General features: G+C 65.7%; 89 protein-coding genes and 2 pseudogenes (1 of these 91 running past the window's edge). 49 read left to right on the top strand and 42 right to left on the bottom strand.

Translation table 11 applies throughout. The features are described from left to right. A protein-coding gene (gspD, locus tag ACP7AS_RS04135; RefSeq protein WP_426027595.1) for a type II secretion system secretin GspD crosses the window boundary here: on the top strand, positions 1 to 1,706 show its 3' portion. The gene continues 310 nt to the left of window position 1, outside the view; the window shows 1,706 of its 2,016 coding nt (coding positions 311–2,016); its start codon lies off the left edge, out of view; its stop codon occupies positions 1,704 to 1,706. Here the strand turns inward: gspD and ACP7AS_RS04130 are convergent. Continuing rightward, complete coding sequence (locus ACP7AS_RS04130; RefSeq protein WP_426027594.1) at positions 1,663 to 2,184, bottom strand: sigma-70 family RNA polymerase sigma factor; 522 nt, start codon at positions 2,182 to 2,184, stop codon at positions 1,663 to 1,665. The two genes, gspD and ACP7AS_RS04130, sit on opposite strands and share 44 nt — an antisense overlap. Before the next feature lie 371 nt (positions 2,185 to 2,555). Here ACP7AS_RS04130 and ACP7AS_RS04125 point away from each other — a divergent pair, with 371 nt between their 5' ends. Further along, the gene (locus ACP7AS_RS04125) at positions 2,556 to 3,398 is read left to right on the top strand and encodes an outer membrane protein (RefSeq protein WP_426027593.1); all 843 of its coding nucleotides are present in this window, start codon (positions 2,556 to 2,558) and stop codon (positions 3,396 to 3,398) included. 144 nt (positions 3,399 to 3,542) lie between these two features. Here ACP7AS_RS04125 and ACP7AS_RS04120 read toward each other — a convergent pair whose 3' ends face one another. From ACP7AS_RS04120 to ACP7AS_RS04100, 5 genes are all read right to left on the bottom strand, one after another. Beyond that, a complete protein-coding gene (locus ACP7AS_RS04120; protein WP_426027592.1) occupies positions 3,543 to 4,514 on the bottom strand; it encodes a ferritin-like domain-containing protein in 972 nt (323 codons plus the stop codon). A 241-nt stretch (positions 4,515 to 4,755) separates the two neighbouring features. Continuing rightward, positions 4,756 to 5,427 (bottom strand): hypothetical protein, encoded by a 672-nt coding sequence (locus tag ACP7AS_RS04115; protein WP_426027591.1) that lies wholly within the window; start codon positions 5,425 to 5,427, stop codon positions 4,756 to 4,758. 60 nt (positions 5,428 to 5,487) lie between these two features. After that, a complete protein-coding gene (locus tag ACP7AS_RS04110) occupies positions 5,488 to 6,249 on the bottom strand; it encodes a prepilin peptidase (protein ID WP_426027590.1) in 762 nt (253 codons plus the stop codon). A 151-nt stretch (positions 6,250 to 6,400) separates the two neighbouring features. Beyond that, positions 6,401 to 7,438 (bottom strand): zinc-dependent alcohol dehydrogenase family protein, encoded by a 1,038-nt coding sequence (locus ACP7AS_RS04105; protein WP_426027589.1) that lies wholly within the window; start codon positions 7,436 to 7,438, stop codon positions 6,401 to 6,403. 137 nt (positions 7,439 to 7,575) lie between these two features. Next, positions 7,576 to 8,190: a helix-turn-helix domain-containing protein gene (locus tag ACP7AS_RS04100; RefSeq protein ID WP_426028135.1), complete on the bottom strand. Its 615-nt coding sequence runs from the start codon at positions 8,188 to 8,190 to the stop codon at positions 7,576 to 7,578. 282 nt (positions 8,191 to 8,472) lie between these two features. Here ACP7AS_RS04100 and ACP7AS_RS04095 point away from each other — a divergent pair, with 282 nt between their 5' ends. Both ACP7AS_RS04095 and ACP7AS_RS04090 read left to right on the top strand, forming a co-directional pair. Further along, positions 8,473 to 9,306 carry a universal stress protein gene (locus ACP7AS_RS04095; protein ID WP_426027588.1) on the top strand — a complete coding sequence of 278 codons (834 nt, stop codon included), beginning with the start codon at positions 8,473 to 8,475 and terminating at the stop codon, positions 9,304 to 9,306. Between the two features lie 5 nt (positions 9,307 to 9,311). Next, positions 9,312 to 10,829, top strand: coding sequence for an acetyl-CoA hydrolase/transferase family protein (locus tag ACP7AS_RS04090; RefSeq protein ID WP_426027587.1), 1,518 nt, complete (start codon positions 9,312 to 9,314; stop codon positions 10,827 to 10,829). A gap of 78 nt (positions 10,830 to 10,907) precedes the next feature. Here the strand turns inward: ACP7AS_RS04090 and ACP7AS_RS04085 are convergent, their stop codons facing one another. Together ACP7AS_RS04085 and ACP7AS_RS04080 are read right to left on the bottom strand one after the other, a co-directional pair. Continuing rightward, positions 10,908 to 11,225, bottom strand: a complete 318-nt coding sequence (locus ACP7AS_RS04085) for a c-type cytochrome (RefSeq protein WP_426027586.1) — start codon at positions 11,223 to 11,225, stop codon at positions 10,908 to 10,910. Between the two features lie 132 nt (positions 11,226 to 11,357). Next, positions 11,358 to 11,870: a hypothetical protein gene (locus ACP7AS_RS04080; protein WP_426027585.1), complete on the bottom strand. Its 513-nt coding sequence runs from the start codon at positions 11,868 to 11,870 to the stop codon at positions 11,358 to 11,360. A gap of 496 nt (positions 11,871 to 12,366) precedes the next feature. Between ACP7AS_RS04080 and ACP7AS_RS04075 the strand changes: the two genes are divergently transcribed. The 4 genes from ACP7AS_RS04075 (at position 12,367) to gltB (ending at position 20,547) form a co-directional block, all read left to right on the top strand. Beyond that, complete coding sequence (locus ACP7AS_RS04075; RefSeq protein ID WP_426027584.1) at positions 12,367 to 13,728, top strand: ammonium transporter; 1,362 nt, start codon at positions 12,367 to 12,369, stop codon at positions 13,726 to 13,728. Between the two features lie 92 nt (positions 13,729 to 13,820). Then, entirely contained in the window at positions 13,821 to 14,498 is a 678-nt protein-coding gene (locus ACP7AS_RS04070) for a TorF family putative porin (protein WP_426027583.1), read from the top strand. A 155-nt stretch (positions 14,499 to 14,653) separates the two neighbouring features. Beyond that, positions 14,654 to 16,087, top strand: a complete 1,434-nt coding sequence (locus ACP7AS_RS04065) for an NAD(P)-dependent oxidoreductase (RefSeq protein ID WP_426027582.1) — start codon at positions 14,654 to 14,656, stop codon at positions 16,085 to 16,087. Continuing rightward, positions 16,084 to 20,547, top strand: coding sequence for a glutamate synthase large subunit (gene gltB / locus ACP7AS_RS04060; protein WP_426027581.1), 4,464 nt, complete (start codon positions 16,084 to 16,086; stop codon positions 20,545 to 20,547). Before ACP7AS_RS04065 ends, gltB begins: the two co-directional genes overlap by 4 nt. Before the next feature lie 282 nt (positions 20,548 to 20,829). On the opposite strand, the gene ACP7AS_RS04055 is transcribed toward gltB, so the two are convergent. Then, positions 20,830 to 21,222: a hypothetical protein gene (locus ACP7AS_RS04055; RefSeq protein ID WP_426027580.1), complete on the bottom strand. Its 393-nt coding sequence runs from the start codon at positions 21,220 to 21,222 to the stop codon at positions 20,830 to 20,832. Positions 21,223 to 21,698: 476 nt separating this feature from the next. Between ACP7AS_RS04055 and ACP7AS_RS04050 the strand changes: the two genes are divergently transcribed. The 3 genes from ACP7AS_RS04050 (at position 21,699) to ACP7AS_RS04040 (ending at position 27,919) form a co-directional block, all read left to right on the top strand. After that, on the top strand, positions 21,699 to 25,538 hold the full coding sequence (locus ACP7AS_RS04050; RefSeq protein ID WP_426027579.1) for a YadA-like family protein: 3,840 nt from the start codon (positions 21,699 to 21,701) through the stop codon (positions 25,536 to 25,538). A gap of 117 nt (positions 25,539 to 25,655) precedes the next feature. Further along, positions 25,656 to 26,789: a DUF2827 family protein gene (locus ACP7AS_RS04045; RefSeq protein WP_426027578.1), complete on the top strand. Its 1,134-nt coding sequence runs from the start codon at positions 25,656 to 25,658 to the stop codon at positions 26,787 to 26,789. Continuing rightward, complete coding sequence (locus tag ACP7AS_RS04040) at positions 26,789 to 27,919, top strand: DUF2827 family protein (protein ID WP_426027577.1); 1,131 nt, start codon at positions 26,789 to 26,791, stop codon at positions 27,917 to 27,919. Before ACP7AS_RS04045 ends, ACP7AS_RS04040 begins: the two co-directional genes overlap by 1 nt. 37 nt (positions 27,920 to 27,956) lie before the next feature. On the opposite strand, the gene ACP7AS_RS04035 is transcribed toward ACP7AS_RS04040, so the two are convergent. Beyond that, a complete protein-coding gene (locus ACP7AS_RS04035; protein ID WP_426027576.1) occupies positions 27,957 to 28,490 on the bottom strand; it encodes a hypothetical protein in 534 nt (177 codons plus the stop codon). Between the two features lie 198 nt (positions 28,491 to 28,688). Here ACP7AS_RS04035 and ACP7AS_RS04030 point away from each other — a divergent pair, with 198 nt between their 5' ends. The 4 genes from ACP7AS_RS04030 (at position 28,689) to ACP7AS_RS04015 (ending at position 32,534) form a co-directional block, all read left to right on the top strand. Continuing rightward, on the top strand, positions 28,689 to 29,135 hold the full coding sequence (locus ACP7AS_RS04030) for a protein-export chaperone SecB (protein ID WP_426027575.1): 447 nt from the start codon (positions 28,689 to 28,691) through the stop codon (positions 29,133 to 29,135). 659 nt (positions 29,136 to 29,794) lie between these two features. Next, complete coding sequence (locus tag ACP7AS_RS04025; RefSeq protein ID WP_426027574.1) at positions 29,795 to 30,484, top strand: class I SAM-dependent methyltransferase; 690 nt, start codon at positions 29,795 to 29,797, stop codon at positions 30,482 to 30,484. Positions 30,485 to 30,488: 4 nt separating this feature from the next. After that, positions 30,489 to 31,823, top strand: a complete 1,335-nt coding sequence (locus ACP7AS_RS04020) for a hypothetical protein (RefSeq protein WP_426027573.1) — start codon at positions 30,489 to 30,491, stop codon at positions 31,821 to 31,823. Positions 31,824 to 31,844: 21 nt separating this feature from the next. Then, positions 31,845 to 32,534, top strand: a complete 690-nt coding sequence (locus ACP7AS_RS04015) for a class I SAM-dependent methyltransferase (RefSeq protein ID WP_426027572.1) — start codon at positions 31,845 to 31,847, stop codon at positions 32,532 to 32,534. Positions 32,535 to 32,606: 72 nt separating this feature from the next. Here ACP7AS_RS04015 and ACP7AS_RS04010 read toward each other — a convergent pair whose 3' ends face one another. From ACP7AS_RS04010 to ACP7AS_RS03995, 4 genes are all read right to left on the bottom strand, one after another. Next, the gene (locus ACP7AS_RS04010) at positions 32,607 to 34,109 is read right to left on the bottom strand and encodes a phytoene desaturase (RefSeq protein WP_426027571.1); all 1,503 of its coding nucleotides are present in this window, start codon (positions 34,107 to 34,109) and stop codon (positions 32,607 to 32,609) included. Next, positions 34,106 to 35,275 (bottom strand): lycopene beta-cyclase CrtY, encoded by a 1,170-nt coding sequence (crtY, locus tag ACP7AS_RS04005; protein WP_426027570.1) that lies wholly within the window; start codon positions 35,273 to 35,275, stop codon positions 34,106 to 34,108. The genes ACP7AS_RS04010 and crtY overlap by 4 nt, the downstream gene beginning before the upstream one ends. A gap of 240 nt (positions 35,276 to 35,515) precedes the next feature. Further along, on the bottom strand, positions 35,516 to 37,081 hold the full coding sequence (gene crtD / locus ACP7AS_RS04000) for a 1-hydroxycarotenoid 3,4-desaturase CrtD (RefSeq protein ID WP_426027569.1): 1,566 nt from the start codon (positions 37,079 to 37,081) through the stop codon (positions 35,516 to 35,518). Continuing rightward, entirely contained in the window at positions 37,078 to 37,806 is a 729-nt protein-coding gene (locus ACP7AS_RS03995) for a hypothetical protein (protein ID WP_426027568.1), read from the bottom strand. The genes crtD and ACP7AS_RS03995 overlap by 4 nt, the downstream gene beginning before the upstream one ends. Before the next feature lie 100 nt (positions 37,807 to 37,906). Between ACP7AS_RS03995 and ACP7AS_RS03990 the strand changes: the two genes are divergently transcribed. Continuing rightward, on the top strand, positions 37,907 to 39,310 hold the full coding sequence (locus ACP7AS_RS03990) for a cytochrome P450 (RefSeq protein WP_426027567.1): 1,404 nt from the start codon (positions 37,907 to 37,909) through the stop codon (positions 39,308 to 39,310). Next, on the top strand, positions 39,307 to 40,446 hold the full coding sequence (locus ACP7AS_RS03985) for an ATP-grasp domain-containing protein (protein WP_426027566.1): 1,140 nt from the start codon (positions 39,307 to 39,309) through the stop codon (positions 40,444 to 40,446). Before ACP7AS_RS03990 ends, ACP7AS_RS03985 begins: the two co-directional genes overlap by 4 nt. Positions 40,447 to 40,456: 10 nt before the next feature. On the opposite strand, the gene ACP7AS_RS03980 is transcribed toward ACP7AS_RS03985, so the two are convergent. Next, positions 40,457 to 41,536 (bottom strand): hydratase, encoded by a 1,080-nt coding sequence (locus ACP7AS_RS03980; RefSeq protein WP_426027565.1) that lies wholly within the window; start codon positions 41,534 to 41,536, stop codon positions 40,457 to 40,459. 425 nt (positions 41,537 to 41,961) lie between these two features. Here ACP7AS_RS03980 and ACP7AS_RS03975 point away from each other — a divergent pair. The 5 genes and pseudogenes from ACP7AS_RS03975 to ACP7AS_RS03955 all read left to right on the top strand — a co-directional run. Further along, a pseudogene (locus ACP7AS_RS03975) lies at positions 41,962 to 42,114 on the top strand (DUF2269 family protein); the annotation flags it as partial. 22 nt (positions 42,115 to 42,136) lie between these two features. Then, positions 42,137 to 42,430 carry a DUF2269 family protein gene (locus ACP7AS_RS03970; protein WP_426028134.1) on the top strand — a complete coding sequence of 98 codons (294 nt, stop codon included), beginning with the start codon at positions 42,137 to 42,139 and terminating at the stop codon, positions 42,428 to 42,430. A 411-nt stretch (positions 42,431 to 42,841) separates the two neighbouring features. After that, positions 42,842 to 44,494, top strand: a complete 1,653-nt coding sequence (locus tag ACP7AS_RS03965) for an acetolactate synthase large subunit (protein ID WP_426027564.1) — start codon at positions 42,842 to 42,844, stop codon at positions 44,492 to 44,494. Positions 44,495 to 44,524: 30 nt separating this feature from the next. Continuing rightward, positions 44,525 to 46,072, top strand: a complete 1,548-nt coding sequence (locus ACP7AS_RS03960) for an aldehyde dehydrogenase family protein (protein WP_426027563.1) — start codon at positions 44,525 to 44,527, stop codon at positions 46,070 to 46,072. 314 nt (positions 46,073 to 46,386) lie between these two features. Then, positions 46,387 to 49,227: a M16 family metallopeptidase gene (locus tag ACP7AS_RS03955; RefSeq protein ID WP_426027562.1), complete on the top strand. Its 2,841-nt coding sequence runs from the start codon at positions 46,387 to 46,389 to the stop codon at positions 49,225 to 49,227. Between the two features lie 786 nt (positions 49,228 to 50,013). On the opposite strand, the gene ACP7AS_RS03950 is transcribed toward ACP7AS_RS03955, so the two are convergent. From ACP7AS_RS03950 to ACP7AS_RS03930, 5 genes are all read right to left on the bottom strand, one after another. Then, entirely contained in the window at positions 50,014 to 50,664 is a 651-nt protein-coding gene (locus ACP7AS_RS03950) for a L,D-transpeptidase (RefSeq protein WP_426027561.1), read from the bottom strand. 2 nt (positions 50,665 to 50,666) lie between these two features. Further along, positions 50,667 to 52,964 carry a filamentous hemagglutinin N-terminal domain-containing protein gene (locus ACP7AS_RS03945; RefSeq protein WP_426027560.1) on the bottom strand — a complete coding sequence of 766 codons (2,298 nt, stop codon included), beginning with the start codon at positions 52,962 to 52,964 and terminating at the stop codon, positions 50,667 to 50,669. 52 nt (positions 52,965 to 53,016) lie between these two features. After that, a complete protein-coding gene (locus tag ACP7AS_RS03940) occupies positions 53,017 to 54,669 on the bottom strand; it encodes a ShlB/FhaC/HecB family hemolysin secretion/activation protein (RefSeq protein WP_426027559.1) in 1,653 nt (550 codons plus the stop codon). Between the two features lie 564 nt (positions 54,670 to 55,233). After that, complete coding sequence (locus tag ACP7AS_RS03935; protein ID WP_426027558.1) at positions 55,234 to 55,437, bottom strand: YgaP family membrane protein; 204 nt, start codon at positions 55,435 to 55,437, stop codon at positions 55,234 to 55,236. Continuing rightward, a complete protein-coding gene (locus tag ACP7AS_RS03930; RefSeq protein ID WP_426027557.1) occupies positions 55,434 to 56,603 on the bottom strand; it encodes an NAD(P)/FAD-dependent oxidoreductase in 1,170 nt (389 codons plus the stop codon). The genes ACP7AS_RS03935 and ACP7AS_RS03930 overlap by 4 nt, the downstream gene beginning before the upstream one ends. A 310-nt stretch (positions 56,604 to 56,913) precedes the next feature. Between ACP7AS_RS03930 and ACP7AS_RS03925 the strand changes: the two genes are divergently transcribed. The 8 genes from ACP7AS_RS03925 to ACP7AS_RS03890 all read left to right on the top strand — a co-directional run bounded on the left by ACP7AS_RS03925 (position 56,914) and on the right by ACP7AS_RS03890 (position 64,254). Continuing rightward, the gene (locus ACP7AS_RS03925) at positions 56,914 to 57,960 is read left to right on the top strand and encodes an efflux RND transporter periplasmic adaptor subunit (RefSeq protein ID WP_426027556.1); all 1,047 of its coding nucleotides are present in this window, start codon (positions 56,914 to 56,916) and stop codon (positions 57,958 to 57,960) included. Next, positions 57,957 to 61,187 (top strand): efflux RND transporter permease subunit, encoded by a 3,231-nt coding sequence (locus ACP7AS_RS03920; protein ID WP_426027555.1) that lies wholly within the window; start codon positions 57,957 to 57,959, stop codon positions 61,185 to 61,187. The genes ACP7AS_RS03925 and ACP7AS_RS03920 overlap by 4 nt, the downstream gene beginning before the upstream one ends. Further along, entirely contained in the window at positions 61,184 to 61,528 is a 345-nt protein-coding gene (locus ACP7AS_RS03915) for an ArsR/SmtB family transcription factor (RefSeq protein ID WP_426027554.1), read from the top strand. The genes ACP7AS_RS03920 and ACP7AS_RS03915 overlap by 4 nt, the downstream gene beginning before the upstream one ends. Further along, on the top strand, positions 61,525 to 61,908 hold the full coding sequence (locus tag ACP7AS_RS03910; RefSeq protein ID WP_426027553.1) for a DUF302 domain-containing protein: 384 nt from the start codon (positions 61,525 to 61,527) through the stop codon (positions 61,906 to 61,908). Before ACP7AS_RS03915 ends, ACP7AS_RS03910 begins: the two co-directional genes overlap by 4 nt. A 76-nt stretch (positions 61,909 to 61,984) precedes the next feature. After that, a complete protein-coding gene (locus ACP7AS_RS03905) occupies positions 61,985 to 62,578 on the top strand; it encodes a hypothetical protein (RefSeq protein ID WP_426027552.1) in 594 nt (197 codons plus the stop codon). A gap of 115 nt (positions 62,579 to 62,693) precedes the next feature. Then, positions 62,694 to 63,101, top strand: a complete 408-nt coding sequence (locus ACP7AS_RS03900; RefSeq protein ID WP_426027551.1) for a hypothetical protein — start codon at positions 62,694 to 62,696, stop codon at positions 63,099 to 63,101. 89 nt (positions 63,102 to 63,190) lie between these two features. Then, entirely contained in the window at positions 63,191 to 63,961 is a 771-nt protein-coding gene (locus ACP7AS_RS03895) for a helix-turn-helix transcriptional regulator (RefSeq protein ID WP_426027550.1), read from the top strand. After that, positions 63,958 to 64,254 (top strand): hypothetical protein, encoded by a 297-nt coding sequence (locus tag ACP7AS_RS03890; protein ID WP_426027549.1) that lies wholly within the window; start codon positions 63,958 to 63,960, stop codon positions 64,252 to 64,254. Before ACP7AS_RS03895 ends, ACP7AS_RS03890 begins: the two co-directional genes overlap by 4 nt. Here the strand turns inward: ACP7AS_RS03890 and ACP7AS_RS03885 are convergent. After that, positions 64,251 to 64,403, bottom strand: a complete 153-nt coding sequence (locus tag ACP7AS_RS03885) for a hypothetical protein (RefSeq protein ID WP_426027548.1) — start codon at positions 64,401 to 64,403, stop codon at positions 64,251 to 64,253. The genes ACP7AS_RS03890 and ACP7AS_RS03885 overlap by 4 nt on opposite strands. A gap of 303 nt (positions 64,404 to 64,706) precedes the next feature. On the opposite strand from ACP7AS_RS03885, the gene ACP7AS_RS03880 reads away from it, so the two are divergent. Together ACP7AS_RS03880 and ACP7AS_RS03875 are read left to right on the top strand one after the other, a co-directional pair. Further along, positions 64,707 to 64,919, top strand: a complete 213-nt coding sequence (locus ACP7AS_RS03880) for a hypothetical protein (protein ID WP_426027547.1) — start codon at positions 64,707 to 64,709, stop codon at positions 64,917 to 64,919. Further along, a complete protein-coding gene (locus ACP7AS_RS03875; protein WP_426027546.1) occupies positions 64,919 to 65,773 on the top strand; it encodes a patatin-like phospholipase family protein in 855 nt (284 codons plus the stop codon). The genes ACP7AS_RS03880 and ACP7AS_RS03875 overlap by 1 nt, the downstream gene beginning before the upstream one ends. 508 nt (positions 65,774 to 66,281) lie before the next feature. Here the strand turns inward: ACP7AS_RS03875 and ccoS are convergent. Together ccoS and ACP7AS_RS03865 are read right to left on the bottom strand one after the other, a co-directional pair. Continuing rightward, positions 66,282 to 66,464, bottom strand: coding sequence for a cbb3-type cytochrome oxidase assembly protein CcoS (gene ccoS, locus ACP7AS_RS03870; RefSeq protein WP_426027545.1), 183 nt, complete (start codon positions 66,462 to 66,464; stop codon positions 66,282 to 66,284). Continuing rightward, positions 66,461 to 67,456 (bottom strand): HAD-IC family P-type ATPase, encoded by a 996-nt coding sequence (locus ACP7AS_RS03865; protein WP_426027544.1) that lies wholly within the window; start codon positions 67,454 to 67,456, stop codon positions 66,461 to 66,463. The genes ccoS and ACP7AS_RS03865 overlap by 4 nt, the downstream gene beginning before the upstream one ends. Before the next feature lie 159 nt (positions 67,457 to 67,615). Here ACP7AS_RS03865 and ACP7AS_RS03860 point away from each other — a divergent pair, with 159 nt between their 5' ends. The 4 genes from ACP7AS_RS03860 (at position 67,616) to ACP7AS_RS03845 (ending at position 77,828) form a co-directional block, all read left to right on the top strand. Then, on the top strand, positions 67,616 to 68,098 hold the full coding sequence (locus ACP7AS_RS03860; protein ID WP_426027543.1) for an IS6 family transposase: 483 nt from the start codon (positions 67,616 to 67,618) through the stop codon (positions 68,096 to 68,098). Positions 68,099 to 68,381: 283 nt separating this feature from the next. Continuing rightward, complete coding sequence (locus ACP7AS_RS03855) at positions 68,382 to 69,644, top strand: MFS transporter (protein ID WP_426027542.1); 1,263 nt, start codon at positions 68,382 to 68,384, stop codon at positions 69,642 to 69,644. 149 nt (positions 69,645 to 69,793) lie between these two features. Further along, a complete protein-coding gene (locus tag ACP7AS_RS03850; protein WP_426027541.1) occupies positions 69,794 to 70,654 on the top strand; it encodes a hypothetical protein in 861 nt (286 codons plus the stop codon). Between the two features lie 115 nt (positions 70,655 to 70,769). Next, on the top strand, positions 70,770 to 77,828 hold the full coding sequence (locus tag ACP7AS_RS03845) for a hypothetical protein (protein WP_426027540.1): 7,059 nt from the start codon (positions 70,770 to 70,772) through the stop codon (positions 77,826 to 77,828). A gap of 254 nt (positions 77,829 to 78,082) precedes the next feature. Here ACP7AS_RS03845 and ACP7AS_RS03840 read toward each other — a convergent pair whose 3' ends face one another. The 9 genes from ACP7AS_RS03840 to ACP7AS_RS03800 form a co-directional block, all read right to left on the bottom strand. After that, positions 78,083 to 78,472, bottom strand: coding sequence for a RidA family protein (locus ACP7AS_RS03840; RefSeq protein WP_426027539.1), 390 nt, complete (start codon positions 78,470 to 78,472; stop codon positions 78,083 to 78,085). After that, the gene (locus ACP7AS_RS03835) at positions 78,469 to 78,891 is read right to left on the bottom strand and encodes an acyl-CoA thioesterase (RefSeq protein WP_426027538.1); all 423 of its coding nucleotides are present in this window, start codon (positions 78,889 to 78,891) and stop codon (positions 78,469 to 78,471) included. The genes ACP7AS_RS03840 and ACP7AS_RS03835 overlap by 4 nt, the downstream gene beginning before the upstream one ends. Then, entirely contained in the window at positions 78,888 to 80,492 is a 1,605-nt protein-coding gene (locus ACP7AS_RS03830; RefSeq protein ID WP_426027537.1) for an AMP-binding protein, read from the bottom strand. The genes ACP7AS_RS03835 and ACP7AS_RS03830 overlap by 4 nt, the downstream gene beginning before the upstream one ends. Beyond that, entirely contained in the window at positions 80,492 to 81,676 is a 1,185-nt protein-coding gene (locus ACP7AS_RS03825; RefSeq protein ID WP_426027536.1) for an acyl-CoA dehydrogenase family protein, read from the bottom strand. Before ACP7AS_RS03825 ends, ACP7AS_RS03830 begins: the two co-directional genes overlap by 1 nt. Positions 81,677 to 81,678: 2 nt before the next feature. Continuing rightward, entirely contained in the window at positions 81,679 to 82,491 is an 813-nt protein-coding gene (locus ACP7AS_RS03820; protein ID WP_426027535.1) for an enoyl-CoA hydratase family protein, read from the bottom strand. After that, entirely contained in the window at positions 82,488 to 82,994 is a 507-nt protein-coding gene (locus ACP7AS_RS03815) for a MarR family winged helix-turn-helix transcriptional regulator (protein WP_426027534.1), read from the bottom strand. Before ACP7AS_RS03815 ends, ACP7AS_RS03820 begins: the two co-directional genes overlap by 4 nt. Next, positions 82,991 to 83,752, bottom strand: coding sequence for an SDR family NAD(P)-dependent oxidoreductase (locus tag ACP7AS_RS03810; RefSeq protein ID WP_426027533.1), 762 nt, complete (start codon positions 83,750 to 83,752; stop codon positions 82,991 to 82,993). The genes ACP7AS_RS03815 and ACP7AS_RS03810 overlap by 4 nt, the downstream gene beginning before the upstream one ends. Continuing rightward, positions 83,749 to 86,013 carry a bifunctional salicylyl-CoA 5-hydroxylase/oxidoreductase gene (locus ACP7AS_RS03805; protein WP_426027532.1) on the bottom strand — a complete coding sequence of 755 codons (2,265 nt, stop codon included), beginning with the start codon at positions 86,011 to 86,013 and terminating at the stop codon, positions 83,749 to 83,751. The genes ACP7AS_RS03810 and ACP7AS_RS03805 overlap by 4 nt, the downstream gene beginning before the upstream one ends. Before the next feature lie 312 nt (positions 86,014 to 86,325). Further along, complete coding sequence (locus tag ACP7AS_RS03800) at positions 86,326 to 87,657, bottom strand: pectate lyase family protein (RefSeq protein ID WP_426027531.1); 1,332 nt, start codon at positions 87,655 to 87,657, stop codon at positions 86,326 to 86,328. 204 nt (positions 87,658 to 87,861) lie between these two features. Between ACP7AS_RS03800 and ACP7AS_RS03795 the strand changes: the two genes are divergently transcribed. Further along, the gene (locus ACP7AS_RS03795) at positions 87,862 to 90,861 is read left to right on the top strand and encodes a TonB-dependent receptor (RefSeq protein ID WP_426027530.1); all 3,000 of its coding nucleotides are present in this window, start codon (positions 87,862 to 87,864) and stop codon (positions 90,859 to 90,861) included. Positions 90,862 to 90,931: 70 nt separating this feature from the next. Here the strand turns inward: ACP7AS_RS03795 and ACP7AS_RS03790 are convergent, their stop codons facing one another. Next, complete coding sequence (locus tag ACP7AS_RS03790; RefSeq protein ID WP_426027529.1) at positions 90,932 to 92,083, bottom strand: aldose epimerase family protein; 1,152 nt, start codon at positions 92,081 to 92,083, stop codon at positions 90,932 to 90,934. A 214-nt stretch (positions 92,084 to 92,297) separates the two neighbouring features. Between ACP7AS_RS03790 and uxaC the strand changes: the two genes are divergently transcribed. Genes uxaC through ACP7AS_RS03775 form a run of 3 tightly spaced genes read left to right on the top strand, consistent with a single transcriptional unit; the run spans position 92,298 to position 96,690 of the window. Next, on the top strand, positions 92,298 to 93,713 hold the full coding sequence (uxaC, locus tag ACP7AS_RS03785; RefSeq protein ID WP_426027528.1) for a glucuronate isomerase: 1,416 nt from the start codon (positions 92,298 to 92,300) through the stop codon (positions 93,711 to 93,713). Beyond that, a complete protein-coding gene (locus ACP7AS_RS03780; protein WP_426027527.1) occupies positions 93,710 to 95,194 on the top strand; it encodes a mannitol dehydrogenase family protein in 1,485 nt (494 codons plus the stop codon). Before uxaC ends, ACP7AS_RS03780 begins: the two co-directional genes overlap by 4 nt. Next, positions 95,191 to 96,690 carry a UxaA family hydrolase gene (locus ACP7AS_RS03775; protein ID WP_426027526.1) on the top strand — a complete coding sequence of 500 codons (1,500 nt, stop codon included), beginning with the start codon at positions 95,191 to 95,193 and terminating at the stop codon, positions 96,688 to 96,690. Before ACP7AS_RS03780 ends, ACP7AS_RS03775 begins: the two co-directional genes overlap by 4 nt. Here the strand turns inward: ACP7AS_RS03775 and ACP7AS_RS03770 are convergent. The 5 genes from ACP7AS_RS03770 to ACP7AS_RS03750 form a co-directional block, all read right to left on the bottom strand. Next, the gene (locus ACP7AS_RS03770; RefSeq protein WP_426027525.1) at positions 96,687 to 98,324 is read right to left on the bottom strand and encodes a pectate lyase; all 1,638 of its coding nucleotides are present in this window, start codon (positions 98,322 to 98,324) and stop codon (positions 96,687 to 96,689) included. The two genes, ACP7AS_RS03775 and ACP7AS_RS03770, sit on opposite strands and share 4 nt — an antisense overlap. A gap of 86 nt (positions 98,325 to 98,410) precedes the next feature. Continuing rightward, positions 98,411 to 99,454: a PfkB family carbohydrate kinase gene (locus tag ACP7AS_RS03765; RefSeq protein WP_426027524.1), complete on the bottom strand. Its 1,044-nt coding sequence runs from the start codon at positions 99,452 to 99,454 to the stop codon at positions 98,411 to 98,413. A gap of 20 nt (positions 99,455 to 99,474) precedes the next feature. Further along, a complete protein-coding gene (gene kduD, locus ACP7AS_RS03760; RefSeq protein ID WP_426027523.1) occupies positions 99,475 to 100,233 on the bottom strand; it encodes a 2-dehydro-3-deoxy-D-gluconate 5-dehydrogenase KduD in 759 nt (252 codons plus the stop codon). Between the two features lie 11 nt (positions 100,234 to 100,244). Beyond that, positions 100,245 to 101,090: a 5-dehydro-4-deoxy-D-glucuronate isomerase gene (gene kduI / locus ACP7AS_RS03755; protein ID WP_426028133.1), complete on the bottom strand. Its 846-nt coding sequence runs from the start codon at positions 101,088 to 101,090 to the stop codon at positions 100,245 to 100,247. 125 nt (positions 101,091 to 101,215) lie between these two features. Next, positions 101,216 to 102,268, bottom strand: coding sequence for a LacI family DNA-binding transcriptional regulator (locus ACP7AS_RS03750; RefSeq protein WP_426027522.1), 1,053 nt, complete (start codon positions 102,266 to 102,268; stop codon positions 101,216 to 101,218). 165 nt (positions 102,269 to 102,433) lie between these two features. Between ACP7AS_RS03750 and ACP7AS_RS03745 the strand changes: the two genes are divergently transcribed. Continuing rightward, complete coding sequence (locus ACP7AS_RS03745; RefSeq protein WP_426027521.1) at positions 102,434 to 103,255, top strand: 2-keto-4-pentenoate hydratase; 822 nt, start codon at positions 102,434 to 102,436, stop codon at positions 103,253 to 103,255. Between the two features lie 96 nt (positions 103,256 to 103,351). Continuing rightward, entirely contained in the window at positions 103,352 to 104,641 is a 1,290-nt protein-coding gene (locus tag ACP7AS_RS03740; RefSeq protein WP_426028132.1) for an MFS transporter, read from the top strand. 304 nt (positions 104,642 to 104,945) lie between these two features. Here the strand turns inward: ACP7AS_RS03740 and ACP7AS_RS03735 are convergent, their stop codons facing one another. Then, a complete protein-coding gene (locus tag ACP7AS_RS03735; RefSeq protein WP_426027520.1) occupies positions 104,946 to 105,233 on the bottom strand; it encodes a hypothetical protein in 288 nt (95 codons plus the stop codon). Between the two features lie 195 nt (positions 105,234 to 105,428). Between ACP7AS_RS03735 and ACP7AS_RS03730 the strand changes: the two genes are divergently transcribed. Genes ACP7AS_RS03730 through ACP7AS_RS03720 form a run of 3 tightly spaced genes read left to right on the top strand, consistent with a single transcriptional unit; the run spans position 105,429 to position 111,183 of the window. After that, complete coding sequence (locus ACP7AS_RS03730) at positions 105,429 to 106,742, top strand: TolC family protein (protein ID WP_426027519.1); 1,314 nt, start codon at positions 105,429 to 105,431, stop codon at positions 106,740 to 106,742. Beyond that, positions 106,739 to 107,992 (top strand): efflux RND transporter periplasmic adaptor subunit, encoded by a 1,254-nt coding sequence (locus ACP7AS_RS03725; protein ID WP_426027518.1) that lies wholly within the window; start codon positions 106,739 to 106,741, stop codon positions 107,990 to 107,992. Before ACP7AS_RS03730 ends, ACP7AS_RS03725 begins: the two co-directional genes overlap by 4 nt. 14 nt (positions 107,993 to 108,006) lie before the next feature. Beyond that, complete coding sequence (locus ACP7AS_RS03720; RefSeq protein WP_426027517.1) at positions 108,007 to 111,183, top strand: efflux RND transporter permease subunit; 3,177 nt, start codon at positions 108,007 to 108,009, stop codon at positions 111,181 to 111,183. Here the strand turns inward: ACP7AS_RS03720 and ACP7AS_RS03715 are convergent. Together ACP7AS_RS03715 and ACP7AS_RS03710 are read right to left on the bottom strand one after the other, a co-directional pair. After that, entirely contained in the window at positions 111,168 to 111,881 is a 714-nt protein-coding gene (locus ACP7AS_RS03715; protein ID WP_426027516.1) for an IS6 family transposase, read from the bottom strand. The two genes, ACP7AS_RS03720 and ACP7AS_RS03715, sit on opposite strands and share 16 nt — an antisense overlap. Positions 111,882 to 112,012: 131 nt before the next feature. Beyond that, positions 112,013 to 112,378: a hypothetical protein gene (locus tag ACP7AS_RS03710; RefSeq protein ID WP_426027515.1), complete on the bottom strand. Its 366-nt coding sequence runs from the start codon at positions 112,376 to 112,378 to the stop codon at positions 112,013 to 112,015. Positions 112,379 to 112,433: 55 nt separating this feature from the next. Here ACP7AS_RS03710 and ACP7AS_RS03705 point away from each other — a divergent pair, with 55 nt between their 5' ends. From ACP7AS_RS03705 to ACP7AS_RS03695, 3 genes are all read left to right on the top strand, one after another. Further along, positions 112,434 to 113,126, top strand: a complete 693-nt coding sequence (locus tag ACP7AS_RS03705) for an IS6 family transposase (RefSeq protein WP_426027514.1) — start codon at positions 112,434 to 112,436, stop codon at positions 113,124 to 113,126. A gap of 298 nt (positions 113,127 to 113,424) precedes the next feature. Beyond that, positions 113,425 to 113,754 (top strand): type II toxin-antitoxin system RelE/ParE family toxin, encoded by a 330-nt coding sequence (locus tag ACP7AS_RS03700; protein WP_426028131.1) that lies wholly within the window; start codon positions 113,425 to 113,427, stop codon positions 113,752 to 113,754. Continuing rightward, the gene (locus ACP7AS_RS03695; RefSeq protein WP_426027513.1) at positions 113,751 to 114,056 is read left to right on the top strand and encodes a helix-turn-helix domain-containing protein; all 306 of its coding nucleotides are present in this window, start codon (positions 113,751 to 113,753) and stop codon (positions 114,054 to 114,056) included. Before ACP7AS_RS03700 ends, ACP7AS_RS03695 begins: the two co-directional genes overlap by 4 nt. A gap of 176 nt (positions 114,057 to 114,232) precedes the next feature. Here the strand turns inward: ACP7AS_RS03695 and ACP7AS_RS03690 are convergent, their stop codons facing one another. Next, positions 114,233 to 114,925 carry an IS6 family transposase gene (locus tag ACP7AS_RS03690; RefSeq protein WP_426027512.1) on the bottom strand — a complete coding sequence of 231 codons (693 nt, stop codon included), beginning with the start codon at positions 114,923 to 114,925 and terminating at the stop codon, positions 114,233 to 114,235. A 68-nt stretch (positions 114,926 to 114,993) separates the two neighbouring features. Between ACP7AS_RS03690 and ACP7AS_RS03685 the strand changes: the two are divergent. Beyond that, positions 114,994 to 115,343 (top strand): annotated as a pseudogene (locus tag ACP7AS_RS03685) (aldehyde dehydrogenase family protein); the annotation flags it as partial.

Below are 115,343 nucleotides of genomic sequence, written 5' to 3'. Positions count from 1 at the left end.
CGGTGTGGCGGATCGTGCCGCAGGCGACGGTGATCCAGAACAGCGCTTCAGGCGGCGACTCGGCCCAGCAGGTCGTCACACGCCTGATCCGGCTGCGTAACCTGCCGTCTGACCAGGCGGCCCGGGCCCTGCGCCCGCTCGTTGCCCAGTTCGGGTCTCTGGAGGCGGTCAGCAACCCGAATGCGGTGGTGGTCACCGACTATGCCGACAACGTACGGCGCATCCAGCAGGTCGCGCAGGCGCTCGACAGCGGCGGCGGGGAGAGTTTCGAGAGTCTGTCCCTGCGTTATGCGGCCGCCGAGGATGTCGCCGATGCCATGCGTCAGCTGTTTGGCTCCGATGTCGGCGGGCCGCGCGTGTCCGCCGACGCCCGCAGCAATGTCGTGCTGATCCAAGGATCGCCTCAGGATATCATTCAGGCCCGCAATGTGGTTGCGGCGCTCGACCAGCCGGGCGGTGCCTCGCCGGTGACCCGTGTCGTCCGCCTGCGGCACGCCGATGCCGAGGCGGTGGTCGACATCGTCCGCGGCATCCTGGGCGAACAGGCGACCGCGACCAATACGGTTGCCCGAAGCCTCAGGTCCGGGACCGGCGGGCTGGCCAGCCTCAGCGCCTCACGTCAGGCCGAGACAGCGGCGGCTTCGTCGCCGGCGACGGGCGCGGCGAACGCCGGCAGTGACCGGTCATCGGGCTCGACCGGATTCGCGCTGGCCGATGTGACCGTGCAGTCCGCCAGCGAGTTGAACGCTGTGGTCATGCGCGGTTCGCCGACGACGGTTCAGATGATCCAGGATCTCATCGTCGAGCTCGACGTCCGGCGCCCCCAGGTCGTGATCGAGGCGGCGATCGTCGAGATCACCGGCGAACTGGGCGAGCAACTGGGTATCCAGCTGGCGGCCGGTGGGGCGGTTCCCGGGTCCGGCGTCATTGGCGGCACCTCCTTCACCCAGTCCGGCACGCCGCTGAGCGCCATCCTGGCCGCCCTTGGGGTACCGGGTGCCAGCGCCCTGTCGGAAGGCCTGAATGTCGGTGTCGGCAGCGAGGGCGATTTCGGCCTTCTGCTGCAGGCGCTATCGCGCACGTCGAGCGCCAACCTGTTGTCCACGCCCAGCGTAACCGTTCTGGACAACGAAGAGGCCGAGATCGTGGTGGGTCAGAACGTGCCGTTCCGGACCGGTGCCTTCGCCACGGACGGCAACACGGTCAATCCGTTCACGACCATCTCGCGCGAAGACGTCGGTGTGACCCTGCGCGTAAAGCCGCGGGTCCACGATGGTGACGTCGTCAGGCTGGAGGTCACCCAGGAGGTGTCGTCGCTGACCAACACGGCCGTTGCAGGAGCGGCAGATCTGATCACCAACCGACGCAGTGTCCAGACGACGGTGCTGGCCGATAATGGTCAGACCATTACGCTCGGCGGTTTGATTACGGATGATCGCCTGATCGGCGACAGCAAGGTCCCGGTCCTGGGCGACATTCCGGGCATCGGGGTCCTGTTCCGGTCGCGTCGTGACAGCCAGACGCGGCGGACGCTGTTCATTTTCCTTCGCCCCACGATCCTGCGCGATGCCGAGGATGTGAGAGCCGACGCCCAGGAAAACTACGACCGTCTGCGCCGCGAAGAGGTGGCCGTGCCAGCCGTCCGCCCGGACCGCGAGGTGCTCAACGCCCCCCGGCTGCAGCCCGGCATTGATCAGGTGTTCTGATCGGGACACTGTCGAGTTCGTCCGCCAGACGCTGCCGGGCGCGACGAACGCGGCTCTGGACACTGCGCAGAGGGCTTTCGCAGACGACGGCGGCCTCTTCATAGCTCAGCCTGACGGTGATCAGGAGTAGCGCGTCTCGTGACGCGGGTTCCAGGCGCGCGATAGCGGTCAGGACATCGCCGAATTCCGCCCGCCAACCCTGGGACGCCTCGCTATGCAGGGTCGCGGCGTGTTCGCCGTTGGGGTCCTCGACTATCCGGCGTGACCGCCGCCATTGGTTGTGATGGCTGTTGCGAAGGATGGTGAAAAGCCAGGCCTTCATGCTGGTGCCCGGCTGAAACTGCTCGCGCGCGCACCAGGCTTTCTCAAGGGTGTCTTGCAGAAGATCGTCAGCATCGCTGCTGCTGCGGGTCACGACGTGGGCATAGGCGCGGACGACAGGGACGAGGTCGACGAGATCACGCTGAAAGACTGACACGAGCGCATCCTGTTTCGAGGAACACCCTTGTTCCGCGAAACTGAGCTACGAACAGAGACTGTCGAAGTTTCAGCTTGACTGTATAAAATGCGAGATCCGCTTGTTCACTTAATGTTGAACGCCGTCGAACACTGGTATTTATACTGTCAATCGAGGCGTTAATCTCACAATATGATTGGAAAGTATGACCGTTCTTATGCGCGGTAATCGGGCACAATCTGGCGGTCCAACCTCATCTTTAAGAGACGAGCTGGAAGCCTCCGTCGCAGGCGAATTCTGGCTTTCTCCTGTCGGTCTCATCGATCGCGCATCATTCGAATCCTCCCGGGTGTTTCCATTCAAGCCGCGATCCGTTCGGCAGGAGGGAACACATGAAGAATCTACTCGCGGTCGGGGTTGCAATCACCCTGGGCTTTGCATGGGGAACGGCGGCTTCGGCCCAGTCGCGGGAAGACTGGACCGGCTTCTCCGTCGGCATCCTCGGCGGCGCGCTGACCACCGACGACGACCAGGACGAAGGCCTGCTGTTCGACCGGAACCTCGACGGTGTCTACGGGGATACGGTGAGCACCACGACGAGTTCGAACGCGTTCGCACCCGGCTTTTGCGGCGGCTCGGCGAAGGGGCCGGTCGCCGCCAACGGTTGCGAGTATGACAAGGAAGGCATGGAGGCGGCCGGTCGCGTCGGCTACGACTATCAGTGGGGCTCGTTCGTCGTTGGTGCCATCGGTGAGATCTCGGGCTCCACGGCCGAGGACTCGGTGACCGGGTTCAGCGGGACGCCGGCCTCCTACACGTTCAAACGCAATCTGCAGGGCGTTGCCGCAGCCAGGCTTCGTCTCGGCTACGCGGCCGGGCCCGCGCTGATCTATGGAACCGGCGGCTATGCAAGGGGCCGGATCGACAACCGGTTCTTCTCAAGCAATGGCGTGAACGCTTTCACGACCACCTCGGACGATGAGCAGGACCTGGACGGCTGGCAGGCCGGGGGCGGGGTGGAATACCGGCTCACTCCTCAACTCAGCGTCACCGGCGAATACCTCTACACCTCGCTGGACGTCGATGACGATTTCGTCGTCCGGATCGGCAGGGGCGGGGCACCGGCTACCAATCCCTTCATCCTGCCGCCCAATACGACGGGCACCGACGTGATTCGCAGCGGCGACCAGTTCAAGACGCACGGGTTCCGCATCGGGATGGCCTACCGCTTCTAGTCGCTTGCAACGTAGCAGAGGCAAAGGCCGTTCGGACTCGTCCGAGCGGCCTTTGTTGTGCCGTTCGGCGGAACTGCCGGATCTGACGACAAAAAGGCCCCGGATGAACGCCGGGGCCTTCTCTGACTCATACGATGGCGTTGATCAGCCGCTGGTGCGGATCGAGCCGTTGACGCCGTTCGGGAAGAAGCCGCCGCCCGTGGCGACCGCCGCGGTCAGGTAGACGATGTTCAGCACCTGGCCGGTGGTCCGGCTGTAGGCGATACCGTTGGCGTCCAGCGGAACGATATTCGACTCGGTCGGCGTGCCGCTGATGCCCTGGTCCAGGTCAGAGGCACCGTCGAGACTGTCGCGCGCATTGGAGATCGCGTCCGCTGAAGTGCGGAGGCTCGGTGTCGCGACGCCCTTGGCATACAGGACCGTGCGGATCAGGCCGGCGTGGTAAGCCTCGGCCGCCAGAATGCCGGCTGCAGCTTCAAGGAAGACCTTGTTGTTGATGAGGGGCGCCGCGCCCTTGTAGGCGGTGACGCCCACATCTTCGAAGATGTAGGCCCCCAGCAGGAAACTGTTGTCGTCGGCGTAGGGGTTGAAGGTCTGGCCCGGACCGATCAGACCCGCGGCGCGCGCCGCGTTCGAGAATGCACTGTTGGGGCCGACGCTGATGTCGATCGCCGGTTGGGCGACCGCCGCGCTGCCGAGGGCGCTGCGAAGGAAATTGACGTGGTTGACCTCGTCATTGGCGATTTCCCGCGCGTAGTTCCGCACCACCGGATCGGTGAAGGGCACCATGCCCGCGCCCGTTGCGGTGACGCCGCCCTGGGTGCCAACGCCCGTGAGGCTTGCTGCTGCCAGACCGGTGCCGAAGGTGGCGTAGGAATAGAACTGCGCTTCAAGATACTCGAGGTTAAGCGCGAAGTTGAGGATGGCGGGATCATTGTCCGGAGCCGGCGGGGCTTGGGCGATGGCGTCACCGGCCGAGCTGCTGCAGGCCCCGAGAACGGCACCGGCCGCTGCGCCTACGGCAAATCCGCCCCCGAGCTTGAACAGTCGGCGGCGTTCAAGCCGCCGTTGTTCGCGCTTATCGAAAGCTTCGAGCATGAGATCGAGATTGGACAAGGGACTTCCTCCTGTGGGGTAAGGGAGAAAGTCGCGGTCATCGCCATATGATGCGACACGTCGAACAAATATCGGACGGGTCGCAGGTGCCGCCGCGGGGCGCGGCAACCCGCAAACCTGGTGCCTGTTCAAATCGGAGGCGTCGTGGCTGGATCACGCCACAGCACTGACACAGACGGACCCTGCATCGGGGAACAAGCCAGTTCCTCGAACATCTGGGTCGCGTGAAGCCTTCAGAGCGTCAGCTTGACCGCTGTGGGGATGGGAAGACCGGGATGATCAGATCGTCGGCATCGTCACTGTCATCATTCAGCGAGATGGGCTCAGGGGCGGACAGAAGGGCGGTGGGCCATAACCGGCGTCGCCGAAGCCGGGTCCAGCCGAGCACCGTGCCGACTCCTGCTGCCCAACCCGCGGCCAGCCAGGCGAACCATGACCAGGAGGAGGAAGGGCGCGTGACGCTCGTGACCCGGGGGGCTGTCACGGTCGGCGTCGGCCGGCTGACAGCCGTGCCGACGGGCGGTGCAACCAGAACAGCGCCCTCGCTCAGGGCCGTCGCCAGCTTCGCTTTCGGGATCAGCCAAAGTCCGCTGGACGGCTTTTCCATCAGGGCGATGTCGGCGTTCCAGAGTCGATAGCCGAACTCCCGCGCCAGCGCTGTCGGCGCATAGAGGCCATCGATCTGGAACGACATGGTGGCGTCGATGTCCGGATCAATTTTGAACGGCAGCCCGAGGGCGTCGCCCAGCACCGCATCGGCGATCTCGCCGACGGGCCCCTCGGGCAGTGACATCAGATAGTACTGCGGTGCCGCCTGAATCGCGGCCCCGTCCAGCACCTCGGCCGAAGCCGGGGCCGCCAGCGCGAGGACCACAACGGTGGACAGGAGGAGTGGCAGACCCGTTGGACGCATGACGATCTCTCGAACTGTGAGAAGTCTAGCACGCCGGAAGACGGGATACCGAATACGCCCTCATCCGATTCCGATCGGCCCGTAGAGCCAGGTCAGCCAGCCGCCGATGACGATGAAGGGCCCGAACGGCAGCGGCTCATCGCGCGCCAGAGGTCTCCGCGCCAGGGCACGTGCCGCGACCCAGCTGAGACCGGCGGCGCAGGCCCACAGCAGGACGGACGGCAAGCCGATCCAGCCGACCCAGGCTCCCACGGCTCCGAACAGGATGGGATCACCGCCGCCGAGGCCCTCCCTCGCGCGCAGCTGTCGATAGGTTCTGGCCACCAACCACAGAGACGCGAAGCCGAAGACCGTGCCCAGTAACGCATCGACAAGCGTTGTGTCTGGCAAGGCCGTCGCGGCGATCAGTCCGCTCACGAGCAGGGGCAGGGTCAACCGGTCGGGAAGCCAGAGTTCGTCGGCGTCCACCAGGGCGATCAGCAGCAGCTGCCATCCCAGGAGGGCTGTAAGGATCGCCGCGGTCAGCGTGGGCGAGGCGAGCGCCGCCCAGACGCCGATACCGGCACCGGCCAGTTCGATGATCGGGTGCCGCGCGGTGACTTTCGCGCCGCAGTGGACGCACCGCCCCCGCTGCACCAGCCAGCTGAAGACCGGAACAAGTTCGCGGGCCGACAGCACGGTTCCGCAGCAGTCCGCGCGCGAACGGTCCCAAGCGATCGACTCGCCCTTCGGCAGCCGGGTGGCCACCAGGTTGACGAAACTGCCCACGATCAGGCCGGTCAGGGCCGCCAGAACGGTCAGTTCGGCTTCGAGGGTCGTCATCAGCCACTGTCGCCCGGACTATTCATGCGTCGATATCGTACATGACCGAGAGCCGGGATGATTGACAGGGGATCGGCGAACCATTGGCTGTCAGCCGAACGGGAAATGTCCCCGTCCAAGGCGGGGCTCAGGCGGGCCAAGGCGCATTTCGTCAGGCGGTGATGATGACCTTCAAGGCCTTGGTCTCGGCCGCACGCCCGAAAGTGTCATAGGCCTCGAGGATCTGGTCGAGTGTGAAGTGGTGGGTGACCAGCTGCGTCGGGTCGATCTTGCCGGACTGCACCGTCTTGAGGAGCATCGGTGTGGTCACCGCGTCGACCAGCCTTGTGGTGATGGCGATGTTGCTCGACCACAGCGTCTCGAGGTGGAGTTCGACCGGCTTGCCGTGAACGCCGATGTTGGCGATTACCCCGCCCGGACCAACGATCTGCTCGCACAGCAGAAACGTCGCCGGCACGCCGACAGCCTCGATGGCCGTGTCGACGCCACGACCGCCGGTCAGGGACATCACCGTCCCGGCCGCCTTTCCATCAGTGCTGTTGATCGTTCGGGTGGCACCGAAGCGACGGGCGACGTCCAGGCGGTTGTCGTCGAGGTCGATCATGATGATCTCGGCCGGCGAATAGAGTTGGGCCGTCAGCAGGGCGGCCAGGCCGATCGGACCGGCACCGACGATGGCGACGCTCGAACCCGGTGACACCTTGCCGTTCAGGACGCCGCATTCGAATCCGGTCGGCAGGATGTCGCTGAGCATGACCATCGCCTCCTCATCCGCGCCTTCGGGGATCGGATAGAGGCTGGTCTCGGCATGGGGGATGCGGACGTACTCGGCCTGGGTGCCGTCGATAACATGGCCGAGGATCCAGCCTCCGGTCGTGCAATGCGAGTACATGCCGCGACGGCAGTATTCGCATTTTCCGCACGACGAGATGCAGGAGATCAGAACCCGGTCGCCGGCCTTGAAGGTTGTGACCCCGGCTCCGACCGCTTCGATGACGCCGACGCCTTCGTGGCCCAGAATGCGGCCCGGTGCACAGGTCGCCACGTCACCTTTCAGGATATGAAGGTCGGTCCCGCAGATGGTTGTCTTCACGATCTTCACGATCGCATCGCCCGGGGTCTCGATCTCAGGCCTGGGCCGGTCCTCCAGCGACGTCTTGCCGGGACCGCCGTAAACGAATGCCTTCATGGGAAGAGCGCCTCCAGCGCGGGTCGGATGCAGGCTGCGAGAACGCTGCAGCATGACGCCCGACTGTCGACCCCTTCGATGGCGCTGACCTTGATCCAGATCACCGTCTGACCGGGATCAGCCTCGAACGCCGGAGGTCAGACCTCGCCCGCTGCGTACGCGCGCAGCAGCTCCGGACGCTCCACGATCAGCTCGCTCTGTGACGGCATCGAAATCATCCCCTGTGCCTTCATCCGCGTGAGGATGCGGCTGACCGTTTCGATCGTCAGGCCCAGATAGTCGGCGATCTCGCCACGCTTCATGGGCAGACGGACATGGCCCGGCGCGGTCGGTCGCGCGGGGTCATGGCCCGGCAGGTCCAGAAGGAAGGAGGCCAGGCGCTCGATGGCGGTCTTTCGTCCCAGCAGCAGCATCTGGTTCTGGGCCGCGGCCAGTTCGTGCGAGGTTCGGTGCAGAAGCGTGTGCTCCAGTGGCGGGGAGCTTTCGACCAGGGCACGGAAGGGGACCTTGCGGAAGCGGCAGACTGTGGTCGGTTCCATGGCTTCGGCGGAAAAGACGTAGAACTCTTCGATCGCCAGGCCGAGAAAATCTCCGGCGAACAGGAAGCCGGTGATCTGACGCCGACCGTCAGGCAACAGTTTGTAGACACGCAATGACCCGGACGTGATGTTGAAGACATAGGGCGCGGGGTCCCCTTCGCGGGTCAGCACGGCTCCGCCAGTCAGGGCAACGACTTCAGCGAGTGCGCCCAGGCGGACCAGATCGGAGTCCCCGACACTTCCGCAGACGCTCAGCGCTCGCGCGCCACAATTGTGGCAGTCGCTGACCAGGGGCCGAGCGACGCATCCCTCAGGATGCAGTCGCGGCACAAGCTCTGAACTCCTGCCAACAATCATCAGAACAGAATGCGCCCTCCGGTAGTGAAACGCCACCTGAATGTCTCGTGCTGGCAAGGATCGATCGCAATCCTTGATCCCGATCAATGCGAGACCCCTGCGGAAAGCGCCAGCTGCGCCAAAACAGGAGCCGAAGCCATGCCGTACGCGAGCCTGATGGTCTACGTTGAGGAAGGACCCGACAGCGAAGCACGGATCGCCTTGGCCTGCGATCTCGCCATCCAGTCCGACGCCCGTCTGATCGGGATCTCCGCGAGTTTGCCGGATGTTCCCCAGGTCGATCCCTACGCCGGCGGAGCCATGCTGGGCGAAATGCTGGGCCTGTTCCGGGACATGGCCGAGGCCGATGTGACCCGGGCAGAGGCCACCTTCTGGAAGGCGGTCGGGACCCATGCCGGCCGCTGCGAATGGCGGGGCCAGGTAGGATTTCCGTCGGATGTGGTCGGGCAGGCGATCCGCGCCGCCGACCTGTTGATCCTCGGCCGGCTCGATCCTGTGAGGGGGCCCCATCGGTCGGTCGATCCCGGAGACGCCTTGATGTCTCTGGGCCGCCCCGTCCTGATCGTGCCGCCGGTCCCGGCCCGACCGCCGCAAGGGACAACGGCCGTGGTGGCCTGGAAGGATTGTCGCGAAGCGCAGCGCGCGGTTTCATCGGCCCTGCCCTTGCTTCAGGCTGCGACCCTGACCCACGTCATCGAGATCTCTGCCGCGGAAGGACTGGACGCCGCCCGGGCCCGTACGGCCGATGTCGCGGAGTTTCTTGGACGGCACGGCATTCAGGCCAGCGCACACGTGATCCAGGGTGACGGCGGCGCGCGGTCGAGTCAGATCCTCAAATATGCCGCCGAGCACCAGGCGGGACTGATCGTCGCCGGGGGCTATGGCCATGCGCGGATGCGCGAATGGGTCTTCGGGGGTGTCACCCACGGGCTGCTGGCCGCAGCTCCTGTCTGCCTGCTGCTGAGCCATTGACCTGTATGACTGACCACCGGATCGCGAGCGCCGGGCACCGCGCCAAGATCATGTCGGCCGAGGACGCCGCCCTTCTGATCGCGCCCAACACGACGGTGGGGCTGAGTGGGTTCACGGCCTCGGGCTATCCGACGGCTGTGCCTCTGGCGCTGGCGGCGCGGATCGAGGCCGAGCACGCGGCGGGACGGCCGTTCAAGTTGCGGATCTGGACCGGGGCCTCGACGGGCCCTGAACTGGACGGCGCGCTCGCCCGGGCCGACGGCATTGAGTTCCGTCTGCCCTACAACTCCGATCCGACCTGCCGCGACCGGATCAATCGCGGCGAGATGGCCTATTTCGACATGCATTTGAGCCAGGTCGCGCCCATGGCCTGGCAGGGCTTTCTCGGGCCGCTGGATACGGCGATCATCCAGGTCACGGGCATCCGCGAGGACGGGGCGCTGATCCCGGCGTCCTCGGTCGGCAACAACAAGACCTGGCTGGACCGGGCCAGCCAGGTGATCCTCGAGGTCAACCGGTGGCAGAACCCGGAGCTTCTGGGCATGCACGACATCTACTACGGCACGGCCCTGCCGCCCAACCGTGTGCCCATCCCCCTGATCCGCGCCGGTGACCGGATCGGCGAGCCGTGCTTCCGCTGCGACCCCGACAAGATCGTGGCCATCGTCGAGACCGACCGACCCGATCGCAATGCCGGCTTCACCGCGCCCGGACCGGACGACCTGGCCATCGCCGGACATCTGCTGGAGTTTCTCGAGCATGAGGTGTCGAAAGGGCGTCTGCCGCCGTCATTGCTGCCGCTCCAGTCGGGCGTGGGCAATACGGCGAATGCGGTCCTGACCGGCCTGATCGACGCGCCGTTCGACAATCTGAGCGCCTATACCGAGGTTATCCAGGACGGGATGCTGGCGCTGATGGACAGCGGCAAGCTGAGCACGGCCTCGTCGACCGCGCTGAGCCTGAGTCCCGAGCTGACCGAGCGCGTCAATCGCAATATGGGCGACTATCGCAACCGCATCATCCTGCGGCCGCAGGAGATCAGCAACCACCCGGAGGTGATCCGCCGTCTGGGCGTCATCGCCATGAACGGCATGATCGAGGCCGACATCTACGGCAACGTCAACTCGACGCATGTGATGGGGTCGCGCATCCAGAACGGCATCGGCGGCTCCGGGGACTTTGCCCGCAACGCCTATATCTCGATTTTCATGAGCGCCTCGACGGCCAAGAAAGGGACGATCTCGACCATCGTGCCCCATGCGTCGCACGTCGATCACATCAACCAGGACGTCCAGGTCATCGTCACCGAGCAGGGCCTGGCCGATCTGCGTGGGCTGTCACCCAAGCAGCGGGCGAAAGTGGTGATCGAGACCTGTGCCCATCCGACGTATCGGCCCATGCTGGCCGAATACTACCAGCGGGCGCTCGCCGGGTCCTACGGCCTGCAGACCCCCATGCTGCTGGACGAGGCCTTGTCCTGGCACGCCCGGTTCGTCCGCACCGGCTCTATGGCGGCCGTCTGAGGTCAGGATGACGGGGACACGTCAACTGCGCAGCCTGAGTTCCGGCGTGACCGCACCCGTTGATCCAGGCCTGTGTCGCTAGGGCATGGCCCTCCGATCGACGCCGTCACGCAGGGAGTCGAGATAGGCCGTCAGGTCGTGGATCTCATTGGCCCGAAACACATAGGGCGGCATCGCCGGATGGGTGGTGACCAGACCCCGCTCGAAGGCGGCGGCCAGATCGTCCGAACTTCGTCGCCGGACGATCGCGCGGAACGGCGGCGCGACAGCCATGGGGCTGGCCCCCGCGGCCTCGATGGCGTGACAACTGGCGCAGCTGGCGCGGGCGATGGTGGCTCCCCGCGCCGCCGCCTCGACGTCCATGGCCGTTGACAGGGAGGACGCGGTCCGGGGCATTGTCACGTTCTCGGTAGGGTCCGCGATCGGCACAGGCACCACCCGAGGATGGGGGAGCGGCGTGCAGGCCCCGACCAGAAGGCATCCGATGATCCTGAAGGCTCGCATGGTTCGACTCCGGCGCTGAGGCCCTCAGTTGGTGAGTCCCGGAGGGCGGCGTCCTTGACCCAGGTCAATCGGCCCGGCCGGCTGTTCACCCGACGACGACGACGACGACGACCAGATCAGGCTCGGCAGAACGGCCACGCCGGACGCGAGGACCTCGGCCGCCACCTCGAGGGACTGGCCAAGCGGTCGCATAAGACACAGGGTTTCGCATCCAACGACGCGCGCAAGACGGACGACTTCGGCGATCAGGGCAGAGGCCACCGCCACAGGATCCAGCGCGCTGAAGGCGATCAGGGATTCGACCTGCAGACTGCGTCGGCCATCGGGCTGGTCCGACACGGAATAGACCGCAAGGCCGCATGGCCGGGCCTCCTCGTCGCGGGCCAGCAGCACGCCGCCTGAAGCGGGCGAGGCGTTGCGGGCTTTGGCCCTGGCGCGCCAGGCCTTGAGCGTCAGGCCAGGGTCGCCCAGTCGCGCGAGCACCCAAGCCTCGTCCATCTCGTCGTTCGACAGTCGATGGATGGAGACGCAGGCCATGCTCTATTCAATCGTTCCTGCCGCGCTCCGCCTTGATCTGCGTCAAGCAGGCGACTCTGACGCCGCGATCCTCGATCACAATCCTGTCCGGTGACGTCTCGACGGACAGGTCGATCACCCGGACCGCGCGGCGTCAGACCCGCCAATTCTGTTCGGCCCGACCATCCGCAACCGAAAGACGCATAGATGGGCTTCCGCGACTGACGGTCTGTCGTCACGGTCGGCCAAGGATGACCTGTCTCGATTCTTGCGGCAGACGCGGGGTGGAGTCTTGCCTGATTGAGCCTGAGTGCGGATCAAATGCTGCGATTGCGAGCGAGGCGGGCTCGGAAAAAGTTCGCCATAGGGCGGGCCTGTGTGAAAATAACGTGCTGAAAAACACAGCACTTTAAGGCCGCAGGGCAAGAATCGTGCGCCAAGAGTCCCCCTACCTCTTGCCATGTTCGCAATTGCGGTAAACATTTCGCAAATGCGTAATGCGGTCTTGGGGGATCAAATGACTCGACTTCGTATCGGACTTTCCGCGGCCTCGGCCCTGATCTTCAGCGCCTTTGTGGCGAACGCCGCGTCGGCGGCACCGGCGGTTCCGGACCCTGCGCTCCTGGCGCACCAGACGACCCTTGTTCTCGACGGCGCGGCGACCAGCTGGATCCTGACCGCGACGGCTTTGGTTCTGCTGATGACCCTGCCGGGGCTGGCTCTTTTCTACGGCGGCATGGTCCGCCGCAAGAACGTCATCGCCACCATCACCCAGTCGCTGGGCGTCGCGTCCGTTGTGACCCTGACGTGGTTCATAGCGGGCTATGGCCTGTCGTTCGGGGTCGGGCAGCCGTTCGGTGCCTATTCCGGCGACGAGGTCCAGGCGTATATCGGCTCGTTCCAGGCCCTGTTTCTGAGCGGCGTCACGCCCACCACCGCGCACAGCCTGGCACCGGGCCTGCCGGAGTATCTCTGGATCGCCTATCAGCTGACCTTCGCCATCATCACGCCGGCCCTGATCGCGGGGGCGTTCGCCGAGCGGATCAAATACTCCGGCCTTTTGCTGTTCACGGGTTTGTGGACCCTGCTGGTTTATGCACCGATCTGTCACTGGGTCTGGGGCGGCGGCTTCCTTGGCGCGGCGGGCGTGCTGGATTTCGCGGGCGGCGCAGTGGTGCACGTGAATGCGGGTGTCGCCGGTCTGGTGTGCGCCATCTTCCTCGGAGCCCGGAAAGGCTACGGCAAGGAAACCATCGTCGCCCATAATCCCGTGCTGACGATGATCGGCGCCTCGCTGCTGCTGGTCGGCTGGATCGGCTTCAACGCCGGTTCGGCATGGACGGCCGACTCCATCGCCTCTGTCGCCATCCTCAACACGATCCTGGCGGCCATGGCCGGTTCCCTGACCTGGAAGATCGTCGAGGTCATGGAGAAGCGCAAACCATCGCTGATCGGCGTGCTCTCCGGCCTGATCGCCGGCCTCGTCGCCATCACGCCAGCAGCGGGACTGGTTGATCCCAAGGGGGCTGTGATCATCGGCCTGGCCTCGGGACCGGTCTGCTACGCGGCGTCGGTCTGGATCAAGAAACTGCTGCGTTACGACGACAGTCTGGACCCCTTCGGCATCCACGGCGCGGGCGGCATTCTTGGTGCCTTGCTGACGGGCGTCTTCGCCTCGGCGGCCGTCAACGGCGTGGCCGAGGGCGCGACCATCGCCAAACAGGCCTGGGGTCTGGGTATCACCATCGGCTGGAGCGCCGTGGTGACCTTCCTGATCCTGATCGTCTGCAAATTCACCACCGGCTTGCGGGTGACCGCGTCGCAGGAAGCGGACGGCCTCGACGGCCACCTGCATGGCGAGGTGATGGAGGGCGTCTAACCACTGTCCGACGGCGGCGCGGAGCCTCCCTTCCGCGCCTCCACCAGTGTGCGTGAGTTTCGAATAACCATCTATAACAAGGGGATATGATGATGAGAGCAGCTTTTGCCTGTGCGGCAGCCGTGGCCGCGCTTCTGACTGCCGGGGCTGCCAGCGCCCAGTCTGCGCCCGAGGTGGCCTGGAACCTCGGCGTGGTCAGCGACTACGTCTTCCGCGGCTATAGCCAGACGCTCGAGGATCCCGCGATCCAGGGTGGCGTCGACGCCACGATCGGGGCCTTCTACGTCGGGGCCTGGGCCTCCAACGTCGACTTCGGCGACGATACGAACGCCGAGGTGGATCTCTATGGTGGCTATCGCGGCGAGGCGGCGGGCTTCGCCTTCGACGTGGGGGCCGTCGGCTACGCCTATGTCAATGCGCCGGTCGGGGCCGACTACGACTATGTAGAGCTCAAGGCAGCGGCGTCGCGCGCCGTCGGACCGGCCACGTTCGGGGCTGCGGTCTACTGGTCGCCTGACTTCTTCGGACTGGACGAGGCGGCGACCTATGTGGAGGCCAATGCGGCGTTTGCTCCGGCTGACAAATGGACCGTGTCGGCCGCGGTCGGCCATCAGTCACTGGATGTCAACGACGACTACACGACCTGGAATATCGGGGTCGGCTACGCCGTCACCGACCATGTCGCGATCGATCTCCGGTATCACGACACCGACGTGGACAGCCCGCTGTCAGAAGGCCGCGCCGTGGCCGGAATCAAGTTCCTGTTCTGAATGCGCTGCACAATTCAAGCCGGTGAAGGGTTGCGTGTATGCGGTTCTCACCGGTTTCTTTTTGCGTTCTGAGCGACAATATCTGCATGACTTGCACAGAAGTTGCCACCGTCCTCTCCGGACTCTAAGTCTTGTGCAAGAGCGAAAGGGCCGAAGTGGCATCCGTGAACCAGACTTTCGTGGTGACTCCGAGGACCGCACCGGCCAAGGCCGATGCGGTTGAGCGCGTGCGCGGGTTTGATGAGATCTATGCCGACTTCAGCGCCGCCGCCGGGGCGGGACAGTCGAGTCGCTGCGCCCAATGCGGCGTGCCGTTCTGCCAGACCGGCTGTCCCTTGCAGAACAACATCCCCGACTGGCTGAAACTGGCCGCCGAGGGCCGGGCCGAGGAGGCCTGGCGGCAATCATCCGCGACCTCGACCCTGCCCGAGATCTGCGGCCGCATCTGCCCCCAGGACCGGCTGTGCGAAGGGGCCTGCACGCTTGAGCAGTCTGGCTGGGAGACCGTGACCATCGGCTCGGTCGAGCGCTGGCTGGGCGACATGGCGTTCGAAAACGGCTGGGTCGATCCGATCCGGCCGCGGGTCGAGCGCGGTGCGTCGGTCGGAATCGTGGGTGCCGGACCGGCCGGCATGGCGGCGGCCGACCGGCTGCGGTCGGCGGGCTATGCCGTGACACTCTATGACCGGCACGACCGGGCCGGCGGCCTGCTGACCTACGGCATACCGGGCTTCAAGCTGGAAAAGCACATCGTTCAGCGGCGGCTGGATCGGCTGGCCGAAGGCGGAGTCGAGTTCCGGCTGGGCGTGAATGTCGGCGGCGACCTGCCGTTTTCCGAGGTTCGCGCTGCCCATGACGCGGTGCTGGTCGCGACGGGCGTCTATCAGGCGCGGCGGCTGACGGCGCCGGGTTGCGGATCCGATGGCGTGGTCGCGGCGCTGGACTATCTGATCGCCTCCAACCGCAAGGGGTTCGGTGATGCTGTGCCGACCTTCGACAGCGGTGCGCTGGACGCGGCGGGAAAGCGGGTCGTGGTGATCGGCGGCGGGGACACGGCGATGGATTGCGTCCGCACCGCCGTGCGCCAGGGGGCCACCTCGGTGACCTGCCTGTACCGCCGGGACAGGGACAATATGCCGGGCAGTGCGCGCGAGGTGGCCAATGCCGAGGAGGAGGGCGTGGTCTTCAAATGGCTGGCCGCGCCGCGTGCCGTTCTGGGCGAGGCCGACCGGGTCACGGGCGTGCGGGCGCAACGGATGGCGCTGGCGGCGCACGGGGCGGATGGGCGCTGGTCGGTCGATCCCGTGCCCGGTGGCGAGTTCGACCTGGCCGCAGACCTGGTGATCGAGGCGCTGGGCTTTGAACCCGAAGACATGCCCGGCCTGTTCGCCGAGCCGGACCTGGCCCTGACCGACTGGCGCACGATCCGGACCGCCGGCCAGACGAAGGCGACGACGCTGGAAGGCGTGTTCGCTACAGGCGATATCGTTCGCGGGGCCTCTCTGGTGGTGTGGGCGGTCAAGGACGGCCAGGATGCTGCGGCCGAGATCGAGGCCTGGCTGACCAGCCGGGAGAGGGCGGCGGCATGACCTTCGACCCGGAACAGTACCAGCAGGATCGCCAGCGGCTGATCGACGGCCATGCCTATGATCCGTCGTCCGAGCGGGATGCCTGCGGCGTCGGCCTGGTCGCCGCCATCGACGGCCGCCCGCGACGCGAAGTGGTTGATCTGGCGCTGACGGCGCTGAAGGCGATCTGGCATCGCGGCGCGGTGGATGCCGACGGCAAGTCCGGCGACGGCGCGGGCATTCTGATCGGCCTGCCGCGCGCCTTCTTTGAGGCCCAGGTCCGTGATGCCGGCCATGAGCCCCGGCCCGGCCCGATCGCGGTGGGGATGATCTTCCTGCCCCGCATCGATCTGGCGGCGCAGGAGCGGGCCCGCACCATCGTGGAACGCGAGGTGATGGCGGCCGGCTTCTGGCTCTACGGCTGGCGTCAGGTACCGACCCATGTCTCCGTACTGGGTCAACGCGCGGCGGCGACCCGGCCCGAGATCGAGCAGATCATGCTCAGCGCCCCGGATGGTCTTGAGGGTGAGGCGCTGGAGCGGGCGCTCTATCTGCTGCGCCGCCGGATCGAAGCGCGGGCGACAGCGGCCGGGCTGCAGCATTTCTACGTCTGCTCGCTGTCGGCGCGGTCGGTCATCTACAAGGGCATGATGCTGGCCCAGGCGCTGGCGGACTTCTATCCCGACCTGAACGACCCGCGGGTCGAGGCCAATGTGGCCCTGTTCCACCAGCGCTATTCGACCAATACCTTCCCCGAGTGGCGGCTGGCGCAGCCGTTCCGGATGCTGGCCCACAACGGCGAGATCAACACCCTGCGCGGCAACGCCGGCTGGATGCGCAGCCACGAGATCCGCATGACGGCCGAGGCCTTCGGGGCCGATGATGCGACGGTCAAGCCGGTGATCCAGGCGGGCGGTTCGGATTCCGCGGCGCTCGACAATGTCTTCGAGGTGCTGGTCCGGGCCGGGCGGCCGGCCCCGATGGTCAAGGCGCTGTTGATGCCCGAGGCCCCGATCGAGGGCCTCATCTCCGACGACCACCGCGCGCTCTATGCCTATTGCAATGCGGTGATGGAGCCGTGGGACGGCCCGGCCGCCATCTGCGCCACGGACGGCCGCTGGGTGGTGGCGGGCAAGGACCGCAACGGCCTGCGTCCGCTCAGGGTCGCCGAGACGGTCGACGGCCTGCTGATCTGCGGGTCCGAAGTGGGCATGACCGGCATTGCCGACGCCCGGATCAAGCGCCGGCTGCACATCGGCGGCGGCCGGATGATCTCCGTCGATCTGGAGGCGGGCGTTCTCTATGACGAGACGCAGACCGTCGACCGGCTGGCGGCGGCCCTGCCGTATCGCCAGTGGCTGTCGAACATGGTCGAGCTGGAGCCGCTGGTCGGGCCCGGTCCCGAGCCCCGGCGGGTGTCGGGCGAGGCCCTGACGCGCTATCAGGCCGCCGTCGGCTGGACCCAGGAGGACATCGATTCCCTGCTGGATCCGATGGCGGGTGACGGCAAGGAGGCGGTTGCCTCCATGGGCGACGACGCGCCCCCGGCGGTGCTGTCGCATCAGGACCGGCCGTTCGCCCACTATTTCCGGCAGGCCTTCGCCCAGGTCACCAACCCGCCGATCGATTCCCTGCGCGAAGCGGGGGCGATGAGTCTGCGGACGCGGTTCAAGAACCTGGGCAACATCCTCGCCCAGGACGAGACCCAGACGCAGGTCTTCGTGCTGGACAGCCCGGTCCTGACCACCGGCATGTACGAGCGGATGCTGGATGTGGTCGGTGCCGGGGCGACCACGGTAATCGACTGCACCTTCCCGGCCGCGGAGGGCGCGCTGAAGCCGGCGCTCGACCGGATCCGGGCCGAGGCCGTGGCGGCGGCAAGGGGCGGCACGGGCCTGATCGTGCTGACGGACGAGCGGATGGGCGAGGGCCGGCCGCTGATCCCGATGATCCTGGCCACCGCCGCCGTGCATGGCCGTCTGGTCGATGAGGGGCTGCGGACCTATTGCTCGCTGGTGGTGCGCGCGGCCGAGGCGATCGACGCCCATGCCTTCGCGGTGCTGGTCGGATGCGGGGCCACGGCGGTCAACGGCTGGCTGGCGCAGGAAACCTTCCTCGAGCGTCTGGCCGGCGGACGCTATCCGGGTCTGACCCTTCGCGACGCCTGCCTGAACCACAAGGCCGCGGTCGAGGCCGGGCTGATGAAGATTCTCGCCAAGAAGGGCATCTCGGTCATCTCGGCCTATCGCGGCGCTTGCGAGTTCGAGGCCCTGGGGCTGTCGCGGGCGCTGGTGGCCGAGTTCTTCCCCGGCATGACGTCGCGCATCTCGGGCATCGGCCTGGCCGGGATCGAGGCCCAGGTGATCCGGAAGACCGGGCGCGGCTTCGACGCCTGGCACCCGTCGCTGCGCATCGGCGGCTCGCACCGCATCCGGGCGGGGGAAGAGACCCACGCCTGGGACGCCGAACTGATCCACCGGCTTCAGGACGCTACCACCCGTGGCGATTTCGGGCGCTTCAAGGCCTACAGCCGCCGCGCACGTGAACTGCCGTCGACGGCACTGCGCGACCTGCTGGACTTCCGTGACGCCGGGCCGATCGGGATCGAGGCGGTCGAGAGCGTCAACGAGATCCGCAAACGGTTCGTCACCCCCGGCATGTCGCTGGGGGCCCTGTCGCCCGAGGCGCACGAGACGCTGAACATCGCCATGAACCGCATCGGGGCCCGGTCGGTCTCGGGCGAGGGCGGCGAGGATCCCGATCGCTATACGCCCCGCCCGAACGGCGACAACGCCAACAGCGCGGTCAAACAGGTCGCCTCGGGCCGGTTCGGCGTGACGGCCGAGTATCTGAACCAGTGCCGCGAGATCGAGATCAAGGTGGCCCAGGGCGCCAAGCCGGGCGAGGGCGGGCAGCTGCCCGGATTCAAGGTCACCGAATTCATCGCCCGCATGCGCCATTCGACGCCGGGTGTCGGCCTGATCAGCCCGCCGCCGCACCACGACATCTATTCGATCGAGGACCTGGCCCAGCTGATCTACGACCTCAAGCAGATCAACCCGGATGCCCGGGTGACGGTCAAGCTGGTGGCCCAGTCGGGCATCGGCGCGGTCGCGGCGGGCGTGGCCAAGGCCAAGGCCGACGTCATCCTGATCGCCGGCCACAACGGCGGCACCGGGGCCTCGGCCCTGGGCTCGATCAAACACGCCGGCATGCCGTGGGAGCTGGGCCTGTCGGAGGCGCATCAGGTGCTCAGCCTGAACGGCCTGCGCGGCCGGGTGCGGCTGCGCACCGACGGCGGCCTGCGCACCGGGCGCGATATCGTCGTCGCCGCCATGCTGGGGGCCGAGGAGTTCGGCATCGGCACGGCCAGCCTGATCGCGGTCGGCTGCCTGATGGTGCGCCAGTGCCATTCCAACACCTGCCCGGTCGGCGTCTGCGTCCAGGACGAGCGGCTGCGGGCCATGTTCACGGGCACGCCGGACAAGGTGGTCAACCTGTTCAGCTTCATCGCCGAGGAAACGCGCGAGATTCTGGCCTCGCTGGGCCTGCGGTCGCTGGACGAGGCGGTCGGCCGGACCGATCTGCTGCGTCAGGTGTCGCGCGGGGACACCCATCTGGACGATCTCGACCTGAATCCGCTGCTGGTGCGGGTCGGGGAGGGCGAGACCCGCTGCGCCGAGGCGCCGTACAACGCCGTGCCCGACACCCTGGACGCCCAGGTGGTCAAGGACGCGGCCCGATTCCTCGAGGCCCGCGAGAAGATGTCGCTGACCTATGCGGTGACCAACACCCAGCGGGCGATCGGGACGCGGATCTCGTCGCATATCGTGCGGCGCTTCGGCGACAGCCTGCCGCCCGGGCACCTGACGCTGAAGCTGCGCGGCGCGGCGGGGCAGTCGCTGGCGGCCTGGGGCATGACCGGCCTGCGCATCGAGCTGGACGGCGAGGCCAATGACTATGTCGGCAAGGGGCTGTCGGGGGCCGAGATCATCGTACGGCCGCCGGCATGGGCGGCAGGCGAGGCCCTGATCGGCAACACCTGCCTGTACGGGGCCACTTCCGGGGCCCTGTTCGCGGCGGGGGCGGCGGGCGAGCGATTCGCGGTGCGCAATTCCGGCGCAACCGCCGTGGTCGAGGGCTGCGGCGCGCACGGCTGCGAATATATGACCGGAGGCACCGTGGTCATCCTGGGCGAGACCGGATGGAATTTCGGCGCCGGCATGTCGGGCGGCGAGGCCTTCGTGCTGGATCCCGAGGGCACGGCGCCTGTGCGGTTTAACGGCGACTCGGTGGTCGGCGGCGCGGTCATGGGCGAGGCGGCGGAGCGGCTGCGGGCGCTGGTCTCGCGCCATGCGGCCGAGACGGGGTCGCCGCGGGCGGCCCGGCTGATCGAGACCTGGGCGACCTCGGTCACCCGCTTCCGCCATGTGCTGCCGCGCGCCGGGGACGGGATCGCTGTCAGCGCCCGGCGGGCCTGACGGTGTTTGCGCAGGGACAGGCGGGCAAGGGTCTATCGCCCTCGGGTGTGGACCCCGGGTTCAATCGACGTTCAACTGACCCGCTGATCGTCCATCAAACACCGTCTTTCCGGGGCCGCGGAGCGGAACCCGGAATCCAGGGGAAAGGACTCCAGTCTGGAACGTGAGGCGGACGGCGGCGTCCAGACGCCTGGACTCCGGGTTCTTATCCCGGCTACGCCGGGCCCAGCCCCGGAATGACGTGGCCGGGAGACGGGTACCGAGTCTGAGTCTGGATGGACCCTAGCGGTAGATCATCTCGGCCGAAAGATCGGGGTCGGTCGGGTCGGGCGCGGCGCGGGTGACGGCCGGGTCGCACAGCCCCAGATACCGGTCGTTGCGCCCCTCTATATAGAGACGGGCCGGGGCGTCGTCATAATGCATGATGGCGAAATGCAACCAGCCGGTATAGGCGCCCAGGTCGGTCTGGGTGTTGAACTCGCCGCAGAACATGAGGAAATTGCCGCGGGTATTCCGGAACCAGGTGTCGCGATAGTTCGGCAACTGGGCCGCCAGGGCGGCTCGGGCCTGCTCGAAATCAGACGCCCGGGCGGGGGACGCCTTCACGGGCGCGGCGGCCTGGCCGGGCGTGGCCTGGAGGGCGAGGGCGAGGGCGGCGGACAGCAACAGGGTCATGGCTTGAAACTAGTCGGTAACCGCCGGGCTTGGCAAGCGACAGACGCGGCCACAGCAGGCTTTCGACGCCCCACGGCGCGGCCTCCCTGCGGCCCGGTCAGAGGACCCCTCCGCCCTTGGGTGGACGACCGGTCCGCGGCCCGGGTGTAACCTTACCCGAGGGCAGCTTTGGCAGGATTGCCCGGCGGCGAACGATAAAAAACAATCATATGAAACCGGGGTGGGTGTACGGCAGGAATTCGCGTAATCGCCCGAAAAAAATATGCTGGAATTTCAGAGTATCTAGCGCCCCAATTCCCCTAACGGCGTATGCTGGAATCAGGTGCGGATGGGGCGGGGGGCGACGCAATCACGCCACAAATCCTGTGAAGGTTTCGAGAAAAGCACTGGGAAACAATGGACAGGCCGAAATTGTACGGTTAAACGGCAAGCTCGTGTTTTTACCAAATCCAGCCATAATTCAGGGACTCCAGACCATGTCGCGAACTAGCAAGGCCCAGACGGCCGACCTCCTTCTCGCCGGAAAGGCCCCGATGACGGGCCGCAAGGCGCTTATCCTCGGCGCGTCCGCCGTGGCCCTGGCCACCGGCTTCACCATGTTCGCGGCGCCCTCGACGGCCTACGCGCAGGCGATCGTCGTTACCGGCACGGACGGTAGCGGCAACGTTGGTGATGCAGCGCTGCTGACCGAGGTGCAGACGCTTGAGACCACGCTCACCACGCGGATCAGCACTGAAGAAGTGGTGCGCTCGAACGCCGACACTTCGCTGACAAACCGCGACGTCTCGTTGACCACGCGGATCAGCACCGAAACGACCAACCGCACCAACGCCGACATTTCGCTGACCAACTCCGACGTCTCGCTGACGAACAGCGACGTATCGTTGACCGGTCGCATCAGTGACGAAGAGAGCGTCCGCGCCTCGGCCGACACCTCGCTGACGGCCCGCGACACCTCGCTGACCACCCGCGTGAGCGGCGAAGAAGTGGCGCGCGCCTCGGGCGACACCTCGCTGACCACCCGCGTGAGCGGTGAAGAAGTGGCCCGCACCTCGGGCGACGGCTCGCTGACCACCCGCGTGAGCGGCGAAGAAGTGGCCCGCACCTCGGGCGACGCCTCGCTGACCACCCGCGTGAGCGGCGAAGAAGTGGCCCGCACCTCGGGCGACGCCTCGCTGACCACCCGCGTCAGCACCGAAGAAGTCACCCGCGCCTCGGCTGACACCTCGCTGACCACCCGCGTCAGCACTGAAGAAGTGGCCCGCACCTCGGGCGACGCCTCGCTGACCACACTGACCACCTCGCTGACGACCCGCGTGAGCGGTGAAGAAGTGGCCCGCACCTCGGGCGACGCCTCGCTGACCACCCGCGTCAGCACCGAAGAAGTGGCCCGCACCTCGGGCGACACCTCGCTGACCACCCGCGTTAGCACGGAAGAAGTGGCCCGCACCTCGGGCGACGGTTCGCTGACCACGCGCGTCAGCACGGAAGAAGTGGCCCGCACCTCGGGCGATGGTTCGCTCACCACGCGCGTCAGCACGGAAGAAGTGGCCCGCACCTCGGGTGATACCTCGCTAACCACGCGCGTCAGCACGGAAGAAGTGGCCCGGACCTCGGGCGACGGCTCCCTGACCACCCGTGTCAGCACCGAAGAAGTGGCCCGCACCTCGGGTGATACCTCGCTGACCACGCGCGTCAGCACGGAAGAAGTGGCCCGCACCTCGGGCGACGCCTCGCTGACCACCCTGACCACCTCGCTGACCACCCGCGTCAGCACGGAAGAAGTGGCCCGCACCTCGGGTGACACCTCGCTGACCACGCGCGTCAGCACCGAGGAAGTGGCCCGCACTTCGGGCGACGGCTCGCTGACCACCCGCGTCAGCACGGAAGAAGTGGCCCGCACCTCAGGTGACACCTCGCTGACCACCCGCGTCAGCACCGAAGAAGTGGCCCGCACCTCGGGCGACACCTCGCTGACCACCCGCGTCAGCACGGAAGAAGTGGCCCGCACCTCGGGCGACGCCTCGCTGACCACCCTGACCACCTCGCTGACGACCCGCGTGAGCGGCGAAGAAGTGGCCCGCGCTTCGGGCGACACCTCGCTGACCACCCGCGTCAGCGGCGAAGAAGTGGCCCGCACCTCGGGCGACGGCTCGCTGACCACCCGCGTGAGCGGCGAAGAAGTGGCCCGCACCTCGGGCGACGCCTCGCTGACCACCCGCGTGAGCGGCGAAGAAGTGGCCCGCACCTCGGGCGACGCCTCGCTGACCACCCGCGTCAGCAGCGAAGAAGTGGCCCGCACCTCGGGCGACGGCTCGCTGACCACCCGGGTCAGTGTCGAAAACTCGGGCCGTGTCTCGGGCGACGCCTCGCTGGCCAGTTCGATCAGCGCGGATAGCTCCAGCCGCATCTCGGGCGACGCCTCGCTGACCAGCCGCGTCAGTGGCGAAGAAAGTGTCCGCTCCTCGGCCGACACCTCGCTGACCACCCGCATCAGCACGGAAGAAAACGTCCGTGCGACGGCCGATCTGACCGAAGCCGTCACCCGCGCCAGCCAGGACGCCCTGCTGGACACGCGGATCACCAACGAAGCCTCGACCCGCGCCCAGGACGACCAGTCGCTGACGGCGCGCGACACCTCGCTGACCACCCGCGTCAGCGGTGAAGAAGTGGCCCGCGCCTCCGGTGACACCTCGCTGACCACTCGCGTCAGCACCGAGGAAGTGGCCCGCACGTCGGGCGACGGCTCGCTGACCACCCGGGTCAGCACCGAGGAAGTGGCCCGCACCTCGGGCGACACCTCGCTGACCACCCGCGTCAGCAGCGAGGAAGTGGCCCGCACCTCGGCTGCTACCTCGCTGACCACCCGGGTCAGCACCGAGGAAGTGGCCCGGACTTCGGGTGACGCTTCGCTGACGACCCTGACGACCTCGCTGACGACCCGCGTGAGCGGCGAAGAAGTGGCCCGCGCTTCGGGCGACACCTCGCTGACCACCCGCGTCAGCACCGAGGAAGTGGCTCGGACTTCGGGTGACGCCTCGCTGACCACCCTGACGACCTCGCTGACGACCCGCGTGAGCGGCGAAGAAGTGGCCCGCACCTCGGGTGACACCTCGCTGACCACCCGCGTCAGCACCGAGGAAGTGGCCCGGACTTCGGGTGACGCCTCGCTGACCACCCTGACAACCTCGCTGACGACCCGCGTGAGCGGCGAAGAAGTGGCCCGCACCTCGGGTGACACCTCGCTGACCACCCGCCTCAGCGGCGAGGAAAGCATCCGGGCCTTCCAAGCGGCGTCCAACGCCACCCGGATCAGCACGGAAGAGGTCGCACGCACCTCGGGTGACGCCTCGCTGACCGTCGCTGATACCTCGCTGACCACCCGCCTTAGCGGCGAGGAAAGCATCCGAGCCTTCCAAGCGGCTTCCAACGCCACCCGGATCAGCACGGAAGAGGTCACACGCGCTTCGGGTGACACCTCGCTGACCACGCGTGTCAGCACAGAGGAAACGACCCGCGCCGCAGGCGACACCTCGCTGACCACCCGCCTCAGCGGCGAGGAAAGCATCCGGTCCTTCCAGGCGGCATCCAACGCCACCCGGATCAGCACGGAAGAGACTGCTCGCGCTTCGGGTGACACCTCGCTGACCAGCCGGGTCAGCACTGAAAACTCCGGTCGTGTGTCCGGCGATGCCTCCCTGGCCGGCAGCATCTCGACGCTGTCGACCTCGGTCGACAACCGCTTCGCGGCTCTGGGTGTCGGCGCTGCCACCGGTACGGGCAGCTCGGCCTTCGGTACGGGTTCCTCGGCTTCGGGAAGCAACTCAGCGGCCTTCGGCAACGGTGCCGTCGCCTCCGGTGCCAACGGAACGGCCCTGGGTCAGGGCGCCAAGGCCACGGGGACCAACTCGACGGCCCTGGGCCAAGGTGCCCAGGCCACGGGGGCCAACTCGGTCGCCATCGGCGCCGGCTCGATCGCCAGCGATCCGAACACGGTGTCCTTCGGGGCCCCGGGTGCGGAACGTCGCCTGACCAACGTCGCGGACGGCATCAACCAGTTCGACGCCGTCAACGTGGGTCAGCTCGACAAGGCCTACAGCGGTGTCGCGATGTCCTTCGCGCTCTCGGCGGTTGATCTGCCGCTGGGTGTTGGAGAGCAGGGCTTCATGGTCGGTGTGGGTGCCTTCGAAGGCGAGACAGCGGGAGCCGTCAGCTACCGCTACCGTCCGACGGAAAACATCGCGATCGGTGCCGGCATCGCCGCCGGTAACGGTACGGTAGGCGGCTCGGTCGGGATCGGGATCAAGTTCCCCTAACCCGACAGCCAACCTGATAAGGAAGGGGCGGCGTGATCACTCACGCCGCCCCATTCTTTTGAGTGCGACCCTCCCGCCCCGGCGGGGTTTCCGTGACCGAGTCGTGAGAAGGTGCCCGTGGCTAACAGACTGAAAATCGGTATCACCGTGGTTGGTGGCGAGACCAACCCCCAAGCGGCGATGTGGAGTTATGGCATCGGCCAGAACGTCGCCTACCTCGCCTTTCTCTTCCAGCGTATGGCGGGCGTCGAGCAGGTGGTTTTGGTCGCAGGACCGCCGGGTGGCGGCAATGTGCTGGGGGATATGTTCGGTCTCGACGTCGTCCAGCTGGAGGACGCCGTTGATCGTCTGGACCTGATCATCGAACTGGGCTCGAGGGCCTTGACCCCTGAACAGGCGCAAAGACTGCGTTCCCACGGAGGCCGGCTCGTGTCCTACATGGCGGGCAATGCCGCCGTGAACAATTTTCAGGCGCTGGTCAACGAAGCCGACGACGGCGGCGACATGCCGATCCTGGGCGGGTTCGACGCCGTATGGATTACGCCCCAGAACTGGTTCGCCTCAGCCGGCCACGCCCGCATCGTCCGTTCGGAGCGGGTCAGGAAGGCACCCCACATCTGGAGTCCCTACTGTCTCCAGACCGCCATGATGAAGGATGGAGGCCCCGCCTACTGGCGGCCTCGCGACGGAGCGCCGGCCAAGCTGGGCGTGTTCGAACCCAATCTGAATGTGACCAAGACCTTCCAGATCCCCTTGTTGGCGGCCGAGGAAGCGTATCGCAAGGACAAGTCCCTGATCGATACGCTGCTTCTGTTCAACACCTATCATCTGCGTGACAACGCCCACGTCACCTCGTTGCGGGACTCCCTGGAGCTGGGAAAGGACAAGAAGATATTCTTCGAGCACCTGCACCCGATCGCCAAGGTTATGGGCAAGCATGTCAACGTCGTGCTTAGCCACCAGTGGGAGCTGAATCTCAACTATCTTTACTGGGACATCATGTATCTAGGCTGGCCACTGGTTCACAGCTCGGATGCCGTGTCGGAATACGGCTATTACTATCCGTCCTTTGATCCGCAGACCGGCGGCGAGGCCGTCACTGAGGCCATTCGGACCCATGACGAGAACATCGACCGTTACCGCAACCGGACCAATGAGGTGTTGTGGCAGTTCAGCATCGAAAACCCCGTGGTCATCGCCAACTACAAGGCGCTTGTGGACGAACTGTTTGACACCCCGGAGTTGAAATAATGAGCCCGTCCGAGAAGCGCCCCTATCGGGTCGGTGTCACGATTTCCATTAAGGAGGGCGGCGACCTGGCGCTCTTTTCGAATGGCCTGCGTCAGAACGTTCTGTTCATGTACAAGCTGTTCGAAAGCGCGCCGGACTGCGCCGACGTTTTCTTGATCAGTGACAAGATCGTCGGGGACGACATCAAGGGTGACCTCTTCGGCGTGCCGCGTGAGAAGATTGTCCGGCTCGAGGATGTGGTCGACCAACTCGACTACTTGATCGTTCTGGGAAGTTCTGTGCGCACAGAGGCCCTGCGGGACGCCCGAAGCCGTGGTGTCAAGACCTTCCTCTATAAGGGCGGAAACGGCGGTGTCCTGTCGATGGAGGGGATCGCCGCGCGCCCGCCCAAGCCCACGGCCGAGGTCTATGACGACTACGACTGCTATGACCAGATCTGGATCACGCCACAGCACATGCGGACCTATGCGGGGTGGTGCAAGACTGTCTATCGCTGTCCGGTCATTGAGATTCCGCAGATATGGAGTCCGCTGTTCAGCGGGGTAATCGGCGGCTCGGAGGCCGTGAAATTCGGCTTCAATCCCCCGGAAAAAGCCTGGCGGATCGGCGTCATGGATCCCAACAACACGGTCATGAAAACCAGTCACTACCCCATGCTGGTGACAGAGGCCGCGTTCCGCAAACTCCCGGACATGATCTCAAGCCTGATGGTCTCGAATTCGGCGAAATATGCCGAGCACGATCACTTCAGACGCTTTGCCAACTTACTAACCCTTCAGGCGGCAGGTAAGTTGAGCGTTGAGCATCGATACATTAGTTGGGTATTTCTTGCAAAATACTGTGACGCGGTCGTCACCCACCATTGGGAGAACGGCTTGAACTACATGTATTATGATGTCCTGTATGGAAATTATCCTCTGATTCATAACTCAGAGTTTCTGAAGGAATACGGATACTACTACGAAGACTTTAATCCGGAGTCGGGTGCTGAGGCCCTGATACGAGCCTACAAGACCCACGCCACCAACCTGAAGGCGTACGAGAAAAAGAACCGAAAACTGTTTGCCCAACTGGACCCCACAGCCCAACACAACGTCGACCTGCACGAAGGGTTGATGTTCACGGCCTGAATCCTGCGCGGGTCTGTCCGCAGCCCAGGTTATGGCCCTAGCGGAACAGCTCTTTCTTGACCGATACGCAGCCCTGTGCGCCGGCCGGCATCAGATAGAGCTGGGTCGCCACGTCCAGTTCGCCGACGGTGACGTTGGCGAGCAGGCGTCGCGTGCCGGTGAAGGCCGCGAACGTGCCGCTGCGCAGGGCCGCACAGGGTTGGCTCCAGTAGATGGTCTGCTGGTAGAAGCCCGCGCAGTTGGGCGAAATGCTGATCGTCGAAAGCCGCGTCGTCCCGTTGGTGGCATGGGACGATTCCATCGTGATCACGGTCGGCCACATATCGCCGTTGGGGCCGAGGGGCTGGACGGTGAAATTGGCGTCCGAGCCTTCCATCAGGAACCGGCCGACCTGAACGGCCCGGGTCGTGCAGCGGGTCATGCCGATCGAGCTCAGGGCGTCGGCCAGACGCTGCTCCGTCGAGCCCGGCATCGAGCCGATATTGCCCGCAACATACTGTGCTGACACCGACTGTGCCGGCAGCAGAAGGGCGGACACCAGCATCAGCCGGGCGACTACGGATCTCGACATGGTCAACTATATGTTCCGTCAGGCCCCGCCCCACTTTTAGGCGAGTTGCCGATCCCTGTCGACAAACCTTGTGGCCTGGTTCGATCGGGACGGTCGAAATCGGCCGGGCTGATTGTCTTTGCGACGATCGTCGGCGATAAACCGCCGGGCGTTTCCGGTATTCGTATCGACGAGCGCGCGAAGCACATAGTGGGATTTATGACCGATAACCTTGCCCCGTCCCTGACCCTGATCAATCAGTATCTGGTCGATCTGTCCTTCGAGAATCCGGCCGCAAAGCGCGGTCGTGCACCGCAGGGGCCACTGTCGATCGAAAAGTCGGTGGACATGGTCAGCCAGCCCCGCGAGGACGGACACGCCAATGTCGACATGCGCCTGACGGTAAAGGTGTCGGCTGAGGGCATGGCTATATTCCTGATCGAGATCACCTACCGCTGCGTCTGCGACGTCAGCGGAATTGCGCCTGAGGCTCTGGAGCGACGGCTGCTGGTCGAGGGCGGTGAAGCGATGTTCCCGGCGGTCCGCAACCTGGTCAGCGGGCTCGTGTCAGAAGGTGGCTTTGCCCCCACCCTGACTCTGGACCCGATCGATTTCGCCGAGGTGCTCGCCCGTGCGCGGGCCGGTGAGGGATCGTCCGAAGTCTGACGAGGCCGTCTCAGGCTCAGCGAAGACACCGGCCCTGCTCGCCCTCAAGACCGGGTTTGTCGGCCGACGGCTGCGGGTTTCCGGCCTGCAGGCGGACGAGACGACGAGAATGACACCCGTAATCCTGGGGCTGCGGCCGAGATCCATGCTGACTCTACCAGGACAGGTTCGTCGGTCCTCTGTGGGGAACCTCCTCGGGTGACGCGCCGTCGCAGCTGGCTGAGCGGTCCTCGCATGGTCTTCACGATGCCTGTGCAACCACCCTTCGAAAGCCAATGATCTGGACGGTCGACGCAAGTGGTCCATGAGTTCGAAACCTGGCCCGCACGCCGACGTTGCCAGGTCGAGAGGGTGCAGGACCATCGAGCTCTCAATCGGCGGCAGCCCTTCAGCGCCAGTGGCGATCATGGCCTTTTGGCCGGGCCACAGGCAGTCGATTTGTGCCCGCCGCTTGCGATGACCGGATTCTGTGCCAAGGCCTTCCGGACACCAAGCCGGGGGCTGACAGGATTGTCTGCACCATCTAAGCCGGTTACCGGACGGTGGACGTCTTTCTTGAGACGGAAGCCTCGCTGTCAGATCGACCACGGAGCCAGATTGTTACGGAAGCGTGGGACAAGGCGGCGACAGATTTTTGACGCAACGGAGCGAGCCTGAAGATGGACGACAACAAACTCCCGACCAGCCGGTTGGTGTTCGAAGAAATATACCAGTCCAACTTCTGGGGCTCTGCAGAAAGCAAGTCTGGGCCTGGTTCGGAATTGGTCAGCGCCGAAAACGTGATGCGGGAGCTTCCTATCCTGCTTCGTGAGCTTGGTGCCCGAACCATGCTCGATCTTCCATGCGGCGATTTCAACTGGATGAACCACACAGACATCGGCGACGTATCATATACTGGTGCTGACGTCGTTCAAGAAATCGTCGATATAAATAACAGTAAATATTCTTCAGAAAAACGCAATTTTGTCAACATCGATCTATTGAATGATTCATTACCCAAAGTGGATCTGATACTAACGCGTGACTGCCTGTTTCATTTTTCTGTGAAGGATGTTTTTACCGCGTTAAATGCAATTGTTGACAGCGGGTCGACATGGATTTTGACGACGACATATTCATATCGGGGATTTCCACGGAATAGTGATATTGTCACGGGTGGATGGACTGCGATTAATCTTGAGATGGCTCCATATTATTTCCCACCTCCGAGGAGGACAATTGTTGAAGCTGCTCCCAACCTGAGCGTCAGATACTCGACTGCTGATGGAGCTGTTGTAAGACCGCAAAGCGATAGGTGTCTTGGTCTTTGGCTTGTAGCCGATGTAATGGCTGCTTTGAGAGGAAAATAGCCAGATGCCTATTGTTGTCAGTCATGTCGGATCGGGATGCGAAAATACAAAACTGAATCATAAGTTATACTGTGAAATGTACTCGTATAATCACGAGATAGTTTCTGATGTGCGTGACACGCCAGAAATTCTTGAAGGCCTCAGCAGGTATGCTGTGATCAGGAGTCGGCTCCGGAAGCTGCCTGAGGGTGACTGGCTTCTATACCTTGACGGCAACGCAGCGATCTATCGGCCTGTATCGATTGATGAAATGCTCGGCACCGATGACCGGTTGCTGGTGGCCTTGCTCGGGTCAGATCCGCCGGAACCCGCCAGAGGCCTCATGGTTTGGAGGAACACGGCCGAGAATAGAGAGATCCTGTTGCGACTCGATATCGCAAAGGGGCATGAATTCGCCCGTGGGTCGATTGGAGGCGACGAGGTGGATTTGCTTAGAGGGGCTGGCCTGGTGCCTGTCCACGGAAGTCGAAACGGCACGATTGTGGCCACGAGGGGGCGGGTGCTCAACTGGGAAAGGCTCAACGCTTTCGCAGTTTGTTTCGACAGGCTACAAAAGGATAAATATTCACATCAATATAGTGAAGATAAGCCCTATCGAGATTTTTCAGTATCGAGAATAAATAGGTCGATTGAGGGTGGCGGTGACGTATTTTGTAGATCGGTTGAATATCAGAATGATCCAGAGAATTATTCTGAATTTAATACAGATTCATCAGTAGCTCTGATTAGCTTGTACACGCCGAACATAAGATCGTACGCTCAGATAAGTGAATCAAATTGTACAAGATATTGTACTCGTCACGGATATGCATACTACGTCTATCGAGACTTGCCGGATGAGGCTCCGGCTAATGTGTCTGGGAACTGGTTAAAAGCATGGCTTCTTTTGAGGCATATTAAGGATCACGAATGGGTGGTCTGGATCGATGCTGATATGCTCTTCATCGATCAATCTAAGCCATTGAAGGAGTTTTTGAAAGGACGCGAAGTGATGGTCGCAAGAGACATTGCTGGATGGTCATTCAATTCCGGATTTATGGCGTTTAAGAACTCCGTTGAAAACATCAAGATACTGCAGGATATATCTCTCATGATCGATGATGTGATGGATAAGTCTTCTGTATACTCAAATCAGGGTGACCAGTTTATATTTAATAGATATTTTGAAGACAACAAACTTGTGAATGATCAGAACGTCTGTGATTATCTCACCGTAAATACACATTATTGTTTCGCGGATAAGAGTACGTTTGTTGCTCATTTTATGGGTCTAGGTGAGCCGGCCCGTAGTTGTATGATGGAAGACTTTGAGAAGGTGTCGCTTAGTTCCGGCACGTGATTTGGACCGGAGAATAAGGCGATGGATACCGAGCGGACGTACTCTTTCACCACCTATGACGAGGTGATCAGCAACATTCTTCAGCGTGTGGCCCCGGCTACGGTTCTGGACGTGGGGGCCGGGTCCGGAAAATACGGACGGATGGTTCGAAGCCTGTTTCCCGGTGCGTGGATCACCGCGCTGGAACCCGACCGGGAAAGCATCATCGCTCACGGGTTGAACGACGTCTACGATGAGGTTCTGGAGATCGGGGCTCAAGCCCTGATCGAACAGCACCCGAGGCGAACCTTTGATGTTGTCATCATGGGCGATGTGATCGAGCACATGCGGAAATCCGAAGGCGTGGATATAATCGATTTCCTGACCTATCGATCGTCTTACATACTTATAGTCACGCCTGAGGCGATGATCATAAACGCCTCGCCATGGTACTTGGGGCACATCTCTGCCTGGTCTTCCGCGGACTTCGCAAATCACACGAATTGGGCTTCGGACCAGCTCGGTCAAATGCAGCTGTTTATCTTGAGGGGGTATCAGACTGAAGCGCTGTCCCTCAAACATCTGGTGGCCCAGATCAACGCGGAAGCCATCACGATCAGCTACGGCGATACGAGCGGAGTCTGCGACCTCACGCAGGTCAGGACGACCCACACCATCACCGATACGCGTGCGGATGGGACCTCGGATACATGGGGTTGGCGAGCCAACTAGATTGCTGTGACGCTCATTTCTCGCCCGGACACAGCCGTGGTGCCGTGTCCGGGTGTTCGTGACGCGAGGCTGTCATCGCCCCGCCGCGGCCTGCTCCAGCATCAGGCCCGCCGTGGCCTTGGCCGAGCCGACCACACCGGGAATGCCCGCGCCCGGATGGGTGCCGGCGCCGACGATGTAAAGGTTCGGGATCACGTCGTCGCGGTTATGCGGCCGGAACCAGGCGCTCTGGGCCAGGATCGGCTCCAGTGAGAAGGCCGAACCCAGATGGGCGTGGAGGTCGTCCTTGAAATCCTGTGGCGTCCAGATGCGCGTGGTGACGAGGTCGCGGCGCAGGTTGGGGATGTAGCGTTCCTCGAGATAGTCGAGGATTTTCTCGCGATACTCAGGGCCCTTGACGGACCAGTCGATGTCCGCGGCACCCAGGTGCGGCACGGGCGACAGGACGTAGTGGCTGCTCATGCCGTCGGGGGCCATCGACGGATCGGTGGCGCATGGGGCGTGCAGATAGAGGGAGAAATCCTCCGGCAGCGTCGGCCCGGCGAATATCTCGGAGATGAGTTCCCTGTACCGCGCGCCAAAACAGATGGTGTGGTGAGCCAGATGCTTCTGGGGCTGGGACGTGCCGAAATGCAGCACGAACAGCGACATTGAGAAGCGCTTTGATTTCAGCGATTTCGCCTTCGCCTTGCCGCGCGGCGTGCGGCCCAGCAGCTTCTCATAGGTGTGGACCACGTCGCCGTTCGAGGCGACCATGTCGGCTGGGATGACCTCTCCTCCCGCCAGTGTCACGCCTGTTGCCCGCTCGCCCTCGGTCTCGATCCGCTCGACCGCGCTGTTCAGGCGGACGACACCGCCGAGGTCCTCGAAGAGTCGAACGAGACCCGCGATCAGGGCGCCGGTCCCGCCCCTGGCGAACCAGACACCCCCGCGCCGCTCCAGCGCATGGATCAGCGAATAGACCGAGCTGGACTTGAACGGATCCCCCCCGACCAGAAGCGTATGGAAGCTGAACGCCTGACGCAGATGCGGATCCTTGATGTACCTTGCCACCATGTCATAGACGCTGTTCCACGCCTCGAGCCGGGCCAGGACAGGGGCGGCCTTCATCATCGTCCAGAATGACTGGAAGGGCACCGAACCAAGCTTGACGTAGCCTTCCTGATACAGGGCTTCCGAATGAGCGTGGAAACGGCGGTAGCCCTCGACATCGGCCGGATTCAAGGCCGCCATCTGGCGCTCCATGGCCGCCTCGTCGTTGTTGTAGTCGAAGTGGACGCCGTCCTCCCAGCAGAGCCGGTAGAAGGGGTCGACCGGCATCAGGTCGATGTAGTCCTTCAGTTCGGAGCCCGTTCCCTCGAACAGCTCGGTCAGGCAGTCAGGGTCGGTGATGACCGTCGGCCCGGCGTCAAAGGTGAAGCCCTGTTCCTTCCAGACGTAGGCGCGGCCACCCGGCTTGTCGCGCATCTCGATCAGCGTCGTCTGCACGCCGGCGCGCTGCAGCCGGATGGCCAGCGCGATCCCGCCGAACCCAGCACCGATCACAACCGCGCGTTTCGCCGTAACGTCTCTCATGATCGACTTCCTCGTCCTGTCTCGCGGACCTGCAGCAGCGCCCGGCCGAAGGGCACGGGGGGTTTTCCCGTGAGGATACGTAGTTTGTCGAGCCGGGTACTCCTGCCTGCGTAGAAGCGCCGCAGGACGCCGTCCGACAATCCATAGAACCGTTCGAAAACGCGCCATCGCTGGCCAGGGTCTGCCGCCCTGAACAACATCCGGTTCAGCAGACGGTAGAAGGCCCGATCCCGCCACACCCGCTTGGAATAGGTCTCGGTCAGCCGTCTCAGCGAGGCGGAAGACAGGTCGTCCTGATCCGCGATCAGCCGGGCCAGCAGTACGGCATCCGGCAGGGAGTAGCCGGTCACGGGGTGAAACAGACCCGCCAGAAGCCCGGCGCGGGCGACGGGCGGACCGTCCGCCCAGAAGGCGTCGATATCGCCGTCCATCGCGATCGGCAGCACGCCCTCTTCCTCGGCGACCACCGCCTCAACGGTCCAGCCCCGCGACCGGATATAGCCGTCGATCCGTTGCTTGAGGGCCGGTCGGTCCAGCACCGGACTGTCGGTGTAATAGGTGTCCTCGACCATCACCGTTCTGGCATCGAACGGCAGCAGATAGACAAACCGGTATGCGCCGAACTGCTCGACCGTGGCGTCCATGATCGTCGGCCGGGTCAGGCCATGGGGCGCGGCCAGTCGAACCGTTTGCCCGACAAAGCTCTGCCAGCCCAGGTCCAGAGCCCTGGTCGCCTTGGGGCCCCTGGCATCAATCACGCCCGTGGCAGTGAGCCGGCGCTGGTCAGACAGGGTCACCCCTTGTGGATCCACCACGACGGCCTCGCCCAGGATCAACCGATCGCCCAGCAGCGGGGCGACGGCCGCGTGGAGTCGTTCGGATGTCAGACTGCTGTAACCCGTGGTCAGGGTCCGGCTTCGGCGTGGGAAATAGACCTCATAGCCGTCGGGCCAGCGATGCCCGATCGCGGGGGTCAGCCATTCCCGATCGACGGGTGCGATGTCGCTGTCGAAAATCGACCAGGTATGGTTTCCACCCAGCGCGCCGTCGCGTTCGACCACGCAGACGCGGACCTCGGGCCGATCCATGGCCAGACGCCAGGCGATCAGGCTGGACGCGAGTCCACCCCCGACCAGGATGAGATCGAAGTCATGATCCGTCGGCATCAGGCGCGCCAAGGAGCATGCGGCCGGTCCGGCCGGAGTTGCATACCATCATGGCGGACGGCCTCGGTCATCACCTTTGGGCGGGAGGACGCCATGCATTGTGAGCCTTCGTTGTTCACGCCACCGCCTCCGTCGCCCTGTTCTTCCGGCACCTGAGCCGACGCTTCTTGTCTATCGCGAAGCTTGGTCTCTTCCGCCCGCGATTCTCTAGGGCCTGACCGGAAAAAGCGTGAGCGGTTTTCAGTGTGTTCGACCGGTCGCACCCGGACGGGAAGCAGGGGCCGCTGTCTGCGGCAGGCGCCAGCCGGTCCGGGTCCCGTGCGCCTTCCCCAGAAGCCGCATCGCCGCCAGACGCCCGGACAGGGTCGCCATGGGAATACCGGGCCCGGGGTGAACGCCACCGCCCGCAAGATACAGGCCCTCAAGACCGCTCTCCGGACCGGGCCGCTGGAAGCTGCCCATGAGGCCATGATTGGCGCGCCCGTAGAGGGCCCCGCCGCCGGCAGGGAACAGCTGTTCAAAGTCGTCCGGCGTGGTCGCGATGGTTTCGTCGTTCAGGGCCTCGACGCTCAGCCCGCAGCGTTCGAGCACCGACCATGCCCTTCGGCGGACGTCGTCGACAAGGGCAGGGTCGAACGACGCCTGATCTCCGATCGCGGGCGCGTTGACCAGCAACAGCAGCCGCTCCGTTTCGCCCGGCGGCACCCGGTCCCCGCAACGATCCTGGGCACAGACATAGACGGTGGGCTCCTCACAGATCGATTGCCGCCCGAACACCTGCCGGAATTCCTCTTTGTAGTTCCCCGAGAAGAAGACCGTATGGTGCGACAGGGGAAAGCCGTGCGTCTTTGCTGAAACGCACCATGTCAGCGCCGACAGGGAACGATCCTTTGCAGCCACCGGCCGTGGACCCGTCGCTCGATCGCCGGCGACCAGCCTGCCCCTCAGGGCCGAGATGTCACCGTTGAAGACCACAGAGCGTGCCGCGATGGTCTCGCCGGACTCCAGCTCCACCCCGGCGACCTGGCCAACGTCCTGCAGGATCGACCGCACCCCCTCACCGTAACGGAAGGTCACGCCCAGCGACCGGGCCAGGGATTCCATTCCGCGTGCGACCTCGACCATGCCGCCCTCGACGAACCAGACCCCTTCCTTCTCGACATGGGCGATCAGCATCAGGGTCGCCGGGGCGGCGAAAGGCGACGATCCGGTATAGGTCGCGTATCGCCCGAACAGCTGACGCAGGCGCGGATCCCTGAAATAGCGGCCCAGCTCGGCCCATAAAGTCTGGTGGGGCGCGGTATTCAGCAGGGCAGGGATCCCCGCCAGCCCGACCCGTGGCACCATGTCCAACAACCCGGGGCGCTGCGCACAGATAAAGGAGTCCTGCAGCACGGCGTAGATTGCCTCGCTCCGGGCACAGAAGGCCCGATAGCCCTCGGCATCCGCCTTGCCGGCGAATTCGCCGATGGCCGCGATCGACCGTTCCATGTCTGCAAACAGGTCGAGCCGCGAGCCGTCGGTCCAGCCATGCCGTGCCAGCACGTCTGCGGTCCCGAGGGTGACATAGTCCGACAGCGACGCGCCGGCATCGGCGAACAGGCTCTCGAACACCCACCGCATGGTGAACACTGTTGGGCCTGCGTCGATACCCGGCCCGCCGCCGGGATGAAGCTGTCGCATCTTGCCACCCGGCGTCGCGGCCTTCTCGATCACCGTGACCTGACAGCCGGCACGCGCGAGGTCGATGGCGGCTGCGAGCCCGCCCATGCCCGCGCCGATGACCAGAACCGTGTGGTCTTTCATTCGCCCGTCGCCAGCTTCCCGAGACGAGAGCCGGACTGACCGATCTTCCAGTAGTGGTAGAGGATCAAGGCGAGGCCGATTGCCAGCGGAATGGCCCACAGTCCGGGGTGGAGGGCGATTTCCGGCATGAACCGAACGGCACCGAAGGCGAAGAAGGCCGTGTAGACGGAGATCCCGGCACCGACGATCCCCTTCACATGCTCCTTCAGCCAGGCCTTGGGCGGGGGAGCGGGGTTCAGCATGTGCATGAGGTTGGTCGCCACGGTCGCGAACCCGATCACGGAGGCCGCGACGATCAGAGGCTGACCGATCGTGAGCCCCTCGACCACGCAGGCGACGGCTGCCAGCGCCAGAAGAAGTTGCAGATAGAGGTTGATGCCGCGCCGGTTTCGGCCCGGGTCGGATTTGTTCTTGAAAACCTCGCGACCGTACCAGGCGAGGTTCACGGTCAGCACGCCGAGATGGAACATCAGCACGCCGAAGATGCCGCGGACGAACACCGGGTCCTTCAGGTGGGGGTGGGTCCCGAGAGGGTCGTAGAGGGTGCAGAGCGAAAGCAGGATAGCGATGCCGCCGGCCACCAGAATGGCGCGCGCGAAGACACGGCCCCAGAGCCGATGCACCGGAGACCCCTTTCGGCTGAAAACGGGAATCCAGAAACTGGCCAGACCCACCACGCCGAACGCGATGTGGATCGCGATCAGAGCCTTGAACAGGAGATACATATTCGACCCTTGCGGAAGGCGACGTCTGGCGGTCTGTTCATCCTTCAGCGGAGTGGCCAAAGATTCAAGGGATCGGGATGGTTCGTAAGGAAAATCTGCAGTGAACGGGGATCGGGTGCAGGGCCCGCCGGACCTGTACGAACCGCCCGGGCCGGACCCGTTGCCGCCGCTCGCCGCCCTCGTTCGAACGGCCCTGCGCGGCGAGGGCAATCTGCTGAGCCTGCTGCCCGCCTCGGCCTATGAAGTCCCGTTCGGTCCGCTCGGCTATTCCCGTCGCTTCATCCTGATCGTCAACGACCCGGAGCACATCCGGGCCATTCTGGCCGACCCGGACGATGTGTTCCCCAAGAGCGATCTGATGGTCGGAGCGCTGGAGCCGCTTGTCGGCGACAGCATCTTTGTCTCGGCCGGCGATCGCTGGCGGGCCCAGCGCAGGATGGTCGACCCGGCGTTTTCCCATATGCGCCTCAGCATCGCGTTTCCGGCGATGTCGGCGGCGATCGACGACATGGAAGCCCGCCTGGATGAGCGTTGCCGCACGGGCGAGGCCTTCTCTCTGGACCTGATGCTGGGTCAGCTGACGGCCGACATCATCTGCCGCACGGTCTTCTCCGCATCCCTTGCCAATGACACGGCGCGCGACGTGTTCGAGTCCTTTGCCGTCTTCGAACGCAGTGTGGCCCATGTCGAGCTGCGTCGACTCATCTTCGACAAGGCGTTCACCGCTATTCCCCAGAGCCGGCCTGTCCTCGACGCATGTGACCGGATTTGCCGGCACATCGGCGTCCTGCTGGACCGCCATCTTGCCGCCGGAGCGACCTTTGACGACATCGCCGCAAGCATCATCGGGGCCAGGGATCCCCGGGATGGGGCGGCCTTCACGCGCGATGAACTGATCGACCAGCTGGGGGTCTTTTTCCTGGCCGGTCACGAGACCACCGCGAGCGCCCTGACCTGGGCCGTCTTCATCGCGGCAATGCGGCCCGAGGTGGCCGATCGCATGGAAGCCGAGGTCGGGCAGGGGGCGCCGGATGCGCCGATCACGTTCGAACAGACACGACATCTGACCTTCGCACGGAACGTGTTTCGCGAGACGCTGCGGCTCTATCCGCCGATCACCTTCCTGCCGCGCGTTGCCCTGAAGCCCGTCAAATTCGGCCGCTATCAACTGCGTCGCGGCTCGATGGTCATGATCGCGCCCTGGGTCGTCCACCGACACAGCCAGCTGTGGAAGAATCCCCACGCCTTTGATCCGGATCGCTTCCTGCCCGAGCGCGAGCACGAGATGACCCCCGGTGCCTATATTCCCTTCGGGATCGGTCGCCGCGTCTGTGTCGGGGCCGCCTTCGCCACCACCGAGGCCACCCTCATTCTCGGACGTCTGATGCGCCGGTATCGCTTCACCGTCGAACGGCCGGAGCGGGTGCGTCCTGTGGCCCGGCTCACCACGCGGCCGGCGGAAGAAGTCATGGTGCGGATCCGTCGGGTCGGAAGCGCCTCGTGAGCCCCGGGACCGTTCTGATCACCATCGGCCGACTGCCCAAGGCGCTGGACTTCGCGCGCGCCTTTCGAGCCCAGGGCTGGAGAGTGATTGTCGCGGAGCCGTTCGGGCGACATCTGACAGGGGCCTCCAACACGGTTGCCTTCAGTCGGGTGACACCCGCACCCTCGGTCGGCAAGGCGGCCTACCTTGAAGCCCTGCTGGATATCGTCGACCGCGACAGCGTGGATCTGGTCCTTCCGCTGTCCGAAGAGACGATGCATGTCGCCCATCTTCGCGACAGGCTTCCCTCGGGGGTCTCGGTGTTCGCGCCGCCGGTCGACGAACTGCTGGCGCTTCACGACAAGCAAAGCTTTGCCGCTCTCGCTGACGGTCTTGGCCTGACCGTGCCGCGTACCGCCGCGCTGGGGAGTGCCGACGCCGAAGCACTGGCCATGGGCTGTGACTATGTGGTCAAGCCGGCGCTGTCCTGCTCGGGCCGCGGCCTTTCCTTCGGGCTGGCCGGGACCTCGCCGCACCCTGCCAGCAGCGATGCGCGACAGATCGTCCAGCAGCGCATCGAAGGGGATCATTTCAGCACGTTTTCGATCGCCCACGCCGGGCGGGTCGCCACCACTGTGGTCTACCGCGGGCTCGTCATGTCAGGCACGGTCGCGGTGGCGTTCGAGCGGGTGGACCATCCGGCGATCACGGCCTGGGTCGAAGATTTCGTCTCCAGAACCCGTCATACAGGCTTCATCTCGTTCGATTTCATTGTCGACGGCGAGGGGGTTCCCTATGCCATTGAATGCAATCCGAGAGTGACCAGCGGGGTCCATTTCATCGAGACGGCAGATCTGGCTGCGGCGACACTGGATCCGGCTGCGCCACCACCCCGGGTCCGCGCTTCGAACCGGATGCAGCAATTCTATCCGACCTTGACCGAGACCCAGGGCTCCGTCTTCGATCGGAGTCGTTTCGGGACGAATTTCGCGACTCTGCTGACGGCTCGGGATGTGACCTGGAGCTTCAGGGACCCCTGGCCCTTTATCACCATGCCGGTGACCGCCTTTCAGATCATCGCCAGATCGATCGCCACGGGCCGGTCGTTTGGCGAGGTCTCGACCGAGGACATCAGCTGGTTCGAGGACGCTGTCTGACGAGGGTTCGTTACCAGGGTACCCGCGGCATCCGGAACGGCAGCAGGCAACGCACGGCTGGATTGCTGAACCGGTCCAGCATCAGGCTTTCGTGCCAGATGGCGGCCGGACGTCCCAGAACGTTCCCGGCGAGAGCCGAGCGCGAATAGAAGGGTGTATCCTCGAGGGTCCGGGTGACTTTCAACGGCCCTCCGGCATCCCCACGAGCCCGACGCGGCACGCCCCACGCCGTTCGCGGCAAGGCGTGGGTGGGCGGGGCCATGATCCGTTCGATCTCACCGCTCCGGTTGACCCGAAGCGCCAGTTCGTGGCGTGCACCGTCGAGCCGATCTACGTCGTAGAACAGCAGGACGTCCTCGGCCGTGTGCGCCCGCGACCAGTCCCAGCGTCGAAACCGGGCCTCCAGCGGCTCGCTGCCATGGTTGGTATCGAGATATCCGTCGCCGCTCCATGAAATCCCGGGCGTATCGAAGGAAACCTCGACCCGCGCCCTCGGGGCGAGGGGCTGCCAGACATGTTCCTGGGCCGCATCTAGGGCGAAGGCGCGACCCGTCAAAGCCTCGGGCCGCAGGCGGATTGTGCCGCGCAGCCGTTCGGGGAAGGGGGTGGCGATCTCGTCGATCCGCGCCGTCAGCACACCGTCCTCCCAGGAGAGGTTGCTGAGCCCGATCGAGATGTGGCTGGAATCGCGGGTCAGCGTCCGTTCCGTTCGCTCGGTCATGGCCCAACGGCCCGCGCCGCCGTCCAGCCGGTACAGCGCCAGATTGACGGCGCAGTGATTGAAGGGGTCCGCCCAGCCCGACCAGGCATAGTAGGGCGAGAAGACGCTGCCGATGAAGGTGATGAGGGTCAGGCCGTAGCGTCCGCAGTCGCTCTGGGCGCCGACGTACCACCACAGATAGCCACCCGGCGGGACATCCGCATCAAAGCGGGGGCCTCCATCGGGGCGCGCGCCACCAAAGGATTGCAGCACGGCCGAGCGACGCGACAGACCCGATTTGCGCGTCACCGAGGCGTCGAAAGCCGCATAAAGGCTGGGCGCGGCGCGCCTTTCGGCGATCATCTCGTCCTCTAACCGGATCGCCGTCATCGTGGTCCCCGCCTCCTGGCCGGATGGTGCTGCCAGCGCACACTTCCCCGGAGCCATCTCGCACCGTTTTCACCGGACTGACAAGCCAGATTGACACCGATGTGTCCATTTCAGTTGTCACTTTGGATCCGGTGTTTCGGTGCCCTGAACGCGTGCGGCAAGAGGCCGATCCAACCACCCGGTACCGGGATCTCGTCTGGCAGGATGTCGCCGAACATATTCTCGGGCAGGATCACATCGTACTCGCGCGACCACACACTTGCCACGGCCCGTTCGGCAGGCTCAACTCGCTTTGCGCCAGACCAGTCGCGTGCTGACGGGCAGGTCTGTCCTGCGTTCTGACGGCCAGCCACCCCGGTCCCGGTTCAGGTCGAGGCGGTGAGGGGCGCAGGCAGCCGCGAAAAATCAGAAGCTAAAACAATAAAATGCTCTACGAAATTGCGAAAACCGTTCACGTCATCGGAGTGATCCTGCTGGTCGGGAATGTGTCGGCGACCGCGATCTGGAAAATGTTTGCCGACCATACGCGCAACCCGACGATCATGGCGTTTGCGCAGAAGCTGGTCACCTATACAGACCTCAGCCTGACCCCTTTGGGGCATTATCCTGATCGTGGCGGGCGGCTATTCTGCTGCGCTCATCGGCAGGCTCGACCTGATCGGGGAGCGATGGCTGCTCTATGGGCAGTTGCTCTTTGTGTTGTCGGGCGTGCTCTGGCTCGGCATCCTGCTGCCGCTGCAGATCCGCCAGGCGCGCGCAGCGAAACGGTTCGGAGAGACGGGCGAGGTGCCGGCCCAATACTGGCGCGACTGCCGGACCTGGGTCATCTGGGGCCTCATCGCCACGGTACCTCTGGTGGCTGCGATTTGGGTCATGATCGCCAAGACCGCATGAGACGGAAACCGTCGCGTCCCGCCAGTCTGCACCGAACCTTCCATGCGGAGTGAGGGCGGAGGCCTCAGGGCGTGTGCCGGATGCGGGACGCAGCGGTTTATCGTGACGCGCGACCCCGCGTGACAAAGAACAACGTTCCGGGTCATGGTGCCGCTCGCGTGGGGGCTGGGTTGTATGACCGCTGCATCGATACACGACGCGATCCTTGCGGCGGGCAGCAATCCGCTGATCGTGGGCGCGATTGCCATCGGGGCCGGCTTTGTCCTTCTCGTAGCCGCGTTGGCACGGCGACGGCGCGGATCCGCAGACGTTCGGCCCGCCTCCACGCCTGAAACCGCCGATCCAGTTCCGCTTTCCTCACCGGTCCGGGCCGCAACCGCGACGCCCGGTGCCCCTGTATTGGAAAAAACGATGACCAAGGCCTCGGATTTGTTTGTCGCCTGCCTGGAAGAGGAAGGCTGCGAATATGTTTTCGGCGTTCCGGGTGAGGAGAATCTCGACTTCCTCGACAGCCTGTCCCGCAGCAGGAAGATCCGGCTGATCCTGACCCGGCACGAGCAGGGGGCCGGCTTTATGGCCGCGACCTACGGTCGGCACACCGGCAAGGCCGGTGTCTGCCTGGCGACCCTGGGGCCCGGGGCGACCAATCTGGTGACCGCGGCCGCCTATGCGCAGCTGGGCGGAATGCCGATGCTGATGATCACCGGCCAGAAGCCGATCAAATCGTCCAAACAGGGCCGGTTCCAGATCCTGGACGTCGTCGACATGATGCGGCCGATCACCAAATTCACCCACCAGCTGGCCTCGGCCGACAACATCCCGGCCCGGGTGCGTGAGGCCGTCCGTCTGGCCCAGGAAGAGAAGCCCGGTGCCACCCATCTGGAGTTCCCCGAAGACGTCGCCCATGAGCAGACGACCTCGCCGGTGATCGTCGCCAGCCAGGTCCGGCGCCCTGTAGCCGACGAAAAGTCGATCCGGATCGCGGTCGACCGCATCGCCCGGGCCAGGTCACCGCTCTTGATCATCGGCGCCGGTGCCAATCGCAAGCTGACAAGCCGGATGCTCACCGAACTGGTCGAAAAGACAGATATTCCTTACATCACCACCCAACTGGGCAAGGGGGTCATCGACGAGCGCAATCCGAAATACCTTGGCTGCGCTGCGCTTTCGTCCGGAGACTTCGTGCACCGGATCATCGAGACGGCCGACGTCATCATCAACGTCGGCCATGATGTGATCGAGAAGCCACCGTTCTTCATGAAGCCGGGCGGTTGCGACGTGATCCACATCGGCTTCCGTTCAGCCGAGGTTGATCCGGTCTATTTCCCGCAGATCGAGGTGGTCGGCGACATCGCCAACGCCATCTGGCAGATCAAGGAGACCCTCGCCGCCCAGCCGCACTGGACCTTCGAGTCCATGGTCCGGGCCCACAAGGCGGAGCTGGATCACACCGCCGCCGCGGTCGGCGACCTGCGCTGCCCGGTCTATCCGCAGTATCTGGTCGATCAGGTCCGCAAGGTGATGCCGTCCGACGGGATCCTGTGTCTCGACAACGGGGTCTACAAGATCTGGTTCACGCGCAGCTACCCGGCGCACATGCCCAACACCTTCCTCGTCGACAATGCGCTGGCGACCATGGGGGCGGGCCTGCCCTCGGCCATGGCCTCGAGCATGATCTTCCCGAACCGCAAGGTTATGGCGGTCTGCGGCGACGGCGGTTTCATGATGAACAGCCAGGAGCTGGAGACCGCGGTGCGACTGAAGCTCAACCTCGTGGTGCTGATCCTGAACGACAACAGCTACGGCATGATCCGCTGGAAACAGGCCAATATGGGCTTCGAGGACTGGGGCCTGACCTATGGCAATCCGGACTTCGTCAAATACGCCGAGAGCTATGGGGCGCATGGCCACCGGGTGACGTCGGCGGAAGGCATGCCGGCGCTGTTGAAACACTGCCTTGATACGCCGGGGGTCCATGTGGTCGAGGTGCCCATCGACTATGCCGACAATGACCGCATCCTGAACAAGGATGTCCGCGAACTTAGTGCGGCCTTGCCGGTTTAACCTCCAGACCCCCCGCCGGAGCGCCGTTTCATGCCGTCCCTCAAAGCCGCCTATCCGCTGTACCTGGCCAATGAGGCGCTGACGCCCAACCAGGATCTGGAGGTGACCGACAAATACACCGGCAAGGTGGCGACGCGCGTGGCCATGGCGGACGCCGCCACGATCGAACGGGCCATCGGCGAGGCGGTCAAGGCGACGGAGCCCATGGCGCGGATGGCGGCCTATGAACGGCAGGCCGTGCTGGCCCATTGCGTCAAACGCTTCCAGGAACGCGCCGACGAACTGGCCTATGCCCTGTGCATCGAGGCAGGAAAACCGATCCGGGATTCGCGGGGCGAGGTGACCCGGCTGATCGACACCTTCCGCATCGCCGCGGAGGAGGCGGTGCGCATGACCGGCGAGGTTCAGCCTCTGGATATCTCGGCCCGCGCCAGGGGCTATCAGGGCATGTGGAAGCGGGTGCCGATCGGGCCGTGCTCCTTCATCTCGCCGTTCAACTTCCCGCTCAACCTGGCCGCCCACAAGATCGCGCCGGCCCTGGCCGTGGGGTGTCCGTTCGTGATGAAGCCGGCCTCGCGAACGCCGCTGGGCGCGCTGATCATCGGCGAGGTGCTGGCGGAGACCGACCTGCCCCGGGGCGCCTTCTCGATCCTGCCGGCCACGCGGGATGGTGCGGACCTGTTCACTACGGACGATCGGTTGAAGCTGCTGTCCTTCACCGGCTCGCCCGACGTCGGCTGGGCGCTGAAGGCGAGGTCCGGCAAGAAGAAGGTGGTGCTGGAGCTGGGGGGCAACGCCGCCGTCATCGTCGACCGCGACAGCGACCTGGAGGACGCCGCCGAGCGGATCATCTTCGGGGCCTTCTACCAGTCGGGCCAGTCCTGCATCGGGGTGCAGCGCATCCTGATCCACGACGAAATCTACGGTCCGATGCGCGACCTGCTGGTGAAGAAGGCCCGGGCCCTGATCTGCGGCGATCCGCGCGAGGAGACGACCTTCATCGGGCCGATGATCGACGAGAAGGAAGCGACCCGGCTCGAGGCCTGGATCAATGAAGCCCGCGCTGCCGGCGCGACCCTTCTGTGCGGCGGCCATCGCACCGGTGCCATGCTGGATGCGACCCTGCTGGAGGGTGTCGGGCGGGGGCTCAAGATCCGTGAGGAGGAGGCGTTCGGACCGGTCGCCATCCTGTCGCGTTTCTCGGATTTCGAGTCAGCCCTGGCCGAGGTGAACGATTCCAAATTCGGCTTGCAGGCGGGCATCTTCACACGCGACATCAACAAGGCCATGCGGGCCTGGGACGTGCTGGAGGTCGGCGGCATCCTGATCGGCGACGTGCCCAGCTATCGCGTCGACAACATGCCGTATGGCGGGGTCAAGGATTCCGGCCTCGGCCGCGAGGGTGTGAAATTCGCCATGGAGGACATGACCGAGATCCGCAATCTGGTCATCCGTCAGCGACCGGTCGAAGGTTTTTCTGCGCCGGGTCCTTCGTCGCCCCCACCCGCCGCTTCAACACCGTCGCCGTCGCCAACGCCATCGTCGGGGCGCGTCGGCTGGTTCGGTCGCAAGGCCTGAGGTCGGTCAGCCGCGTCCCGGGTGCAGCTGGTTTTCCAACGGCCGGTAATGTTTCGCTGAACGACCAGGAGGCGAAAGGTGGGGCAGGATCAGAACCCACCGGCCAGCCGGGACAGGCGAATGCGACCCGGCCTCCGAGGCCGCCATTGGGCCTGGACCTGAGAGCGCTCATCCAGGCGTTGATTGCAGCGGACCACCGCGCGCATCAGATCGCTGAAATTGTCGCGTTCGATCCTCGTTCCGGCCAGTCTGGCGATTGCACGAACGCCGGTGTCGGGTAATGTCCGTTCGCCCCAGGAAAAGGACCGTTTCCCATGCGTCTTCGCTCGATCTCGCTCGCCGCCCTTCTGGCTGTCATCGCTCCCGCCGCCCCTGTTCTGGCGCAGAGCGCCGCCGCGCCCTCGGCGGCGACGTCGGGCCAGGCCGCCGAGCTTCGCGCGGCGCCGGTCGCCGAGCTCGTCTCGGAGGTCAACATTCCGTGGAAGCGATTCACGCTGGACAATGGTCTGACGGTGATCGTGCACGAGGATCGCAAGGCACCGGTGGTGGCGGTTTCGGTCTGGTACAATGTCGGCTCCAAGGACGAACCGGCCGGCTCGACCGGCTTCGCGCACCTGTTCGAACACCTGATGTTCGGCGGGTCCGAGAATGCGCCGGGCAGCTATCTGGGCCGGATGCGCAACCTGGGCCCCAGCAATCTGAACGGCACGACCTGGTTCGATCGCACCAACTATTTCGAGACCGTCCCGACCCCGGCGCTGGAACAGGCCCTGTTCCTCGAGAGTGACCGCATGGGCTATCTGCTCGGCGAGATCGGCCAGCCCGTGCTCGATCTGCAGCGCGGCGTGGTCCAGAACGAGAAGCGCCAGGGCGACAACCAGCCCTACGGCATGTTCGAATACGCCCAGCTGGAAGCCCTCTTCCCCGAAGGCCACCCCTATCGCCACTCGACCATCGGCTCGATGGCCGATCTGGACGCCGCCAGCCTGGAGACGGTGCGCAACTGGTTCCGCGAGAACTACGGCCCGAACAACGCCATCGTCGTCCTGTCGGGTGACATCGACGAGGCCACGGCGCGCCCGCTGATGGATCGGTATTTCGGCGCGATCGCACGCGGCCCGGTGAACACCCCGGCCGAGGCCGACGTGCCGACCCTGGCCGCGCCGATCGTGGCGACGATGACTGACCGGGTGGCCACGACCCGCCTGACGCGTAGCTGGGCCGTGCCGGGCCTGCTCAGCGACGACGCCGTTCCGCTGTCGGTCGGTGCCCAGGTGCTGGGCGGTCTGGCCTCCTCGCGCCTCGACAATCTGCTGGTCCGCGACGAGCAGACGGCGGTGGAGGTGTCGTCGTCCCTGTCCGACTTCCACCGCGTCGGCATCTTCGACATCTCGGTCAATGTGAAGCCGGGCGTGGACGCCGGCGAGGTGGGCCGTCGTCTGGATGCCATCGTCGCCGACTTCATCGCCCGGGGCCCGACCGAGGAAGAGGTCGCCCGCGTCGCCACCCGCTATGTCTCGGGCCGGATCCAGAGCCTGGAACAGGTCAACGGCAAGGCCAATGTTCTGGCCGAGGGCCAGCTGTATGCGGGCGATCCGGATCACTACAAGAAGGAGCTGGCCGGGTACGCCTCGGTCACGCCGGCCCAGGTCACGGCCGCCATGCAGCGCTGGCTGACCCGCCCGGTGTTCGACATGACCATCGCGCCCGGCGAGCGCGAAGCCTATGTCGAGGCCGCCGCCAGCCCGGCGGGTGCCGCCCCGGCTCCGGCCGCCGAGATCCAGCGCGTCGCCCGCGATCCGATGCCGGCCATCGGCCAGGTGCCGGACCTGGAGTTCCCCGCCGTTGAGCGAACCGCCCTTTCGAACGGCATCAAGGTCGTCTACGCCCACGTCGATACCGTGCCGGTGACCCGCGTGGCCGTGGAGTTCGACGCCGGCTACGCCGCCGACCGGGCCGATCGTCTCGGCGCCCACGCCATGATGCTGGACCTGCTGGACGAGGGCACGACGACCCGCGACGCCAACCAGCTGGCCGAGGAAGAGGAACGTCTGGGTGCCTCGGTCAATGTCGCGGCCTCGATGGACCGGACTTCGGCCGACCTGTCGACCGTGACCGCCAACCTGGCACCGTCCCTGACCCTGTTGTCGGACGTGGTGCGCAATCCGGCCTTCGCCCCGGCGGAGATCGAGCGCATCCGCGCCTCGCGCCTGTCGGGCCTGGCCAGCGAACGCACCAACCCCGGTGCCATCGCCGCCCGCGCCCTGCCGCCGCTGATCTATGGCGAGACCAGCCCCTATGGCCGGTCCTTCACCGGTTCGGGCGACGAAGCGACCCTGACGGCCCTGACGCGCGCCGACCTGATCGCCGAGCATGACGCCTGGGTGCGTCCGGACAATGCGACGATCTTCGTCGTCTCGGACCTGCCGCTGTCGCAGGTGACCGCGCAGCTTGAAGCCGCCTTCGGCGACTGGCGCGCGCCTTCGACGGCCCGGGGAACCAAGGACTTCGCCGACGGTGCCGTGCCCGCGCCGACCAACCGGATCGTCCTGATCGACCGTCCGCAGTCGCCGCAATCCCTGATCTATGGCGGTGCCGTGCTGCCGGTGTCGGGGACCGACGACTTGCTGACCCTGAACGCCGCCAACGTCACTCTGGGCTCGGACTTCCTGTCGCGGATCAACTCGGACCTGCGCGAGACCAAGGGCTGGTCCTATGGCGTGCGGGGCGGGGTCAACGCCCTGGAGCACCGCGTGCCCTATATCGTCAATGCCCCGGTCCAGGCCAACCGCACGGGTGACTCGGTTGCGGCCCTGATCGCCCAGTACGACCGCTTCCTGAACACCGACGGCGTCACGCCGCAGGAGCTGGAGCGGACGATCAACGGCAACACCCGGTCGCTGGCCGGCGGTTTCGAAACCTCGGGCCAGATCCTGGGCGCGCTGCGCTCCAACGCCCTCTACGGCCGTCCCGACGACTATCAGGCGACGCTGGCCAGCCGCACCCGCGCCCTGACCGCCGCCCAGATGGACGAAGCGGCCCGGCAGGTCATCAAGCCCGGCCAGTTCGTCTGGGTCGTCGTCGGTGATGCTGCGGTCGTGCGCCCGCAACTGGAAGCCCTCGGTCTGCCGCTGGAGGTGCGCTCCGCCCGGTAAGGGCTGTCAGGCGTGGCGATGCTACCTCGCGCCGGGGGCGCGCGAGGGGCGTGGGAGGCGTGGCGGAGCGCCCGGGCCTTCGCCCGGAGAAGAGATTTGAATACCGTTTCGGCGAAAGACAGACGCTCCGCGCGGCTGGTTTTCGACGCGCCGGGGCCGTCGCCTGTTGTTGGCAGGTGACCCGGTCCGCGCGCCGCGGGCAGGGACGGCGACGACCGTCTCCTGGACCGGACGGGGGTTGTTCCCCGTCCCTTGACCTGGGGGCGTTGCAGCCTCCGGGCCTCCGCATCCGGATCGCTCCGTCGCGGCCCGCTTCCTTCCGCTCCCGCCGCCACTTCGGATCGCCGGCCGAGCGAGCCTCCCGGTGCGACGGGACCTGCGTAGTATGGGGCGGGTCTTTCCTGCGGCGGGGAGATGACGCTGGTTTTCAGACTATTGTATGTAAAAGCAGTGGGTTAGCTGCTCGGAGTCGTCTGGCTGGCGGGTAATCTCCAGCATTGGAAACGCCGTGCACCCCCGCCTTCGCGGGGATGCACGGATGAGAGGGGCCTGTCGAAGTCGGGACACACACCCTTTTTCCTGGCGCTTCCACGGACGCCGCAACCTGGGACCCGGCGCGGCAACCGGCGGAAGTCCTCGCCGGCGCCGATTGTCGAGCCGCATCATCCCCGCAGCGCCCGTGGCGGTGCTGGCCGTCCAACGCGGACTCGTCTCCGCCAGGCGTGACTTTGACCAGGTACCGAAGCGGCGGCGGCAGCGTGTTCCGGCGTCCCGTCCCGGTGGCGCTCAATCGGGCGCGGAGAAGAACACATCCGCGAGCGGGCCCGACTCCGGCAGAATATAGACGATCCCCACAGTGCCGTTGAACGCGGGCTGGACGACCTCTTCGTAAAACCTCACGGGCACGTTCACGCATCCGAACGAGATACGGTTGTCCAGGGGTGTGGCCGTGGCGAGTCGCTGCAGGCGGCGGTCGGCCGGGCGGGTCGTGATGACCGCATGCAGGGACAGGGCGGCGGCGTAGTCGATCCACAGGATGCCCTTGCCGCCGAGGTTCTCTCCCATCGACGCCACGAACCGTCCGGCCGGCGTGATGCGGTCTCCCGGACCGATGGCGGAAAGGGGGCGATCTCCGACTCCCGGCGGCGATACGTCGCCTCGCGCCAGGCCCAGCAGGGCGGGTGCCGTCCCCAGCAAGCGGCCCTCGGGATCAAAGGCCAGAACCTGTGCATTGACCTTGTCCACGATCAGGAACGGCAGCCCCTGATTGTCGGCTGTCTCCCTGATCCAGGCCGTGACCTCGCCTGCGGCCGACCAGACGGCGGCATCGCGGCCATCAGGCGGACGCGGTAGCACCGAGGCGAGGCTGGATTGCGGAAAAGCGAGGCCGAGCGCCAGCCCCGCCGCCGTCAGGTACAGAATCGTCCGGGCGGGCACGGTCAGTTGCGATCCTGCTTGCGGACATAGACCGGAACGGGCGGCGCGACCCTAGTTGCAGGGGCGGGCGCGGCTATCGCCTCCTCGACGGGTGGAGCGGCCGTGGGCGCTTCGTACGGCGGCATCCTCACGCCACGATCGACGAGGTCCAGCGCCAGGTCCGGTACGGGCGTGACGACGGGATAGGGCACGGTCGGCAACGGCGAGACGAACGGCGGGACTCCGGGCGGTGTGACCGGCGGCGGTGTGACGGGCGGCGTCACCGGTGGAACCACTGGCGGAACGACCGGCGGCGTCACCGTGGTGGACGAGATCGTGCCGCGCGTCCGGAAGGTGCCCACACAGCAGGAGCCGGCCAGGGCGTATTGATCGGCATTGGCTCCGGCGAGGGTGTAGCCGCTGTAGGTGATGCCGACATCGGCACCGGCCGCCGCGGAATCGAAGGTCGCGGTGGCCGCCGGTCCCGCTACCAGGGTGACTCCGGTCGGCGCGCCCGAGATGGCCGTTGTCCGGAATCCGTTGAGGGTGGTCGCCGTCGTGCCGTTGAAGGCCCGCCCACCGTCCGGGAACAGCAGCATGCGCTGGCTCAGCGCCGCCCCCTCGGTCAGGATGAAACGGGTGCGGAAGTCGGACGGGGCGGCGTAGGACGCCGGATTGTAGAAGATCGACACGGGCGCGACCGTGACCGTGATCGGCGGTGCCAGCGGGCTGAATATGATGGTCCCGCCGCCCACGCCCGGGCCCGTTCCGTCGGCACCGGCGATCAGGGTCAGGCCAACCGGCAGGCCGAGGCTCTGCGCCGGAATCGTGCTGCCGCGGGTCAGGGTGACCGCTGCGTCGATATGGACGTCGTGCCCGGCGCACAGGGCGATGTTGCCGTCCGTCGTGGTGATGGCGTGATAGACGTTCACGTTCTGCCCGGCGTTCAGCAGGACGCTGCCGTTCACGGTGGTGATGGCGGCATTGACGTTCACGTCGCGCCCGCAACAGGCCACCAGATTCCCGTTGGTGGCCGAGATGGCGGCGTTGATGTTGACGTCGCGGTTGGCGTTCAGCGTCAGGGTGGTGGGGGTGGAGGACGCGGTCCAGGCGATCGCGTCATTGACGTGGATGTCGCCGTTGCCCGGAAGGGCCGCGCCCGGTCCGGTCATGGTGCTGATCACGACATTGGTGGTCACCAGCTGGGCGGACAGGGTGGCTCCGGATATGTTGCCGCCCGCGCCGATGGTGAAGTCCGCGGGATCGATCAGCCAGGTCCCGGCCGCGCCTGAAGGAGCCTCGGTCGTTATGCGGGTTGCTGCCGCGATGTTCACGGTCCGGGCGGAGGTGTCGATAAATCCGCCATCACCCCCGTCGGGCGCGCTGGCGTCGAGGACGCCGGCCACGTTGACCGTCCCGCTCTGCATGTCGCCCAGCAAGAGGATGACGCCGTTGCGCTCGCCTATGGTGCGGGCCTGAATCACGCCGGTCGTGTTGACCACGGTCCTCAACAGGTCGCCCGCGCCCTGGGCGGTCATCAGTACCCGGCCCCCGTCGGCCTGCAGCATTCCGCCGTTCTGCACCAGGGCGTTGGCCGCGCCCCTGTCGACGGCCACGTTCAGAAGGCCGTCGCCCGCGACATCGAGGGTGACGGCGTCGCCTGCGACGAGGGCGATCGTGCCCAGATTGGCCTGGATCAGCCCTTCATTGCTGACGTGACCGCCCAGCAGGGCGGCATAGCCGCCATCGGCGATGATCGTGCCCTGGTTGAGCACGGTGCCGCCGCTGCCCGAGAACCTGTAGTCGCCAGCCATGAAGTCGGCGTCGCTCATCCCCAGGGTCGACGCGACCAGCCCGCCGACACTGACCTGGGAGCCCTGCCCGAACAGCACGCCGTTGGGATTGATCAGGAACACCTGGCCGTTGGACGTCAGGCTGCCGAAAATCGCCGAGGCGTCCGCTCCCAGCACGCGGTTCAGCGCGGCTGAACGGCTGTTGGGCTGAACGAACACGACGCTTCCGCCCTGGCCGATCGAGAAGCTCTGCCAATTGATCGCCGTAGTCTGGGTCGACTGGTTGATCGTCACCGTGCCGGGACCGGTGGTGATGGTCGCGCCGCCGGCTACGACGGATCCGCCGGTGGGCAGGGTCTGGGCCCGCGCTGATGTCCCCAGCGAAAGCGAAACGGTCAGTCCGACCATGGCCCAGACGGCGATGCCGGCGAGGGCGGTCGAACCGGACAACGCGCCTCTGCGGCACGGCGGGCTGGCCTGGTGCCCCGCCCGTGCGACGCCGCCGGTCAGCTTGTGGAGCCTGGTCATCAGAACGTCCTTGTGAGGGGGGGGCGCGAAGGGGAATGGAGGGGGGCGGCCATCAGAACAGCTTGACGATCTGGAACCATGCGCGGCCGGTTTCGTCCGGTCCCGAGGTCGAGATCTGGTCGTTGAGTCTGTGGGCATAGGACGCGCGGATGATCAGGTCCTGCGGCCCGAACCAGTTCAGTCCGAAGCCGGCACCGCTGCGACGCGCGCGGTTGGGGCCCGCGAACCAGGGATCATGCGCGAAGTCGACCTCGCCCGCGTCGACGAAGCCGATCAGCTCGAACTGGCCCGGCAGGCCTCCGGTCCATTGATCCAGTCTCAGTCGGGCCTCGCCCGTTGCGACATAGCCTTCGTCGCCGTAGGCCTCGCCTTCGGGATAGGCGCGGACTGCATAGGCACCGCCCAGCTCCATCTTCTCGGAACTGTCGAGGTTGTCGGTCGCCATCTGGCCGCGCAGGCTGCCGTAGACTGACAGCGGCCCGCTGACCGTCTGCAGGCGCGAGACGGCGTACTGCAGCTTGTTGAATCCGCCCCGGGATCGAGCGGTCACTGCATCAGCGGCGCGTTCGAGCGGGCTGTCGATGTCGAGATCGCCCGATGTCCAGAACAGCGATAAGGCATTCCGGCCGCCGCCGGAATCGCCCTGCAGACCGAGGGTCACGGCCCGCACCTGTTTGTCCGACACCTGGGAGACGAGACCGATCTCGTCGGTCAGGTATTTCGCGTCGAAACTGACCAGGGCGTAGAGGTTCGCGGCCCGCGAACGGATCAGCGGATAGCTGGCGAAGGCGCTGAAGATGTCGGCCGTGCCGGTCGCGTCGAGCGCCTCGAACTCCCGACCGAGGCTGTACTGCATGTGTGTGTAGGCGACGCCGACTGTGGCCTCGCCCAGCGGCGCCTGCCAGGCGGCGCGTCCGTAGGCCAGGCCCTCGGTGGAGGCGAGCAGGCGCAGACTCAGCAGGTCACCGAACCCTGTCGCATTGCTGTAGTTGACCGAGCCGCCGAACCTGTATGCGCCGGTGTACCGGTTGCCCGCGTTGTCGGCTTCCACACTGCCGTAGAGGCGCGGTGCGCGGGCCAGGTCGACGGTCAGGTCTGAGGTCCCGACCGCCGCGCCCGGTGACAGGGTCGAGTGAACAACGAGGCCTGGAGTATCTGAGAGCAACAGCAGCCGCCGTTCCAGAGGGGCGATCGCAACGGGATCTCCACTGGTCAGGCCGACCGTTCTGCGGCGGACCACGCTTTCGGATACGCCGGACTCGTTGCGCAGGCTGATCGTGCCGTAACGACCCTCGATCACGGCGATTGTCACGGTCCCGTCGAGTACGTCCTGCGCCGGCAGATAGGCCTGGGCCAGAACATAGCCATGGCGATTGTAGAACCGCGTAATCCCGGCGGCCAGGTTCCGGAGTTCCGGCAGGGTCAGGTCGCTCCCCGGCGTGAATCCCGTGGCGGTGACCAACTCTCCCTCGGGGAAAAGCGTTGCCCCGGTCACCCGTAGAGACCTCACGTGGATGCGCGCGCCTTCCGCCACAGCGTTGACGGGGGCGTCGGGCTGTTCGATGCGAATCCGGGGACCGGGCCGCTGCGCGACGGTGGGGGGCGGGATCTGTTGCAGTTGTGCGCCGGCGCGCGGCACCTGCTGTGCGTACGCGCTCTGACTGGTCGCCAGTAGCGCGGCCGCTATCAGGCCGGATCTCAACATAGCTACCTCGAAGCGCCGCCGCGAAATCAGAGCGTACCGGCCCTCACGCAGCGGAGGGCACGCACGTAGGAAGCCTGGCTACAGTCCGACTGTAATATATCGGAAAATATAACTGCCACGGGAGGTGGCCGCGGCTATCAAAATTCGAAAATCACGCAGTTAACAACAAGTAAACTGGCTGTTCAATTATGAGTCTGTATGAACAACTCATATCGCAGCCGCTTTGTTCCACTGATATCTGCAAATAGAATACAAGACCCACCAATAGCACGGGTTGCAATGATTTGCAGGCATTGTGACGGCAAATGGCTGGATGCAGCTAACCGCGCTTGGGCGCGGGATAACCCTCGCGGTTCGAAATCGACGTCCAACGCATTAAAGTCGGGGAAGGGGGCGAGCGCCCGATCGGCGGCCTTCGGCACACCTTGCTTTCCGGAGTTGAAGCAGAGGTTGGGTGGTGGTTCGGCAGTCGCATACGGCGGAGGCAGGGCGTGGCAGCTGACGGAAGCGCGGCGTCCAGCAACTCTGAGCTGGCGGTCGGCCAAGGCGTCTTTTAAACAGCGACTATCGGAATGCCGGCCCCGGTCTTACGCCCAGCCGACGGAAGAGGATCGCCGCCGGACAGAAGCGCGTGATCGACGCCTGCATCAGATTGGCCCCAACGAATACGGTCAGCCACGCCCAGGCGGGGTTGACCCAGTGGGCGAGCGCGACACTGACAAGGACCATCAGGCCGGCGAACATCATGACGGCACGATCAACGCTCATGACCGGGGCTCCTGTTGAGGGGGGGACTGGGTGGTGCGGCGCAGCTTGTGGGCACCGATCAGGTCAAGCGCGAGTTTTTCGTACAGCGGCTCTGCCTGGCCCTTGCGGACCTTGTGCAGGAAGTAGCCCTCGAAGGCGACCTTGGCGGCGTGTACCCAGCCGCCGCTGGCCGACCAGTTGATGTTGCGGGGCGGAATCTGCGGCTGGGCCATGAAGGCCACGCCGCCGTCGCCGAAGTCGGCCAGGCAGATCGCGTTCCAGCTGGCCTCGTTGGTCGGTGCCTCGCCGCTTATGATCTGTTTCAGATTGGCCGAAATGGCCGTGACCATGCTCTCGATCATGAAGCCGGTCTTGGGCACGCCCACAGGCACGGGCGTCGGACCGGTGGGCGGAATGGCGATGCAGACACCGAGGGCGAAGATGTCGGGCCAGGTCGGATTCCGCTGGTGCTTGTCCACCAGAATGAACCCGCGCGGATTGGTCAGGCCTTCAACCCCGCGAACCGCCTCGACCCCGCGGAACGCCGGCAACATCATCGAATAGACGAAGGGCAGATCGTGATTGGCCGTGACGGCTCCGTCCCCGCCGATCTCCTCTACATGCATCATGCCGGCGTCGACGCTCTTCACCCTGGCGTTGGTGATCCATTTGATATGCCGCTGGCGCATCTCGCTCTCCAGCAGTCCCTTGGTGTCGCCGACTCCGTCGAGGCCGAGGTGGCCGATATAGGGTTCGGAGGTCACAAAGGTCATCGGCACGCGGTCGCGCAGCTTTCGCCGGCGCAGTTCGGTGTCGAGGATCATCGCGAACTCATAGGCCGGTCCGAAGCAGGAAGCTCCCTGGACGGCTCCGACCACGATCGGGCCGGGGTTCTCGACAAAGCGGTCGAACGCTTCGGCCGCCTCGACCGCATGATCGACATGGCAGATCGACACCGTGTGGCTGTGCGGCCCCAGCCCGGGGATCTCGTCGAAGGCCAGGTCCGGCCCGGTGGCGATGACCAGATAGTCGTAGTGAAGCGCCCGACCGTCGGTGAGGTCGATACCCTTGTCGGCGGGTCGGATGCGGGCTGCGGCGACGTGATGAACTCCACGCCCCTGCGCTTCATCACCACCGGCAGGTTGACCTCGATGGCCTCGCGCTTGCGCCAGTTGACGGCCACCCATGGGTTGGACGGCGTGAAGTGGAAGGTATCGCCCTTCGAGATCATGACGATCCGGGCGCGGTCACCCAGGACGTGGCGCAGATCATAGGCGGCGATCGCACCGCCCAGGCCTGCGCCGATAATGACGATGGTGGGCCGATCCATGCGTGGTCCTCCTGAGACGGTTTTCCGCAGCCTGATCCTGCGCCACTCAAATCGCCGTGCCTTGATCCGCATCAAGGCCGACGATTTTTTCCGGGAGGACAGTCCTCAAGCTTGCAATCATATTAGCATGAACTAATATTAGAACAAGCTTACATAAGGATGCTCCAGTGAAGAAGTCCTCGGCCCTGTTCGCCGCTCTCGCCATCGCCGTTCTGGCCAGCGGATTGTCGGCCTGCGGCGGAGAGCCCGAGGTCGCGGCGACCGCCCCCGCGCGCGGTGAACGATTCACGGTCGCGGAACAGACCATCGACGCCGTCAAGCCGGCGTCAGCCGTGGTCGCCTCACGCGATCTGGCCGAGGCGCGGGCGCGCATCCCCGGCACCCTCGTGCGGCTGAATGTGCGCGAGGGCGACGTGGTCCGGCAGGGACAGGTCATCGGTGTTGTCGTCGACGCCCGCGTGGGTATGGAGACCGCCGCCCTCGGGGCCCAGGTCGCGGCGGTCGAGGCCGAGGCGGTGCGGGCGAGAGCGGACCTGTCGCGCGTGCAGACCCTTTTCGATCGCGGCTTCTACGCCCAGGCCCGACTTGATCAGGCCCGGGCCGGGTCCCAGGCTGCCGACGCCCAGGTCCGGGCGGCGCGTGCCCAGCGCTCTGCCAGCGCCGAAACCGGCGCCCAGGGCAGTATCGTTGCCCCGGCCTCCGGCCGGGTTCTGACCGCCGACGTACCCGCGGGTTCGGTTGTCAGCGCCGGCCAGTCGGTCGCAACGATCACTGCGGGACCGCTGGTCCTGCGCCTCGAACTGCCCGAGGCCCAGGGTCGTAACCTGCGGGTCGGCCAGACCGTGATTGTCTCCGCCGGTGATCTACCGGGCGCGGGCGTGGCTACCATCGCCCAGGTCTATCCCGCGTCCACGGCCGGGCGGACCACCGCAGACATCTCGGTCACCGGCCTGACCAGCGACCGGGTGGGCCAGCGCGTTACGGTCCAGGTCCCCGTTGGCCAGCGGCGCGCGCTCGTCGTGCCGCGCCGGGTCGTCTCCACGCGCTACGGCATCGACTTTGTCCGCACCGTCGACCGCGCCGGTCGCGTCAGCGAGGCCCCGGTCCAGCTGGCGGGCCCGGCCGGCGAGGATCGTGTCGAGGTGCTGTCTGGCCTGGCCGCCGGTGATGTGGTTCTCGCCCCTGAATCTGCGAGCGGGGGGCGCGCCCGATGAACCTCGGCCTTTCCGGGCGGCTGACGCGCGCCACTCTCAATTCGCCCCTGACCCCCCTGATGCTGCTGGCGGCGATCGCCGTCGGCCTGATGGCCGTGCTGTCGATCCCCCGCGAGGAGGAGCCGCAGATCAGCGTGCCGATGGTCGATATCATGGTCGCGGCGCCCGGGCTGAGCGCCTCCGACGCTACGGAACTGGCGGCCAAGCCGCTGGAAGCGATCGTGCGCAGCATCGACGGCGTCGAGCACGTCTACACCCAGGTGCAGGATGACCAGGTCATGGTCACGGCCCGTTTCGTGGTCGGCTCGGACCCGGACGACGCGGCGGTTCGAGTCCATGAGAAGGTGCGCGCCAACTACGGTTCCATTCCTGTCGGGGTCTCGGAGCCGCAGATTGTCACGCGCGGCATCAATGATGTGCCCGCGGTCGTCCTGACGCTGACCCCGCGCGCCAACGCTGCCGCGCGCTGGAGCGATCAGGCCCTCTATGATGTCGCCGCCCGGCTGCGCACGGAGGTCGGGAAGGTCGACGACGTCGGCCTGACCTTCATCGTCGGCGGCCGACCGTCTGAAATCCGGGTCGAGCCCGACCCCGCCCGCATGGCCGCGCGCGGCGTGGCCCTGTCCACGGTGCTGGAGACCGTCGCCCAGGCCAACCGCAGCTTTCCTGCCGGCAGCTTCCGCGACCAGGGTCAGGCCGTGGCCCTGCGCTCGGGCGAGCGGCTGGCCACGCCCGACGACGCGTCCCTGCTGACCGTCCGTTCGATGGCCGGGGAGCCTGTTTACCTGCGCGACGTCGCGACCATCGTTCAGGCACCGCGTGAGGACCAGGCGCGCGCCGCCCACTATGCCCGCCACGGGGATGGATGGAGCCGGACACCCGCCGTCAGCCTGGCGATCGCCAAACGCCAGGGGGCCAATGCCGTGGTCGTCTCGCACGCGGTGATGCAGCGGGTCGAGGCTCTGAAAGGCACGCTGATCCCGGAAGGCCTGGATGTCGTGGTCACCCGCGACTATGGCGAGACCGCCAACGAAAAGGCCAATGAGCTGCTCATGCATCTTGGCCTGGCCACGCTCTCCATCGTCATCCTGATCGGCTTCGCCATCGGCTGGCGCGAGGCGGGCGTGACGGCTGTAGTGATCCCCACGACCATCCTGCTGACCCTCTTCGCGTCCAATCTGATGGGGTACACCATCAACCGTGTCAGCCTGTTCGCCCTGATCTTCTCGATCGGCATCCTGGTCGACGACGCGATCGTCATGATCGAGAACATCGCCCGCCACTGGGCCATGAATGACGGACGCAGCCGCGCCCAGGCCACCGTCGAGGCCGTGGCCGAGGTCGGCAATCCGACCGTGGTCGCGACCCTGACCGTGGTCGCCGCCCTGCTGCCCATGCTGTTCGTCTCGGGCCTGATGGGCCCCTATATGGCCCCGATCCCGGTCAACGCCTCGGCGGCCATGGTCTTCTCCTTCTTCGTCGCCGTCATCATCGCGCCCTGGCTGATGATCCGTCTGGCCCGCAAGACCCTGGACGGGGGAAAGGGTCACGAGCACGGCGAGGGCATGCTGGGTCGCCTGTATCGCAAGGTGGCGGCCCCGGTCATCCGCTCGCGCCGCAGTGCGTGGACCTTCCTGATCGTGGTCGGGCTCGCCACGCTGCTGTCCATGTCGATGTTCGGCTTCCGGGCGGTACCGGTGAAACTGCTGCCGTTCGACAACAAGTCCGAGCTGCAGGTCGTGCTGGACATGCCCGAGGGAACCAGCCTCGAGACCACTGAACGCACCCTCGCGGGAGCGGCGGCCGTGGCCGGCACCCTGGCCGAGGTGGAGTCGCTGGAGAGCTATGCCGGGACCGCCGCGCCGTTCAATTTCAACGGCCTGGTGCGTCATTACTTCCTGCGCGCCGGCGCGGAACAGGGTGATCTGGCGGTGATGCTGGCACCCAAAGGCGAGCGCGATCGCAGCAGCCACGCCATCGCCCTCGACCTGCGCCGTCGTCTCGCGGACCTGCCGCTGCCGGCGGGATCGTCGATCAAGGTCGTCGAAGCCCCGCCGGGGCCGCCGGTGCTGGCGACCCTGCTGGCCGAGGTCTACGGCCCCGATCCCGTGACCCGACGCGCCGTGGCCGCCGAGCTGGAAACCCTGTTCCGCGCACAGTCCTCGGTCGTCGATGTGGACAACAGCTACGGCGTTCGCCGGCCGGTCCTGCGCCTGATCCCCGACCGCGAGAAGATCGAGCGGTTCGGCCTGTCCGAGCGCGATGTGCATGAGTCCATTGCTGCCATCATGGGCGGCCAGATCCTCGGCTATGCCGCGCGCGACAATGAACGCACCCCGGTCGAGATCGCCGTTCGTCTGCCCCAGTCTGCGCGGACGTGGAATGAGCAGATGGCCGTCATGCCGGTCGCCATGACCACGATCGACGGCGGTCGGCGGCTGGTCGAGCTCGGTGAAGTGGTCGAGGCTCGCAACGAGTTGGCCAGCTGGCCCGTCTATCGCCGCGACGGCCGGGCTGCCGAAATGGTCACCGCCGAACTGGCGGGCCAGTTCGAGGCCCCGATCTACGGCATCCTCGCGATCGACTCCGCCATCAAGGCCCACGACTGGAAGGGTCTGCCGCGTCCCGAGGTCCGCCTCAACGGCCAGCCGACAGACGAAACCGTGCCCAGCGTGCTGTGGGACGGCGAATGGGAGATCACCTGGGTGACGTTCCGCGACATGGGGGCCGCCTTCGGCGTGGCCCTGCTGGGAATCTATGTTCTGGTCGTCGCCCAGTTCAAGGATTTCCGCATTCCGCTGGTGATCCTGACGCCCATCCCCCTGACACTGATCGGTATCGTCATCGGCCATATGCTGTTCGGCGCACCGTTCACCGCCACCTCCATGATCGGTTTCATCGCCCTGGCGGGGATCATCGTGCGAAACTCGATTCTGCTGGTCGACTTCATCCGCCATGCCCGAACGCCGGGACGACCGCTGCGGGAGGTCCTGCTCGAGGCCGGGGCTATCCGCTTCAAGCCGATCCTGCTCACGGCCCTCGCGGCCATGATCGGTGCGAGCGTGATCCTGTTCGATCCGATCTTCCAGGGCCTGGCCATCTCCCTGTTGTTCGGCCTGATCTCCTCGACCATTCTGACGGTGTTGGTGATCCCGGCGATCTATATCGCGTTGAAGGACGACGACCGGCCCGTGGCCGGTACCGGGCCCGCGGAGGCGAACACATGACCGATATCCTGCCCAGGCCGAACGCGGCCGCTCTGGTCGAGCTCGAGGCCAGTGCAGCGCCGGCGGCCCGGCTGATGCGGCTGTTCGCCAATGAACAGCGGCTGATGCTGATGTGCCGCCTCAGCGAGGGCGACTGCGCCGTCGGCGAGTTGGCTGCGTTCGTCGGCCTGTCGCAGTCGGCCTGTTCCCAGCACTTGGCGCGCCTGCGTGACGCCGGCGTCATCGCCCCGCGCCGCGACGCCCAGACCATTTACTACGGCATCGTCGATCCGGACGCGGCCCGGGTCATCAGCCTGCTCTGCGACATCTATCGCGACAAACCCAAGGACAAGACCTCATGACCTATTTTCATGCCCGCCTCATCGAGGGTGATTTCGACGCCGTCGTCGAGCGCACCCGCGCCGCCCTGCAGAAACACGGCTTCGGCGTCCTGACAGAAATCGACGTCCAGGCCACGTTGAAGGCGAAGATCGGGGAGGATTTCCGCCCCTACCGCATCCTCGGGGCCTGCAACCCCGTCATGGCCCATGAGGCCCTGCTGATGGAGCCCCACGTCGGCGTCATGCTTCCCTGCAACGTCGTCGTCCAACAGACCGAACGCGGCGTAGAGGTCTTCGCCGTCGATCCGGCCTCATCGATGAGCGCGATCGAAAACCCGGCCTTGCTGGGTCACGCGCGAACGGTGGGGAAATATCTGCGGTCGGCCGTTGACGAGGTCTGACTCCGGGACAAGGTGAGACGTCTCCGGGCTGACATCGCTGCAGGCGATCGAAGGCGGAGCAGCAGGGGAGGATCGCATGGTCACGCGGGCCGAAGGAAGCCGGATCAAGGCTGTTCAGGACGCATCCACACCCTCGCTTGGCCGCCCGATTGAACTCAAGATTCGTGAGATTGGTCAGTTGTTTCAGTCTCTGGATCCGCTGCCGTTCCGTGAGCGGGATCTGGACGCGGCGGTTGAGGAATATGTTGTCGCCGGGGCGCGCGAACAGGGAGGGACGAAACCAATCCACATCGTGGTCCACCTGCCCCCGGAGGAGGCGGAACGCGAGAATGCCGCGCATATCGCCGACGCGATGCGCAACTATTTCGACTATCGAGCCGCCGTTACGGGGTGGGAGCTGACGGAGCTGTTCAGGGTAGGCCGCGCCTCGCTCGCCATCGGGCTGGTGATGCTCGCCCTGTGCGTTGTTCTCGGGGCGGAGGTCAGCAGGCGGGCCGGAGAGGGCTATGTCGGCCGCTTTTTCGACGAGGGACTGATCATCCTTGGCTGGGTCGCCAATTGGCGACCGATCCAGATATTTCTGTACGACTGGTGGCCGCTGGTCCGTCGGCGCAGGCTTTACAAGCGATTGGCCCGGGCGGCCATCGACCTCAGGCCGGTGGGGGTCTGAGGCGGCCACCACCGCTTGGCTGATTCACCAATCCCCGTGGTCCGGTTTCGACCCCTGCGTTCAAGTCGCTTCCTCGCGGCGGGCCCAGTTGAAAGGCATCAAGAGGAGAGAACCCGTGGAATATGCAATCGGTGTCGGCCTCGCGGCTCTGGTGGGCCTGTTCCTTTGGGGTGTGGGCCTGGACAAAGACCGCGCGGCATACCCTGTGATCCTGATCGTGATCGCCATTCTCTACGAACTCTTCGCCGTCCTGGGTGGCTCAACCACAGCCTTGGTCTCAGAGCTGTTGCCGACGACGATCTTTATTGGTGTTTCTGTCCTGGGCTTTCGCACGAGCCTCTGGTGGGTGGTCGCCGGCCTCGTCGGTCACGGCGTCTACGACATCTTTCACCCCGCCCTCTTCACGAACCCGGGCGTGCCCGTGTGGTGGCCCATGTTCTGCATGGCCTACGACGTCGTGGCCGGGGTCTTTTTGGCCTGGCGGCTTATGCCAAGCGGCGGCGTGAAGGCCGGATTTGCCTGATCGACCTGAGCCGCAGGATGGTTCCAGCCTGCAGTGCCTGGCGTCTCGCCGTTCTTCCAAACAGGCTTCACAGCAGCTAAGCCTTGGCTATGGAGGTTCTGGCGCAAACGCGTGTCGTGCTCTGGCAAGGCGGGAGCCTCTGGCTCGTTGATGCTGCCCGGTTCGAACAGGGCGAAACGCGAAGCACCGGTTTCCACGCTCACCACGCGATTCAGGTGACGCTCGGTCTTGGCGGTCGTTTCCGCCTTGTCGGTGATGACGACGCCAGCCTAGCGCGAGATGCGGTGGTGGCGGCGGATGCCCTTCATCGGTTTGAGGCGGAGGGGCGCTTCGCACTTCTCTTCGTTGAACCGGAGAGCCGGCTGGGTCGAGCGGTGGCGGCCCGCCACATTGTGGGGTCGCTCACCGAGCTTGCACCGTCACCAATCCTTGCCGCCGAACTGGACGCATTCAGGACGTCCGACTGGCGGGCCCCGGACAGCGAGATTGTCGCGTGGGGACGGAGACTCACAGCCGTGCTTGCCGCCGATGAACGTGCCGAGATCCCCGATTACCGGATTCGCAAGGTCATCTCGTGGGCGAATGAGCGGCTGGATCGGACCCTGAGTCTGGCGGACGCCGTCCCTGTGGCCGGGCTCTCTTCGAGCCGATTGCGGCACCTGTTCGTCGAGCAGACCGGCTTGCCGTTCAAGACCTACCTGCTGTGGCTGAGGCTCAGCCGGGCCGTTGCCATTGTGGCGACGGGATCGCCGCTCACGGCGGCCGCGCACGAGGCCGGGTTCTCGGATTCCGCTCACCTGAGCCGCACGTTCAGGCGGATGTTCGGGATCGCGCCTACTGCCCTGCAGATGCTGACTTGATCCTTCGATCAAGCGAGAAGGCGGGGAAGCGCGGCCGTGAACAGTACGAGGAAGCCAGCAATTTCAGCGGTGATCTGGCAAGAAATGTAGATGCTGATGGCGCGGCAATGGACAACGCGCTGGCCAACCCGGTCAAAAAGAGGCCGGCGCAACTCACTTGGGCCAGCCGAACAGCGGTCATGATGAGCCAGGTGCTCCAGGTTGAAGCCAGAGCGGCCAGTTCGATGTTGTCCAAGGCTGCAAACATGAAGAAGGGCCGACCCTCAGGTCGGCCCTCAATCCGGCAGACCTAGTTCGGGGCGCAGTTCGCCTCGGTCGTGCAGCGGCAGGTGTCGCCGCACTGGCAGTCTGGACCGCAGGCGCAAACGCCCTCTGCGGCGCAGGACCCGCTGACGGCAGCCAGATCGGCGGCCGGAGCGATAGTTTGATCGGTGGCAGGCATCGAAGTCTTCTCAGTTCTGATTGACGATGGTCAGGTTCTATCGCCGGCTGCGGTCTGCCACTTGAACGCAAGGGCTGTTATCCAACGAGGGTCATCGGACGTTGTTTGTGGCCCGGGCGTCTGGATTTGCGAGCTCTGTGAGGGGCCAGCCGCCTCGAGCGGGTGAACAGCCACTTCGGCAGGTCTGAACGCTGTCATGATTCTGTCTTAGCCCGCCTGATACGGTGACGGATGCGCCGGGTCGCCCTGTCTCTGATTGTCTGCCTGGGTCTGGGCGTTACAGGCTGCGCAGGCGGGCCGCGTATGGCCTTTGACGTGCAGGCTCGCGACGAAGCAGCGCCCCTGGGACTGATCGGGACCGCTGGCCATCCTATCCGGGTATATCTGGATGCTCCGGACCGGGCCGCCCTGTTCCAGCAGGCCTTCCAAGACGGCATCCTTGTGGGCCCTGATGGCACCCACGATTTTATCGCCCTGTCGGGCGGTGTTCGAACGGAGCTTTCACCGCCGGCCTGATGAGGGGATGGACCGAGACCGGCACCCGCCCTGATTTTGAAGTGGTCACCGGCGTATCGACCGGCGCACTGGCGGCGCCTTTTGTCTTCCTCGGTTCGGACCATGACGACGAACTGGAGGAGGCCTACATCGGCGGTGCGGCCTCAAACCTGCTGCAGTCCCAAGGACTTGGCGCGCTGTTCGGATCAGGCATCTACAAGGGCGAACCGTTGCGGGCTCTTGTGGAGCGCTATGTAACTGCCGACCTGCTTCGCGGCGTTGCGGCCGAATACGCCAAGGGCCGGGTGCTTCTGATTGCGACCACCGACCTCGATGCCCAGCGCGGTGTAAGCCGGGACATGGGGGCGATCGCGTCCAAGGGCACGCCCGAGGCACTGGATTTGTTCCGGTCCGTGCTGATCGCCTCGGCGAGCATACCGGGGGCCTTCCCCCCGGTCCTGATCCGCGCCGCCAATGACGGCGTCCAGTTCGAGGAAATGCATGTGGACGGCGGCGTGACCACTCCGTTCCTTGCCGTGCCAGAGACTCTGTGGTCGTTCCGGGAGTCGACCGGAACGTTGGCGGATGCTCGCTTCTATATCGTCATCAACGGACGCACGTCGCCGACCTTCGCGATTACGCAAGATAGTCTGCGGGGTGTTTTGGGGCGCAGTGTTGATGCCATGCTGCGTGCTTCCCTGATGACCACGCTGGCCGGCAATCGCGCCTTCGCCCAGCGCAACGACATCTTCTTCCGCTATGCGGCTCTCCCGGACGACTCCGAGGCCTCGCCGCTGGACTTCAGCCCCGAGGCGATGCGGGCGGTCTATGAACTGGGCCGTCGTGGCGCGCGCGACGGCAGCGCCTGGCACTGACTCCGTCCAGTCCTCTGCGTCTCATCATTGTCGGAACGCGGACGCTTGGCCCAGAAGCTGCGACTTAACCTTCATCATGAACGGGTTCGCAGAAGGGTTTGAATCAACAGATTCCGGTCCAGATCAGCCAGACGGTAAAGATCAGGAACCCTATCATCGCCGCCAGACCGCTGTCGCGAACAGGATCAACGCGCATTCAATCCAGCGCGGAAGGTTGGGTGGTTTATGGCGCTGCCCCCGAAACCCAGGTTGCACCATGTCAACGGTCAGCGATGCGCCAGATCCGATGGCGTTGAATTAAACCTCTCTTGCCGGCAGGGCAGGCAACGCAAGGCCGGTTCGGCGATCGTCTTCCACCTCGCCAAGGGCGGCGGCCCGTTTGGCCTTCTATGTAGCGGAAAGGCTCGGTCGCCTGGGTCATGACAAGGACGCCAGGTGCCGCCCGGTCACCGCGATCGGCTTGGGCGGACACAGCCCGTGCGGAGTGAGGACAGTCAGCGTCTGGAAGTCAGGTCGGAGGACTTTCCGGGTCGGTCGGAGTGGGAAGGGGATCGGCCTCGTCCAGCAGGATTCGCTCGGCCGACCCGCTGATATCGTCATACTGCCCGGACCGCAGCGTCCATACGAACGCCGCCACCGCGATCAGCCCCAGCACGACCGAGAACGGAGCCAGCAGGAGGAGGATGTTCATCGGGAGCCCCTGAGCCTGAGCGCGTTCAATGTGACCACAAGCGACGAACCCGACATGGCGAGCGCAGCGACGAACGGGTTGACGAGGCCGATCATGGCGGCCGGTGCGGCGATGAGGTTGTAGAGCGCCGCAAAGCCGAAATTCTCCAGAGCGCGGCTCCGGGCGGCGCGCGCCACGTCGATCGCCTCGATGACACCCATCAGCCCCTCGTGCGTCAGGACCAGGTCCGCCGCGTTCTGGCTGGCTTCAATCGCTGACCCCGGAGCGATGCCGGCATGGGCGCGAGCGAGAGCCGGTGCGTCGTTCAGGCCATCGCCAACCATGAGCACCTTGCGACCCGCGGCGGTCAGGGTGTCGATCACCGCGGCTTTTTCCTCGGGCAGGAGACCGCCCCGCCAGGTCGAGACGCCGACCGACCCCGCCACCGCCTCGACGACCTTCGGCTGATCCCCGGAGAGAATTTCGACGGTCAGGCCCCGTGCGCGCAGAGCGGCGACCGTTTGGGCCGCGTCTGATCTCGGAGCGTCCGAGAAGCGCAGGCGAACCTTCGGCCCGTCGTCAAATCCGAACCACAGTTCCGTCTCACTGGAGCGCACCGTCGGCACGCCGACAAAGGCCGCGCGCCCGAGCCGGGCCCGACGTCGGTCGATCAGACCTTCGACGCCCAGACCGACCCGTTCGACCACCTCCGTCGCGGTCTCGCCCGGCCCGGCCGTGCGCGCCACCGCCTTCGCCATGGGATGGTTCGAGGCTCTTGCCAGAGGGGCCGCCAGCAGGATGACGGACATCGGGGTCTCGATGACGATCGGCCGCCCTTCGGTAAGGACGCCGGTCTTGTCGAAGACGACATGGTCGACCTCCGCCAGCCGCTCCAGTGCAGCCCCGGATTTGACCAGGACACCGCGACGGAACAGGCGGGAGGAGGCCACGATCTGAACGGCGGGGACGGCGAGGCCGAGGGCGCAGGGGATGATGGCAGAGTTCGACTTCATCGAAGAGGCTGAGCTGCGTCGGGCCGTAGATGCTGCGGTTGCCAGTGGTATCCTGGTGCGTGTTTGACAGGTTAATGCAACACCTCGGTGGTGCTGTCAGGCAAACGCCAGAAGGTTTCCGTCAAAGTCGGCCCAAGCCGCTGTCGGGGCTAGTGGTTCGTGAAGCCGATTTCGTTCAAACGCTACCGGTTTCCGGCGGACGCAATCCGTCACGCCGTGTGGCTGTACTTGCGGTTTAACCTCAGTTTCCGAGACGTCGAGGAGTTGCCGGCGCAGCGGGGGATTGAGGTCAGCTACGAAAAGATCCGGTGCTGGAGCATCAGGTTTGGGCCTCTGATCGCGCGGCGGCTGAAGACGCGGCGAGGGGCACCGACTCCCCGCTGGCATCCCGACGAGATGGTCTGCTCGATCGGCGGTAAGCGGATGGACCTGTGGCGCGCGGTTGATGAGGAAGGCGAGGTCATGGACCTTGTGGTCCGGCACCGGCGGGACCCAGAGGCGGCGCTGAGGTTGCTCGGACATCTGCTTCACAATCAGCCGGTCGAGCCGGAGCCGATCACGACCGACGGCCCCCTGTCCTACGGGGCACCGCTTGATCGGCAGGATCTGAGGCATCTGCACCAGGCGGCTGCGGCTGCCTGATTTCAGGCAGGGCAGGGCGGCTTTCGATTTGGCGCAATTGACCTGTCAGCACCCACCAGAACCCGAGACTGCGCCCGTCGTCGCAACAGTGCCTCAATTACAATCCTGCCGGGAACTCGTACCGGTCGATCAGGCGGCGCAAGGAACAGAAGCAGCGGATTGCATTGGGCGCGTTCAGCCCTACCATGGGTTTCGGAGGAGTCATTGAATCTACCGTCGCCAGCCGCCACCCGGCCCCAAGATTAAGTCGTAGCGTTTGTACAGTTCGCGTTCAGAACGAGCCGTGGTGCCGTGGTCGCTGGTGGCGCTTCTCTCCACGGCGCAGTTCCTGGCCAATGCCGACCGCAGCATGGCAGCCGTTGTGGCCACGGATCTGCGGAATCGCTTTGCGCTCTCGGATGCACAGATCGGATCGCTTCAGGGCGCTCCCTTTATTGTCGGCTATTTGCTCGCCCTGCTTTGCACGAGCTTACGGCCGTTTCCCTGGGCCCCCAACCGGTACATGGCGTTTTGCGTGGCGACCTGGACGCTGGGGGCTCTGGGGTTCGCGCTGAGTTCCGGCTTTGGCGAACTTCTTGCCTCACGCCTCGTCCTGGCCACAGGGCAGGCGGCCTTTCTCCCTGCGGCCGTGATCCTCCTGGACGGTGGTGGCCCGGAAAATCGCGCGCGCGCGCTCTCGATCTTCAGCGCCAGCTCGGCCATGGGGCGAAGTGGCGGTCTGCTGATTGGAGGACTGCTGCTGACCACCCTGACGGCTCTCGCCGCATCCCTCGCCATGGGCTCGCCCTGGCGTTGGACCGTCGCTGCGCTGCTGATACCCAATCTTGTGGTCGTCTGGCTTCTCCTCCGGCTGACGCCCGCAGCGCGATTCCCGACGCGCTCGAATGGACTCCCGGGCGTGTCGGCCCGGCTGGTTCGCGAGAACAGGCGCGCCATCGGCTGGATCGCCGCGGCGGCCGGGATCATCGCGATCGTGCAGTCGGTCGGGGCCTGGGCCCCGGCGATGCTGCATCGGCGCTACGGTCTGGAGACGGGCGTTTCTGCTGTCGTGGTGGGCGTCCTGACCCTGACGGCAGCGCCTTTGGGCCACCTGCTTGCTGGCCGATGGATCGCGAGACGGGGCCGGGGTCCGGATGTGGCTCTGTTGCTGGGAGGATCCGTGATTCTGGCGGCGGCGGCCGCATGCCTGGCAGCGGCCAGCAGCGTCTTCTCCCTGGTCCTGATCGGCCTGGGAATCCTGATCGCCACAAGCGGCTTCGGAGCCGCCGTGGCCCTGATCCATTTTCAGCGCCTCGTGGATCGTCCGGATCAACGAAGCGCCAACACGGTCTATTTCTTTGTCGTGACCTTGGTCGGAACCGCAGCGGGCCCGTATCTGACCGGCCTCGTCAGCGACCGCCTTGCACCGGATGGAAGCGGGCTTGCCGTTGCCATTGCGATCGTGACGGCGGCGGCGGCCCTCCTCGTCTGGACGGCCCTGTTCTTGACGAGGCGGGACGATCCCGCGGCCGGCGAAAACGGCCGCACAACCGGGATCAACCTATGATCGAGGGTTTCAGGTTCTCGAGCGACGCACGGCCGGAGGCTACGACCTTTCCGGATTATGTGGCGCTCTACAGCCATGGCGCGGACGTCACGCGCGGCCGGGGCCGGTTCGCCGCCGAGATTGATGCCTGGCGTTTCGACGGCGTCTTGTTGTTCGACCGGCGGGTGACCGGCGTCGTTCATTCCCGCGGTGTTCGATCCAGGACGGACGGGTTCGACCATATGGTGTTGCATCTGGTTCTGGGTGGCCGTGTGATCGGCAGCCCCGAGAGCGGGTTTGAACACGCCGTCGCCGGTGAAATTTATGTCGCCGACACCTGCCGGTCGTCGTCGACGGAGTTTGTCGAAGCGCATGTCATCACGGCCTCGGTCGATCGCGGTTTGATCGAAGCGGGCCTTGGCACGAGCGGTGGCTTGCATGGAAAAATACTCAGACCGCCCCACAACGGAATCCTGGCGGACTTCCTGGTTTCGCTGGCGCGACGCGCCAACGGACTGGCGGCCTCGGCTCTGCCACCCTTGTCGCGCGCCTTTGTGGATATCCTCGCTTCGGTTGATGGTTTCGGATCCCGGGCCAGTTCGGACAGTCGCCGGCAGGCCTTCGTCCGCCGCGAACTGGTCGAGCGCCACATCGCCAACCATCTCGGCGACCGGTCGCTGTCGGTGGAGACCATCAGTTCGGGTACGGGAATCTCGCGATCGACCTTGTATCGGCTGTTCGACAGACCGGGCGGAATAGCCCGGCTCATCCAGCGACGGCGCCTCGACACCTTGCGAACCGCGCTCGACGCGAAGGGGCAGGGGGGAGGCGGCCATGAACCGGTTGACGAGACACTCGCCGACCTGGTCGTGCGGCTGGGGTTCTCGGGAGAGGGGCAGGCCCGACGCGTCTTCCAGGAGGCGTTCGGACTGTCTCCAAAAGAATATCTGACGGCCGAGGCCGCCCTCGATCCGGTTGGCATTAAGGCCAGTCACCGCCGTTGGATCGGATGGATGACCGAAGTCAGCTAGACCCCAAATCGTTCCATGATTGGGACGTTCCGTCGATATCGGTGTTCTCAATAGACTGATAAGAAACGCGAATTGTGGTTTTGGTGGCCTGATGTCGCCGCTCCGGGGAATTCCAGTGATCAAGTTTGCAAAGCGTCGCAACGCGGCGATGATGACCAGCGCGTCCATGCTGGTGCTCGGTGCCTTGGCTCCTGCAGCCCACGCCCAGCAGACCGATGTCGGGGCACCCGGACAGGCGCTGACGGCGGGCACGATCTCCACGACCAGCGGCAACATTAACGATAACGGGCCGGACAACGGCGTGACCGTCTTCGGCGGCTCGACGCCCATAGTCGTTGTGACGGGTGCCGTGATCGACACCCGGGCGACGGTCGGCCGGGCCGCGCTCGATATTGGCGCAACGAGCGGTTCGACCGGCCCCATGACTGTCAGTTTTACGGGGGTCTCCACGCTTCAGGGCTCCGGATCAGCCCTGCAGGTCTTCAGCGGTAACCAGGCCTCGACCGTCAATACCGGCAGTGGGAGTAGCTTCTCGGCCGCGAACGGACCGGCGATCAACATCGGCACGCAGGCGGCGAACCTGACGGTGGTCAACGGCGCCAACACGATCACGAGCGCAAACGGGGTCGCTCTGGTCACGAGTACGCAGGGCGAGGGCGCGAGCCTCATCGTCAACTCAACCGGCGGCACCCTCAACGGTCTGTTTGGCGGCATTCAGGCCAATACCGGCGGCGGTTCGGTTGTGATCGGCGAAGGTGCCGGCGTCACGTCCGCGATGCGCGGCGGCGCCAATGGTATCGGCATCAACTCGAACACGAACGGTGCCGGAACCATCGAGATCCGCACCGGCTCGGGCGGCACGATCAACGGCGTCGGGACAGGGATCAACGCCAACTCAAACGGCGGAGGGGCTGTTACGGTCAATGTGGGCGGTGCGATCGGCCAGGCCACGGCTCCTGCCAGTGGCGTCCTTGCGCGCTCCGCAGGTGGAAATGTCACCGTCAACATCACCGCGGCACTGAACGCGACGTCGACGGGGGTAGCCGCGACCTCGAGCGGCAGCGGGTCGGTCACCGTGACGTCCGGGGCCGGCTCCTCCATCGTGGCGACGCAGCGGGCTGTCAGCGCGACCACCAATGGAACGGGCGCGATCGACATCAGCCTGGCTGGAACGACTACCGGGGGGGTCTATGCGATCAGCAGCGGCTCTGGCTCGACGACGATCAATACCGGAGCGGTCGTCAGCAGCGCCGGCTTCAGCGGCATAGACAGCCGCAACGTCGGGCTCGGCGCGGTCAGCATCGGTTCGGTCGGGCAACGGGTCGGCACAATCAGCGGCGGCACCAATGGTATCTTCGCGACAACAGGCGGCGACATTTCGATCCACGCCGGCCAGGTCACCGGCGGCACGCGCGGCATCGTTGCGTCAAACCAGACCAGCGGGGGGTCCTTCACGGTCAATGGTGCGGTGCTGGTTGACGTCACAGGTCTGGTGACTGCCAACAGCGGGGCCGGCGTGATTGCGAACAACAACGGTGCCCTGACCAGCAACACGACGACGGTGCGGGTGGCGAATGTGATCTCCGCCGGCGGCTCCGCGATCAGCACCTTCTCCAACGGCGGCGACACGACGATCACCACCGGCGCACTGACCGCCAATGCCGGCAACGGCACAGGCTGGACGGGGGCCTTCGGCCAATCCAATGCGGGTATCAATCTGACGGTTGGCGGGCCGATCAACGCCTCCTTCCGGGGCATAGACCTGGAAAGTGGTGCCACCGGTTCGGGGGGCGCACTGACCATCAATGCCGGCGGGGCGATCAACGGCTTCCAGGGCATCCGCGCCGTCACCACCGGCGGCGGAGCGATAAACATCGGTCAGACGACGCGCACCGGCACGATCACCACGACCAACGGGGCCGGGATATTCACCAGCGGCGGGGGTGACATCAACATCGCCACGGGCGCGGTAACCTCGGTCGGCGGTACGGCCGCTACAATCGTCAACAATTCGGCGACCGGCGTTACGGCCGACAGCGGCTTCGGCATCGCGGCCCTGTCGAGCGGCGGATCCATCAACATCAACGCCAACGGCTTGGTAACGGGCGGAGCGGCCGGCGGAATTCTCGCCCAGACCACGGCCACTGCAGGTGCCGTGACGATCAATTCGGCCGGTGTGACCGCATCCGCGGGTCGCAGCATAGGCGTCACGACGGTCGCCGGTCCCATCACCATCTCTGCCACCGGACCGATCCAGGCGTCGTCCTTTGGCATTCAGGCGGTCAGTGCCGGTGCCGGTGCGATCAATATCGTTGCAACCGGTCCGGTCAACAGTACGGCCGCCAACGGCATTGCGGCGACCAACACCGGCTCCGGGGCCGTGAATGTCGGAACGGAGTCCCTGCGGATCGGCGCGGTTTCAGCCACAGGTTCGACGGGCACCGGCATCACCGCTTTCGGAGCGGGAGACGTCTCCGTCTATGCGACTTCGGTCACCGGCGGCACGCGCGGGATCGTGGCGGCCAACCAGTATACGAACCCCAACGGCAGGGTGATCATCGATGCGACGGGCCCGGTTGTCGGCCTGAACAGCTGGGGGATCATCGGCATCAATAACGGCGCGCTGAACGCCAACAGCCTGTCGATCACGGCGGGGGACGTCACCGGGACGGGCCGGACCGCCATCAGCGCCCAGACCGTGGGCGGCGATATCAACCTCGTGACCAACGGTACGATCCTGTCGACTGCATCGCAGACCCTCTCGTCCAACAGTGCGATTTTCGCCGAGTCTCAAGGCGACGGCTTCATCAACATCCGGACGCTCGGTACGGTCACCGGCTATGACGGCATCTATGCGCTTTCGGGCGGCGGTGCGGGAAACATAGGCATCGTGTCAGCGGCGGCGGTCACGGGGACCAGCCAATACGGAATCTACGGCCGTTCCAACGGCGGCAACATCGTGATCGAAGCTCGGGGCCCTGTGTCGGGAGCCATCGGGGGCGTGGTCGGCACGGTCGCCGGCGCAGGTTCGGTCGGCATCCGGACGGCAAACGTGACCTCCAGCAACGGTCCGGCCGTGTTCGGTCAGAGTTCAACCGGAACGGTGACCATCAACACCGGTGCGGCGACCGCAGCAGGCGGTACCGCCGTGACCTACGGCACGATCCGCAATGTCGCAGACGCTTCGGCGACCAGCGGCTTCGGGATCCTGGGTTTGTCTGGTGGAAACAACGTCTCAATCACCGCCACGGGCCTGATCACGGGCGGAGCGGCGGGCGGGATCCTTGCGCAGAGCTCGGGGGCCGGCAGCATCACAATCAATACGGCCGAAGTCACCGCAGGCGCCGGCAGGGCGATCCAGGCGGATGCTTCGGGCGGCGCGATCATCATTAATGCCACCGGAGCGATCGCCGCCTTCGGCGTGGGGATCGAAACCACCAACAGCGGCGCAGGTTCGATCTCGGTCACCAGCACCGGGGGCATCGTCGCCGGCGCGGGTTCCAACGGCATCGACGCGGCCAACACCGGAACCGGAGCGACCTCTGTCGGCACGGTCGCCGCCCGGACCGGCGCGATCACGGCGGGGGCGACCGGTGTGTTCGCCACCAGCCAGGGCAATGTGAACGTCTTCGCCAGTTCGGTCACAAGCGGCACACGCGGCATCGTGGCGGCCAGCCAGGGCGCGGCTCCGAACGGCGTGGTTGTGGTCGATACAAGCGGCCCGATTACCGCGGCCTCCGGCTTCGGCATCGTCGGCGTGAACAACGGCAGTCTCGCCACCAACACCCTGTCGATCACCGCGACCGGCCCGATCGTCTCGACCGGGGGCTCGGGCATCAGCGCCCAGACAATTGGTGGCGATATCACCATCCGCTCCGGCGCGGTGACCACCAACACCGGTACAAACGGCACGTGGGACGGCATCTTCGCCGACGGTCGTGGCGACGCGCTCGTCAGTGTCGTGACCACGGGTGCCGTCAGCGGCACCTTCCGGGGCATCGACGTCTCCAGCACCGGCACGACCGCGCGCTCCGGCATCACGATCTCGGCGGGCGGCAGCGTCACCGGCGGCGTAAATCAGGCGGCTATCCTCGCTGTCATCAACGGACAAGGTACTGCCACCATCGGTACCGCGGCCGGAACCACGCTGAATGCCTTCGGCGGGACAGGCATCCGGGCGATGGTCAACACCGTCACGGGCTCCAACAACATCTCCATCAACAATCTGGCCGCCATTGGCGGAGCCGGTGCGAACCGCGTCGCCGTCGGCGTCGCGGCCTCGATCGCCTCGGCCACCAACAGTGGTTCGATCACGGTCAACTCGAGCGGCGGCGCGATCCAGGTCACCAGCGCCGGCATCCTGGCGTCTACGGCAGGGGCGGGAGCGATAAACATCGGCGGGACCGCCGGGATCGGCAGCGCCATTATCAGTCCGGTCGTGGGCATCAGCGGCTCCACGACCTCCGGCGCGCTCACGATCAATACGGCGGCAGCAGGCACGATCGCTCCCGGAGCGGCCGTCGGGATCCAGGCGCGCACGACAACCGGCTCCATCACCATCAACCAGGCCGGCTCGATCGGCACCACTGGTGCGGGGAATACCGTGGGTATCGGGATCGATGCCCGCATCGCCTCCGGTACTGCGGCTCTGAATATCAACTCGACCGGCGGCATCTTCGTCTCGGCCGGCACGGGGCTCCAGAGCGCGGGTATCTATGCATCGCATGGAGGGACCGGCTCGATCAGCGTCACCTCCACCGGCATCATCGATCCGGGTGCGTACGGTGTCGTCGTTCAGGGCGGCGGCGATGTTTCCTATGCGGCCAATGGCGGGCTCGTCGAAGGGGCTGTCGGTGCCTACATCGCTTCCACGGGCGGGGGAACGGTCACGGTCAGCTCGACCGCCGGCACGCCGATTACGGGTCTCAGCGGCGTCGGCATTGAGGCCGCCGGTTCTGGCGGTGCCGTCATGGTTCGCACGACGGGCGCAGTTACAGGCGCAACCTCGGGCATCCTCGCCTCAAACACCGGAACCGGTGCGACCACCGTTGCCGCGACCGGTGCCGTCGCAGGTCTGGCCGGCGACGGCATCAACGTCTCGGGCGGCGGGGGCGTGGCCACGATTACGGCTGCCGGTCCGGTAACGGGTAGCAACTCCGGCATCGTGGCGACCTCCACCGGTGCGGGATCGACCATCGTCACCAATACAGGCGCGGTGACCAGTTCAGCCGGTCCTGCCATCGCAGTGACCTCCGGTACGGGCGGCCTGTTGCTCAATGTGCGCGGCAATGTCATTTCGGCGACCGGCCCCGCGATTGTGGCCAACTCCGCCGCCGGCGGCACGATCAATGTCGCGGCCGGTGCGGTCGTCGCAGGTCGCGTGGACGGCCCGACAGGCGCAGTGATCGCCCTCAACACAGCTTCCGGCTCAAGCTCGACCATCAACATCGCCCAAGGCGCGTCTGTACAGACCGTCAGTGGTTCGCCGTTTACGACGGCGATCCGCGCCACCGGCGGCTCGGTTGTGGTCAACAACGCCGGTACCGTCTCAGGTCAGATCGACTTCTCGGCCCTCAGCGGGAGCAACACCGGACAGCTTGCCGGCGGCGCGGGCACGACGTTCCAGACTGGAGGCCTTTCTGTCTTTGGCGCAGGTAACGACACCTTCACGAACGCGGGACAGTTGGTCACCGTCGGTACGTCCACCACCTTCGACTTCCGAGGTGGAACGAACGTCTTCAACAACAACGGTCAGGTTGTCGTCGGCTCCAGCCCGGTCAGCGCGACGGGGTCAACCTTCCTGCTGGCCAGTCTGACGACCTTCAATAACGCCGGAACGCTGACCCTGATGAATGGCGTCCTCGGCGACTCCCTTTTGGCTCCGGGTTCGGTCTACGTCGGCTCCGGCACCGCGCAACTCGTGGTCGATATCGCTGTCGGGGCCCCTGGCAGCCGGTCCGACTTCCTGACCGTGGGCACCTCCTCCGGCCGCACCTCGGTGGTCGTTCGCGACACGTCGCCGACGGCCTTCGGGGCCTACAATCCGACGGGGACGGTCATCGTCAACGGCTTGACCCATGCGGGCGACTTCGTTCTCGATCGCAGTTCCAGCTTCTACAATGCCGCTCTCTTCGGCGGCGTTCTTGACAAGCCTGGCCTGTTCTTCAGTCAACTTGGCGTCAACGCGGCCGGGGCGACCGTCCTGGTCAGCCTGCCCAAGGTTGAGGCCTATCAGTTCTCGACCCTGACATCCCAGGCCCAGGCGGTCTGGTATGGATCGGCTCCACGCGCATCGCGTCAGGCCGAGGTGCGTGATCAACTGGCCTCGGGCGGCAGGGCGGGCGGTTTCTGGATCGATGTCCAGGGCACCCGCGAAAGCCGCGACATCGATCGCCAAGCCACCAGCCTCGCCGGGATCCAGGACTATGACGCGTCATACAGCCAGGACCTGACGTCGGCGACGATCGGCTTCGATGCCGTTCGCGAGGCCATGAACGGCAGCGTCGTCTTCGGCGGCTCGGTTGGCTATGTGGACGCAGCCACCGACTTCGATCAGCAGTCGAGCTCGGTGACCATGGATGGCCTTGCGGCCAGCGCCTATGCGACCTTCGTCCGTAGCGGCTGGTTTGTCGCGGCCACGATCGGGGCCAACCAGCTGAACGGCGAGATCAAGGCACCGCGTCTGACCGGCTTCACCAGCCAGGACACGGATATCACGTCGCTGGGCGGCACCGTCGAGGTGGGGTTCCGGGCCCCCTTCCTCATGGGTACGACCATCGAGCCCTCGGCCGCCGTCGCCTATGTCAACAGCTCGGTTGACGACTTCACCGCCGCCGGCTCGACCTTCCGCTTTGATGATGGCGAAAGCCTGCGTCCTTCTCTTGGCGCGCGGCTCTCCGGAGAGACCGGGGTACTTGGCCGGCACCTCGTGACCCGCTTTGCTGTCTCCGTTCGGGGTGTCGGCGAGGCCGTCTCCGGGAGCGACGTCGTCATCGCCAGCGCCGGACCCGATCTGGGTCTCCGCGACCCGTTTGAGAGCGGTTACGGCGAGGTCAAGGCGGGCCTCACCGGCGAGGGTGCCAATGGCTTCAGCGTCTTCGGCGATCTGACAGGCCGTTACAGCGACAAATATCGCGCTGTCGGCCTCTCAGTCGGAATCCGGCTACGTTACTGAACCTGGCTGCAGGGATGCCCCACGCCCTCTCGAGGCGTGGGGCTGGTGCGGTCAGTCCAACGCCAACTCGTCTCCGCCGGGCGGGCTGAGGGCAGGGGTCGCATCTCGAGGCGGCAAGCGTCTTCCAGTCGACGACGGCAGCCGATCCTCGGGCCTTGAAATCGTCTCGGCGGCTACGGCCGCCTCCCTCACCCCGCAATCCGTCCGGGCTGACAGGACCGCCCGGAGCGCGGGCGACCCCCGGATGCGGACGGTTAGCCGATGACCGCCGTGGTCTCGATCTCGACCCGCGCGGCATCCTCGATCAGCCCCCGGACCTCAATCACGGCCATGGCCGGATAGTGTGGCCCGACCATCTCGCGCCAGGCGGCTCCGATCTCGTGCAGGTCGGCCAGATATTCACGCTTGTCGACGACATACCAGGTCATGCGCACGATATGTTCGGGTCCCGCGCCGCCCTCCGCGAGAACGGCAAGGGTGTTCGCCAGCGTCTGTCGGACCTGGGCGACAAAGCCCTGTGGGAACTGCCCCGCCGTGTCCCAGCCGATCTGGCCCGCCACGAAGACCATACGGCCGTTGGCGGCGATTCCGTTCGAGTATCCCCGGGGGCGGGGCCAGCCTTCCGGCAGCAGGACCTGGTTCATACGGGGGGCTCCACAAACAGGGCGATGCGGGTGCGCACCTCGGCGGGCCAGGGTTCGGGCTTCAGGGACGCGCCGACGAAGACGATCGTCTGCCTGGCCTCGAGACGAAGCTGATCGCCGGCAAACATCTGATGGCGCAGGTCGCAGGAGGCCCCGCCAAGGCGGGTCACGGCAAGGGTGAAGTCCAGGTCGTCTTCCAGCCGCGACGGCGCGAGGAAGCGAGCTTCGATGGCGGCGGTCGGCACGCTGAGGTTACGCTCCAGGTGGAGCTCGCGAAACGACAGATCCAGAGGGCCGGCGAACCAGTCCTCGACCACGCCGTTCAGCATCTCGAAATAGCGCGGGAAGAACACGATGCCGGCTGCATCGCAATCGGCGAAACGCACGCGGCGTCTGGCCGTGAAAACCTCGCTGTTCATGATGGATCCTTCAGCCGGAAGCGCTGCAGCTTTCCGGTCTGTGTCCTGGGGAGGGCATCCACGAATTCGAGCGCCCGAGGATATTTGTAGGGGGCTATGACACCCTTCACAAAGGCCTGGAGCTCGAGGCGCAGGGCATCGGAGCGAGCGTGCCCTGCGTTAAGCACGACAAAGGCCTGGACGATCTGGCCGCGCTCGGTATCGGGCGCGCCGATGACCGCGGCCTCGGCGACGGCCTCGTGTCGCAACAGGGCGTGCTCAACCTCGGGCGCACCGATGTTGTAGCCCGACGATATGATCATGTCGTCGGACCGGGCCACGAACCAGAAATAGCCGTCCTCATCCAGCCGGTAGACGTCGCCGGTCAGGTTCCAGCCGTCCTGGACATAGGCGGCCTGACGCTCGTCATCGAGATAGCGGCAGCCGGTCGGGCCGCGGACGGCGAGGCGACCGATGCCGCCCGGAGGCAGAGGTCGGCCGGCGTCATCGATAATCCGGGCCTCATAGCCGGGGACCGCCTTGCCGGTTGAGCCGGGGCGGATGTCGTCTCCGCGGGCGGAAATGAAGACATGGATCATTTCCGTGGATCCGATGCCGTCGACGATGCGGATACCGGTCGCATCATGCCAGGCGTCGGACGTCGCGGCGGGCAGGGCCTCTCCCGCCGAGACACAGGTGCGCAGCGAGGACAGGTCGTGGTCGCCGGTCAGCTTCAGCAAGGCGCGATAGCCGGTCGGGGCGGTGCACAGGGCGGTCGCCCGGAAGCGGGCGACGGTTTCGGCCAGGGCGTCGAAGCCGGGGCGGTCGGCGAAGGCCGTCGCGGCACCGGCGGCGGCGGGAAAGACCACCAGACCGCCAAGCCCGAAGGTAAAGGCGATCGACGGCGTACCGACCATGATGTCATCCCTGGCCAGCCCGACGATATGGCGACCGAAGGTGTCCGCCATGGCGAGGATGTCGTGATGGAGATGGACGCAGCCCTTGGGCTTGCCCGTGGTGCCGGAGGTGAAGGCGATCAGGGCCGGATCCTCGGCTGCGGTGTCCACGGCGTCGAAGCGGAAGCCGGCGGGCAGGGACTGGGCGGCTCTCTGGAGGGCGGCCGAGTCCATCACCTGCGACAGCGACGGAGCCGCGTCCCGGGCCTCGGTCACGGCGTCTGCGAGGGTTGTGTAGACCAGGGCATGGCTGATCCGGGCCTTGTCGATGACAACGGCCAGTTCGGCGGCGCGGAGCATGGGCATGGTGGCGACGACCACGCCACCGGCCTTCAGGATCGCGAACCACGCCATAACGGTCCAGGAGGCGTTCGGACCATGCAGCAGCACGCGGTTGCCGGGGATCAGCCCCATGTCCTCGACCAGAACGCGCGCCATCCGGTCCGAGATCGCATCGACCCTGCCCCATGAAAACTCATGATCGGCATCGATCAGGGCGCGGCCGTCAGGACCCGCGGCTGCAATCGCGCGGCGCAACAGTTCAACGCCGGCGTTCAGACGCTCGGGGTACTGAAGCTCGGGCAGGCTGAAGATTCGCTCCGGCTGAAGGGCCGGCGGCGGCAGGTGCTCGAGGACGAAGCGGTCGAGATGGGCGCTGGCGATCATCAACGCCCCCCGGTGCGGCTCGACAACACCTGACGCGCGATGACGATTTTCTGGACCTCGGATGCACCCTCGTAGATGCGCAGGGCGCGGATCTCGCGGTACAGACGTTCGACCGGGCTTCCGGAGACGACGCCGAGGCCGCCGAACAGCTGGACCGCCTGGTCGATCACCGACTGGGCCTCGTCGGTGGCGTAGAGCTTCGCCATCGCCGCCTCGCGTGTGACGCGGGGTGCGCCCTGATCCTTCAGCCAGGCGGCGCGGTAGATCAGCAGGGCCGAGGCGTCGATCTTCAGAGCCATGTCGGCCAGTGCCGCCTGGACCAGTTGCATGTCGCTCATGGGGGCCCCGAACAGGATGCGGGTCGTGGCCCGGCCGGCGGCCTCGTCGAAGGCCCGGCGCGAGAAGCCGAGGGCCGCCGCAGCGACGGTCGAGCGGAACACATCCAGCGTGGCCATGGCGATGCGGAAGCCCTGTCCGGGCTCGCCCAGCAGCCGATCGCCGGTGATACGGCAGTCGGTGAACCGGATCGTCGCCAGGGGATGGGCGGCCATCAGGGGGATGCGATCGACCACATCGAACCCGGGCGTGCCTGCGTCGACGACGAAGGCGCTCAGACCTTTGGCCCCGGGTCCCTCGCCGGTGCGGGCGAAGACGGTATAGCGGTCGGCGAGACCGCCGTTGGAGATAAAGGTCTTGGTGCCGTCCAGCACCCAGCCGTCACCCTCGCGTCGGGCCGTTGTCGACAGGGCGGCGACGTCGGAGCCGGCCTCGGGCTCTGACAGGGCGAAGGCGGCGATCGTCTCGCCCGACGCTACGCCGGGCAGCCAGCGCGCTCTCTGCGCGTCGCTGCCGAACAGGCTGATCGGTCCCGAGCCCAGTCCCTGCATGGCAAAGACGAAGTCGGCCAGACCGGAGCGCCGGGACAGGGTTTCGCGCGTCAGGCACAGGGTCCGCACGTCCAGTCTGCCGTCTGCGTCGGGCACGGCGTTTTTCAGCCAGCCGCCGTCGGCCAGGGCCTTCAGGATGACGCGGCAGTCCCCGTCCAGGTCGTGATCCCCGTGTCGGTGCAGGGCGTCGCCATGGACGTCTGCCCAGGCCTCGATGTCGGCGGCGAAGGCGCGGTGGCGGTCGTCAAGGAAGGGCCAGTCCAGGAAGGTGGTGTCGCGAAAGGTCTGGACGGCCATGGTCAGTTTCCCTCGAACACGGGGTCGCTTTTGGCGGCAAAGGCCTCGAAGGCCCGGCGGAAATCCCGGGTCTGCATACAGATGGCCTGGGCCTGTGCCTCGGACTCGATCGCGGCGTCGAGGCTCATGTCCCATTCGAGGTTGAGCTGTGTCTTGGTGACGCTGTGAGCGAAGGTCGGCCCCCGGGCCAGCGAACGCGCCAGGTCCAGGGCCGTGTCCATCAAGGCTGCGGGCTCGACCAGCCGGTTGTGGAAGCCCCAGCGCTCACCCTCTTCGGCGGTCATGATCCGCCCGGTGAACAACAGCTCCGACGCCCGGCCCTGGCCGATCTGCCGGGGCAGGATGGCACAGGCCCCCATGTCGCAGCCGGCGAGGCCGACCCGGGTGAAGAGGAAGGCGGTCCGGGTGTTCGGTGTGGCGATGCGCAGGTCCGAGGCCATGGCCATGATCGCCCCGGCTCCGACGCAGATTCCGTCCAGGGCCGCGATGATCGGCTGGGGGCAGTGGCGCATGGCCTTGACCAGATCACCGGTCATGCGGGTGAAGCGCAGCAGGGCTGGCATGGCCATTTCGGTCAGCGGGCCGATGATTTCGTGCACGTCGCCGCCGGACGAGAAATTGCCGCCGGCCCCGGTGATGATCACCACCTTGCAGTCTTCTGCATGGACCAGGGCGCGGAACAGGTCGCGCATCTCGGCGTAAGAGTCGAAGGTCAGCGGGTTTTTCCGCTCGGGCCTGTTGAGGGTCAGGGTTGCCACCCCGTCGCCGTCCACGGCCCAGAGAAAATGTTCGGCTTTATAGTCGCGCGCCTTCATCGGCTTGGCTCCTCACGGGCGGCGGCCTCCAGCGAGCGTTTGGTCCGCTCCAGCAGGCCGGTCAGGTCGTCGGCTTCGGTATCGGTCAGGTCAGCGAACAGGGTCTCGATCCATGCTTCGTGCGCCGCCGCCATGATAGCGAAGCGGGCCTGCCCGGCCGTGGTGAGGCGCAGGCGCTGGACCCGACGGTCCGTGCCGGCCATGGCTTCCACCAGCCCGTCGGCTCTGAGCCGCGCCGCGAGGCCGGTGATATTGCCGTTCGAAACCATCAGCCGGTCGGCCGCCTCGCCCATGGTCAGGCCGTTCTGGCCGGCGCGGTCCAGTGCTGCCAGCAGGTCGAACCGGGGCAGGGTGGTGGCAAATTCGTCGCGCAGCCGCTGTGACACGCGCTGCTCTATTGTGGTCGTGCAGGTCAGCAACCGCAGCCACAGACGCAGTGACCGCTTGCTGTGCGGTGCACCGCCCAGCCGGTCGGGCAGGAGGGCTGATGCCATTGGGCTCATGTCTCGCCTCCGGCCACGGGCAAGGCCGCACCGTTGACCCCTGAGGCGGCCTCGCCGCTCAGCCAGACGACCATGGCGGCGACCTCGCAGGGGGTGATAAACCGCCCCTGTGGATTGGAGGCGGCCAGGGTGGCGCGAGCTTCATCCGCGCTGCGGCCCGTCCTGTCGACGAGCAGTTCTACGGAACGGGCGACCAGTTCGGTGTCGGTGAAACCAGGGCAGACGGCATTGACGGTGACGCCCTTCGACGCGACCTCGAGGGCGAGGGCACGGGTCAGGCCGACGAGGCCGTGCTTGGCCGCGACATAGGCGGTGACATAGGGATAACCCTTCAAGCCCGCCGTCGAGGCGATGTTGACGATCCGGCCCCGGCGCCGGGTCAGCATGCCCGGGAGGACCAGCCGGATGGCCTCGGCGGGAGCCTCGAGGTTGAGTGCCAGCATGGCGCGCAGGTGGTCGGCTGTCGTCGTCATGAAGGGTGCGGACACCGCCCCGCCCGCATTGTTGACCAGGATGTCGACCGGCCCGAACCGGTCGCGCCCGGCCTCGATAGCGGCGGCGAGAGCATCAGGGTCGGTAACGTCGGCGGGGGCGGCGAAGGCCGCGTCGCCGATACGATCGGCCGTCTCGCCCAGTCGATCGATGTGGCGTCCGATCAGGGTGACCTGTGCGTTGGCCGCGGCCAGCTCTTCGGCGATGGCCCGACCGATACCGGAGCCCGCGCCGGTCACCACCGCATGAAGGCCTGACAGGCTCATACCGGACCTGTCTGCTGCTGGCGTTCAAGGTTGCGGGCCAGCTGGGCGAAGCCCGCCAGGTACTGGACCGGTGGCTGGACCCCACGCCAGCCCGTTTCGGCGGCCGTGCGAAGGCTCCAGTTCGGGTCGGCCAGATGCGGGCGGGCCAGCGCACACAGGTCGGCGCGGCCGGCGGCGAGGATGCTGTTGACGTGGTCGGTCTCGTAGATGTTGCCCACCGCCATGGTCACGACCCCGGCTTCGTTGCGGATGCGGTCGCTGAGCGGCGTCTGGAACATCCGGCCATGAACAGGCCGGCTGTCGGGTGAAGTCTGGCCAGCCGAGACGTCGATCAGGTCGCAACCGGCGTCCGCGAAGGCCCGGGCAATGATGACGGCATCTTCCGGCGACAGGCCGTCTTCCATCCAGTCGGTGGCGGACAGTCGTACCGACATCGGCCGGTCGGCGGGCCAAGCGGACCGCATGGCGGAGAAGACCTCCAGCGGGAAGCGCAGCCGGTTCTCGACAGAACCACCGTAATCGTCGGTGCGGTGATTGGAGATCGGCGTCAGGAAGGACGACAGCAGATAGCCATGGGCGCAGTGCAGCTCGACCAGGTCGAACCCGGCCTCGTCGGCCCAGCCGGTGGCGCGGACGAAATCGTCGCGTACCCGATCCATGTCGTCGCGGGTCATGGCACGAGGTGACTGGTCGCGGTCGGTCCAGGCACCGGTCGAGGCGGCGATCAGTGGCCAGCCATTGTCGATCAGGGGTTGGTCGGCGCGCGGCCCCCAAGGCCGCTCGACCGAGCCCTTGCGGCCGGCGTGGGCCAGCTGGAGGGCGATGCGCGCGCCCTGGCCGTGGACGAAGTCGACGATCCGCTTCCAGGCGTCGCGATGCTCGGGCCGGTACATTCCCGCGCAGCCGGGGGTGATGCGGGCATCGGCCGAGACATTGGTCATCTCGGTGAAGACAAGCCCGGCACCGCCCATGGCCCTGGCCCCGAGATGGACCAGATGGAAGTCGCCGACAGTGCCGTCGGTGGCCGAATACATGCACATCGGCGAGACCACGACGCGGTTGGGCAGGGTCAGGCCGCGCAGCTGCAGGGGCGTGAACATGGGCGCCGGAACAGAGTCGGAAGGCGGGCCCCCGGCCGCGGCTGCAAAACCTCGCTCGACCGCCTCGAGGAAGCCCGGGTCGCGCAGGCGCAGGTTCTCGTGGCTGACCCTCTGGCTGCGGGTCAGCAGGCTGTAGGTGAATTGCAGCGGATCGAGGTTGGTGTAGCGGTCGACGGTCTCGAACCATTCGGTGGAGTTGCGCGCGGCGCTCTGCAGCTTCAGCACCTCGATCCGGCGCTCGGCCTCATAGGCGGCGAGGCAGGCGTCGAGATCACCTTGATCCGTCAGGGCCCGCGCGAGGCGGATCGCGTCCTCGAAGGCCAGTTTGGTACCGGAGCCGATCGAGAAATGCGCCGTGTGGGCGGCGTCCCCCAGCAGCACCACCCTGCCGTCGCGCCAGCGCTCGCAGGCGACGCGGGGGAAGTTGAGCCAGGCCGAGCCGCGCTGATGTTTGGCATTGCTCATCAGCGGGTGGCCGTCCAGCCAGTCGGCGAAGAGGGCCTCGGCCGCGCGGCAGGTCCGGGCCTGGTCCATCCCCTCGAAGCCGAGGCCTCGCCAGGTGGTCTCGGAACATTCAGCGATGAAGGTCGATGTCCCCGGTTCGAACTGGTAGGCGTGCGCCCAGATCCAGCCGTGCGGCGTCTCGACGAAGGCGAATGTAAAGGCGCCGAAGGCCCGGGTCGTGCCCAGCCAGATGTATTTGTTGGCGCGCACGTCGACATCGACGCCGAACACCTCGGGTGTGTCGTTGCGGACCCGGCTGTTCAGGCCGTCTGCCGCGACGATGACGTCTGCCTCCAGGGCGTTGAGGTCGGCGACCTCGCTTTCGAAATGCAGAACGACGCCCAGTGACCTGGCTCGCGCCTGAAGCAGGGTCAGCAGATTCTGGCGGCCGATGCCGGCAAAGCCGTGCCCGCCCGAGCGGATACACCGACCGTGGATGTGAACCTCGATATCGTCCCAGTGCACGAAGGCCGCCTCGATGGTCGCGGCGGTTTCGGGGTCGTTGGCCTTGAGGTTGGCCAGGGTCTGGTCGGAGAAGACCACGCCCCAGCCGAAGGTGTCATCGGCCCGGTTGCGTTCATGAACGGCGACGACCAGGGCCGGATCGCGAAGCTTCAGGGAAATGGCGAGGTAGAGCCCTCCCGGCCCGGCTCCCACGATCGCAACGCTTCTGGCGGGTTGATCCGACGACATATTTTAAGCTTGAAGCAAAATTGGGTGCAAGTCCACAGGGGGTGCTGTCAAACTAGAGGAACGGGTTGGTCGACTTGGCCATGGCCGCGACGCTAGGTCGGCCGGATTACCGGGCGGCTAAGTTTGGATTGCCAGAGCCCGTGGTGGTGCTGTCAGGCAGACGCAAACTCGTCTCCACCTGGGTCGCTCCCAGGTTGCGGATAGGAAAGATGTTTCGTGAAGGCGCTCTCGTTCAAGCGCACCCAGCCGACATTGGCACCCGGCCAACATGATCCGTCACCGGATCAGGCTGTTCAGCCAGTCCTCAAGGTTGGTGTAGCCGTCGCTGTCACGGTCCAGCGCGCCGTCTCCGGCGTCGGCCGGATCGAGGCCATGCGCCGTTTCCCAGTTGTCTGGCATGCCGTCAGCGTCATGGTCGATCCAGGGTGTTCCCGGTGCCAGCACAGGCCAGCCGCCGACCTGGGACTGACTGTTGATAATGCGCAACGATCGGGTTCCGACGGCCGCGAGAATCCGCTCGTCTACGGCGTCCCGGACGGGACCCGCGCCAGCGTGGGCCAAGACCGCTGCCTCGGTCCCGGTCGTTGCTCCGGTCGCGGCCGCCGCCCAGTCGGGGCGGGTCGAGAGTCGATAGCCCGGCCGGTCCGAATCCTTCACCAAACTCCAGGGATCGGACGGGACCCGCCCGTCCATCGCATTGCCCTCAAACCAGGCCTGCGCCATGGGGTTGGACTCTTCGAACGCCCAACGGCCGGCTGAATCCGGACCCGGGATATAGACGTTGCCGACAAAGGCGTAGGTCGACAGGCTTGCTGTGTCGGCGTTGTAACCAGCGTGAGACCCGCCCCAGTTGTGGAAGACGTTGGAGTGGAATTCAAATCGGGGTCCTTCGGGGTCGATGGAGGGCGCGTTGTAGTTTCCGGGCCGCGGCATCCGGGCCCGGTGGGCGGCCCAAAGATTGTGGTGGAAGGTCATCCGCGCGCCGTGCCCGCCCCGCACGAGGGATCCATAGCCATGCTCGCCCTTGGCGTGACCTGAGGCATTCAGCGACTCCGAGATAACGGACCACTGAACCGTGACGTCGTAGATGCCCCGCCCGGGCGGATTGTAGCGGCTGCCGACCGAAAGGGTCTCGTCCACTGACCAAGAAGCCGAGACGTGGTCGAGGATGATGCGACGACCCCGTTCGATCGAGACCGCGTCAGATTCGACGCGACTCTCATCGCCCAGGCGGGACCTGAGGTGGCGCACCACGATGTCGTCGGCCGCGATGACCAGGGCGTGGTCCCGCAGGGTGATCCCGCCGCCAGGGGCTGTTTGGCCCGCGAGGGTGATCCGGCCGCGCCGGATGGTCAGGGGGGAGGCGAGTGGGATGGTCCCGCCGATGTCGAAGATCACAGTGCGCGGGCCGTCAGCCTCTACCGCCGCGCGTAAGCTGCCAGGACCGGAGTCGTTCAGATTCGTCACGCGCAGGACCCGGCCTCCGCGGCCGCCCAGAGCCAGCCGTCCGGCCCCCTCCGCGCCGGGAAAAGCGAGCACGCCGGCTGCCGCATCCTGGGCACACGCCGGGTGTGCCCCCAAGGCCACGGCGGTCAGAGTTAGGGCCATGCTTGCGGTGGCGGTGCGAAGAAGCGGGCTTGCGAAAACGCGGATCATCGGTTTAGGCTCGAAATTGCTACCGGTATCATTTGTTTCCATAACCCTTTATGACACCGGTATCAAATGGATCGGCCAGAGATGCCGGACCGCAATAAATCTATAGACCGGGGCTCACTCCGGCGTCCTGTATGCCCAATTGGGAGGAGGCATATCATGCAAGCCATTCAGCCGGGGATGACCCGCGCCTTTCGCCGTTGTCTGTTCGCGGGAGCGTCGGGACTGGCCGTAGCGCTGTCTCTCGGGGTCGGTGCCGCCGCAGCGCAGGTTGCGCCGTCGGCCGGTCAGGACACCACCGAGATCGACGAGGTCGTCGTCACCGGCTTCCGCGCCAGCCTGAACGCGGGCCTGGACGCCAAGCGGCGCGAGACCAATGTGGTCGACGTGATCGTCGCAGAGGACATCGCCGACTTCCCCGACCTGAACCTCGCGGAATCGATCCAGCGCGTACCGGGTGTCTCCATCGACCGGGACGCTGGTGAAGGCCGCACCATCACCGTTCGCGGTCTGGGTCCCGACTTTACCCGCACCCGGATCAACGGCATGGAGGCCCAGGCCACCGCCGGCGGCACGGACTCCTCGGGCGGTGCCAACCGGGGTCGCGGTTTCGACTTCAACGTCTTCGCATCGGAACTCTTCAACTCGATCACCGTGCGCAAGACCGCCGCGGCCGAGACCGAAGAGGGTTCGCTCGGTGCCACAGTCGACCTGCAGGGGACGCGTCCGTTCGACCACAGGGGCTTCACGCTCGCTGCCTCGGCCCAGGCCGGCTACAACGACCTCTCGGAAGAGTACAATCCGCGCTATGCCTTGCTGATCAGCGACACCTTCGGTGACAATGATCAGTTCGGGGCCCTTGTCTCGGTGGCCTACAGCGAGCGCAGCCTTCTGGAAGAAGGTTTCAGCTCGGTCCGCTGGGCTCCGGCCGCGGCACCGGGTTCGACCAACAGCGGCGGCTTCTGCAGCCCCGTCGGCTTCGCCCCCCAGAATCCTTCCAACAGCACTGCGAACGGCTCGTCGGCCGCCAACTGCGCTACGGGCGTCGCGCGTCCGGCCAATACGGCGGCCAACAACGCAGCCTTCACAACTGCCAACCAGGCGACCGTCTTCATCCCGCGACTGCCTCGCTATGGCCGTCTGACCCACGAGCAGGAACGTCTCGGCGTCACCGGATCCTTCCAGTGGCGACCGGCCGATACCACGCTGTTCTCGCTGGACATCCTGTATTCCAAACTGGATGCCACACGGCAGGAAGACTTCCTTGAAGCCCTGTCCTTCAGCCGCAATGCGGCGGCCGGCGGCCAGACCCAGATCGGTGTCCGGGACGCTGTGGTCGAGAACAACATGCTGGTCTACGGCCTGTTCGACAACGTCGATATCCGGTCGGAGAGTCGCTACGATGTGCTCTCGACGGAATACACCCAGATCAGCTTTTCGGCCGAGCACGACTTCTCGGATCGCCTGCGCGGAAGCTACTACTACGGCCGGGCAGAATCGAACTTCGACAATCCGGTCCAGACGACGGTCACGCTCGATCGTCAGAACACCCAGGGCTATTCCTGGGACTTCCGCGGCAACCTGCAGGCGCCGGTCATCAACTACGGCTTCGACGTCACCAACCCCAACAACTGGGCGTGGCGGAGTGCGAACCTGGGCACGGGTCTCGCCGTCCTCCCGCGTTCGGAAATCCGGCTGCGGCCGAACGGCGTAGACACCCTGTTCACAACGGCCCAAGCCGACATTGAATATGACGCCAGCGAGTTCGTGACGTTCAAGGCGGGGATCAATTTCAAGACCTACGACACCGACTCCTTCGAGTCGCGCCGCGCGGACGAGACTCTCGTGCCGGCCCTGCCGGTCGGGACCACGGTGGCCGATATTTCCAACCTGCTCACGGGCTTCGGCCGGGATCTGGTCCCCGCGGGGACGGATACCCGCTGGCTTCGTCCTGACCTGAACGCCATCGCAAGCCTGTTCAACATCTACTGCAACTGCGACACCGGCGTAGCCGGAGGCGACTTCCGTCTGACCGGCGTCACCAACGGCAATGCCCGCGGCGGCAACCGGTCAATCTCCGAACAGGACCTGGCCTTCTACGTTCAGGCCGACTTCAACACCGAAGTGTTCGACATGCCGTTGCGTGGCAATATCGGCGTGCGCCAGGCGAACACGATCCTGCAGGCCACGGGCTACAGCTCGACAGGCGGCGGCAACCTTGTGACCGGCGAGAACGAGTATTCCGACACCCTGCCGTCGCTGAACCTGGTGCTGGAGCCGGTGAAAGACCTGTTCCTGCGCTTCGGGGCGGCCAAGGTGATGGCGCGGCCGCCGATCAATAACAACCTCGCCGGTACCAACTTCCTCGTCCCGACCACCTCGCTGTCCACGGGGCCGAACTTCACCGCAACGATCGGCAATGTGAAGCTGGAGCCTTTCCGCGCCAACACCTACGACCTCAGCGTCGAGTGGTATTTCGCGGCTGAAAGCCTGCTGTCCTTTGCCTACTTCTACAAGGACATCGACACCTACATTCAACTCGTCCGCCAGGATCTGCCCTATTCGTCCCTGACGGCCCTCAACCCGTCGGCCTTCGATCCGAGCTTCTGCTCCTCGCCCTGCTCGGCCTCGACCATCTTCCAGCTGACCGCAGCGGTGAACACCGAGGGCGGACCTCTGAAAGGCTTCGAGATCAGCTATCAGCAGCCCTTCCGGTTCCTGCCCGGCTTCCTCGCCAACACCGGGGTGCAACTGAACTACACCCACGTCGAGTCAGAGATCGACTATTGCAACGACGCGACCTGTGCCACGTTCGTGACCGCTGATCTGATCAACCTCTCGCCACAGTCGTACAACGCCACGGTCTACTACGAGGACGACAAGTTCTCGGCGCGGATCTCGGCGGCGATCCGGGAAGCCTATCTCCAGAACGTCCCTGGCCGGAACGGCAACCCGATCGAAGGCAAGAAGGACACGTTCAACCTCGATGCCTCGGCTTCCTATCAGTTGAGCGACCAGATCGAGGTCACCCTAGAAGCCCTGAACCTGACGGATGAGGAAAATCACCAGTTCGTCGGCGACGGTGCCTCCCGCGAGAGCACTTCCGTCTACCACCACACCGGGCGACAGGTCTTCGTCGGCGCCCGTTATCGCTTCTAGAAACGCGTTCTCCTGAACGTACCTTGGGGTCGGTGGCGAGAGCTACCGGCCCCTTTTTCTGGCCGGGAGGTCAGTCCGCCCGGCCGAACCGGTATTCGCTGGTCGAGTGGTAGGTCGCACCCGGGCGAAGGACCGTAATCGGAAATTCCGGGCGGTTCGGGCTGTTCTGGTAATGCTGGGGTTCGAGACACAGTCCGCAATGCGGATGATAGGGTACGCCGTCACGGCCAATCATCTCGACTGCATTTGCCGTGTAGAACTGGACGCCGGGCTCGGTCGTCCAGAGCTCCATTCGTCGCCCGCTTTCGGGGTGATCGACCCGCGCGGCGCGGCGCAGGACGCAGGGTTCGCCGCGGAGAACGAAATTGTGGTCGTAGCCCCCACCGATTCTCACCTGCTCATCGGGTGTCGCCAGGTCGCGACCCAGGGTCTTTGGCCGGCGGAAATCGAGCGGCGTGCCGGCGACCGGCCGCAGTTCACCGGTGACGATCTTGTCCGGTCCGAAGGCGGTGAATTCGTCGGCATCGATCGTGACGACATGGTCCAGAACCAGTCGCCCGGGGGCTCCCGACAGGTTGAAATAGCTGTGATGAGTGGGGTTGAGGACCGTCGGTCTGTTCGTCGTCGCCTCGAAGGCCAGGGTCAGGCGGTCGTCATGGGTCAGCCGGTAGGTGACGGTGATCACCAGTTTGCCCGGGAAACCCTGGTCTCCGTCGGCGCTGACCAGCGTCATCGACACCCCGGGCCCTTCGAGCGTTTCGTCGAGCCGACCGGTCCAGTTGCGCTTTGAGAACCCGACAGGGCCGCCGTGGGAGCTGTGGGCCCCTCCGCCGGTCTCGAGATGAACGATCCGGCCATCCAGTTCGAACTGGCCGCCGGCGATCCGGCCCGCATAGCGCCCGATCGTCGCCCCGAAATTCCGCGAGCGCGCGACATAGTCGTCATAACTGTCCAGCCCGAGGACGACATCGGCCAGCGCGTCAGACCGGTCCGGCATCACAAGCGAGGTCAGCGCCGCCCCCCAGGTCATGATCTTCGCGGAATGACCGGCCCGGTTCGTCAGGGTGAACAGCCTCACCGGCTCGCCCGTGGCCGTCATTCCGAAGTCGGACACGGCCACGCCCGCCGCGGCAGACCGCGGGCTCATCGTCGCGCAGGCCGACAGGGGCAGGGCGGCAAAGCCCCCGGTGAACAGACGACGGTCGAAGATCGGTCCGGTCATGGCGTCGTCCCTTTCTGCCAGCGGCGCCAAGGGTGCGGCTGGTATCGGAGACCGGCATACTCGACATCCGGCGATGAAGTATGCGCATTTGCCATTGCATTGTCACCGGTGTCATAGACGATATTGGAAGCCCCTTCGCGGTCGCAAGGCTGGCGTGGGCCCGCGCGTTGAACCCATGAAGCGCCCGCCCCCGGCGCCGGACAGAGCCCTAGCGATGAGCCACCCCTTGATCCTCCATCCGGATCGGCTGTTTCCGGTCGACGCCGATACGCGCGCGATCGCCCGTCGGCTCTACACGGAGATCAGGGGCCTGCCGATTATCAGCCCGCATGGTCATACCGACCCGTCTTGGTTCGCGGCCAACGAACCGTTCGCCAATCCTGCCGAGTTGCTGATCACCCCCGATCACTACGTCTTCCGCATGCTTTTCTCGCAGGGCCTGTCCATGGAGAGCCTGGGAGTACCCCGCGCGGACGGCGGCCCCGTCGAGCGCGATCCGCGGGCGATCTGGCACCGCTTCGCGCAGCACTATCACCTGTTCCGGGGTACCCCGTCGCGCATGTGGCACGACTGGGTCTATGCCGAGATATTCGGGATCGACGTGCGGCTGTCTGCGGAAACTGCCGACCACTACTTCGACATCATCGATGCCGCGTTGCAGACCGAGGCCTTTCGCCCTCGGGCCTTGTTCGAGCGGGCCAATATCGAGGTACTGACGACGACGGAATCGCCGACGGAAACATTGGAACATCACAAGGCCATCCGGGAATCCGGATGGAAGGGTCGGGTGTTGACCGCCTTCCGACCGGATCCGGTTCTGGATCCGGACTACGAAGGCTTCCGAAACAATCTGGGGGTTCTGGCCGAGCAGACGGGTCGGGACACCCTGAGCTGGGCCGGCTACCTCGACGCGCTGCGGGACCGGCGCGCCTTCTTCACTGCGATGGGGGCGACCTCGACCGACCACGGCCATCCGACAGCCTTCACCGCCGACCTTTCGAAAGCCGAGGCGGAGGCCCTGTTCGGACGCGTGTCGAGCGGCCCGGCCAGTGTCGCGGATGCCGAACTTTTCCGTGGCCAGATGCTGACCGAGATGGCGGCGATGAGCGTCGAGGACGGTCTGGTCATGCAGTTGCACCCCGGGTCGTTCCGCAATCACAACGCCATGGTGTTCAACCAGTTCGGCCTTGACAAGGGTGCCGACATCCCGACGCAGACGGACTATGTCCGGGCGTTGAAGCCGCTGCTGGATCGCTTCGGCTCGGACCCCCGCCTGACGCTGATCGTCTTCACCCTGGACGAGACCAGCTACAGCCGTGAACTGGCCCCGCTGGCGGGACATTATCCGGCACTGAAGCTGGGGCCGAGCTGGTGGTTTCACGACAGTCCGGAAGGGATGCGCCGCTTCCGTGAACAGGTCACCGAGACGGCGGGCTTCTACAACACCGTCGGCTTCAATGACGACACGCGGGCCTTCCTGTCGATCCCGGCGCGGCATGACGTGGCCCGGCGCATGGATTGCGGCTTCCTCGCAAAGCTGGTTGTGGAGCACCGGATCGGGGAGGACGAGGCCCATGAAGTGGCGCGCGCCCTGACCTATGATCTGGTCAAGGCGGCATACAGGCTGTGACCCGGCTTTCGAACGCGACGCTTTCGCACGTCCCGGTCATGCGTCCGACCTATGATCGAGCGGCGGTCAAGATCGGCGTGGTCCATCTCGGCATCGGAGCCTTCCACCGGGCGCATCAGGCGGTGGTATTCGACGCGGCCCTGACCAGCGGGGACCTGCGCTGGGGCGTGCTGGGGGCCTCGTTGCGGTCCCCAGGCGTGCGCGATCGGCTTGAGCCGCAGGACGGGCTCTACAGCGTGGTCGTTCGGGACACCGTCGACGAGACTGTCCGGGTCATCGGAGCGGTGATGGGGGTGATGGTCGCGACCGAGGGTCCGGCAGCTCTCGTCGAGGCCATGGCATCGCCGGACGTGCACATCGTCACCCTGACGGTCACCGAGAAGGGTTATCGGCTGGATCCGGTGACCGGAGCCCTTCTGGAAGCCGATCCCGAGGTGGCAGAAGATCTTGCCGATCTGGTGAAGCCGAGGACGGTCCCCGGCTTCCTCGTCGCGGCCCTGCGTCTGAGGCATCAGCGGGGCCTGAAGCCTTTCACGGTCGTGTCTTGCGACAATATTCCTCACAACGGTCTGCGGGTGCGGGCGGCGGTGCTGACCATGGCAGCGCGGATTGACGCCGGCCTGCACGACTGGATCGCGGCCGAAGGGGCCTTTCCGCAGACCATGGTCGACCGCATCGTTCCGGCGACGACCGCGGCCGATATCGACGCCCTCGAGACCCGGGTCGGCTACCGCGACGAAGGCATGGTCAAGACCGAGCCGTTCACCCAATGGGTGGTCGAGGACCTCTTCGCCGGTCCGCGCCCGGCGTTCGAGGACCTTGGTGTGCGGATGACCGCGGCGGTTGAGCCGTGGGAAGAGGCCAAGCTTCGACTGCTGAACGGCGCTCATTCGACGATCGCCTGTCTGGGCGGTCTGGCCGGTCATAGGTTCGTGCATCAGGCGGTCGCTGTTCCGGCCATCCGCGCCCTCGTCGAGCGGCTGTGGGACGAGGCGGAGACCACGCTGACCCCGCCACCCGGTCTGGATATCACCTGCTATCGCAGCGAGCTGATGGCGCGGTTCCTGAACCCGGCGCTGCAGCACCGCACACGCCAGATCGCCATGGACGGGTCGCAGAAGCTGCCGCAGCGACTGTTGGCCTCATGCGCCGCGCGGCTGGCGCAGGGGCAGGGGATTTCGGCGCTGGCGCTGGGCGTCGCGGGCTGGATGCGCTGGCAGTCGGGCGTGACCGAGGCGGGCGAGGCCTTCATCGTCGACGATCCACTGGCGGCGCAGACGAGGAGGCTCGTCGACGGCGCGGACGGCGACGCGGCCATCGTCGAGGCCCTGCTGACGCTGGAGGCGGTCTTTCCGACGGTGCTGGCGCGGCACGCGGCGTTCCGGGCGGCGGTCACGGACGCCTATGTCCGGCTGGGCCAGATCGGTGCGGTCGCTGCGGCGGCTCAGGGGGGCACCGCGCTCCCGGAGGATGGGACATGAGCCGGGTGTTGACGCTGAACGCGGCCGACGATGTGGCCATTGCCCTGGACGATCTGGCCCCGGGCGCGACCGCTGAGGGTCTTGAGGCCCCAACCCGGGCGGCGATCGCGACGGGGCACAAGGTGGCGGTGCGCGCTGTCGCCGCCGGCAGCGTGGTAAGGAAATATGGTCAGGTGATCGGCCGGGCGGGGGTCGACATCGCAATCGGCGACCACGTCCATTCGCACAATCTGGTCATGGCCGACGACGCCCGTGAGGCCGAGATCGGCGCAGACTTCGCGCCCGTGCCGACCGACCGGCCGGCGACCTTCGAAGGCTTCGTCCGTGCCGACGGCGCTGTCGGCACGCGGAACTACATCGGGGTCCTGACCAGCGTGAACTGTTCTGCGACGGTGGCCCGGCGTATCGCCGACGCCTTCCCCGACAGCGGCCTGCCGCCGGGCGTGGACGGCGTGGTCGCCTTCACGCACCAGAGCGGGTGTGGCGGCTCCGCGCTGGGGACCGATGTGGCCCTGCTGCAGAAGACCCTGGCCGGCTATGCGCGGCACTCCAATTTTGGCGGTGTGCTGATCGTTGGCCTGGGCTGCGAGGCCAACCAGATTCCGGCGTGGCTGGCGGGGGCCGGGCTTGAGGCCGGGCCCGGCCTGCGAACCCTGACGATCCAGGAAGCCGGCGGCACGGCGCGGGCGATCTCGGCCGGCATCGGCATCGTTCAGGCGTTGGTCGAACGGGCGGCGGGTGCCAGGCGTCAGACGGTGTCGGCGTCGCACCTGACCGTTGGACTGCAGTGCGGCGGGTCGGACGCCTGGTCGGGGATCACAGCCAATCCGGCACTGGGGTCGGCGGTCGACGGGTTGGTCCGCGCCGGTGGCTCGGCCCTGCTGAGCGAGACGCCCGAGATCTGGGGTGCCGAGCATCTGCTGCTGCGCCGCGCGGCGACGCCCGACGTGGGACGAAAGCTGCTGGAGCGTCTCGATTGGTGGCGGGCCTATGCCGACCGGCATGGCATGGAGCTGAATAACAATCCGTCGCCGGGCAATCTGCAGGGCGGGCTGACCACCATTCTCGAGAAGTCGCTGGGGGCGGTGGCCAAATCGGGCTCGACGCCCCTGAACGACGTGATCGGCTACGCCGCGCCGCGGACGGTCCGAGGTCTCAGCTTTATGGACAGTCCCGGCTACGATCCCTGTTCGGCGACGGGCCAGATCGCCTCGGGAGCCAATCTGATCGCCTTCACGACCGGGCGTGGCTCCGTCTTCGGAGCCAAGCCGGCACCGTCCATCAAGATCGCCTCCAACGCCAGCCTGGCGGCCTGGATGGACGAGGACATGGACATTGACTCCTCGCCGGTCCTGAACGGCGTGTCGGTGGCCGCGATGGGCGAGCTGATCCTGGCGCGGATGCTGGCCGTAGCCTCGGGCGAGCCTTCGAAATCCGAACTGCTCGGCCTCGGCGACAATGAATTCGTGCCCTGGCAGGTCGGGGCCTATCTCTAGCCCGTCAGCGCCTCGATCAGGTCGCCCATGTTCTTCACGAATACAGCGGTGGACACGCACTCGACCGGATAGTCAGTGGTGTAGGGCGAAGTGTCCCACAGGTCGCCGACACGCGTGGTCTGGTACTCGCCGCCGGTCACCGTCGCCGGTGCCTCGCCGATATAGGGATTGGAGGTCGTGGTCAGGGGCGAAGGCCAATAGCCGCGGGCGTTCAGGCCGGACATCAGTTCGGCGATCCGCGCCGGGGCGGGTGTCTGACCACGCCGGCCGTCGGTCGACAGGTCCCAGACACTGACGTCCTTCAGTGTAAAATACCGGGGCAGGGTCAGTGTCCCCGGGCGAGCCGTCAGCGGCGACGTTCGGACGGCCTCTTCAGGAGAAAGCGCGGCCGCGGCGGTGTACTCCCGGCGGATTGCCGCGGTGTCAAGGTTTCTGAACGAGCCGTAGTGGATGACCAGGTTGTTGGGATTGGTGTCGGCGTAATACTGGCCGTTGGTGATGTTGGAGCCCCGGCGGTGGATGTAGACCGGGGTGTTCGAGCCCTCGAGGATGAAGGTCGGATGGGTGCGGCCCGGCGCAATCAGGGCGCGGGGCGTCGCCACCTGATCCAGCCAGTCGAGGGCCTCGGGCAGGCGGGCGAGGAATTTCCGGTCGCCGGTCAGGCGATAAAAGCCGATCATCGAGCGGATATTGGTCGCCGTGGTGTGGGTGGCGAAGGCCTGGGGCTCGATTGTGCGGGCAGGGGCGGGCTTCAGGGTGTCGGGAAAATGTTGCAGGCCCCAGGCGGGCTGGGGCATGGGCTGCTGGGTTCGCACGAAAATGTCCATGCCACGCCGGATAGCGTCGAGCAGGCGGGCGTCGTTACTCCGGGCCCCCAACGCCTGGTGCACATAGAGCAGGAACTCCAGGTTCTCGCCGGCCACGTCGTCGTTGAAGGTGATGTAGGGTGTGTAGTCGGCGTGGCCGTGGACACCGCCGTTTTCGACGAACGGGAAGCGCTGCGGCCAGCCGCCGTTGGGATACTGGGCGTTGAGAACGAACTGGATCGCCTTGTCCAGCGGTGCCCGATAGCGGCGGTCGCGCTTCTCCAGATAGACCCGTAGCAGCAGCTGCGAGGCCTCGGCCGTGCCCGCGTCATCGAAGGTGGCGTTGCCGTAGTACCGCTGGAATTCCTCCATCCGCCAGGCGTTGTGGCCATAGGTGGCGTACCATCGCTTCAGGCTCTCCTCGCCGGCGGTGTCGATGACATAGTTCCAGCCGCCAGCCGGATGCTGGCCTCGCACGAGGGCGTCGGCGGCTGATTTGGCGGCCCTGTAGAACTGCTCGTCCCCTGTGGCGTGATAGGCGTCGAGGAAGGCGTGGCCGACCGTGGCGGTGCCCGGCGGCTGGACCCAGATCATGGTCGGTGATGCCTCGAGTTCGCCCCAGCGGCGCGAGAAGTCGGGCAGTACATTCCAGACATAGCCGCCGCCGACCGCCGCCTCGTCCGTCATGAAGGCGGCCGCGCGCTTCATCGCGGCCAGGATGGCAGCGCGGTCAGGGGTGGCCGTCTGCGCCAGGGTTGGTGCCGCGGCCGCGAAGGCGGTCGCGGCGGCGGCGGACAACAGGATGCGGCGGTTCATCGACAGGGACATGGAGACTCCGACCGCTTCCCGGGATGCGGACTCTGCGGTCCGTTCCCGACAGCTAAGCATCAATGACACCGGTTTCCTAGGGGTGCCTAGCGCCGTATGTCGAAACTTCCCGGGTCCATGGCGGCGCGAACCTCCGCGGCGCTGAACAGGTTGAAGTCGCCGTGGACCGAGTGTTTGAGGCCGGCTGCGGCGAGGCCAAAGGAGAGGGCGTCGGCATCGGGCCACCCGCTCCACAGACCGAACAGCACGCCCGCGGCGAAGGCATCGCCGCCACCGACCCGGTCAACGACGCCCGTCATGTGGATCGGCTCCGCCTGGGTTTCGACAACCTCAGTGCCTGACCGGGTCAGCATGACGGCTGAAAGGGCCTGGTCGGCAACGCTTTCCTGGACGCGCAGGGTGCAGGCGATGCGATCCAGGGTGGGAAACGCCTCGAAGGCGGCCGTGGCGGCGGCGCGGCGGCGCGCACGCGGATCGGCATCGTTGAAGGTCCGGCCGAGCACCAGTGCGAAGTCGCGTTCGTCGGCGAAGGCGAGACTGGCCGTGGACAGCATGTGACTGAGGGTACCGGGCGGATCGCCGGCCCATTCGCTCCAGAGCTTGCCGCGGAAATTACCGTCGAAGCTGACCCTGACCCCGGCGGCGCGAGCGGCGTCCACCGCCTGGAGCGCGGCGCGGGTCCCGCCGGGCCCGATGGCGGGGGTTACTCCGGAGACATGCAGCCAGTCCGCACCATCAAGCAGGACCGGCCAGTCGAAAGCCGTATCGGCGTGACGGACGAAGGCAGAGTCGGCGCGGTCATAGAGCACCTCGGCAGGCCGGCGCACGGCCCCCGGGGTCATGAAATAGAGGCCCATGCGGCCCGTCCCGAAAACGACGCCGGAGGTATCGACGCCGTGCTTGCGGACCTCGTCGCGAACACCGTGGCCCAAGGCGTTATCCGGCAGGACTGAGACGGCGGCGGTCGGCACACCGAACCGGGCCAAGGAGACGGCGACATTGGCCTCGGCCCCGCCGGGCCTTACCGTCAGGGCCTGGCCCTGCATCAGCCGCTCGCCCTCGGGCGGATTGAGCCGCAAGAGCATTTCGCCGAAGCAGAGGATCCGGCCGCCGGTAGGAAGAGTGCCCATGATCTGACGCTAGCGCGGGATCAGCGCGCCAGCCAGCCGCCGTCGACGGGGAGGGTGATCCCCTGCACATAGTCGCTAGCGGCACTGGCCAGGAAGACCGCTGCACCACCGATGTCGGCCGGGTCGCCCCAGCGTCCGGCGGGGATGCGGCCCAGGATTTCTTTCGAGCGGACCGGATCATCCTGTAGGGCCCGGGTGTTGTCCGTGGCGAAATAGCCAGGGGCGATGGCGTTGGCATTGACGCCATGCTTCGCCCATTCATTGGCCATCAGCTTTGTCAGGCCCGCAACGCCGGACTTGGACGCCGTATACGAAGGCACACGAATGCCGCCCTGGAAGGACAGCATGGAGGCGGTGTTGATGATCTTGCCGCCGCGACCGCCGGCGATCATGGCCTTCACCACCGCCTGGCTGAGGAAGAAGACACTCTTGAGATTGACGGCCATGACGTCGTCCCAGTCAGCCTCGGTGAAATCGACGGCGTCGGCGCGGCGGATGATGCCCGCATTGTTGACCAGGATGTCAATCGGTCCCAGCCCGGCCGAGGCCTCGGCCACGATGCGATCGATCGGCTCCATCGACGTCAGGTCGGCCTGGATCGAGATCGCCCGGCGACCCTTGGCCAGCACCTTGCCGACCGTCTCGTCTGACGGGCGGCGGGCGACCGAAGCGATGTCGGCACCGGCATCTGCCAGAGCCAGCGCAATACCCTGGCCGATGCCGGTGTTACCGCCGGTGACGAGCGCGACCTTGCCGGTCAGATCGAACGGATTGGCCATCGGAACGGCTCCTAGTTGAGCTGGCAGATATCGAGCTTGTTCATGTCCGTGTAGTCGAGGTTCTCGCCCCCCATGCCCCAGATGAAGGCGTAGTTCGACGTGCCCGAGCCCATGTGGATCGACCAAGGCGGGCTCATCACAGCCTCTCCGTCGCGGACCACGATGTGCCGCGCGGCGTCCGGCTGGCCCATGAAGTGGAAGACGCGCTCGTCGTCGCCGAGACCGAAATAGAGGTAGGCCTCCGATCGCCGGTCATGCAGGTGCGGCGGCATTGTGTTCCACACGCTGCCGGTCTTGAGCACGGTGACGCCGAGCAGAAGCTGGCAGGACTTCACCTTGGCCGGGACGATATACTGGTAGATGGTTCGCTCGTTGGACGTTTCCAGCGCGCCCATTTCCAGCGGCACGGCCTGGTCGATGGAGATCTTGGTCAGCACGTGCCGGAAATGGGCCGGGGTCGAGATCAGATAGAATTTGGCCGGCGTCGCGGCGTCGGCGGATTCGAACACGATCTCGGCCGAGCCCATCGGAATATAGAGGCCGTCGCGGAAGCCGAGCTCGTTCCTGACGCCGTCGACGGTGATCGATCCGGCCGCGCCGATGTTGACCACGCCGAGCTCGCGGCTGACGCAGAACGGCTGGCCCTTCTGGCTTTCGGGCTCGGAATGGACGGGCATGGTCAGCGGTCCATCGCTCGGGGTCGCCCCGCCGACCACCATCCGCTCATTGTGCGAGTAGGTCAGGCTGACCTTGCCGGGCACAAACAGGCCCGTCATCAAATATCGGTCGCGGAGCTGGTCGTTCGAGGCCCCGTCCATCATGTCGGGATGGGTCGCGTGGAGGATCTTGTCGAACATCGGATCAGCCATGGATCGTTTCCCTGTTTCCGGCCGCGTGCACGCGCCGCTGGAGCCGACGGTCGCCGACGGTTTCGTCGTCTTGGTAACCGGTGTCAGGTCGCGCTGCAAGCCTGGGCCAGGCTTCAGTCCACGACGGCCTCGATGTCAGACTTGCGGACCACCAGCGAGGGCCGGACCTCCGGCTGGTCGAGGCTCGCGGGGTCGACGCCGCGCATCGGAGCCAGCAGCTTTTCAGCCGCCATGCGGCCCATGTCGCGGATCGGCAGGCGGACCGAGGTCAGGTTGGGCCAGACGCGCGACGCCATGGGCAGGTCATCGAAGCCGACGACCGACAGGTCGCGCGGCAGCTCGAGCCCGCGCTCACGCGCGGCCTGCATGACGCCGATGGCCATGTCGTCGTTGAGGCTGAAGATTGCCGTCGGCGGTCGTGGCAGGGAGAGCAGGGCATGACCGGCCTCGACCCCGGATTCGAAGGTATAGGCCCCCTCGATCTCATAGGCCGGATCCAGCGGTACGCCGCGCGCCGCCAGGGCGTTGCGGAAGCCTTGGCCGCGCACTGTTGAGGAGCGAAACAGGGCAGGGCCACGCACCAGGCCGATCCGGGTGTGCCCCAGGTCCGCCAGCCGGCCGGCGGCCTCGGCCGCACCGAGGTGATCGTTGGTCACGACCATCGAGCCGGGCTCGTCCAGGGCGATCGAGGCGATGCGGACATAGGGGCAGTCGAGTTCACGCAGCAGGGCGATGACCCGCTCGTCCTCTGACACCGACGGCGGCATGATCACACCGAACAGACGCTGCCGCTCGACGAAGCCGCGGATGTCCTCCAGCAGGCTCTCCGAATTGCGGTTGCAGGGATGGACGACCAGCTCCAGGCCAGAATCCTTGAGCGCGTCCAGCACGCCCTGCTGCATGTTGACCACATAGGTGGGGCTGGGATTGTCGTAGATCAGACCGACGAGGAACGAGCGGCCGAAGGCGAGGCCGCGAGCCTGCGGGTCCGGGGTGAAGCCCAGGGCCTTGATTGCGGCGTCGACGCGCTCGCGGGTGTCGCCCTTGACGAAGGGTGACTGGTTGATGACGCGCGACACCGTCTTCTTCGACACCCGGGCCACGCGGGCGACGTCGTTGATGGTGGCGCGCTTGCCGGCCTTCGTGCCGCGCGGGTCGTCTGTCACCGAAGCGTTCCTCAAATCTGTCGCTCCAAGGCATAGCGGCCCGGGCGTCGATGCGCCACGGGCGTCTCAACAAGCGGATTGACACCGGTTTCCTACCCCGCCCATATTCGGCTGTCACCGAGGGACTTTCGTGTTCAGGACAGTATTTTCCCAAGTCGAGCCGTCGTGACGGCCGTCAGTCCGACCGCGGTAGCGGAGAGCGGGGAAGCCGCTGCTACGGCCGAATCGTTCGTGGCCGCGCGGCTGGCGGCCCGGGCGACGCCCGGCTATCCGGGCCGGATTCCACGCTCGCTGAACGAGGCCTACGCCATTCAGGAGTGTGCGATCGGTCTGTTCCCGGATCGGATCATTGGCTGGAAGGTTGGCGGGGTGCCGCCGGCGCAGCAGGCGGTTCTGGGTGCCGGTCGAATCGCGGGCCCGATCTTCGCAGGCAACCTCTGGACCGATGCCGGCTCGTCCAATGCGCTGCCCGCAATCGAGGGCGGTTTCGCAGCCGTCGAAGCCGAATTCGTCATGCGCATCGGCCACGGTGTCGACCCTGGTCAGATGGACTGGAGCCTCGCCCAGGCTTTCGAGGCCGTGGACGCGGTCTTCATCGGGGTCGAACTGGCGGGCAGTTCGCTGTCCACGATCAATGACATGGGGTCAGCGGTCGTGGTTTCGGACTTCGGCAACAACGGCGGTCTGCTGATCGGCGCAGAGCTGCCGGACTGGCGTGCTCGCCTGGACGCCATCACGGTCGAGACGACTCTCGCAGGGGCGGTGGTCGGCGCGGGCGGTTCGTCCTCGCTGGGCGGTGGGGCGATCGAGTCTGTCCGTTTCCTGCTGGGTCATTGCGCGGCTCGCGGACGGCCGTTGACGGCCGGGTCTCTGGTTTCGACCGGCGCGGTCACCGGGGTTCACAGGGCACGAATTGGCGAGGCGTTCACCTGCGCATTCGACGGCGTGGGCGTGATCAGAGGCACGATCGTTCGCGCTGAAGGCTAGCGTTACAAGAGCGCCAACCCGCCGGTCACAGGTCGGGAGGCGCGAGGAAGCAAGATGACAGGAACGGCCATTATGACCGACGCGACCCGACCGGGAATGGATCCAGTGTCCATTCAACCCCCACCCGCCGGCAAATACCGCTGGGTGGTTGTCTGGCTGCTGTTTGCGGCGATGGTCATCAACTACGTCGATCGCCAGGCGCTGGGTGTCTTGAAACCCACCCTGATGGACGAGTTCGGCTGGACCGAAACCAACTATGCCGACATCGTTTTCTGGTTCCAGGCCTCCTATGCGATCTCCTATCTGCTCTGGGGCCGGATCGTGGACAAGATCGGGGCCCGGTGGGGCTTTGGCCTGGCCTTCATCATCTGGCAGATCGCCTTCATCGCCCATGCCGGCATCCGCAGCCTGAACACGGCCATCTTTGCCCGTCTGGCACTTGGCATCGGCGAGGGCGGCGGCTTCCCCGCCGGCATCAAGGCGGTGACGGAATGGTTCCCCAAGAAGGAACGTGCCTTCGCCGTCGGCCTGTTCAATGCGGGCACCAATATTGGTGCCATCATCACGCCGCTGATCATCCCCTTCATTGCGTCGGTCTGGCTGGGAACGGTGGCCGAGCCCAACTGGCGCATGGCCCTGATCATCGTCGGCGTGGCCGGCTTCATCTGGGTGCCGCTCTGGTTTGCGGTCTATCGCCGCCCCGGTGAGCACAAGAAGGTGACGCCCGCCGAGCTGGCCTATATCGCCCAGGACGCGCCTGATCCGGTGCACAAGATCGGCTGGCTGAAGCTGCTGACGGTCAAGGAAACCTGGGCCTATGCGCTGGGCAAATTCCTGATCGATCCGATCTGGTGGTTCTTCCTGTTCTGGTTGCCGGGTTTCCTGCAGAAACAGTACGATCTCAACATCCTCACCTTCGGCCCTCCACTGATCGCCATCTATCTGCTGTCGGACGTGGGTTCGGTGGGGGGCGGCTGGCTGTCCAGCCAGCTCCTGAAGCGGGGCATGAGCCTGAATGCGGCCCGCAAGCTGACCATGTTGATCTGCGCACTGGCGGTGACGCCGGTCGCGTTCGCGGGCATGGCCGACAATCTCTGGACTGCGGTGCTGATCATTGGCGTGGCCACGGCGGCCCACCAGGGCTTTTCGGCCAACCTCTACGCCATGCCGGGCGACGTCTTCCCGCGTTCCGCCGTCGGGTCTGTCGTCGGCATCGGCGGTATGATCGGCGGTTTCGGCGGGATGGCGATGGCCAAATACGCCGGTTACGTGCTGGACAAGATCGGCAGCTACACGCCCATCTTCGTGGTCGCAGCCTCGGCCTATCTGATCGCTCTGCTGGTCATTCACCTGCTCATGCCGCGATACGCACCGGCCAAGGTGTGACCTCCGAAAGGAGGACGTAACCGTGGTGGCGGTGCTGTCAGTCCAACGACAACCTGTCTCCACTGGCCGGAGGTAGGGCAGGGCGCGCAGAGCCTGTTCGGCGAGTGACTTCCACTCAGCCAAGGCGGCTGAGCGTTGGGCCTTGCAGGTCTCTCTGCCGATGAGGTGACGGTCCTGATTGAAGTGGCTGTGGAAGGCGGCGTGGACAGAGCCGAGCTTTTGCAGTGTCTTCATCTGCCGGAAGCTGAGCCTGACGGGTATGGGCCAGCGAAGTCGCGGGCATTGCCGACGAATGTGCTGAAGGCTACAGGGGCAGCAGGAGCCATCGTTGCCTCACTTCGCGCGCCACCTCTGCATCGGCCTCTGCGTCGCCCTGTTGGCGGCCATGAACCTGCATGGCGTGTCGCGGTCGCAGCACGATTTCGCTCATGCTGCCGATTGGCCCGCCCTCGCTCTGATCGAAGCAGATGACGATCATCACACGGCTCACGTCCATATGTCTCCCCACGAGGTTCCCGACCTCGAGACTGAACGGGACGGTGACGGCCCAATCCCGGTCGGCCACCACCATCATGGCGGCGGCGACGTTCAAGCCGCCATGCCGGCGTCAGGTCGTGATGTCGCGCAAGCATCGTCTCCCGCGTCCACTCTGTGGCGGCCCGGGACCGATCCTGCCCTGTCGAGCCATACCGGCGACGGGCCGGAATACCCTCCGAAACGGAAACGCACGGTCGTCTGAACCGGCGCGGCCTTTCGGCTGCGCGCAACCCGTTTCCCGGAGATACCCTTGAAGACCCCGATTGCCGGCTCAGCCGGATCGTGGGTGCGTCTGGCGGCCGTTTCGGCGCTGGCGCTCTCACTGGCGGCATGGCCGCCCACCGCCGCCGTGGCGCAGGCGCCGACCGGCTTGGCCGCAAGTGCGCCCAGCCTGTCCCTCGATCGGGCGCTCGCACGCGCCGCCGAGGTGGACCCCGGCCTTGCGGGCCTGGAGGCGCGTACGCGCGCCGGCGACGCCGCCGTGCGCCAGGCCGACGTGCGGCCCAATCCGACGCTGGGCCTGATGCTGGAGAACCTGCCTACTCTGGGCGGCGGCAACATCATCGACCGGACCGAGACGACCCTGTCCTATGAGCAGCGGTTCGAACGGGGCGGTGATCGATCGGCGCGTGTCGCCCTGGCGCGCGGGGAGGCCGCCCTGGTTCAGGCCGAGGCCGCGATCAGGCGACTGGATCGGCTTGAACAGGTGCAGCGCGCCTGGGCGGAGGCCCTGGGCGCCCAGGCCGACCTTGAAATCGCTCGCGAACGTCTTGCCCTGACCGAACGCTTCCAGACCGAAGTGCAGCGTCGGGTCGACATGGCGCGCGACCCCCTGTTCGCCGGTGCCCGCGCCGAGGCCGAACTGGCCCAGGCCCAGATCGACTTCGATCAGGCCGAGATCCAGGCCCGCCTCGCCCGCGCCACCTTGGGGCGTTTCTGGATCGGGGCGTCGGATTTCTCCCTTGATCCGGCCGACTTCGAAGACACCAGCGCCGCCCGGGAAGTCGCCGGGGCCGCCGCCGAGATCGACCTCGCAGTTCTGGCCGCGCAGCGTGACGTCGCCCGAGCCAGGGTGAGCCTCGAACAGGCGCGGGCCACGCCCGACGCGACGGTCAGCGTCGGCGTCCGTCACTTCTGGGATGGGCAGGATCTCGGTCTGGTGGTCGGGGGGTCCATACCGCTCGGCCGCTACGATCGGAATGAGGCCGCCATCGACCGTGCGAGGTTCGAAGGCGTCGCCGCCGAGGCCGACATGGCGGCGCTCCGACAGGAACGCGAGCGGGAGATCGCCCGCCTCCAGGTCCTCCTTGCGTCCCGGGCGCTCGAAGCCCAGCGGATCGCCAATGAGACCCTGCCCCAGGCCGAGCGCGCCGTTGTGCTCGTTCGCGAAGGCTTCGCGCGCGGCGGCTTCACCTACAACGACGTCATCGCCGCCCAGACCGCGCTGCTCGCCACCAAGGCCCGTCGGGTCGCCGTTCTCAAACAGTTCCACATCGATCGCGCCCGCCTTGACCGGCTGACCGGCGCGCATGCCGACCTGCTCGGCCTGGAGACCCGCTCATGATCCCTCACATCCCATCGCGGCGCATCATCGCCGCCTCGCTGCTGGCGCTCGCGGTCGGCGTTTCGGCCTGCGGCCAAGGCGCGGCTGAGAAGGCCGAGGGCGAGGTCGCGGCCGGTGACTACGAGCGTGGCCCCCATCGGGGACGCATGCTGCGGGACGGCGACTTCGCATTGGAGATCACCCTCTACGAGGAAGGGCCTGAACCCCTTTTCCGGCTGTATCCCTACGTCAACGACAAGCCCGTCGATCCGGGCCAGGTCCAGGCCGCCATCACGCTCGGCCGCCTTGGCCCGAAAACTGACCGTTTCGTCTTCACCGCCGAGAACGACTATCTGGCCTCACCGGGGGTCGTCTTCGAACCCCACTCGTTCGATGTCGTGGTGACCGCCGCCCACGTCGGCAAGCAGCACCGCTGGGCCTATGCGTCCTATGAAGGCCGCACGACCATCGCCGCCGACGCCGCCCGGGCCGGTGGTGTCACGGTCGAACGGGTCGGTCCCGCGACTTTGGGCGAGAGCCTGGCCTTGACCGGACGGGTCGAAATCACGCCGGAGGGCCAGGCCGAGGTCCACGCCCGCTATCCAGGCAGGGTCATGGCCCTGAACGTCGCACTCGGAACCCGCGTCTCTCGCGGTCAGGTCATCGCCCGGGTCGAGTCCAGCGAGAGCCTCCAGACCTATGCGATCACGGCACCGATCTCCGGCATGATCGTGGCCAAGAACGTCAATATCGGTTCGATCACCGGCGGCGGCGAGCCGATGCTGATGATCGGCGATCCCACCCGGCTGCACGCCGAGTTCCTGCTCTATCCCCGGGACGCCGAGCGGGTGCGCGCGGGTCAGCCGGTCATCGTCAAGAGTCTGGCCGGCGACTACACCTTCAACGGCCGGATCGAGGCGGTGCTGCCCTCGACCGATCTGACCAGTCAGGTGCTGATCGCGCATCTCGACCTTCCCTACCAGGGCGGCATCTGGCGGCCCGGCCTCGGCGTCTCGGGAGAGGTGCAGGTGGGTTCGACACCGGCACCCCTCGCTGTGCGCACCAGGGCGCTCCAGCCGTTCCGCGACTTTACGGTGGTCTACGCCCGCTTCGGCACGACCTATGAGGTGCGGATGCTCGAACTCGGCCGTCGCACGCCCGAGTGGACCGAGGTCCTCAGCGGCATCGAACCCGGCACCGAATATGTGGTGGACGGTGCCTTCCTGATCCGCGCGGACGTCGAGAAGTCCGGCGCGAGCCACGACCACTAGGGGCGCTGATCATCATGCTCGAACGCATCATCGCGCTGTCGATCCGCTTCCGTTGGATCGTCATGGCGCTCGTGGTCCTGGCCTGCGCGGTCGGCGTCTGGAGTTTCCAGCGCCTGCCCATCGACGCCACGCCTGACATCACCAACGTCCAGGTGCAGATCAACACCGAGGCTCCTGGCTTCTCGCCGCTGGAGTCGGAACAGCGGATCACCTTCCCGGTCGAAACCGCCATCGCCGGCGTGCCGGGGCTGCAATACACTCGCTCGGTCTCACGCTACGGACTGAGCCAGGTGACGGTCGTCTTCGAGGATGGCACGGACATTTATTTCGCGCGCCAGCTGGTCAACGAACGGCTTCAGGCCGCGAGGGGTCAGATTCCCGAGGGTCTGACGCCCGAACTCGGTCCCATCGCCACCGGTCTCGGCGAAATCTACATGTATACGATCGAGGCCGAACGCGGTGCCCGGCGACCCGACGGCGAACTCTACACGCCCGAGGACCTGCGCACGCTTCAGGACTGGGTGATCCGTCCGCAACTGCGCAACACACCGGGCGTCACCGACGTCAACACCATCGGCGGCTTCGAGCGGCAGTATCACGTCACCCCCTGGCCTGACCGTCTGGTCGCCTACGGCGTCACCATGGCCGAGGTGGTGGAGGCCCTGAACCGGAACAACGCCAACGTCGGCGCCGGCTATGTCGAACGCTATGGCGAACAGTATCTCGTGCGCGTTCCCGGCCAGGCGGAAAGCCTCGAAGACCTCGGGGGGATCATCGTCTCCAACCGCAACGGCGTACCCGCCCGGGTCGCCGACGTGGCCGATCTCGTCATGGGCGAGGAACTGCGCACCGGCGCCGCTACCGAAGACGGCCGCGAGGTCGTGCTTGGCACGGTGTTCATGCTGGTCGGCGAGAACAGCCGCACCGTCGCCCAGGCGGTCGCCGCCCGACTCGACGAAGCCGCGAAAGCGCTGCCCGCCGGGGTCCGGGCCGTGCCGGTCTATGACCGGACCGACCTGGTCGATCGCGCCATCCACACGGTCGAGAAGAACCTGCTCGAAGGCGCGCTTCTGGTCATCGTCGTGCTGTTCCTGCTGTTGGGGAACATCCGCGCCGCCCTGATCACGGCGGCGGTCATTCCCATCACCATGCTGATGACCATCACCGGAATGGTGCGCACGGGGGTGTCCGGCAATCTGATGAGCCTCGGCGCGCTCGACTTCGGCCTGATCGTCGATGGCGCGGTCATCATCGTCGAGAACTGTCTGCGTCGCTTCGGCGAAACGCAGCACCGCCTGGGCCGTCTGCTCAACCGCGAAGAACGGTTCGCCCTGGCCGCCTCGGCTTCCAGCGAGGTGATCCGACCGTCCCTTTTCGGGGTGCTGATCATCACCCTGGTCTATGTGCCGATCTTCGCCCTGACCGGGGTCGAGGGGAAGATGTTCCACCCGATGGCGATCACCGTCGTCATCGCCCTGACCTGTGCCCTCGTCCTCTCGCTGGTCTTCGTGCCCGCCGCCGTCGCCATGTTCGTCACCGGCAAGGTCGAGGAAAAGGACAGCTTCGTCATGCGCGGTGCCCGGCGCTTCTACGAACCAGCACTGGAGATGGCCCTGCGGCTGCGCGTGGCCTTCGTCGCCGTCGCGGTGGCACTCGTCGCAATCGCCGCCCTGGGCGCGAGCCGGATGGGGTCGGAGTTCATCCCGAACCTGGACGAAGGTGACATTGCCCTGCATGCCCTGCGCATTCCCGGCACCTCCCTGAGCCAGGCCGTGCAGATGCAGACGGCCCTGGAGCGGCGTATCGCCCGGTTCCCGGAGGTCGAGCGGGTCGTGGCCAAGATCGGCACGGCTGAGATCGCCACCGATCCGATGCCGCCATCGGTCGCCGACACCTTCATCATGCTGAAGGACCGCAAGGACTGGCCGAACCCGCGCAAGCCGCGGGACGAGCTGTTGGCGGAAATGCAGGCGGCTGTCGCAGAGATCCCCGGAAACAACTACGAGTTCACCCAGCCGATCCAGATGCGGTTTAACGAGCTTCTGTCCGGCGTGCGGGCAGACGTGGCGATCAAGGTGTTCGGCGACGATCTCGACCAGCTCCTTGAAGTTGGAAACGCCGTCGAAGGCGTGATCGGCGGCATTGAGGGGGCCGAGGATGTCTCGGTCGAGCAAGTGACCGGCCTGCCCGTGCTCCAGATCAGACCCGACCGCGCTGCCCTGTCGCGGCTCGGTATCAGCATGGACGACGTCCAGCAGGTGGTGTCGGCCTCGATCGGCGGGGTCGTCGCCGGCCAGGTGTTCGAGGGCGACCGCCGCTTCGACGTCGTGGTTCGCCTGCCCGAAACCCTGCGGGAGGACACCGACGCCATCGGTCGCCTGCGCATTCCCGTGCCCGGTTCCGGCGGGACGGCCTTCGTGCCGCTTGAGGAGATCGCGACCATCGCCGTGGAGAAGGGTCCGAACCAGATCAGCCGCGAGGACGGCAAGCGTCGCGTCGTCGTCACGGCCAATGTGCGGGGTCGCGACCTCGGCTCGTTCATCGCCGAGGTGCAGGAGAAGGTCGGGGCCGAGGTCGAGGTCCCCGCCGGATACTGGATCAGCTACGGCGGGACCTTCGAGCAACTGATCTCGGCGGCGAAACGGCTGCAACTGTTGGTGCCGGTGGTGCTGCTGCTGATCTTCGGCCTGCTGTTCGCCCTGTTCCGGTCTGTGAAGGACTCGGCCATCGTCTTCTCCGGCGTGCCACTGGCATTGACCGGCGGTGTGGCGGCCTTGGCGATGCGGGGCCTGCCCCTGTCCATCTCGGCGGCGGTGGGCTTCATCGCCCTGTCCGGCGTCGCCGTGCTCAACGGCGTCGTCATGGTCAGCTTCATCCGGACCTTGATCGCCGGGGGCAAACCGCTTGGTGAAGCGATCCGCGAGGGTGCCCTGACCCGACTGCGGCCGGTGTTGATGACCGCCCTCGTCGCGAGTCTTGGCTTTGTACCCATGGCGTTGAACGTGGGTGCGGGAGCCGAGGTCCAGCGCCCGCTGGCGACCGTCGTAATCGGCGGGATCATCTCATCGACAATCCTGACCCTCCTGGTCCTGCCCGCCCTCTACAGCCTCGTGCATGGTCGGCCCCCACGGCCCGGGAGCGCGCGGCCAGGCTGGCTCTCTCGTCTTTCCTTCAATCAGAGAAACGCGTGACGGGCGCGACATATCGCTGAGCGTGCGTGGCGGTCCTGGTTGAAGTGGTTGTGGAAGGCGGCGTGGACCGAGCTGAACTTCTGCAATGTCTTCATTTGCCGGAAGCGGAGCATCGCCCGTTCTCGTCGCCGGAAGGGCAGATGTGAGTTCTCGGCGCGGTTGTTGGCCCACCTGCCAACCTCCTGCCTGTCTGCGTTTCCGAGCTCTTTCATCGCGGCCTTACAGGACCGCAGACCATCCGTTGTGATGGCCTTGGCGCAGCCAGGCCGCTTCATCAGCTTTTTGGCGAACTTCAGCGCCGCCAGCTTGTCTCTGGTCCTGCTGGCACAGGATTCCAGCACCTCGCCCTCGTGGTCGACGGCCCGCCAGAGGTAGTGCATCTCGCCGTTGATCTTCACGTAGACCTCGTCGAAATGCCATCGCCAGTGGCTGAAGGCGCTCATCTTCTGGACCCGCTTCCTGCGGATCTCTGAGGCGAACATCGGACCGAACCGGTTCCACCATAGCCGGACCGTCTCGTGGCAGATGCCGATGCCGCGTTCGGCCAGCAGGTCTTCCACGTTCCGCAAAGACCGCGGGAATTTCACGTACATCATGACCACGAGGCGGATCGCCTCGGGCGAACTGTCGAAGTAGCGAAACGGGTTCGTGGATTTGGCCATTGCAGCGACGCCGGACAGCCGGCCGGTCAGCGGCAATCAGTTTGGGCTGACCGAGCCCTTCGGACCCATAATCCCGAACTAGCGATCAGGCCGAAAGTACCTTATCGGCGAACACAAATGCTTCGCCTCACCCCGTATTCATTTCGGCTGAGAACGCCCCTCAAAACCTAGACCCCTAAGAACTCCCAAAGCTTGCGCCCTGGCAGGAAGAAGTAGCCTCCGCCCCGGGGCGTCACGAACTGGGCCATGGTCTTCAGCCGGATCGGACCGTCGCGGGTCGGGATGGTGAACCCTTTTGGGCAGCCGTCCTTGTTGCCGGCCAGGGGATCGCGTTCGCCCGACAGGCCATGGAAGGTCTTGCTGCCGAGCCAAGTCTGCTGGACGAACTCGAACTGCCGCTCGATGTCGCCGTTCAGGCACATGAACATCAGGCCGGGATTCTGACTTTCAGCCGCCACATAGGCGCGGCCGACCCGCAAAACCCGATGTCGGTTCGAGATATCGACCTGGTCCTGGGAGGTGCTGTCAGGCAAACGCTAAAAGGTCTCCGGCAAAGTCGGCGTAAGCCGCTGTCGGGGATGGGTTATCGTGAATTCGATTTCGTTTAAGCGCCACCGGTTTCCGGCGGATGTGATCCGCCACGCCGTGTGGCTGTACTTTCGGTTCAGCCTCAGCTTTCGCGACGTCGAAGAGCTGCTGGCGCAGCGCGGGATTGAGGTCAGCTATGAGACGATCCGGTGCTGGACGATCAAGTTCGGACCGCTGATCGCCCGGCGGCTCAAGACGCGGCGGTGCGCGCCCTCGCCGCGCTGGCACCTCGACGAGATGGTCTGCTGGATCGGTGTCAAGCGGATGTATCTGTGGCGGGCAGTCGACGACGAAGGCGAGGTCCTGGACCTTGTGGTCCAGCGCCGGCGGGACACGGAGGCTGCATTGAGGCTGCTGAAGCGCCTGTTGCACAACCAGCCGGTCGAGCCGGAGACGATCACGACCGACGGGCTGGCGTCCTACGGCGCGGCGCTCGACCAGCTCGATCTGCGCCACCTGCACCGCCCGGGCCGGCTCCGCGAGAACAATCGAGTGGAGAACTCCCATCTTCCGATCCGACGACGAGAACGCCAGCAGCAGGGGTTCAAATCCCAAGCTTCAGCCCAGAGATTCCTGACCACACACGCGGCGATCTACAACACCTTCAACATCCAGCGCCATTTGATCAGCAGACCCACCCTTCGCCGCTTTCGCGCCGAGGCGGCGTCCGTTTGGGCGGCCGCGGTTGCCTGAGTTCAGGCAGGGTAGGGCGGCTTTCGATTTGGCGCAGCTAACCTGACAGCACCGGCGAAGGCGCTGGGCGCGTTGGCCGTAGAAGACCTGTTGGGCGCGTGAGGTTCGAATCCTACCCGCGGAGGCCTTCCGAAATTGGCACCTTAGGCGAAATCGCCCTCCCACGACAGGCATCAGTATCTACCGAAACGAGGGGGAAACAGCCTGCAAATGCCAAGCCACGAGCATTTGTGAAGCTATACGCCATTGACGCAATTTTTGGGCTTGCGGGTTATACGTCCTTGGCGTATCCAACGTGATGGAGTTCGTTCGAACAGGCAGCTACGAGAAGGGCCTGAAGCGGCTCCGCAAGCTGGGCGCCGTCGATGCGGATTTTGAAGCGATGGAGCAAGAGATCGCGACCAATCCAGAGATTGGTGACGTGATCAAAGGGTCAAACGGCCTGCGCAAAGTCCGGTTCGGTTACGGCCAGGTCGGGAAGAGCGGTGGAGGGCGAACCATCTACTACGTCGTGACTGACGACGATGTGACCTATCTCCTGACCGCCTATCCGAAGGTGGACAAGGAGGATCTCACGGCTGACGAACTCAAGATGTTCAAGGCTCTAACGAAGGAGTTGTTGGGATGACCAAGCGAACTGAGATCGGGCTGGAGATCGAAGCGGGCCTGCGTGAGGCCATTGCCCATCGCCGAGGTGAGATCGCCTTGCCGACGCGGCTCGTCGATCCGATGCCCGCCGCTCGGGTCAAGGCGATCCGAAAGGCGGTCGCAAAGAGCCCCAAGGAGTTCGAACAGAAGTTTGGGATCCCCGCCCGGACGATGGAAGGATGGGAGCAGGGCCGGCGTCAGCCTGACCCAGCCTCCCGAACCTTGCTCAAGGTCATTGAGCGCGAGCCCGAGGCCGTTCGGCGCGCGCTAGCCGACGTCTAATTTCGTACGTCCAAGCCGACCTGTCAGGTCGGCCTTCGCGGAATGCCGATTATGCGCATTTCGCGAACAGGACGGGAACACCAGTTAGGGGCAAAGGCGGGCAGGGAAGGGCGCTACTCGCAGGGTGCTGACAGGTTAACTCCGCCAAGTCGAAATCCGCCCTACCCTGCCTGAGATCAGTCAACCGCGGCCGCCCACGCGGAGGCCGCATCAGCGCGAAAGCGGCGAAGGGTGGGTCTGCTGATCAGATGGCGCTGGATGTTGAACGTGTTGTAAATCGCTGCGTGGGTGGTGAGGAATCTCTGGGCCGAGGCTTGGGATTTGAACCGCTGCTGCTGGCGCTCTCGTCGTCGGATCGGGAGATGGGAGTTCTCAACGCGGTTATTTTCCCGGAGCCGGCCGGGTCGATGAAGGTGACGCAGTTCCAGCCGGTCGAGCGCTGCCCCATAGGACAGGAGGCCGTCGGTGGTGATCGTCTCGGGCTCGACGGGTTGATTGTGCAGCAGGCGTCTCAACAGCCTCAAAGCGGCCTCTGTGTCCCGCCGGCGCTGGACCACGACGTCCAAGACCTCACCTTCGTCGTCCACTGCCCGCCACAGGTACATCCGCTTGCCGCCGATCCAGCAGACCATCTCGTCCAGGTGCCAGCGCGGCGTCGGCGCGGGACGGTGCCGCCTCAGACGCCGGGCGATCAGCGGCCCGAACTTGATGGTCCAGCACCGGATCGTCTCGTAGCTGACGTCGATCCCCCGCTGGGCGAGAAGCTCCTCGACGTCACGAAAACTGAGGCTGAACCGGAAATAAAGCCACACGGCATGACGGATGACGTCCGCCGGAAAGCGGTGGCGCGTAAACGAAATCGGCTTCACGAAACATCATCTCCGTCAGCGGCTTACGCCGACTTTGCCGGAGACCTTTTAGCGTTTGCCTGACAGCACCCTTCATCCTCAAGCCCTCCGAGCGCGATCCGTCGGTGCCGGTCCGGCTGGCCGAGTTGATGATGGAGGCCGGTGCCCCCGCCGGGGTCCTGAACGTCGTCCACGGCGACAAGGTCGCGGTCGACGCCATCCTGACCCACCCGCTGATCCATGCCGTCAGCTTCGTCGGCTCGTCCGACATCGCCCACTATGTCTATCAGACCGGCGCGGCCAACCATAAGCGGGTCCAAGCCATGGGCGGGGCCAAGAACCACGGCATCGTCCTGCCCGACGCCGACATGGACCAGGTGATCAAGGACCTGTCGGGGGCCGCCTATGGCTCGGCCGGCGAACGCTGCATGGCCCTGCC

Source organism: Brevundimonas sp. TWP2-3-4b2 (genome assembly GCF_049897345.1).
Classification (GTDB): Bacteria; Pseudomonadota; Alphaproteobacteria; order Caulobacterales; family Caulobacteraceae; genus Brevundimonas.
The sequence above is the reverse complement of the archived record's forward strand: the minus strand, read 5'-3'. Positions and strand labels throughout refer to the sequence as shown.

What these genes read in the sequence shown, in the direction of transcription:
- ACP7AS_RS03945 (WP_426027560.1), bottom strand. Translation starts at nt 52,964, where the DNA reads ATGACCAGGCTCCACAAGCTGACCGGCGGCGTCGCACGGGCGGGGCAC.
- ACP7AS_RS03775 (WP_426027526.1), top strand. Translation starts at nt 95,191, where the DNA reads ATGAGCCGGGTGTTGACGCTGAACGCGGCCGACGATGTGGCCATTGCC.
- gltB (WP_426027581.1), top strand. Translation starts at nt 16,084, where the DNA reads ATGACCTTCGACCCGGAACAGTACCAGCAGGATCGCCAGCGGCTGATC.
- ACP7AS_RS03875 (WP_426027546.1), top strand. Translation starts at nt 64,919, where the DNA reads ATGAGGGGATGGACCGAGACCGGCACCCGCCCTGATTTTGAAGTGGTC.
- ACP7AS_RS03840 (WP_426027539.1), bottom strand. Translation starts at nt 78,472, where the DNA reads ATGAACCAGGTCCTGCTGCCGGAAGGCTGGCCCCGCCCCCGGGGATAC.
- ACP7AS_RS03820 (WP_426027535.1), bottom strand. Translation starts at nt 82,491, where the DNA reads ATGAAGGCGCGCGACTATAAAGCCGAACATTTTCTCTGGGCCGTGGAC.
- ACP7AS_RS03915 (WP_426027554.1), top strand. Translation starts at nt 61,184, where the DNA reads ATGACCGATATCCTGCCCAGGCCGAACGCGGCCGCTCTGGTCGAGCTC.
- ACP7AS_RS04095 (WP_426027588.1), top strand. Translation starts at nt 8,473, where the DNA reads ATGCCGTACGCGAGCCTGATGGTCTACGTTGAGGAAGGACCCGACAGC.
- ACP7AS_RS03835 (WP_426027538.1), bottom strand. Translation starts at nt 78,891, where the DNA reads ATGAACAGCGAGGTTTTCACGGCCAGACGCCGCGTGCGTTTCGCCGAT.
- ACP7AS_RS04115 (WP_426027591.1), bottom strand. Translation starts at nt 5,427, where the DNA reads ATGCGTCCAACGGGTCTGCCACTCCTCCTGTCCACCGTTGTGGTCCTC.
- ACP7AS_RS03910 (WP_426027553.1), top strand. Translation starts at nt 61,525, where the DNA reads ATGACCTATTTTCATGCCCGCCTCATCGAGGGTGATTTCGACGCCGTC.
- ACP7AS_RS04125 (WP_426027593.1), top strand. Translation starts at nt 2,556, where the DNA reads ATGAAGAATCTACTCGCGGTCGGGGTTGCAATCACCCTGGGCTTTGCA.
- ACP7AS_RS04020 (WP_426027573.1), top strand. Translation starts at nt 30,489, where the DNA reads ATGCCTATTGTTGTCAGTCATGTCGGATCGGGATGCGAAAATACAAAA.
- kduI (WP_426028133.1), bottom strand. Translation starts at nt 101,090, where the DNA reads ATGTTCGACAAGATCCTCCACGCGACCCATCCCGACATGATGGACGGG.
- ACP7AS_RS03825 (WP_426027536.1), bottom strand. Translation starts at nt 81,676, where the DNA reads ATGGCCGTCCAGACCTTTCGCGACACCACCTTCCTGGACTGGCCCTTC.
- ACP7AS_RS03790 (WP_426027529.1), bottom strand. Translation starts at nt 92,083, where the DNA reads ATGACCGGACCGATCTTCGACCGTCGTCTGTTCACCGGGGGCTTTGCC.
- uxaC (WP_426027528.1), top strand. Translation starts at nt 92,298, where the DNA reads ATGAGCCACCCCTTGATCCTCCATCCGGATCGGCTGTTTCCGGTCGAC.
- ACP7AS_RS03980 (WP_426027565.1), bottom strand. Translation starts at nt 41,536, where the DNA reads ATGACGGCGATCCGGTTAGAGGACGAGATGATCGCCGAAAGGCGCGCC.
- ACP7AS_RS03935 (WP_426027558.1), bottom strand. Translation starts at nt 55,437, where the DNA reads ATGAGCGTTGATCGTGCCGTCATGATGTTCGCCGGCCTGATGGTCCTT.
- ACP7AS_RS04085 (WP_426027586.1), bottom strand. Translation starts at nt 11,225, where the DNA reads ATGCCCCGGACCGCGTCCTCCCTGTCAACGGCCATGGACGTCGAGGCG.
- ACP7AS_RS03885 (WP_426027548.1), bottom strand. Translation starts at nt 64,403, where the DNA reads ATGCCTGCCACCGATCAAACTATCGCTCCGGCCGCCGATCTGGCTGCC.
- ACP7AS_RS04080 (WP_426027585.1), bottom strand. Translation starts at nt 11,870, where the DNA reads ATGGCCTGCGTCTCCATCCATCGACTGTCGAACGACGAGATGGACGAG.
- ACP7AS_RS03995 (WP_426027568.1), bottom strand. Translation starts at nt 37,806, where the DNA reads ATGTATCTCCTGTTCAAGGCTCTGATCGCGATCCACATCGCGTTCGGC.
- ACP7AS_RS04025 (WP_426027574.1), top strand. Translation starts at nt 29,795, where the DNA reads ATGGACGACAACAAACTCCCGACCAGCCGGTTGGTGTTCGAAGAAATA.
- ccoS (WP_426027545.1), bottom strand. Translation starts at nt 66,464, where the DNA reads ATGAACATCCTCCTCCTGCTGGCTCCGTTCTCGGTCGTGCTGGGGCTG.
- ACP7AS_RS04050 (WP_426027579.1), top strand. Translation starts at nt 21,699, where the DNA reads ATGTCGCGAACTAGCAAGGCCCAGACGGCCGACCTCCTTCTCGCCGGA.
- ACP7AS_RS04030 (WP_426027575.1), top strand. Translation starts at nt 28,689, where the DNA reads ATGACCGATAACCTTGCCCCGTCCCTGACCCTGATCAATCAGTATCTG.
- ACP7AS_RS03830 (WP_426027537.1), bottom strand. Translation starts at nt 80,492, where the DNA reads ATGATCGCCAGCGCCCATCTCGACCGCTTCGTCCTCGAGCACCTGCCG.
- kduD (WP_426027523.1), bottom strand. Translation starts at nt 100,233, where the DNA reads ATGGCCAATCCGTTCGATCTGACCGGCAAGGTCGCGCTCGTCACCGGC.
- ACP7AS_RS03810 (WP_426027533.1), bottom strand. Translation starts at nt 83,752, where the DNA reads ATGAGCCTGTCAGGCCTTCATGCGGTGGTGACCGGCGCGGGCTCCGGT.
- ACP7AS_RS03880 (WP_426027547.1), top strand. Translation starts at nt 64,707, where the DNA reads ATGGCCTTTGACGTGCAGGCTCGCGACGAAGCAGCGCCCCTGGGACTG.
- ACP7AS_RS03740 (WP_426028132.1), top strand. Translation starts at nt 103,352, where the DNA reads ATGGATCCAGTGTCCATTCAACCCCCACCCGCCGGCAAATACCGCTGG.
- ACP7AS_RS03965 (WP_426027564.1), top strand. Translation starts at nt 42,842, where the DNA reads ATGACCAAGGCCTCGGATTTGTTTGTCGCCTGCCTGGAAGAGGAAGGC.
- ACP7AS_RS03865 (WP_426027544.1), bottom strand. Translation starts at nt 67,456, where the DNA reads ATGAAGTCGAACTCTGCCATCATCCCCTGCGCCCTCGGCCTCGCCGTC.
- ACP7AS_RS04010 (WP_426027571.1), bottom strand. Translation starts at nt 34,109, where the DNA reads ATGAGAGACGTTACGGCGAAACGCGCGGTTGTGATCGGTGCTGGGTTC.
- ACP7AS_RS03795 (WP_426027530.1), top strand. Translation starts at nt 87,862, where the DNA reads ATGCAAGCCATTCAGCCGGGGATGACCCGCGCCTTTCGCCGTTGTCTG.
- ACP7AS_RS03815 (WP_426027534.1), bottom strand. Translation starts at nt 82,994, where the DNA reads ATGAGCCCAATGGCATCAGCCCTCCTGCCCGACCGGCTGGGCGGTGCA.
- ACP7AS_RS03770 (WP_426027525.1), bottom strand. Translation starts at nt 98,324, where the DNA reads ATGTCCCTGTCGATGAACCGCCGCATCCTGTTGTCCGCCGCCGCCGCG.
- ACP7AS_RS03765 (WP_426027524.1), bottom strand. Translation starts at nt 99,454, where the DNA reads ATGGGCACTCTTCCTACCGGCGGCCGGATCCTCTGCTTCGGCGAAATG.
- ACP7AS_RS03905 (WP_426027552.1), top strand. Translation starts at nt 61,985, where the DNA reads ATGGTCACGCGGGCCGAAGGAAGCCGGATCAAGGCTGTTCAGGACGCA.
- ACP7AS_RS03800 (WP_426027531.1), bottom strand. Translation starts at nt 87,657, where the DNA reads ATGGCCCTAACTCTGACCGCCGTGGCCTTGGGGGCACACCCGGCGTGT.
- ACP7AS_RS03960 (WP_426027563.1), top strand. Translation starts at nt 44,525, where the DNA reads ATGCCGTCCCTCAAAGCCGCCTATCCGCTGTACCTGGCCAATGAGGCG.
- ACP7AS_RS03725 (WP_426027518.1), top strand. Translation starts at nt 106,739, where the DNA reads ATGATCCCTCACATCCCATCGCGGCGCATCATCGCCGCCTCGCTGCTG.
- ACP7AS_RS04015 (WP_426027572.1), top strand. Translation starts at nt 31,845, where the DNA reads ATGGATACCGAGCGGACGTACTCTTTCACCACCTATGACGAGGTGATC.
- ACP7AS_RS04035 (WP_426027576.1), bottom strand. Translation starts at nt 28,490, where the DNA reads ATGTCGAGATCCGTAGTCGCCCGGCTGATGCTGGTGTCCGCCCTTCTG.
- ACP7AS_RS03720 (WP_426027517.1), top strand. Translation starts at nt 108,007, where the DNA reads ATGCTCGAACGCATCATCGCGCTGTCGATCCGCTTCCGTTGGATCGTC.
- ACP7AS_RS03700 (WP_426028131.1), top strand. Translation starts at nt 113,425, where the DNA reads ATGGAGTTCGTTCGAACAGGCAGCTACGAGAAGGGCCTGAAGCGGCTC.
- ACP7AS_RS04090 (WP_426027587.1), top strand. Translation starts at nt 9,312, where the DNA reads ATGACTGACCACCGGATCGCGAGCGCCGGGCACCGCGCCAAGATCATG.
- ACP7AS_RS03695 (WP_426027513.1), top strand. Translation starts at nt 113,751, where the DNA reads ATGACCAAGCGAACTGAGATCGGGCTGGAGATCGAAGCGGGCCTGCGT.
- ACP7AS_RS04105 (WP_426027589.1), bottom strand. Translation starts at nt 7,438, where the DNA reads ATGAAGGCATTCGTTTACGGCGGTCCCGGCAAGACGTCGCTGGAGGAC.
- crtD (WP_426027569.1), bottom strand. Translation starts at nt 37,081, where the DNA reads ATGAAAGACCACACGGTTCTGGTCATCGGCGCGGGCATGGGCGGGCTC.
- ACP7AS_RS03930 (WP_426027557.1), bottom strand. Translation starts at nt 56,603, where the DNA reads ATGGGTGGCCGTCAACTGGCGCAAGCGCGAGGCCATCGAGGTCAACCT.
- ACP7AS_RS04055 (WP_426027580.1), bottom strand. Translation starts at nt 21,222, where the DNA reads ATGACCCTGTTGCTGTCCGCCGCCCTCGCCCTCGCCCTCCAGGCCACG.
- ACP7AS_RS03895 (WP_426027550.1), top strand. Translation starts at nt 63,191, where the DNA reads ATGGAGGTTCTGGCGCAAACGCGTGTCGTGCTCTGGCAAGGCGGGAGC.
- ACP7AS_RS04110 (WP_426027590.1), bottom strand. Translation starts at nt 6,249, where the DNA reads ATGACGACCCTCGAAGCCGAACTGACCGTTCTGGCGGCCCTGACCGGC.
- ACP7AS_RS03920 (WP_426027555.1), top strand. Translation starts at nt 57,957, where the DNA reads ATGAACCTCGGCCTTTCCGGGCGGCTGACGCGCGCCACTCTCAATTCG.
- crtY (WP_426027570.1), bottom strand. Translation starts at nt 35,275, where the DNA reads ATGCCGACGGATCATGACTTCGATCTCATCCTGGTCGGGGGTGGACTC.
- ACP7AS_RS03940 (WP_426027559.1), bottom strand. Translation starts at nt 54,669, where the DNA reads ATGTTGAGATCCGGCCTGATAGCGGCCGCGCTACTGGCGACCAGTCAG.
- ACP7AS_RS03955 (WP_426027562.1), top strand. Translation starts at nt 46,387, where the DNA reads ATGCGTCTTCGCTCGATCTCGCTCGCCGCCCTTCTGGCTGTCATCGCT.
- ACP7AS_RS04075 (WP_426027584.1), top strand. Translation starts at nt 12,367, where the DNA reads ATGACTCGACTTCGTATCGGACTTTCCGCGGCCTCGGCCCTGATCTTC.
- ACP7AS_RS04040 (WP_426027577.1), top strand. Translation starts at nt 26,789, where the DNA reads ATGAGCCCGTCCGAGAAGCGCCCCTATCGGGTCGGTGTCACGATTTCC.
- ACP7AS_RS04070 (WP_426027583.1), top strand. Translation starts at nt 13,821, where the DNA reads ATGAGAGCAGCTTTTGCCTGTGCGGCAGCCGTGGCCGCGCTTCTGACT.